This is a genomic window from Pelagihabitans pacificus, assembly GCF_009371985.2.
Lineage (GTDB): Bacteria > Bacteroidota > Bacteroidia > Flavobacteriales > Flavobacteriaceae > Pelagihabitans > Pelagihabitans pacificus.
In genome coordinates this window covers 633,235-748,577 of record NZ_VIKU02000001.1, presented here as the reverse complement: position 1 = coordinate 748,577, position 115,343 = coordinate 633,235, and the positions used below count along the sequence as shown (strand labels likewise).

General features: G+C 43.5%; 101 protein-coding genes and 2 tRNA genes (2 of these 103 only partly in view). 57 read left to right on the top strand and 46 right to left on the bottom strand.

The genetic code is table 11. From position 1 onward, the window contains the following. The 4 genes from sov to FK220_RS03350 all read left to right on the top strand — a co-directional run. Positions 1-1,304: the final stretch of a T9SS outer membrane translocon Sov/SprA gene (gene sov / locus FK220_RS03365; protein ID WP_152572860.1), read on the top strand. It extends 5,953 nt beyond the left edge of the window; only the last 1,304 of its 7,257 coding nucleotides appear in the window; its start codon lies beyond the left edge, outside the window; its stop codon occupies positions 1,302-1,304. 242 nt (positions 1,305-1,546) lie between these two features. Next, a complete protein-coding gene (gene gcvH, locus FK220_RS03360; RefSeq protein WP_152572859.1) occupies positions 1,547-1,927 on the top strand; it encodes a glycine cleavage system protein GcvH in 381 nt (126 codons plus the stop codon). Then, a complete protein-coding gene (locus FK220_RS03355) occupies positions 1,920-2,321 on the top strand; it encodes a VanZ family protein (RefSeq protein WP_152572858.1) in 402 nt (133 codons plus the stop codon). The genes gcvH and FK220_RS03355 overlap by 8 nt, the downstream gene beginning before the upstream one ends. A 53-nt stretch (positions 2,322-2,374) precedes the next feature. Continuing rightward, the gene (locus tag FK220_RS03350; RefSeq protein WP_152572857.1) at positions 2,375-3,079 is read left to right on the top strand and encodes an energy transducer TonB; all 705 of its coding nucleotides are present in this window, start codon (positions 2,375-2,377) and stop codon (positions 3,077-3,079) included. Positions 3,080-3,202: 123 nt separating this feature from the next. Here FK220_RS03350 and FK220_RS20025 read toward each other — a convergent pair whose 3' ends face one another. After that, positions 3,203-3,499, bottom strand: coding sequence for an MBL fold metallo-hydrolase (locus FK220_RS20025; RefSeq protein WP_238718879.1), 297 nt, complete (start codon positions 3,497-3,499; stop codon positions 3,203-3,205). Next, complete coding sequence (locus FK220_RS20020; protein WP_238718878.1) at positions 3,492-3,878, bottom strand: MBL fold metallo-hydrolase; 387 nt, start codon at positions 3,876-3,878, stop codon at positions 3,492-3,494. Before FK220_RS20020 ends, FK220_RS20025 begins: the two co-directional genes overlap by 8 nt. A 274-nt stretch (positions 3,879-4,152) precedes the next feature. On the opposite strand from FK220_RS20020, the gene cyoE reads away from it, so the two are divergent. The 17 genes from cyoE to tsaB all read left to right on the top strand — a co-directional run bounded on the left by cyoE (position 4,153) and on the right by tsaB (position 20,090). Beyond that, entirely contained in the window at positions 4,153-5,064 is a 912-nt protein-coding gene (gene cyoE / locus FK220_RS03340; RefSeq protein WP_152572856.1) for a heme o synthase, read from the top strand. Further along, the gene (locus FK220_RS03335; protein WP_152572855.1) at positions 5,055-5,636 is read left to right on the top strand and encodes a cytochrome c oxidase subunit 3; all 582 of its coding nucleotides are present in this window, start codon (positions 5,055-5,057) and stop codon (positions 5,634-5,636) included. Before cyoE ends, FK220_RS03335 begins: the two co-directional genes overlap by 10 nt. Before the next feature lie 95 nt (positions 5,637-5,731). Then, positions 5,732-6,706 carry a cytochrome c oxidase subunit 3 gene (locus tag FK220_RS03330; RefSeq protein ID WP_152572854.1) on the top strand — a complete coding sequence of 325 codons (975 nt, stop codon included), beginning with the start codon at positions 5,732-5,734 and terminating at the stop codon, positions 6,704-6,706. Between the two features lie 77 nt (positions 6,707-6,783). After that, positions 6,784-7,167, top strand: coding sequence for a cytochrome C oxidase subunit IV family protein (locus FK220_RS03325; protein WP_152572853.1), 384 nt, complete (start codon positions 6,784-6,786; stop codon positions 7,165-7,167). 224 nt (positions 7,168-7,391) lie between these two features. Beyond that, positions 7,392-8,024 carry a hypothetical protein gene (locus tag FK220_RS03320; RefSeq protein ID WP_152572852.1) on the top strand — a complete coding sequence of 211 codons (633 nt, stop codon included), beginning with the start codon at positions 7,392-7,394 and terminating at the stop codon, positions 8,022-8,024. A gap of 91 nt (positions 8,025-8,115) precedes the next feature. Next, entirely contained in the window at positions 8,116-8,844 is a 729-nt protein-coding gene (locus FK220_RS03315) for an SCO family protein (protein WP_152572851.1), read from the top strand. Beyond that, the gene (locus FK220_RS03310; protein ID WP_152572850.1) at positions 8,845-9,378 is read left to right on the top strand and encodes a DUF420 domain-containing protein; all 534 of its coding nucleotides are present in this window, start codon (positions 8,845-8,847) and stop codon (positions 9,376-9,378) included. It begins immediately after the preceding gene. A gap of 34 nt (positions 9,379-9,412) precedes the next feature. Further along, positions 9,413-9,628: a hypothetical protein gene (locus FK220_RS03305; RefSeq protein WP_152572849.1), complete on the top strand. Its 216-nt coding sequence runs from the start codon at positions 9,413-9,415 to the stop codon at positions 9,626-9,628. A 115-nt stretch (positions 9,629-9,743) separates the two neighbouring features. After that, entirely contained in the window at positions 9,744-10,991 is a 1,248-nt protein-coding gene (locus FK220_RS03300) for an ABC transporter permease (protein ID WP_152572848.1), read from the top strand. Positions 10,992-11,036: 45 nt separating this feature from the next. After that, positions 11,037-12,293, top strand: a complete 1,257-nt coding sequence (locus FK220_RS03295; RefSeq protein WP_152572847.1) for an ABC transporter permease — start codon at positions 11,037-11,039, stop codon at positions 12,291-12,293. A gap of 71 nt (positions 12,294-12,364) precedes the next feature. Continuing rightward, positions 12,365-13,483: an efflux RND transporter periplasmic adaptor subunit gene (locus tag FK220_RS03290; protein ID WP_152572846.1), complete on the top strand. Its 1,119-nt coding sequence runs from the start codon at positions 12,365-12,367 to the stop codon at positions 13,481-13,483. 98 nt (positions 13,484-13,581) lie between these two features. Further along, positions 13,582-14,283, top strand: coding sequence for an ABC transporter ATP-binding protein (locus tag FK220_RS03285; protein WP_152572845.1), 702 nt, complete (start codon positions 13,582-13,584; stop codon positions 14,281-14,283). Continuing rightward, positions 14,276-15,505 (top strand): ABC transporter permease, encoded by a 1,230-nt coding sequence (locus FK220_RS03280; protein ID WP_152572844.1) that lies wholly within the window; start codon positions 14,276-14,278, stop codon positions 15,503-15,505. The genes FK220_RS03285 and FK220_RS03280 overlap by 8 nt, the downstream gene beginning before the upstream one ends. Position 15,506: 1 nt before the next feature. Beyond that, a complete protein-coding gene (locus tag FK220_RS03275) occupies positions 15,507-16,760 on the top strand; it encodes an ABC transporter permease (RefSeq protein WP_152572843.1) in 1,254 nt (417 codons plus the stop codon). Positions 16,761-16,805: 45 nt separating this feature from the next. Then, positions 16,806-17,921, top strand: coding sequence for an efflux RND transporter periplasmic adaptor subunit (locus tag FK220_RS03270; RefSeq protein ID WP_152572842.1), 1,116 nt, complete (start codon positions 16,806-16,808; stop codon positions 17,919-17,921). 55 nt (positions 17,922-17,976) lie between these two features. After that, positions 17,977-19,338: a TolC family protein gene (locus FK220_RS03265; protein ID WP_152572841.1), complete on the top strand. Its 1,362-nt coding sequence runs from the start codon at positions 17,977-17,979 to the stop codon at positions 19,336-19,338. A 77-nt stretch (positions 19,339-19,415) separates the two neighbouring features. Then, complete coding sequence (tsaB, locus tag FK220_RS03260) at positions 19,416-20,090, top strand: tRNA (adenosine(37)-N6)-threonylcarbamoyltransferase complex dimerization subunit type 1 TsaB (RefSeq protein WP_152572840.1); 675 nt, start codon at positions 19,416-19,418, stop codon at positions 20,088-20,090. Between the two features lie 29 nt (positions 20,091-20,119). On the opposite strand, the gene FK220_RS03255 is transcribed toward tsaB, so the two are convergent. From FK220_RS03255 to FK220_RS03230, 6 genes are all read right to left on the bottom strand, one after another. Continuing rightward, on the bottom strand, positions 20,120-20,860 hold the full coding sequence (locus FK220_RS03255) for a hypothetical protein (protein WP_152572839.1): 741 nt from the start codon (positions 20,858-20,860) through the stop codon (positions 20,120-20,122). Between the two features lie 13 nt (positions 20,861-20,873). After that, on the bottom strand, positions 20,874-21,569 hold the full coding sequence (locus FK220_RS03250; RefSeq protein ID WP_152572838.1) for a hypothetical protein: 696 nt from the start codon (positions 21,567-21,569) through the stop codon (positions 20,874-20,876). A gap of 174 nt (positions 21,570-21,743) precedes the next feature. Then, positions 21,744-22,574 carry a mechanosensitive ion channel family protein gene (locus FK220_RS03245; protein WP_152572837.1) on the bottom strand — a complete coding sequence of 277 codons (831 nt, stop codon included), beginning with the start codon at positions 22,572-22,574 and terminating at the stop codon, positions 21,744-21,746. 59 nt (positions 22,575-22,633) lie between these two features. Next, a complete protein-coding gene (locus FK220_RS03240) occupies positions 22,634-24,682 on the bottom strand; it encodes a thioredoxin domain-containing protein (protein WP_152572836.1) in 2,049 nt (682 codons plus the stop codon). Between the two features lie 150 nt (positions 24,683-24,832). Next, positions 24,833-25,033: a dodecin family protein gene (locus FK220_RS03235; protein WP_152572835.1), complete on the bottom strand. Its 201-nt coding sequence runs from the start codon at positions 25,031-25,033 to the stop codon at positions 24,833-24,835. A 68-nt stretch (positions 25,034-25,101) separates the two neighbouring features. Continuing rightward, the gene (locus FK220_RS03230) at positions 25,102-26,004 is read right to left on the bottom strand and encodes a NifU family protein (RefSeq protein WP_152572834.1); all 903 of its coding nucleotides are present in this window, start codon (positions 26,002-26,004) and stop codon (positions 25,102-25,104) included. A gap of 115 nt (positions 26,005-26,119) precedes the next feature. Between FK220_RS03230 and FK220_RS03225 the strand changes: the two genes are divergently transcribed. Beyond that, positions 26,120-27,142 (top strand): PorP/SprF family type IX secretion system membrane protein, encoded by a 1,023-nt coding sequence (locus tag FK220_RS03225; protein ID WP_152572833.1) that lies wholly within the window; start codon positions 26,120-26,122, stop codon positions 27,140-27,142. Between the two features lie 402 nt (positions 27,143-27,544). Here FK220_RS03225 and FK220_RS03220 read toward each other — a convergent pair whose 3' ends face one another. Next, positions 27,545-28,720, bottom strand: a complete 1,176-nt coding sequence (locus FK220_RS03220; protein WP_152572832.1) for a vWA domain-containing protein — start codon at positions 28,718-28,720, stop codon at positions 27,545-27,547. A gap of 374 nt (positions 28,721-29,094) precedes the next feature. Here FK220_RS03220 and FK220_RS03215 point away from each other — a divergent pair, with 374 nt between their 5' ends. The 7 genes from FK220_RS03215 to FK220_RS03185 all read left to right on the top strand — a co-directional run bounded on the left by FK220_RS03215 (position 29,095) and on the right by FK220_RS03185 (position 40,454). Then, complete coding sequence (locus FK220_RS03215; protein ID WP_152572831.1) at positions 29,095-31,302, top strand: histidine kinase; 2,208 nt, start codon at positions 29,095-29,097, stop codon at positions 31,300-31,302. 78 nt (positions 31,303-31,380) lie between these two features. Further along, on the top strand, positions 31,381-32,109 hold the full coding sequence (locus FK220_RS03210; protein ID WP_152572830.1) for a LytR/AlgR family response regulator transcription factor: 729 nt from the start codon (positions 31,381-31,383) through the stop codon (positions 32,107-32,109). Positions 32,110-32,153: 44 nt separating this feature from the next. Next, positions 32,154-32,669: a gamma carbonic anhydrase family protein gene (locus FK220_RS03205; protein WP_152572829.1), complete on the top strand. Its 516-nt coding sequence runs from the start codon at positions 32,154-32,156 to the stop codon at positions 32,667-32,669. A gap of 158 nt (positions 32,670-32,827) precedes the next feature. Then, positions 32,828-33,712 carry an ACP S-malonyltransferase gene (gene fabD / locus FK220_RS03200; protein WP_152572828.1) on the top strand — a complete coding sequence of 295 codons (885 nt, stop codon included), beginning with the start codon at positions 32,828-32,830 and terminating at the stop codon, positions 33,710-33,712. A 146-nt stretch (positions 33,713-33,858) separates the two neighbouring features. Next, positions 33,859-37,512, top strand: a complete 3,654-nt coding sequence (locus FK220_RS03195; RefSeq protein ID WP_152572827.1) for a T9SS type B sorting domain-containing protein — start codon at positions 33,859-33,861, stop codon at positions 37,510-37,512. Further along, positions 37,509-38,504, top strand: coding sequence for a PorP/SprF family type IX secretion system membrane protein (locus FK220_RS03190; protein ID WP_152572826.1), 996 nt, complete (start codon positions 37,509-37,511; stop codon positions 38,502-38,504). The genes FK220_RS03195 and FK220_RS03190 overlap by 4 nt, the downstream gene beginning before the upstream one ends. A 12-nt stretch (positions 38,505-38,516) precedes the next feature. Then, positions 38,517-40,454 (top strand): OmpA family protein, encoded by a 1,938-nt coding sequence (locus tag FK220_RS03185; RefSeq protein ID WP_152572825.1) that lies wholly within the window; start codon positions 38,517-38,519, stop codon positions 40,452-40,454. A 64-nt stretch (positions 40,455-40,518) separates the two neighbouring features. Here the strand turns inward: FK220_RS03185 and FK220_RS03180 are convergent, their stop codons facing one another. The 11 genes from FK220_RS03180 to FK220_RS03130 form a co-directional block, all read right to left on the bottom strand. Further along, a complete protein-coding gene (locus FK220_RS03180; RefSeq protein ID WP_152572824.1) occupies positions 40,519-41,775 on the bottom strand; it encodes an NRAMP family divalent metal transporter in 1,257 nt (418 codons plus the stop codon). A 50-nt stretch (positions 41,776-41,825) separates the two neighbouring features. Then, positions 41,826-42,461, bottom strand: coding sequence for a SanA/YdcF family protein (locus FK220_RS03175; RefSeq protein WP_152572823.1), 636 nt, complete (start codon positions 42,459-42,461; stop codon positions 41,826-41,828). A gap of 221 nt (positions 42,462-42,682) precedes the next feature. Then, positions 42,683-43,597, bottom strand: a complete 915-nt coding sequence (locus FK220_RS03170) for a DUF5777 family beta-barrel protein (RefSeq protein ID WP_238718877.1) — start codon at positions 43,595-43,597, stop codon at positions 42,683-42,685. Next, complete coding sequence (locus tag FK220_RS03165) at positions 43,587-44,126, bottom strand: YceI family protein (RefSeq protein ID WP_238718876.1); 540 nt, start codon at positions 44,124-44,126, stop codon at positions 43,587-43,589. Before FK220_RS03165 ends, FK220_RS03170 begins: the two co-directional genes overlap by 11 nt. A 10-nt stretch (positions 44,127-44,136) precedes the next feature. Next, a complete protein-coding gene (locus FK220_RS03160; protein WP_152572821.1) occupies positions 44,137-44,547 on the bottom strand; it encodes an OB-fold protein in 411 nt (136 codons plus the stop codon). Between the two features lie 236 nt (positions 44,548-44,783). Then, positions 44,784-46,322 (bottom strand): hypothetical protein, encoded by a 1,539-nt coding sequence (locus FK220_RS20015; protein ID WP_238718875.1) that lies wholly within the window; start codon positions 46,320-46,322, stop codon positions 44,784-44,786. Between the two features lie 250 nt (positions 46,323-46,572). Beyond that, on the bottom strand, positions 46,573-46,833 hold the full coding sequence (locus tag FK220_RS03150; protein ID WP_152572820.1) for a hypothetical protein: 261 nt from the start codon (positions 46,831-46,833) through the stop codon (positions 46,573-46,575). 10 nt (positions 46,834-46,843) lie between these two features. Then, positions 46,844-47,698, bottom strand: coding sequence for a DUF5777 family beta-barrel protein (locus tag FK220_RS03145; protein ID WP_152572819.1), 855 nt, complete (start codon positions 47,696-47,698; stop codon positions 46,844-46,846). Then, a complete protein-coding gene (locus FK220_RS03140) occupies positions 47,695-48,105 on the bottom strand; it encodes an OB-fold protein (protein WP_152572818.1) in 411 nt (136 codons plus the stop codon). Before FK220_RS03140 ends, FK220_RS03145 begins: the two co-directional genes overlap by 4 nt. Continuing rightward, complete coding sequence (locus FK220_RS03135; protein ID WP_152572817.1) at positions 48,102-48,662, bottom strand: YceI family protein; 561 nt, start codon at positions 48,660-48,662, stop codon at positions 48,102-48,104. Before FK220_RS03135 ends, FK220_RS03140 begins: the two co-directional genes overlap by 4 nt. Positions 48,663-48,691: 29 nt before the next feature. Next, on the bottom strand, positions 48,692-49,069 hold the full coding sequence (locus FK220_RS03130) for a hypothetical protein (RefSeq protein ID WP_152572816.1): 378 nt from the start codon (positions 49,067-49,069) through the stop codon (positions 48,692-48,694). A 215-nt stretch (positions 49,070-49,284) separates the two neighbouring features. On the opposite strand from FK220_RS03130, the gene FK220_RS03125 reads away from it, so the two are divergent. Continuing rightward, positions 49,285-50,394, top strand: coding sequence for a LytTR family transcriptional regulator (locus FK220_RS03125; RefSeq protein ID WP_152572815.1), 1,110 nt, complete (start codon positions 49,285-49,287; stop codon positions 50,392-50,394). Positions 50,395-50,778: 384 nt separating this feature from the next. Here the strand turns inward: FK220_RS03125 and FK220_RS03120 are convergent, their stop codons facing one another. After that, a complete protein-coding gene (locus FK220_RS03120) occupies positions 50,779-51,627 on the bottom strand; it encodes a helix-turn-helix domain-containing protein (protein ID WP_152572814.1) in 849 nt (282 codons plus the stop codon). Between the two features lie 131 nt (positions 51,628-51,758). Here FK220_RS03120 and FK220_RS03115 point away from each other — a divergent pair, with 131 nt between their 5' ends. Next, positions 51,759-52,565 carry a phytanoyl-CoA dioxygenase family protein gene (locus FK220_RS03115; protein WP_152572813.1) on the top strand — a complete coding sequence of 269 codons (807 nt, stop codon included), beginning with the start codon at positions 51,759-51,761 and terminating at the stop codon, positions 52,563-52,565. A gap of 388 nt (positions 52,566-52,953) precedes the next feature. Here FK220_RS03115 and FK220_RS03110 read toward each other — a convergent pair. The 3 genes from FK220_RS03110 to mutS form a co-directional block, all read right to left on the bottom strand. After that, positions 52,954-53,038: transfer RNA gene (locus FK220_RS03110), tRNA-Leu, on the bottom strand. 71 nt (positions 53,039-53,109) lie between these two features. Beyond that, a tRNA-Gly gene (locus FK220_RS03105) sits at positions 53,110-53,185 on the bottom strand. Between the two features lie 132 nt (positions 53,186-53,317). Beyond that, complete coding sequence (gene mutS / locus FK220_RS03100; protein ID WP_394352417.1) at positions 53,318-55,900, bottom strand: DNA mismatch repair protein MutS; 2,583 nt, start codon at positions 55,898-55,900, stop codon at positions 53,318-53,320. 199 nt (positions 55,901-56,099) lie between these two features. Between mutS and FK220_RS03095 the strand changes: the two genes are divergently transcribed. After that, positions 56,100-56,642 carry an RNA methyltransferase gene (locus tag FK220_RS03095; RefSeq protein ID WP_152572811.1) on the top strand — a complete coding sequence of 181 codons (543 nt, stop codon included), beginning with the start codon at positions 56,100-56,102 and terminating at the stop codon, positions 56,640-56,642. 124 nt (positions 56,643-56,766) lie between these two features. Here FK220_RS03095 and folK read toward each other — a convergent pair whose 3' ends face one another. Next, positions 56,767-57,912, bottom strand: coding sequence for a 2-amino-4-hydroxy-6-hydroxymethyldihydropteridine diphosphokinase (gene folK / locus FK220_RS03090; RefSeq protein WP_152572810.1), 1,146 nt, complete (start codon positions 57,910-57,912; stop codon positions 56,767-56,769). Between the two features lie 71 nt (positions 57,913-57,983). Here folK and sppA point away from each other — a divergent pair, with 71 nt between their 5' ends. The 3 genes from sppA to FK220_RS03075 all read left to right on the top strand — a co-directional run bounded on the left by sppA (position 57,984) and on the right by FK220_RS03075 (position 63,359). Further along, entirely contained in the window at positions 57,984-59,744 is a 1,761-nt protein-coding gene (sppA, locus tag FK220_RS03085) for a signal peptide peptidase SppA (RefSeq protein WP_152572809.1), read from the top strand. Further along, positions 59,745-60,455 carry a queuosine precursor transporter gene (locus FK220_RS03080; protein WP_152572808.1) on the top strand — a complete coding sequence of 237 codons (711 nt, stop codon included), beginning with the start codon at positions 59,745-59,747 and terminating at the stop codon, positions 60,453-60,455. A 153-nt stretch (positions 60,456-60,608) separates the two neighbouring features. After that, entirely contained in the window at positions 60,609-63,359 is a 2,751-nt protein-coding gene (locus tag FK220_RS03075; RefSeq protein WP_152572807.1) for an AsmA-like C-terminal region-containing protein, read from the top strand. 192 nt (positions 63,360-63,551) lie between these two features. Here the strand turns inward: FK220_RS03075 and FK220_RS03070 are convergent, their stop codons facing one another. Next, the gene (locus FK220_RS03070; protein ID WP_152572806.1) at positions 63,552-64,346 is read right to left on the bottom strand and encodes a DUF2797 domain-containing protein; all 795 of its coding nucleotides are present in this window, start codon (positions 64,344-64,346) and stop codon (positions 63,552-63,554) included. Positions 64,347-64,425: 79 nt separating this feature from the next. On the opposite strand from FK220_RS03070, the gene FK220_RS03065 reads away from it, so the two are divergent. The 6 genes from FK220_RS03065 to FK220_RS03040 all read left to right on the top strand — a co-directional run bounded on the left by FK220_RS03065 (position 64,426) and on the right by FK220_RS03040 (position 70,476). After that, complete coding sequence (locus tag FK220_RS03065; protein ID WP_152572805.1) at positions 64,426-65,940, top strand: GH3 auxin-responsive promoter family protein; 1,515 nt, start codon at positions 64,426-64,428, stop codon at positions 65,938-65,940. Between the two features lie 21 nt (positions 65,941-65,961). Continuing rightward, on the top strand, positions 65,962-66,795 hold the full coding sequence (locus FK220_RS03060; RefSeq protein ID WP_152572804.1) for a hypothetical protein: 834 nt from the start codon (positions 65,962-65,964) through the stop codon (positions 66,793-66,795). Positions 66,796-66,965: 170 nt separating this feature from the next. Beyond that, positions 66,966-68,111 (top strand): helix-turn-helix domain-containing protein, encoded by a 1,146-nt coding sequence (locus FK220_RS03055; protein WP_152572803.1) that lies wholly within the window; start codon positions 66,966-66,968, stop codon positions 68,109-68,111. Between the two features lie 487 nt (positions 68,112-68,598). Beyond that, complete coding sequence (locus tag FK220_RS03050) at positions 68,599-69,141, top strand: hypothetical protein (RefSeq protein ID WP_152572802.1); 543 nt, start codon at positions 68,599-68,601, stop codon at positions 69,139-69,141. A 22-nt stretch (positions 69,142-69,163) separates the two neighbouring features. Beyond that, entirely contained in the window at positions 69,164-69,724 is a 561-nt protein-coding gene (locus tag FK220_RS03045; protein WP_152572801.1) for a hypothetical protein, read from the top strand. Positions 69,725-69,912: 188 nt separating this feature from the next. Next, positions 69,913-70,476: an alpha/beta fold hydrolase gene (locus FK220_RS03040; protein ID WP_152572800.1), complete on the top strand. Its 564-nt coding sequence runs from the start codon at positions 69,913-69,915 to the stop codon at positions 70,474-70,476. A gap of 105 nt (positions 70,477-70,581) precedes the next feature. Here FK220_RS03040 and clpX read toward each other — a convergent pair whose 3' ends face one another. The 7 genes from clpX to FK220_RS03005 all read right to left on the bottom strand — a co-directional run bounded on the left by clpX (position 70,582) and on the right by FK220_RS03005 (position 77,723). Further along, a complete protein-coding gene (clpX, locus tag FK220_RS03035) occupies positions 70,582-71,817 on the bottom strand; it encodes an ATP-dependent Clp protease ATP-binding subunit ClpX (RefSeq protein WP_152572799.1) in 1,236 nt (411 codons plus the stop codon). Positions 71,818-71,916: 99 nt separating this feature from the next. Beyond that, positions 71,917-72,594, bottom strand: a complete 678-nt coding sequence (clpP, locus tag FK220_RS03030; protein WP_152572798.1) for an ATP-dependent Clp endopeptidase proteolytic subunit ClpP — start codon at positions 72,592-72,594, stop codon at positions 71,917-71,919. 87 nt (positions 72,595-72,681) lie between these two features. Continuing rightward, positions 72,682-74,004, bottom strand: coding sequence for a trigger factor (gene tig / locus FK220_RS03025; RefSeq protein ID WP_152572797.1), 1,323 nt, complete (start codon positions 74,002-74,004; stop codon positions 72,682-72,684). Between the two features lie 102 nt (positions 74,005-74,106). After that, the gene (locus FK220_RS03020; RefSeq protein WP_152572796.1) at positions 74,107-74,454 is read right to left on the bottom strand and encodes a phage holin family protein; all 348 of its coding nucleotides are present in this window, start codon (positions 74,452-74,454) and stop codon (positions 74,107-74,109) included. Positions 74,455-74,528: 74 nt separating this feature from the next. Then, positions 74,529-76,121, bottom strand: coding sequence for a G-D-S-L family lipolytic protein (locus FK220_RS03015; protein ID WP_152572795.1), 1,593 nt, complete (start codon positions 76,119-76,121; stop codon positions 74,529-74,531). A gap of 118 nt (positions 76,122-76,239) precedes the next feature. Further along, on the bottom strand, positions 76,240-77,010 hold the full coding sequence (locus tag FK220_RS03010; protein WP_152572794.1) for an alpha/beta fold hydrolase: 771 nt from the start codon (positions 77,008-77,010) through the stop codon (positions 76,240-76,242). After that, complete coding sequence (locus tag FK220_RS03005) at positions 77,010-77,723, bottom strand: pyridoxine 5'-phosphate synthase (RefSeq protein WP_152572793.1); 714 nt, start codon at positions 77,721-77,723, stop codon at positions 77,010-77,012. The genes FK220_RS03010 and FK220_RS03005 overlap by 1 nt, the downstream gene beginning before the upstream one ends. A 93-nt stretch (positions 77,724-77,816) precedes the next feature. Here FK220_RS03005 and FK220_RS03000 point away from each other — a divergent pair, with 93 nt between their 5' ends. From FK220_RS03000 to FK220_RS02970, 7 genes are all read left to right on the top strand, one after another. Then, complete coding sequence (locus FK220_RS03000; RefSeq protein WP_152572792.1) at positions 77,817-78,473, top strand: CBS domain-containing protein; 657 nt, start codon at positions 77,817-77,819, stop codon at positions 78,471-78,473. A gap of 2 nt (positions 78,474-78,475) precedes the next feature. Next, positions 78,476-79,357, top strand: a complete 882-nt coding sequence (locus tag FK220_RS02995) for an NAD kinase (protein ID WP_152572791.1) — start codon at positions 78,476-78,478, stop codon at positions 79,355-79,357. A 117-nt stretch (positions 79,358-79,474) separates the two neighbouring features. Beyond that, positions 79,475-80,173: a type IX secretion system protein PorG gene (gene porG, locus FK220_RS02990; protein WP_152572790.1), complete on the top strand. Its 699-nt coding sequence runs from the start codon at positions 79,475-79,477 to the stop codon at positions 80,171-80,173. 7 nt (positions 80,174-80,180) lie between these two features. Beyond that, positions 80,181-80,921, top strand: a complete 741-nt coding sequence (locus FK220_RS02985) for an isoprenyl transferase (protein WP_152572789.1) — start codon at positions 80,181-80,183, stop codon at positions 80,919-80,921. Continuing rightward, positions 80,893-83,547: a BamA/OMP85 family outer membrane protein gene (locus FK220_RS02980; RefSeq protein WP_152572788.1), complete on the top strand. Its 2,655-nt coding sequence runs from the start codon at positions 80,893-80,895 to the stop codon at positions 83,545-83,547. Before FK220_RS02985 ends, FK220_RS02980 begins: the two co-directional genes overlap by 29 nt. A 102-nt stretch (positions 83,548-83,649) precedes the next feature. Beyond that, complete coding sequence (locus FK220_RS02975; protein WP_152572787.1) at positions 83,650-84,471, top strand: OmpH family outer membrane protein; 822 nt, start codon at positions 83,650-83,652, stop codon at positions 84,469-84,471. Between the two features lie 52 nt (positions 84,472-84,523). Continuing rightward, entirely contained in the window at positions 84,524-85,033 is a 510-nt protein-coding gene (locus FK220_RS02970) for an OmpH family outer membrane protein (protein ID WP_152572786.1), read from the top strand. A gap of 68 nt (positions 85,034-85,101) precedes the next feature. Here the strand turns inward: FK220_RS02970 and FK220_RS02965 are convergent, their stop codons facing one another. The 4 genes from FK220_RS02965 to gcvP all read right to left on the bottom strand — a co-directional run bounded on the left by FK220_RS02965 (position 85,102) and on the right by gcvP (position 90,716). Then, positions 85,102-85,953 (bottom strand): glycosyltransferase, encoded by an 852-nt coding sequence (locus FK220_RS02965; protein ID WP_152572785.1) that lies wholly within the window; start codon positions 85,951-85,953, stop codon positions 85,102-85,104. Between the two features lie 62 nt (positions 85,954-86,015). Further along, positions 86,016-86,543 (bottom strand): methyltransferase domain-containing protein, encoded by a 528-nt coding sequence (locus FK220_RS02960; protein ID WP_152572784.1) that lies wholly within the window; start codon positions 86,541-86,543, stop codon positions 86,016-86,018. Positions 86,544-86,641: 98 nt separating this feature from the next. Next, a complete protein-coding gene (locus FK220_RS02955; protein WP_152572783.1) occupies positions 86,642-87,697 on the bottom strand; it encodes a 3-oxoacyl-ACP synthase III family protein in 1,056 nt (351 codons plus the stop codon). A gap of 169 nt (positions 87,698-87,866) precedes the next feature. After that, the gene (gcvP, locus tag FK220_RS02950) at positions 87,867-90,716 is read right to left on the bottom strand and encodes an aminomethyl-transferring glycine dehydrogenase (RefSeq protein ID WP_152572782.1); all 2,850 of its coding nucleotides are present in this window, start codon (positions 90,714-90,716) and stop codon (positions 87,867-87,869) included. A gap of 134 nt (positions 90,717-90,850) precedes the next feature. Between gcvP and FK220_RS02945 the strand changes: the two genes are divergently transcribed. Next, positions 90,851-91,675, top strand: coding sequence for a hypothetical protein (locus FK220_RS02945; protein WP_152572781.1), 825 nt, complete (start codon positions 90,851-90,853; stop codon positions 91,673-91,675). 220 nt (positions 91,676-91,895) lie between these two features. Here FK220_RS02945 and FK220_RS02940 read toward each other — a convergent pair whose 3' ends face one another. After that, positions 91,896-92,456 (bottom strand): sigma-70 family RNA polymerase sigma factor, encoded by a 561-nt coding sequence (locus tag FK220_RS02940; RefSeq protein ID WP_152573637.1) that lies wholly within the window; start codon positions 92,454-92,456, stop codon positions 91,896-91,898. 72 nt (positions 92,457-92,528) lie between these two features. On the opposite strand from FK220_RS02940, the gene FK220_RS02935 reads away from it, so the two are divergent. Further along, positions 92,529-92,885: a rhodanese-like domain-containing protein gene (locus tag FK220_RS02935; RefSeq protein ID WP_152572779.1), complete on the top strand. Its 357-nt coding sequence runs from the start codon at positions 92,529-92,531 to the stop codon at positions 92,883-92,885. Then, a complete protein-coding gene (locus tag FK220_RS02930; RefSeq protein ID WP_152572778.1) occupies positions 92,857-93,519 on the top strand; it encodes a DUF1643 domain-containing protein in 663 nt (220 codons plus the stop codon). Before FK220_RS02935 ends, FK220_RS02930 begins: the two co-directional genes overlap by 29 nt. A 170-nt stretch (positions 93,520-93,689) precedes the next feature. Here the strand turns inward: FK220_RS02930 and FK220_RS02925 are convergent, their stop codons facing one another. Continuing rightward, positions 93,690-93,965: a hypothetical protein gene (locus tag FK220_RS02925; RefSeq protein ID WP_152572777.1), complete on the bottom strand. Its 276-nt coding sequence runs from the start codon at positions 93,963-93,965 to the stop codon at positions 93,690-93,692. 109 nt (positions 93,966-94,074) lie between these two features. Between FK220_RS02925 and FK220_RS02920 the strand changes: the two genes are divergently transcribed. Both FK220_RS02920 and FK220_RS02915 read left to right on the top strand, forming a co-directional pair. After that, on the top strand, positions 94,075-96,354 hold the full coding sequence (locus FK220_RS02920) for a pyruvate formate lyase family protein (protein ID WP_166204749.1): 2,280 nt from the start codon (positions 94,075-94,077) through the stop codon (positions 96,352-96,354). 11 nt (positions 96,355-96,365) lie between these two features. Beyond that, a complete protein-coding gene (locus tag FK220_RS02915) occupies positions 96,366-97,271 on the top strand; it encodes a glycyl-radical enzyme activating protein (RefSeq protein ID WP_166204747.1) in 906 nt (301 codons plus the stop codon). 46 nt (positions 97,272-97,317) lie between these two features. Here the strand turns inward: FK220_RS02915 and FK220_RS02910 are convergent, their stop codons facing one another. The 4 genes from FK220_RS02910 to FK220_RS02895 all read right to left on the bottom strand — a co-directional run bounded on the left by FK220_RS02910 (position 97,318) and on the right by FK220_RS02895 (position 103,458). Continuing rightward, positions 97,318-99,348: a T9SS type B sorting domain-containing protein gene (locus FK220_RS02910; protein WP_152572774.1), complete on the bottom strand. Its 2,031-nt coding sequence runs from the start codon at positions 99,346-99,348 to the stop codon at positions 97,318-97,320. Between the two features lie 225 nt (positions 99,349-99,573). Beyond that, complete coding sequence (locus FK220_RS02905) at positions 99,574-101,601, bottom strand: M3 family metallopeptidase (protein WP_152572773.1); 2,028 nt, start codon at positions 101,599-101,601, stop codon at positions 99,574-99,576. A gap of 147 nt (positions 101,602-101,748) precedes the next feature. Next, complete coding sequence (gene purE / locus FK220_RS02900) at positions 101,749-102,234, bottom strand: 5-(carboxyamino)imidazole ribonucleotide mutase (RefSeq protein WP_152572772.1); 486 nt, start codon at positions 102,232-102,234, stop codon at positions 101,749-101,751. A 69-nt stretch (positions 102,235-102,303) separates the two neighbouring features. Beyond that, positions 102,304-103,458, bottom strand: a complete 1,155-nt coding sequence (locus FK220_RS02895) for a 5-(carboxyamino)imidazole ribonucleotide synthase (protein ID WP_152572771.1) — start codon at positions 103,456-103,458, stop codon at positions 102,304-102,306. 130 nt (positions 103,459-103,588) lie between these two features. Between FK220_RS02895 and FK220_RS02890 the strand changes: the two genes are divergently transcribed. Together FK220_RS02890 and FK220_RS02885 are read left to right on the top strand one after the other, a co-directional pair. Further along, positions 103,589-104,695 (top strand): adenylate kinase, encoded by a 1,107-nt coding sequence (locus tag FK220_RS02890; protein WP_152572770.1) that lies wholly within the window; start codon positions 103,589-103,591, stop codon positions 104,693-104,695. A 53-nt stretch (positions 104,696-104,748) separates the two neighbouring features. After that, entirely contained in the window at positions 104,749-105,621 is an 873-nt protein-coding gene (locus tag FK220_RS02885; RefSeq protein WP_152572769.1) for a DUF2911 domain-containing protein, read from the top strand. 44 nt (positions 105,622-105,665) lie between these two features. On the opposite strand, the gene FK220_RS02880 is transcribed toward FK220_RS02885, so the two are convergent. Continuing rightward, entirely contained in the window at positions 105,666-106,229 is a 564-nt protein-coding gene (locus FK220_RS02880) for a DUF3575 domain-containing protein (RefSeq protein WP_152572768.1), read from the bottom strand. Between the two features lie 226 nt (positions 106,230-106,455). Here FK220_RS02880 and obgE point away from each other — a divergent pair, with 226 nt between their 5' ends. Both obgE and FK220_RS02870 read left to right on the top strand, forming a co-directional pair. After that, on the top strand, positions 106,456-107,466 hold the full coding sequence (gene obgE, locus FK220_RS02875; protein ID WP_152572767.1) for a GTPase ObgE: 1,011 nt from the start codon (positions 106,456-106,458) through the stop codon (positions 107,464-107,466). Positions 107,467-107,850: 384 nt separating this feature from the next. Then, complete coding sequence (locus FK220_RS02870; protein WP_152572766.1) at positions 107,851-108,204, top strand: hypothetical protein; 354 nt, start codon at positions 107,851-107,853, stop codon at positions 108,202-108,204. 34 nt (positions 108,205-108,238) lie between these two features. Here the strand turns inward: FK220_RS02870 and FK220_RS02865 are convergent, their stop codons facing one another. Next, complete coding sequence (locus tag FK220_RS02865; RefSeq protein WP_166204745.1) at positions 108,239-114,388, bottom strand: alpha-2-macroglobulin family protein; 6,150 nt, start codon at positions 114,386-114,388, stop codon at positions 108,239-108,241. A 291-nt stretch (positions 114,389-114,679) separates the two neighbouring features. Further along, positions 114,680-115,343, bottom strand: partial view of an SDR family oxidoreductase gene (locus FK220_RS02860; protein WP_152572765.1) — the 3' portion only. Its footprint extends 122 nt past the window's final position; the window shows 664 of its 786 coding nt (coding positions 123-786); the start codon falls outside the window, past its right edge; its stop codon occupies positions 114,680-114,682.

The window sequence follows — 115,343 nt, the reverse complement described above, 5'->3', positions numbered from 1 at the left end:
ATGAAACCAATGGTACGGTACTCCCCGGCTATACGCAAAATGTTGGTTTTATCGGTTCCACACGACCTACTTTGGGCTTTGTATTCGGTAGTCAGTCCGACGTACGTTTTGAAGCGGCCCGTAATGGTTGGTTGACCAGTTTTGATGGGTTCAACGAACAGTTTATCAGACGTACCAACAAGCAGTTGAATATCACGGCAACGGCACAACCCACGCCCGATATTACCATCGATTTGGTGGCCGACAGGCAGTTTTCCAACAGCTTGCAGGAGAACTATGAGCTTGATTTTACGACACCGGAGGTGTATCAGAGCCTCACCCCCAACAACTTTGGAAACTTCAGTATCTCCACGATGATGATCGGTACCGCTTTTGGAAAGAGCGATGAATTTGATTCGGAGACTTTCGAGGAGTTCAAACAAAATAGGATCACTATCGCGAATCGTTTGGTAAACGACCGTGGGCAAGTTCCGGGAACCTTGGATGACGACGGTTTTCCAGAACTGTACGGAAAAACCAGTCAAGATGTGCTGCTCCCGGCTTTTTTTGCTGCCTATACCGGGCAAGATGTCAATAGGGTAAATTTGGATATTTTTAGGGAAATACCCATTCCGAACTGGAACATCAAGTACACGGGTTTAATGCGCAACAAATGGTTCAAAAAGAAATTCAAACGGTTTTCGGTACAGCATGGGTATCGTGCGGCCTATAGCATTAATTCATTTCAGACGAACTTGGAACGTCAACAATTGATAAAGGACGGTCTTCCGGCGGTCGACCCGGAAACGAACGATTTGCTTCCTGAGTTGATTTTGAACAATGTGGTCCTAACAGATCAGTTCAATCCGTTGGTCCGTCTGGACTTCGAAATGCAGAATTCGGTGAGCGTATTGGCCGAAGTGCGCACCGATCGTGCCCTATCATTGAGTTTGGATAATAACTTGATGACCGAGATCAATGGCAAGGAATACACCCTTGGTTTGGGATATCGCGTCAAGGATGTACAGTTCGTCACCAATATTGGAGGCAATAAAACACGTCTCAAGGGGGATTTGAACCTCAAGGCCGACTTGAGTCTGCGGGACAATATTACCATCATAAGAAACCTCGACATCGACAACAACCAGATTACGGCGGGGCAGAACCTTTTGTCCATCAAGTTTACGGCCGACTATGCCTTGAGCAAGAACCTGAACGCGCTCTTCTTTTACGACCATTCGTTCTCCCAATTTGCGGTATCGACCGCTTTCCCACAGACAACGATCAATACCGGCTTTACGTTGCGATACAACTTCGGGAACTAGTAAGGAAGTTAGTGATCGGTATTCAGTTGGCAGTTGCAGTAGATAGGAATTCGTATCAAGCTTCCAGCTTCCAGACTTCGTCACATGATATTGAGCATCCAGCATCCTTCACCTAGCATCCAATATTCAGCAATTTCTGAATTTGTATTTGAGTTTGAACTTTCAATGGTAGCGAACCTCAACTTTTTTTGAATACCTTCCCCTAATCCGTTACATTTGTCCGACTAATTAATGCCATAAAAATGAATATACCATCAGAATTAAAGTATACCAAAGACCACGAATGGGTGCGTGTGGAAGGTGATATCGCTACAGTGGGAATTACCGATTTTGCGCAAGGTGAATTGGGTGATATCGTCTACGTCGAGGTAGAAACCGTTGATGAAACCCTGGATAGGGAGGAGGTTTTTGGCACGGTAGAGGCGGTAAAAACGGTTTCCGATCTGTTCCTTCCGTTAAGTGGGGAAATTATCGAATTCAATGCTGCCCTGGAAGATGAGCCCGAAAAAGTGAATTCGGATCCCTACGGTGAAGGATGGATGGTAAAAATTAAGCTGAGCACGCCGTCGGAAGTAGACGATTTGCTTAGTGACGAAGGCTACAAGGAGCTAATCGGTGCTTAGAAAATCAAGGTTCACGCTCGCCTTTTTTGTATGGATGGCTGCGGTGACCTTTCTGAGCCTTGGTTCTTTTTCGAATACCGACCTACCCGATATTCGTATTCCAAGTTTTGATAAAGTGGTGCACTTTGGCTTCTATTTCGGGGCTGTGATACTTGGCTGTTTCTTTGTCAGGGAACGTACCTCTGGGAATTATGGTTTTAAAAAGACCCTATTTATCATGTTCTTCGTGGCCTTGGTTTATGGTACAATTATTGAGGTATTACAAGCGGAACTGACCACCCAAAGAGACGGAAATACATATGATGCCCTGGCAAATTCAATTGGGGCTTTGGCCGGTACATTTGTCATATGGTCGTTATTTGCAGGTAAAAGACAATTAAAATGGAAGTATTAATTGTTTTTTTTAGGATTATTTAATTAAATTAGCAATCACTAAAACTCATAGATATGGAAGTTAAAAAGAATCCGAAGGCGGATGTAGGAAGAAACAGCGGCCTCTATTTTGTAATAGGGTTGGCCTTGGTGATGTTGATCGTATGGCGTGCATTGGAATGGAAAACATATGAGGACGACAACAATTACGATATCTCCATGAACGTGGACGATATGTTGGATGAGGAAGTACCGATGACCGAACAGATCAAGACCCCTCCACCACCACCACCTCCGGCTGCCCCGGAGATTATTGAGGTTGTCGAGGATGAAGAAGAAGTAGAGGAAACCGTAATCGAGTCTACCGAGACGAGTCAGGAAGAAGAAATTGTTGAGATAGATGACGTTGAGGTAGAAGAAGTCGAAGAGGATGTAGACGTACCTTTTGCAGTTATCGAGGATGTACCGATTTTTCCCGGCTGTGAGGGGGAAAGCGATAAAAGGGCTTGCTTTCAGAGCATGATGCAAAAGCACATCAGCAAAAACTTCCGTTATCCTGAAATAGCTCAAGAAATGGGTGTTCAAGGCCGGGTAAGCGTAATGTTCGTTATCCAGAAAGACGGTAGTATCGGAAATATCAGAATGCGTGGTCCGGACAAGAACTTGGAAAAAGAGGCTGCCAGAATCATCGGAAAACTTCCTAAGATGACACCGGGCAAGCAACGGGGAAGAGCGGTACGGGTACCTTTCAGTATCCCAATTACCTTCAAGCTTCAGTAGTAAGAACGAAATTTTGAAAAAGTCCGATCATTCATTTGAGTCGGACTTTTTTTGTGGGTTTGTATTTCGTTACAACGGTTTTAAACTTTTGTAAAAGGTCTCTCGGAGACGTTCGGGTTTTATCTAGCCATTTCCATGCTTTTCATTATATGCTGCCGTTAAGGTAGTATCCGCAATAACTTGTTCCAGCGATTTTCCCGCATCGATTTGTGCCTGTACCTTGGCTTTGATATCTTCCAACATCGATATATATAACTTTAACCCTGCCCGATTGGAAGGTCTACCATGCCCGGGAATTATTTTGGTATCTTCATTGATGACCAGAAGGGCCTTTTTACGGGCATCGATATAGCCCCGGACACTCCAGCCACTTTTAAGGTCAATAAAAGGATATCGTCCCGAAAAATAGGTATCACCCATGTGCAAGACATTGTTTTGCATAAAGTAGACCAATTGCATCACCATCGGTATGCGCTTGGTGGACGTGAAAGGCCATAATGGTTTCCTCACCATCATAACAGGTGGCATCTTCCGAAAAAGTAACTTCGGGCGGACTTTTACGGTAGTCATCCAATGAAATCTCCTGAGCTTCCAATTTTGCTTTTTGGTTGCCCATGATTCGGGTACGTACATTGTCCTGGGCTATCAATACCGTGTTTTTGGAATTGAATTTGGCGTTCCCTCCCGAATGGTCCCTGTGCATATGGGTATTGAACAAATAGGCAATAGGTTGTTCTGTCAAGGTGCCAATGGCCGTCTTGATTTTACCGCTCAGACGATCAAACTGGTCGTCGATCATAAAAACATGTTCCTGTCCGACATAGATGCCAATGTTACCCCCTTATCCAGTGAGCATATAAAGTTGTTGGGATAGGGTGTCTATAGTAATAATGACCTCCTTTTCCTGGGCGTTAAATTCGGTAAGACCCATCAGAAACAAAGACATTAGTAAAATCGACAGTCGTTTTTTTATGGTTGCAAGTGTTATATTTTTCCAAATATAGGATAAACCTCTCCATTTCGTTGCAGAAATAGCGGTTGCAGGCTATCTTTGCAGCCGTTAAAAACGACAGATGAAAACTGCGGTGGGTACGGCGATAAATACCTCTTGGTCTTTGGCTTTCTCCGATTTCAAGGAGATCACGAAAGCCAGGCTTGCCGTAAGTGTTGTTTTCTCTTCAATCGCAGGTTACTTTTTAGGGGCCGACCAAATTAGTTGGCTTTCCATCATACTGCTTGCTTTTGGTGGCTATTGTATGGTGGGCGCTTCGAACGCGTATAATCAGGTGATAGAGAAAGACCTCGATGCCCTGATGAAGCGTACTATGAACAGACCGATACCCGCCGGTAGAATGTCTGTAAACAAGGCGATGGCGATTGCAATTACGCTTACGCTTCTGGGAGTTGTTTCACTCTATTATCTGAACCCGAAAACCGCCATGTTCGGAGCGATTTCGATTTTTCTGTATACGAGTGTCTACACCCCTCTAAAGACCAAAACCCCCTTGGCCGTTTTTGTAGGCGCCTTTCCCGGTGCAATACCTTTTATGCTGGGGTGGGTGGCCGCTACGAACGATTTTGGAATAGAGCCAGGGACGTTGTTCATGATTCAGTTTTTTTGGCAATTCCCCCACTTCTGGGCGTTAGGGTGGATGCTTGACGATGACTATAGAAAAGGTGGGTTCAAGATGCTGCCCACCGGTAAGAAGGACGGGGCGACCGCCTTGCAGATCATCATGTACACCATTTGGATGTTGGTTATTTCCGTCATTCCCGTATTCGGAATTACCGGGACCTTACAATTGTCGATACCCGCTGCCATACTGGTTTTTTTGATGGGGTTGGTCATGTTGTTGTTTGCGTTTAGATTGTACGAAAAAAGGGATAATGCATCCGCCAGAAAGCTCATGTTGGCGAGTGTGAGTTATATCACCTTGATGCAACTGGTATATGTGGCGGATAAAATGATACGGATATGGATTTGACCCGAGGCACCGAGAAAGAGAAAACCGACAGGGCAAAGAAAATGATGCTCTGGTTCGGTATCGTTAGTTTACTAATGGGATTTGCAGGGTGGACCAGTGCCTATATCGTGAGTAGTAGCCGTGAGGATTGGATTTCGGATATACAGTTGCCAAACTCCTTTTTTGTGAGTACTGCCGTGATTCTAGTAAGTAGCATCACATACATCCTTGCAAAAAAAGCCATAGCAACGAACAATAGCAAAAGAGGTACTTCACTATTGTGGGGTACCTTGGGTTTGGGAATCGCCTTTATTGTACTCCAGTTCCGTGGTTTTGAAGAGATGTTGGCCAACGGGTATTATTTCACCGGACCTACCAGCAACATCAAAATGTCCTATGTGTTCCTGATTGCCGCGGTACACATAGCGCACGTGGTGGCGGGCCTCCTTTCATTATCGGTGGTGTTGTATAAACAAGTTAAGGGAAAATACTCTTCCCAAGAATACTTGGGAGTTTCCTTGGGAGCCACATTTTGGCATTTTCTGGATCTTTTATGGATCTATCTAATGCTATTTATGACCTTTGTGAAATAATAATTTGATGGAAAGACTGTTTTGATAACAATTCAGCTTTTGTATGGGCGAAAAAAATGTAAATTTGCACAAACTTTAACCATTCTTTATAATTTATGGATTCTACGGTAACATCAGCTTCGGAAGAAAACGTTTGGGGAGGTGGAAATAGACCCCTAGGTGCCAGTTACGGCAAATTAATGATGTGGTTCTTCCTAGTTTCGGATGCTTTGACGTTCTCCGGATTTTTGGCTGCCTACGGTTTTTCAAGATTCAAATTTATCGAGACTTGGCCCATTGCAGACGAGGTATTTACCCACGTTCCGTTTTTCCATGGGAACTTTCCCATGTACTACGTGGCCTTCATGACCTTTATTCTGATTATGTCATCCGTAACGATGGTACTCGCCGTGGATGCAGGACATAGAATGAAGAAAAACGCCGTAATCTGGTATATGTTCCTGACCATTATCGGAGGTGCCATTTTCGTCGGTTCCCAGGCGTGGGAATGGGCAACTTTTATAAAGGGAGATTATGGCGCGATCGAGACCAGGGGGGGTAGGATTTTACAGTTTGTAAGTGCCGAGACCGGTGAACGCTTGGCGCTGTCGGAATTTGCCGAAACCATACCCGATGAAAGGGAAAAACTGACGAGAAATGAGGGTGTTTGGTTTATGTCCGAAGGGTATCTGCCAAGTTATACCGTCACCGAGGTGATTGAAGGTCTAAAAGCAAATACCGATGTGCTCATACGGACGGAACAGATCAGTGAGGAAGGGGAAAAGGTAGTTTTGGATAGGAATGCTTCCCTGGAAAAAATCAAAGACGGCACTTTGGTTGTAGAAGGTGCCAACCTTATTAGAAACGAATATGGCAGCAGATTATTTGCCGATTTCTTTTTCTTTATCACCGGATTTCATGGCTTCCACGTATTCTCTGGGGTCGTTATCAATATTATTATTTTCTTTAATGTTATTTTAGGTACCTATGAGCGTAGGGGACATTATGAAATGGTCGAGAAAGTAGGGTTGTACTGGCACTTTGTTGATTTGGTGTGGGTATTTGTATTTACCTTTTTCTATCTCGTATAACATAGTTGAATGAGCGCCTTGGTGCCCAGCGTGGTTTTGGTAGGGCGTAACTTTTTAAAAATTATATTGCAGTAAGTATGGCACACGAACACAAATTAGAGATTTTCCGGGGACTTCTGAAGTTCAAGTCGAACACTTCCAAAATTTGGGGGGTTCTGATTTTTTTATCGGTAGTGACGGCGATTGAGGTCGCTTTAGGTATTACAAAGCCAGCGGTTCTCACAGGAAACACCTTTTTGGGAATGAAATTGTTGAACTGGATATTCATTCTCTTGACCTTGGTAAAAGCGTATTATATCGCATGGGATTTCATGCACCTCAGGGATGAGAAGACTTCGCTTCGGAGAACAGTGGTATGGACCCCTATCTTCCTGGTAGCCTATTTGATTTTTATTCTGTTGTTCGAGGCCGATTATGTTTACAATGTGTACAAAGACGGTTACATAAAATGGAATTTTTAACAGTGCACTAAACTATAACCCATAATAGAGAAAAGACGGTTTTCGAACCGTCTTTTCTTGGTTTAGGTATCGAATAGTACAAAATATAGGGTTGTACATGTTTCGTGAACTTGCCGGAACCGGTGGATTTCTCTTAAAGGAATTTTCCCTATTGGGATAATGTTAAGAATTACGAGGAACGGGTTTTTCTTTTTCTGTTTTATCTTTGCCATCAACTTGGATTTATGAAAAAAACGGTTGTTTTAGTTGCCCTCTTCGTACTGCCCATTGTGGCCTATCTCTTTTTTTTGTCGGGTACGAATAATTTTGGAAGGCTTCCGACGCTTACCGAAAATGTAGTCGATATCGATGACGTAGATAGCGGGGTTTCCTTTAAGGACAAGATTACGATTCTGGGTTTTCTGGGGCGTGATGTTCAGCTGAAAAAAGCGAATGCCTTCAATTTAAACCAGAAAATATACAAGCGGTTTTACGAGTTCAATGATTTTCAATTCATTATGATGGTGCCAGAAGGTATGGAATCCGAAGTGGCAGCCCTTAAGAGCGAATTAGGTACTTTTACCGATACCCAAAAATGGGTGTTTGTTTTTGCCAAGGAGCTGGAAATTCGGACCGTATTCGAAGGCCTTGAAACCGATTTGAAACTGAACACGGACCTTTCGACTCCCTATGTTTTTATCATTGATAAAGACGGCAATCTTCGTGGACGTACCGATGATGAGGATGAGGGTACCAAATATGGGTTCGACACTACTTCCGTCGCCGAACTAAACAATAAAATGGAGGATGACGTTAAGATTATTTTGGCCGAGTACCGACTGGCACTTAAAAAAAACACGGCGCGAAGGGATAAGTAACGGGACTTTGCGGTAATGGCCAGTTTGTGCGGATTATTTGTTTAAACGGTTTTTTCCCAGTCTTTGACTGCTGGTCGTTGATAGAACGAATATGGGTAAAAAAAAATATACATACGTTTGGGTATCCCTGATCGTCTTGATCTTTGGGATTATCGTGATTCCTAGAATCGTTGATAGGGTGAAAGAGGGTTCGGTTGTGCAGAACGATCGTATGAATGTCAGAAACAACGATGATCCCCTGGCCTATGTATTGCAGAACGGAAAAAAGAGAAGGGTACCCCCTTTTGCCTTTCTCAACCAGGATAGCTTGGTAATTTCTGATAAGGACTATCTTGGGAAAGTGTATGTGGTCGAGTTCTTTTTTACCAGTTGTCCTTCCATTTGCCCGATTATGAACAAGAATTTGGTAGAAATTCAGAATGCGTTTTCAGGTAGGGACGACTTCGGCATCGCGTCTTTCTCCATCACTCCTGAATACGACACCCCAAGAGTTCTAAAGGAATATGCCGAGCGTAACGGTATCACCGATTTGGATTGGAATCTAATGACGGGTGATCGAGAAAAGATTTATGAACTGGCGAATGCGGGGTTTTATATCTTCGCGGCGGAAGCCCCTGAAGTCCCCGGTGGATTTGAGCATTCCGGACTGTTTGCGCTTATAGACAAAAAAGGATACATTCGTTCAAGAGTAGATGAATTCGGAAACCCGATCGTGTATTATAGAGGAACGATCACCGAAAGTCAAGGAACTAACGAGGAGGGGGAAACTGAACAGATTTCCATACTAAAGGAAGATATTAAAAAACTATTGGAAGAGTAGATGGACGCCACTGTTGACAAAGAAAAAAAGTTCAATCGGTTGATCACTATAGTATCGATTATTGTACCGGTAGTTGTAGCGATTTTGTTCGGTGTAAAGATTCCAAATGTTGAACGCCTTGGTTTTCTACCTCCTATCTATGCCTCAATCAACGGGCTCACAGCGGTATTATTGATAATAGCTATATGGGCGATTAAAAATGGAAAAAGACAATTACATCAGAATTTGATGACCAGCTGTATCGTGCTATCGGTCCTGTTTTTGCTAATGTATATTGCCTATCATATGACCGCTGAATCAACGGCCTACGGTGGTGAAGGGACGATGCGTTATGTATATTTCTTTATTTTGATATCCCATATTGCGCTTTCTATTGTCATCATTCCGCTGGTGCTAAAGACCTACGCCAGGGCTTACTTAAAAAAGTTTGAGGCCCATAGAAAATTGGCAAGGATAACTTTTCCCATATGGTTATACGTGGCCATTACCGGTGTGGTGGTTTATTTGATGATCTCACCGTATTACGTCAATTGAAAAATAAGACCCAAGGGTGGTCGAGAGGTTTAAGATGCGAAAGAGTATAATTTTCATGGTAGTTTTTATATTGCTGTTCACGCCCGGGTTGGCCGAGGCCCAATGTGCGATGTGCAGGGCGGTGCTGGAAAGTGAGGGAAATGTATCTACGGCGGAAGGAGTTAATAACGGTATCGTCTATTTAATGGCAATACCTTATATTTTAGTGGGCGTGTTGTTCTACTTTGTCTATAGAAAGGTAAAGGCCTAATCCATACGAGGTTTTTAACTTTTTTTTAAGATATCAACTGTAACATTTTGGTTTCCTCAAAGTCTTATGTACGTATGACGTCCCCTGTTGTACGCATCAATCAAAAACCAATCACATGTTCGACATTGAAAGATGGCAAGAAATCTTTGATACCATCCGCAAAAATAAGTTGCGTACCTTCCTTACAGGACTTTCCGTAGCATCCGGTATATTCATTTTAGTGATTTTATTAGGTTTTGGTCAAGGCATGCAAAATGGTATAGCCCAGGAGTTTCAGCGGGATGCAAGCAATATGATCGGGGTGTATACCCAGGTAACTACCAAAGAATATAAAGGCCTGAATCCAGGCCGTGTGATTCAATTACGGGACGAGAACTATGAGTTCGTCGAAAAACTGCACGCGGACAAGCTGGAGTATAAATCCCCCATGTATCGTGTTTTTGATGCCTCGATTACCTATGGAAAGGAATCGGGCGCCTATTCGATTTGGGGAACTTCCCCCCATTTTCAACAACTGGAGAACGCCTTTATGTCGTACGGGCGTTTCTTGAACTACAAAGATTCGCAAGAGAAGGCAAAAGTGGTGGTCATCAGTAATAAAATCCACCGGGAGTTAATGAACGGCATCGAAAATCCCATAGGGGAGCATATTGAAATTTCCGGACTCAGCTTTCAGATTGTCGGGGTGTATGGTGATGTCGGAGGGGAACGGGAAGAGGAGAAAATTTATATGCCGGTTTCCACCGCCCAAGGGGTCTACAACGGGGCCGACCGGCTCAATATGATGTATTTCACCCTAAAACCGGCTGAAACTTTTGAACAATCTTTAGCGGAATCAACACGCTTTACCGAAGAATTGAAGACCTATTTAAAACAAGTACATACGGTGGCACCGGATGATTTAAGCGCAATCAATACCTTTAATACCCTTGAGGAGGTGAAGCGCTTTTATAATCTCACAGGCGGCATTCGTTTCTTTTTCTGGTTTGTTGGTATTTGTACCATCGTAGCCGGTATTGTCGGCGTCAGCAATGTCATGTTGATCATAGTGAAGGAACGCACCAAGGAAATAGGAATCCGAAAGGCGCTGGGGGCCAAACCCATTTCGGTAATCGGATTGATTTTGCACGAGGCGATTTTCGTAACCGCCGTATTCGGTTTCGGGGGCCTCATTTTTAGTATGGGGCTATTGGAAATCTTTGGTCCGATGGTAGAGGTTGACTATGTGGTAAACCCCTCCATTGATTTTCGAGTGGCGTTGATTACGGTATTTCTACTGATTTTGGCAGGCGCCTTGGCAGGTTTTTTTCCTGCTTACCGAGCAGCAAAAATTAAACCGATTATTGCCCTGCGCGATGAATAGTGATTAATGTACCAAGTGGACTAAAAAAGCAATAAAATCTACCATATGTTCAATAGAGACCGTTGGAGCGAAATTCTACAGGTACTGACCACCAACTGGTTCAGGACGGTACTAACCGCCTTCGGGGTTTTCTGGGGAATCTTCATCCTCATCATTTTATTGGCCGCAGGAAAAGGATTGGAAAATGGCATACGGGCCGATTTTGGTGATATCGCTACCAATACCATGTTTATGTGGACGCAAAGTGTTACCAAAGCGTACAAAGGCCTCCCGAAGGAACGGACTTTCAACTTCAAAGTAGACGATGTCGATGCCATCTGGAGGAATATTCCCGATCTGCGATTTGTTTCCCCAAGAAATCAATCTGGCGGTTTCAGGGGCGCCAGTAATGTCGTCCGGGGGCTCAAAACAGGTGCTTTCAGTATTTACGGTGATTACCCTGAAATCATCAAGCAGCAACCTATGGATATTACTTCGGGGCGGTTCATAAATCACGCCGATATCCAGCAAAAAAGGAAAGTAGCGGTCATCGGTACCGATGTTCGAAAAAGCCTCTATGAAAATGACGAGGAGGTACTGGGTAGTTATATCAAGATCAATGGGGTGAATTTTATGATTATCGGTACCTACCATAAGGGTAATGCCGACGGCGACAGCAATGCACAAAAGGAAATATATACCCCATTCACCACCTTTTCGCAGGTTTTCAATCGGGCCGACAATGTGGGTTGGATGGCCATTACCGCCGTTGACGGGACACCGATTACCCAAATAAAGGAACGGATATTCAGCCTTTTAAAAGAAAGGCATACCATACATCCCGAAGACCTGCGTGCCATCGGTCACTTTGATCTCTTTGAACAGTTCAGTAGGGTCGTACGTCTTTTCGGGGCCTTGGAATTCATTGCCTATTTTGTCGGGGTTTTGGTATTATTGTCGGGTATTATCGGGGTGAGTAACATTATGCTCATCGTGGTCAAGGAGCGGACCAAGGAGATAGGCATACGCCGTGCTTTGGGGGAGGGGCCTTGGTCGATAAAAAAACAGGTCTTGATGGAATCGATATTTTTGACCATTATTTCCGGCATGGCGGGTATTGTGCTGGGCGCATTGTCTATCTATGGTATTAACTATATCTTGGAGATGAACGGCCCGGTAGATATGTTCGTTAATCCGAATGTTAATTTGGGGGTAGTGGTGGTGGCCCTCATCATTCTAATTATTTCGGGGCTTTTGGCTGGTTTTATCCCCGCTAATAGTGCCATTCGTGTAAGACCTATCGAAGCGTTGCGTGCGGAGTAAGGTTCCGATGTAGCTAAAAAATAGAGTACATAACAAGTAAATAGTATCCATCAAATCAAACTAAATACAAAATGAAAAAAACGATCACTATTATTATATTACTCACGATTGTCGTGGCCTTCGGCGGATCGATGTACTATTTATACCAAAAAAATGCGGAGGATCCGGTGGTCTATGAAACCGAGAAACCTTCCAAACAGAACATTGTCAAAAAAACTGTGGCTACCGGAAGTATTCTTCCCTTGGAAGAAGTATTGATAAAACCCAATATCTCCGGGGTCATCGAAGAAATATTTGTCGAGGGCGGCGACTATGTGAAATCGGGCGATTTGATATGTCGTATAAAAGTGGTTCCCAACCTGAACGCCTTGAACGATGCCCGCAATGCCATTGACGAGGCCAAAATCGCGTTAGACGATCAAAAGCGAAATCTGGACCGACAAAAAAGCCTATTCGATAAGGGCGTGATTTCGAAAGTTGACCTGGAAAGGGCCGAGGTGAGCTTTGATCAAGCGAAACAGGCATTCGGTGCCGCCAATAAGCGCTATGATATCGTAAAAACGGGAACGGCAAAAGGCTACGGAAATGCGGCAAACACCCAGATACGTGCTACTGTTAGTGGTATGGTGTTGGAAGTGCCCGTAGAGGTGGGCAATCAGGTCATCGAAAGTAACAATTTTAACGAAGGCACCACCATTGCGGCCATCGCGGATGTGGAGAAGATGATTTTTGAGGGAAAGGTCGATGAATCCGAAGTAGGCAAGATTAAGGAAAACCTACCTTTAGAGATTACCGTAGGGGCCATTGAAGATCAAAAGTTTGATGCAGTTCTGGATTATATCGCTCCTAAGGGAAATGAAGAGAACGGAGCTATTCAGTTCGAGATAAAGGGAACATTGACAAAGAGCGATACTACCTTTATTCGTGCCGGCCTAAGCGCCAACGCATCGATAATTCTTGCCAAGGCCGATAGTGTTCTTGCCCTGAAAGAGGCACTGGTACAATTCGATTCTACTTCTAAAAAGCCCTTTGTGGAAATTGAGACCGGCGACCAGCAGTTCGAGCGAAAGGACGTGGAGTTGGGAATCAGCGATGGGATTTATGTCGAGATTAAATCGGGTATAGCGGCAGATGATAAGATAAAGGTCTGGAACCAAATAAAGCCAGCGGAATTCGCAGAGAACAATTAACAAAATATTTGGTGCAAGTTTTGTAACAAATTAACATCTTGTGTGTCTTATTGGCAGTGATAGCTAATTAGGTGGCACAAACCACTAATCAAACCAATATGATTGAAATAAAAAACCTTCACAAATCCTATAAAATGGGTAGCAATGCCCTGCACGTTCTCAAAGGCATCGATTTTTCAGTAAAAGAGGGGGAATTAGTAGCAATTATGGGGTCTTCGGGTTCGGGAAAATCTACCCTTTTGAACATCATTGGAATGTTGGACACCCTCGACGAGGGTAGTTATACCTTGGATGGGGTGCCTATTAAAGATTTGAATGAAACCAAGGCGGCCAACTATAGGAATAAGTTTCTAGGCTTTGTTTTTCAATCTTTTAACCTTATCAATTACAAAAATGCCATGGAGAATGTGGCGTTACCGCTCTATTACCAAAAGGTAGGCAGAAAGGAACGCCAGGAGAAAGCCATGAAATATTTGGAACAGGTGGGCTTGAAGGAATGGGCCACCCATTTACCAAGCGAACTTTCGGGAGGGCAAAAACAACGGGTAGCCATTGCAAGGGCCATGGCGGCAGAACCCAAGGTACTGTTGGCCGATGAACCTACCGGAGCCTTGGATAGTACCACATCTTACGAGGTCATGGATTTAATACAGAAAATCAACGATGAAGGAAATACCATCTTGGTAGTAACCCATGAAGAGGATATTGCCCATATGTGCAAACGAATCGTGCATTTAAAGGATGGGGTAATCGTAGAGGATAAAAAAGTAAAACAGGTAAGGGCCAAAAACTATGTTTGATAGGGACATTTGGCAAGAAATTTTTCACAGTATCCGGAACAATAAGTTAAGAACGTTCCTGACAGGCTTTTCCGTGGGCTGGGGAATCTTTATTCTAGTGATGTTATTGGGGTCTGTTAACGGAATGCAGAACGGCTTTACCAAACAGTTCAACGATGACGCGACCAATACAATCTTCATTCGATCCGGAACCACTTCGAAGGCATATGCGGGCTTTGAGAAAGATCGCCGTATTCAATTGCGAAACGACGACGTTCGGTATATCAAAAAAAGTTTTCCAAAAGACCATGAACAGATCAGTGCGCGTATGTTCAGGAATACTTCGGCACGCTATAAAAGTGAAACAGGCACCTATAATGTACAAGCGGTTCATCCCGATTTTCAGGTAATTGAGAAAACCATTGTTACCAATGGTAGATACATCAACGCAAATGATTTAGCATTAGGGGCCAAAGTTGCGGTCATCGGTAGAAAAGTGGCGGAAGATCTTTTTGACGACGAGGACCCCATAGGCAAATTTGTGGAATTTAATAGTCTACCCTTTCGGGTAATTGGTATTTTTATCGATGAAGGCGACGATAACGCCGAGCGAAATATCTATGCCCCCCTAACTACCTATCAGAAAATTTATGGGAATACCGATGAGATCGATCAAATAGCGCTCACGTATAATCCTTCCTACGATTTGCCGAAGGCATTGGAGTTCTCGCGGCGTCTGGAAACTATTCTGAAAAGAAAGCACCAAGTGGCTCCGGAAGATCAATCCGGGATTCGAATTTTCAATTATGCCGAGGCCTTTTCCGACATCAGCACATTTACCGGTGGGTTAAGTTTCATGAGCGTGGTCGTGGGAATTTTAATTTTGATCGCTGGTATCGTCGGAATTGGAAACATCATGGTCTTTATTATCAAGGAGCGAACCAAGGAAATTGGCGTTCGAAAAGCCTTAGGGGCAAAGCCTTCACAAATCATTAAATTGGTTTTGTTGGAATCGGTGTTCATAACGGCTCTTTCCGGATTCATAGGCCTCTTGTTTGCCACCGGCCTCTTGGCACTTGTTGGCCCAAATCTCGACTTTCCGGCATTTTCAAATCCCTCGGTAAGTTTTTCGACGGTAGTCACCGCTACGATTATTTTGGTGGTAGCAGGACTAATAGCCGGCTTTATTCCTGCAATGAAAGCCGCTAGGGTTAAACCAATAGTAGCACTAAGCGATAAGTAATATGTGGATATTCGATAGGGATTTATGGGGAGAAATTTTTAACACCTTGGGCAAGAACATGTTGCGCACCTTTTTGACGATGATAGGGGTTATCCTGGCCATGTTGATTTTGATTCTACTGCTTGGTGGTTCCAACGGATTGAGCAATGGTTTTAATAAAATATTCGAAGGAACGGCGTCTAACAGCCTATTCGTATGGAGCCAAAGAACTTCCGAACCCTACAAAGGATTTGAAAGGGGAAGACGAATTCGCTTTAAAATCGAGGATGCGGAAATCATTAAAAAACAAATTCCTGAAATAGAGGTCCTGGCACCCAGGATTGAGCTGGGCAGCCATCGAGACGTCGTCACGGTTTATCGAAGGGGACGAAAAAGTGGTTCGGCGGTGTATGGAGATTATCCTGAAATCGATAACATCACCAAAAAGAAACTGGTCGAGGGTCGCTTTCTGAACCAGAGCGATATCGACGATTCGAAAAAAGTGTGCGTCATTGGGGAGGAAACCTATAAACTGTTGTTTGACAAGGGAGAAAAGGCGGTCGGGGAAGATATTCGTATAAACGGCGTCTTTTTTAGGATTGTAGGGATTTATAAACCCAATAACAATATTAACATCGATGGCGAGAACGCTGTGTTTATTCCCTTTTCAACCTTTCAAAAGGCCTTTAATTCCGGAGATCGAATGGGTTGGATGGCGATTGCGGTAGATCCCGACACCAAAGTAGCCGTGGTTGAAAGTAAGATTAAAAAGATACTGAAGGCCAAATATGATATTAGTCCCAAAGATGAACGCGCCATAGGAAGTTTCGATATGTCGGAAGTTTTTAACAGTATCTCGGCTTTCACGACCGTCTTGAAGGGATTCTCCTTTTTCGTAGGTATTTTCACGTTGTTGGCAGGAGTTATCGCGATTAGCAATATTTTATTGATAACGGTGAAGGAACGAACCAAGGAAATAGGTGTCAGAAGGGCACTTGGGGCTACTCCCAAGGTGGTGAGAAGGCAAATTGTCTTAGAGGCCATCGTGCTTACAACCTTTGCGGGATTGATCGGTTTTACCATTTCGGTAGGAGCGTTGGCACTGATTGAAATAGCCTTGTCGGGAGGGGATGTGCCTATCGATAACCCGATGATCAATATCCCACAATTTACCGTATCATTTTTGCTAATGGTGGCGTTGAGTACCCTCATCGGGCTCATTCCCGCCAATCGGGCCGTCAAGATCAAACCCATCGACGCGTTGAGGGAAGAATAAAAAGAGATAGCTAACTGAATTCAAATAACAATCAAATCAATTCGAATGAACAAATACGCTAAATACACATTGATCGGTCTTTTGACCATTGGTGTCCTATGGGCGGTTGCTTTCTTCATTAAAAAGAATACGACTCCCACAAAACTATACGAGACCGAGGAACTTGAAAAAAAGGATATCGTGAATCAGGTGATAGTAACAGGCAAGGTGATTCCTGAGGATGAAATCAATATCAAACCACAAATTTCAGGCATTATCAGTAAGATTTACCTGGAAGAGGGGGAGCAAGTAAAGGAGGGAGACCTCATTGCGACCATCAAAGTGGTCCCTAACGAACAGTCGTTGGCCAGTGCTCGTGGTAGGGTACGGAACGCCGAAGTAAGTTTGGCCAATGCCAAATTGGAATTTGACCGAAACAAGGAACTGTTTGATAAAGGGGTCATTGCCAGTCAGGATTTTGCCAACATAAAGTTGACCTATGATCAGGCAAAGCTGGAACTCGAAAATGCCCAAAACGATTATCGTATTATTCGATTGGGTTCGGCAGGGGGCTCTTCGAGCGCGAATACCAATGTACGTTCGACCGTTGCGGGGACCATTTTGGAGATTCCTGTGAAGGAAGGAGATCAGGTGATACAAAGCAACAATTTCAACGATGGCACCACGGTAGCGACCATTGCCGATATGACCAAGATGATTTTTGAGGGAGAGGTCGATGAGGCCGAAGTCGGAAAATTGAAGCTAGGGATGCCTTTGGAGATAAGCTTGGGTGCACTGGAAAAATCCACTTATTCCGCCAAGTTAAAATTTATCGCACCCAAGGGGACCGAGGAGGAAGGCGCCGTTCAATTTAAGATCGAGGGTGACTTGGTAGTGACCGATACTGCTTATGTCCGAGCAGGATATAGTGCAAACGCGGCCATTGTTTTGGAAGAGAAAAAAGACGTATTGGCGATTAAGGAAGCACTGCTGCAGTTCGATAAGGAAACGGAAAAACCTTTTGTCGAGGTCGAGGTCGGGGAGAATGAGTTCGAAAAAAGGGAGTTGGAGCTCGGAGTGAGTGATGGGATCGATGTCGAAGTGGTTTCCGGCTTGGATGAAAATGCCAAAGTCAAGGTCTGGAACGAATTGGAGAAGAAAGACGATAACGAAGACTCCTAAAATCCCATCAGATAACTAATATACCATCAATCAATAATCACGAAAATACCATCACATGAAATTTAAACTAACTGCAGTACTCGTAGTGCTGGCAATAGGCATGCTATCGGCACAACAAAAGAAATGGTCCCTTGAGGAATGTGTGGAATACGCAGTAGAAAACAACCTGAGCATTGCCCAGTTCGAGCTGGATCTTGAAAACGCCAAAATAGATGAATCCGACGCTTTTGGGAATTTGTTACCCGACTTAAATGCAAATGCAAATGCTTCGGAGCGATCTGGTCTGGTGACCAACCCGCAAACAAACATTATTGAACCTGGCCAGATTTTCTCTACTTCGGGAGGGATTTCCTCCAATATGACACTCTTCGATGGTCTGAGAAATATCCATCGGCTGAATAGGGCAAAACTGAACGCATTGGCTAATCAATACCGTTTGGACGATTTAAAGGACGATATACGCCTCAACGTAGCGAACGCCTATTTATCGGTTTTGTCGAACAAGGAGGCCCTCAATGTTGCAAAGGCACAATATGCGGTTACCGAACAGGACTTGAAACGTACCGAGGAATTGGTCGAGTCGGGTGCTCTGCCCAGAGGAGACCTTTTGGAAATTGAGGCAACGGCCGCTAATCAGGAGCAGCAAATCATTAATAACGAGAATTTGGTGTTGATTTCAAGGATCAGTCTGGCACAGCTGCTTCAGATTACCGACTACGAAAACTTCGATATTGTCGACGAAGATTTTGAGGTGCCTCCCTCCGATGTCGTCAATAATTCGGCCAAAACTATCTTTGCCAAGGCCTTGGATTTTCGAAACGATATAAAACTCTCTAAGACCAACATCGAATTGGCGGAGAAGGATTTGGTCATTTCCAAGGGGGCCAGATATCCAACGCTGGGTGCATTCTTTAATTACAATACTTTCTACACCAATCAATTTCAGACATTTGAGAATCCCGCAACGGGAGAAATCGTGTCGTTCAGAAACGATTTTGTCGATCAGCTATGGATCAATGATGGTATTCAATACGGTTTTCAACTGAATGTACCCGTATTCAATGGTTTTAGCGTACGAAATGATATCAAGCGTTCCAAAATCAACGTCGAAAGGGCAAAATTGCAATTGGAACAGGACAAATTAGATTTGGAAACCAATATCAATCAGGCGTACGTTGATGTGGAAAATAGTGCCAAGGCCTATGAGGCGGCACTAAAAACGTATGAAGCAAGAAAACTTGCTTATGACTATTCCAAAGAACGCTTTGACGTAGGTCTAATGGATGCCTTTACTTTTAGTCAAGCGCAAGCAAGGGTCGACAATGCGGCAGCAGAGGTAGTCCGTACAAAGTACGATTATATTTTCAGGATAAAGGTGCTGGAATTCTATTTCGGACTTCCATTGGTGCTAGAGTAAAAATTTAAAAAAATTAAGAGTCCCTGTCGGTTTATAAGCAACTCGGCGGGGCTTTTTGGTTATATTTGCTGCCTGTTATGGCAAACATCCTGAACCTAGAGACTGCGACCACCAACTGCTCGGTAAGTGTGGCGGTTGACGGTAGATTAGTGGCAATAAAGGAACAGAACACGTCCAACTATTCCCATTCCGAAGAGTTACATGTTTTTATAGCCGATGTGCTGGCGGAGGCTTCCTTGGAGGTTTCCGATTTGGATGCGGTTGCGGTGAGCAAGGGGCCAGGGTCCTATACCGGTCTGCGAATCGGTGTGTCGGCGGCCAAAGGCCTGTGTTTTTCCTTGGATATTCCTTTGCTATCGATACCTACTCTTGAAAGTATCGCTTATCAAGTGAATGATGAAACAGTTGATTTTATCATACCGGTATTGGATGCCCGGCGCATGGAGGTGTATTCCGCGGTTTTTGATAAGGAACATCAGTATGTCAGGGAAACAAGGGCCGAAATCATCGATGGGAACTCTTTTAAGGAATATCTGCAAAAAGGAAGGGTACTGCTATTGGGAAGTGGTGCTGAAAAATGTAAAGCAATAATTGACGACAAGCACCTGTCTTATGATTCTTCCATAGTACCTTCGGCACGCGAAATGGCACAACTCTCGTATCGTAAATTTGTTTCCAACGATTTTGAGGATGTCGCCTACTTTGAACCTTACTATTTAAAAGACTTTATAATTCAAGCGAAAAAGGAGTAAGACAAATTAGGGACCCTGGCAAGGGACGATTATTCCACATCCTCTTTGGGAATTTCTTCCGGCAGTTTAATGGAGTCGTAATATGCCAGTGTTTGAACGACCTCTTCTACCGATCGTAGGCGTAACTTGTTTTTGCGGGCGTAGGACCGGAGCTCGGCAAACTTATCCCATAAAACTGCAAAGACCTCTTTTCGGCTCAAATGTGCCAATTTTTTGGCTGGCTTGCCCAATTTCTTGATATAGTAATGAGTGTGGGTCAGAAACTTGGGTCTTTCCCCACGTTCGTACCCGTGTTCAGGTACTATATAATCCTGTATGGTTTTGACCGTTCTCGAAAGGAGTTTCGTTTCTCCATCGCTTATTACCTTGAAATATCCTTTCTTAAACTTTAGATGGTCTTCAAACACGAAATATTGGTAAAGGGTATCTCCCAACCGAACACTGATATAGCGTCTTTTTAAAACATCGTTGTGGTCACCTTGGAGGTCAATTGCTTGGAACGTATCGGAATAGGCATTATAACGAAGGGGAATGGTAAGTTTGGTGTTACGATTGATGACTACCCCATTGATAAAATTTTCGTTTATATAAGGAAGTCCTTCTACGTTATAGTCGATGGCAGTCAGACTGTTGGAACCATGGCGGAACGTATAAGTCTCTGTTGGTTCATTTTGACCCATCAAAGATGACAGGGACCAATAAATCAAAAGAAAAACGAACCATTTTGTACGATTCCCGAAAACGTCAAAGAATATATTTCCAGAAAGCATAGTGCACCTCGATTTACGCTTGTGCGTTTTCGTTGGTCCCCTTCAACTGCTGCATCTTGTTATAGTAAGTAAGCACCTTTACGGCCTCTTCCTCGGTCTTTAACTTAAGTTTTTGTCTTTGTAGAAATTTTTTCAACGATCGTGTGTTGTCATCAAGATGGTAGATGAAGTCTTTTCGATTCAGACGAATTTGTTGCATGTCCTTGCCATCTTCCCATAAATAGTAGGTGGTATTGTCGGAGTATTTGGCTGGGGTCACTTCTTCATAACTGTTCTGCAATTGTTCTGCCTGTCGGAATTGTTTGCCCGGTTTTTTATAAAGGATAATAGGCCCTTCATTAAGGGCAATAAAATAGCCTTCCTTCATTTTTCCCCGATGTTCGTACTCATGCACTTCGTAGATAGTGCCATCCAAATCTACCACAACGTTGGTATTCTTCATTAGTTTTCTTGGTTTCCCGGTAGAATCAAGAAATTCCATTTCATCGGCATAAGCGTTGTACCGCATTAACATGGAGGCTTGCGAAGCACCTGCAATGGTAGCCTTGCCCGTCTTGTACATTTCATCCAAATAGGGCGACCCCTCCACGGGGGCGTCATAAAGGGTTATTTCGAACTGACCGGCATAACGGCCAGAAGTGTTTTCATTGAATTGTGCGTAGGAGAAAAAGCTCCATAGCACGATAGGAATTGTTAGTAAGGTCTTCATGTGCAAATATATTAAGTGAGAAGATACGAAATATTCTGCAATGGTTTTGTTAGGATTTTCCTAATATCGAATTTCCATGTCAAGTTGCTTTCCTGTACTTGAGCATCATGGACGTATGAATGGAAAACTAAAAGTCTTTGGCCAGTTGAAAGCCATGCTTCCAACCATAGGTGGCTAAGCGGTTCCTTTGGGCTGATGCACCACCCTCTGCGGGAACGGAATTTCGATTCCTGCTTCATCGAATCGGTATTTCAAGGACTCTATGACATGAAAATGAGCCACCCAAAAATCTTCGTTCTTGGCCCAAAAACGTAAAGTTAGGTTTACAGAGCTATCTCCCAATGCCCCCACATAGACCTCAGGTACCGGTTCCTTTAGAATTCCTTCGTGTTCCGCACAAATCTCCAATAAAATATCCTTGGCCTTTTTAATATTCGAGCCATAGCCGATGCCCACATCGATTTTATCCCTTCTAATCGGCTCGGCATTATAGTTCACGATATTGTTATTGCTCAATTGTCCGTTGGGTATGATTGCCACCTGGTTGCCAAAAGTGTTCAATTTAGTGGTAAATATGGTAATTTCCTTTACGGTACCATCGACCCCTTGGGCAGAAATCCAATCGCCCACTTTAAAAGGCTTGAACACGAGTATAAGAACTCCCCCGGCGAAATTGGCCAACGACCCCTGCAATGCCAGGCCAATGGCAAGACCGGCCGCACCGACCATCGCCACTAGGGAAGACGATTTAACCCCTAGTTGGGTCACCACCAACACAAACAGTACCACTTTAAGGGCGATGCTGATAAAGCTCTGTAAAAACGTTTCAAGGGTAGGGTCGTAGTCTTTTTTGTTGAAAAATCGCCGCACCAACCGATTGATGAACCGTACCACCCACATCCCCACTACCAATATGAGGATGGCAGTTACAATGTTTGGCAGAAACTCCCAAAAATAGGCAATGGCCTTGTCAACATATTTTTGATACTCGGTCAAATCTTTCATAGTGATGACTAGATTAAGTTATCGCTTTGCAAATTTCATAAAAAGAAATGAAATAATGGCTAAGGCTCCCGTTGAACTCTTAATTGGGTCAATACTTCATCGGTTTGTGTCAAGGGTAGTTGACAGCTACCATGTTGGCAGATATAGAATTGGGTGATTCCCTCAACCTGGCGGTTTTTTAATAGCGCTAGCTCACTACCGCTCCCGGTACCTGCGAATAAAGTGTACGGAAGGTAATTTCTCCTTATTTCATTCGCTTTTTCCTGATAGAAATCCCCTACTAGGGCAACCTCATAAAAGGGTTGGTTCATATACAGCACTAGTTGCAACCAATTGGCATGGCCCTGGGCGTTCTTGGTAAAATTGTCCTGTACGTTCCGAAGCATTTGTACTGTGGAGTCTCCAAAACCTTCATTCGGAAAAAAACGGGATAGCTTAAAAAGATTTTTGGCCATCATCGAGTTCGATGCCGGAACCACATTGTCGGTTATTTCAAGGGTTCTTCGTATTACAAAATCGTCTTGCTTGTTGGTAAAAAAGAAAAGGCCACTCTTAACGTCCTTAAAATTTCGCTCGCAATAATCGGTGTACTGCTTTGCCCTCAAAAGCCAATGCTCGTCAAAACTCACCTCGTACAAACCAATGTAGGCATCGATGATGGTTGCATAATCTTCCAGATATCCGTTAATAGCACTCTTCCCGTTCTTATGACCATGAAAGAGCCCGCCATCCTCCTTAGCAAGGTTTTTTTCGATAAAGTGGGCATTTTTCAAAGCAAGTTCCAGATATTCAGGTTCTTCGACATATCGATAGGCATCGATCACTCCCTTAAGCATTAGACCATTCCAAGAAGCTATTATTTTATCATCGAGCCTGGGGCGGTTTCTCTTATCGCGTTCTTTCCTCAGAATGGCGAGACAATCCTGAATAATGCGCTCTAGCGTATTGGTACTGATTTTGTGCTTCTGTGCCACGTCCGTGCCATCGGCATTGCGGATCAAGACGTACTTATCACGCTCCCACAGGCCGTATGGGTTAATATTGTAGTAGTCTTTAAATAGGTCGTAATGGCTACCCAGGAGGTCTTTCAACTCTTTTTCTTTCCAAACATAATAGGCTCCTTCTTCCAGTTGTCCTTTTTCATTAAGACTATCGGCATCCAGGGAGGAATAGAAACCATGGTTGGTACCCATCAATTCGGTCTTTATAAAGTCAATGGTCTGTTCTACTACTTGTTTGTATAGCACATTTTTGGATTCGGAATAGGCTTGGGCATATAGACTCACCAATTGACCATTGTCATAGAGCATCTTTTCAAAATGGGGTACATGCCATTTGGTATCGACCGAATACCGCGAAAACCCACCGCCTACGTGGTCGAAAATACCCCCCCAGGCCATTCGTGTCAGCGTGGTATACACATAATCCCTTAGTTTGGTGTCGTTTACGACAGTACTATAGTGCAAAAGAAAATTCAGATTGACGGGCATCATAAACTTTGGGGCGCGCTTATGGCCTCCAAGAAACGTATCGAAGTATTGCGACCAATCCTCGACCGCCTCCTTCAAGGATTTCATGCCAAAAAGCGCATCACTGCCCTTATTTTCAACCAAATTGATGGCCCGTATTCCCTCTGCCATATCTTGGGCATATTTCAGTACTTTTTCTGGCTGATTTTGATACAATGCGTTCAATTGGGACAGCATATCGATCCAACGCTCTTTCTTGAGATAGGTCGCACCCCAAAAGGGTCTTCCGTCCGGTAGTGCAACAATATTTAGGGGCCATCCACCACTACCCGTCATTATTTGAAGGGCATCCATATAAATATGATCGATATCCGGCCGCTCTTCCCTATCAATTTTGATATTCACAAAATGGGCGTTCATTACCTCGGCTACCTCGATATCCTCAAAGCACTCCTTTTCCATCACATGGCACCAATGACATGCCGCATAGCCGATGCTTATTAGTAACAATTTATTTTCTTCTTTTGCCCTTTCCAGGACTTCGGGATGCCAGGCCTTCCAGTTTACCGGATTATGGGCATGTTGCAATAAATAAGGGCTAGTCTCATGGATTAGGGCATTGGTGAACTCTTTGGACATGCTGTTACGTATTTAGGCAGTGGAAGTGGATGCCGTATTCCTCCGAATGAACCAAACTTTTGGATTATTAAGGTCAAGTTAAAGGAAAAATCGGGCAAAAAAAAAGCATCTGCCAACTGGCGATGCTTCATGACGTAGGTCGGGAAAACGTTATTTTACTTCAAAGGTAATCTTCACATTTACCCTAAATTCTTTCACTTCGCCATCATCAACCGTGGCACTCTGTTCATTCACATATACCGAACGAATGTTCTTAACCGATTTTGAAGCATGGGAAACTGCTTTCTTAGTAGCATCTTCCCAACTTTCATCGGAATTTGCCAATACTTCAATTACTTTTAATACTGCCATAATTAGTGTTTTTAGATTTGCTATAAGGTACTAATAAATCTTTGAAAGACGAAAACAGGTCGGTGAAATTAGCCATTCAAGGCGACCACTTCATTTACTTTATCGCCCATCATATTCTTGAGCATGGTTTCGATGCCGTTTTTCAGGGTAAAGGTGGAAGACGGACAGCCACTGCAGGCCCCTTGGAGGATAACATTGACCGTTTTACTTTCTTGCTCATAGGATTTGAATAAAATATTACCTCCATCACTTGCTACGGCCGGTTTCACATACTCTTCCAGAATGTCGATGATTTGTCTTGAAGTAACATCCAGCTCCTCTTGTTGGGATAGGTGATTGCCTGTTTCCTTCGTTTTTTGCACGATACTTTCTGTAGAAGCGAATTCTTTACCATCTGCCAAAAAATCACGTATATGTTCCCTGAGTTGCATGGTGACCTCATCCCAATCGGCGACCTCGAATTTAGTGACCGAAACGTAGTTTTCATCGAAAAATACCTCTTTGACAAAAGGGAAATGGAAAAGTTCCTTGGCCAAGGCAGAGTCCTTCGCCTCATCTATGTTTTTATACTCCAGCGCAGCGGGCACAATACGTCTGCTCGCAACGAATTTCATTACCGCAGGGTTGGGTGTTACTTCTGCGTAGACGGTTACTGCAACCTTTTTCGTAGTCTCCTCTTCTATGACTACGGGTTCCCCTGCGTTGAGGTATTCGACCATTTGTTGGGCCACTTCGTCTTTAACATCGTTCCAAGTGACAATTTCATACCGTTCCAAGGCAATAAAATTACCTGATATGTATACGGTCTTGATAAATGGAAGGTAAAACAACTGCTGCGCCAATGGTGAATTTTTAGCCTCATCGATGTTCTTGAATTCGTAGTTTTTGTGTTTCGTAAGAAAATGATTCGTCTCGAATTTTAGAATTGCAGGGTTGCTGGTTTCACGAACGGTGATGTTATACTCCTTCATAGTCTTGTCTTTTGTGCAAAAATACAATCATTTTCCAAGGTGGCCCACATATAATAATGTTGTATTTAGGCCGTTATAGTTTAAATTAGTCGACTATTATTCCCAAAATCCCATAATGAAACTACGTTTACTTGTATTGCTTTCGGTTTTTACCTTTGGTTATCAGTCATTTGCGCAGGAAGGTATTCCCGTTTATTTCGACTATTTGGCCGATAACTACTACTTAGTATATCCGTCGATGGCGGGAATAGGTCAAGGTGGTAAAATTAGGGCCACGGTACGTCAGCAATGGTTCGATGTGCAGGACGCGCCCAACCTTCAGACTTTAAATGCCCATTTCAGACTGGGCGAAAGTAATAGCGGAATAGGGGCCATTATCTTTAACGACGCAAACGGATACCACGCCCAAACGGGGGTCAAGCTTACGTATGCCTACCATTTAAAGTTGGCCGGCGACGTAAGGGCGCTTAATCAGCTCTCCTTTGGTTTGAGTCCCACCTACCTTCAAAGTAGCTTGGATGAAAGCGAGTTTCTTTCTCCCGGTGGAGTCGTAGATCCCGCGATTTCTGGTTCCAAACTCAGTGAAGCCTATTACAATGTTGATATTGGCATGTCCTATAATTTGATGGAATTCTACGCTCATTTCGCCGCATTGAACCTTTTGAGTACCGAAAGAAGCCTATACCGTGTGGGAAGACTGGATCCCAACAATGTGCCCGTAATCGATAATCTAAGGCGGTATCTCTTTTCAGTGGGATATGTATTTGGTAGGAATGCGGTGCAGTTAGAGCCTTCTGTGCTATTCCAGTTGACCGATTTTACAGAAGAAAAAACCATCGATATCAACGCAAAAGTTTACAAAGACGTCGATTTCGGAAGAATTTGGGGCGGCCTCTCTTACCGAAGGAGTTTTGACGGTGCCCAGTTTGTCGATGGTGACAATTTTGGCGAGCAGCGACTACAATTGTTTACCCCGATTATTGGCGCAAACATCAAGAATTTTATGGTATCCTATAATTATTCATACCAATCCGGGACTATACGTTTGGATAATGGGGGTTTTCACCAAATTACCTTAGGGTACGATTTTGGACAGCCTGAGAGAAAGTATGATTGTTATTGCCCTGCAGCCCAGTAGGTATCCACCAAACTGGAAATCCGCAACTATTCTGAATCAAATAGGTATTTATTTGGAATCCCTTCTTTTGTAGATTCGTTGTTCGACAGGGGAAAGTTGAAGAACCTAGAGCAAAAACCTACACGTAAAAAATTTTTACATCCCTATTCTGAAAGTTCCTTCGCAATCTTCCCCATAGATTGAAAGCGAACCTGTTTTTTAGGACAAACCCTTTTGCTTCTTATAGAACCGAAGGTGGGGTTAACACAAATCCCGATGGGATAGAATGGATCTGTCCGGATCAGTACAAAAAAAGCGGGCCCAACCCAAAAAGGTATGAACCCGCTTACCAACACCAACCTACTATTCATATTCGCTACCCCTCCTAAGGAAGATGTGTATCGTTAGGATGGTCGGGAAATTTTAGTCCCACTGGTAATTCTTACGTCCTGCCTGTTTTCTAATCGCCTGGATCATCGCATTTTCCAGTTCCCCTTTGGAACCCTCTTTTTGATTTTTTGCGATATAGGCTTCCCGTTGGGCGTTCAGTTCTTTTATCTCTTTTTGAATTGCAGCCCGTTCACGTTTCTTCTTCTCGATAAAGCTTTTGATCTCTTCGGTCGATTTGTTTCTAATTTCCGTAGGTAACTGCTCTTTTTCGATTTGTGCGACATCGAATTCCGCATCCTCGGAAGCATCGACCAAATCCCATTTGGAGTTTTTGTATAGATTGGAACTTTTGCTCACGGCCCGTTTCACGGCTACCGCCTCTTCCATTGCCATTGCGTTGGCATCCTGGGTCACCTGCATTTCCATCTTTGACCTTCCCAAGGTGCCATAGGAAATGTAGGTTTTGTTCAATTTCGAATTTAATTTTATGATGACCTCATCATAAGGCGTATCGACATGTACCACCTGGCGGTTGTGGTCAATGGCCATGTACTCTCCCCCGGTCGAACGGGCACCCTCTTTCCAATGCGTTTTGATACCCTGTTCGTAGTTTCCGCAAAAGATGGTATTCACCACCACATCTTTTTCCATTGCGTTGCTCGTGGCATCGCGAAAGTCTAGTTTCCCTTGGTCAAAGGGTTCATTACCAGCGATGAAGATCATCTTGAGATTATCGGGATTTTTACCCCAATCCAACTGTTTTAAAGAAGTCTGTATTACTTCACCGCAGTATTCTTCACCACCATTGGTAGTAAGTGAGAACAGCTTTTCAGAAATCTCATCCAAGTCGCTGCTAAAGCCCAGTACCTGTTGAATGTATCCCTCGCGGGCAGAAAGGTCATCGTTGCCATATTGATAGAGGGCGATTTCTAGTTTGGGTCTCGTTTCGTTGCCGCATTTGGCATGCGTGAATTCGTTGACAATATCCCATAATTGGGCCTTGGCTTGGTTGATGAGTCCGTCCATGCTGTTACTGGTGTCCAACAACAAGGCGATTTTTACCGTATTATTGGCATTTTTATCCTCGCTTCCGATGGCTTCCGCAACCAAAGTGGGTCCGTTATGTTTGGTCTTTGATTCACAACCATAAGCGGTTGTCATAGCGAGGGTCAAAAGACCAGCTGCAAGTATCTGACAATGGGTTTTCATAGTAATTCGATTTTAGTTTCTGTTTTATTTAAATCGTTTTTTGACCGGATGGGTCACTCAATTAATCCGAGGTCATAGGATGAGGTTTTTTTAGTCTTCCAGGTATCGTCGGTATAAGAGGCAATGGTTAAAAACCATTATTTTTTTCATCCTTATTTTTATTAACTCACCTGATCATACTATTTATATCGATAAAAGTATTTCCAAAGTATTTTTTAAAAAATGGGGAATGAGCAAACTGCCCCTTTTGATGAGTGAAAGGGTTCCTCGGTTGTGTGAAGTGCTTAAATATGGGATACTGGCCCATGTGTTTTGAATTTTACCATTTTTTAGTGCCGCATAAATCTGCTAAGTTTACGTTGTTATAGCAGTCTATGTCAAATTTGAAACACCTCATATTAGTAGTACTTTTTGGTTGTACCTCTGCCTTTTCACAAGTATCGGAATCATTGGAAAGGATGCCGATCAAAGGGGTGGTCATGACCAAGGAAAACCGAGTACCTATTTCCGGTGTGACGGTAACCACCAATACTGGTGAATATACTTTGACCAATGGCCTAGGTGAATTCAACATAAATGCCGCCATCGGGGATCGGTTGGTGGTAGAGAGCCCTGAATTTAGAACAATACGTTATACGATTAAGGATAATCAGGACATCACCGTCTTGGTAGAGGGCTACGATGGTGAAGCCGATCTGACAGCGGTCGATAGTAAGATAGTGGACCGGGGGAGGGCAAGGCATCAGACCTATTTGGATTCGGCCAATTTTTACAAAAAGGACAATATTGAAAAAAGTATTGATTTTATCACCCAATCGATTGCGCAATTAGGCAAGAGGGCCGACAAAAAACTATTGGCAAGGTCATTGACAGTCCTAGGAGAGGTCTACACCCACCATCAGCAATATGACCTGGCCATTACAAATTTGAAGGATGCCCTGGAAGTCAATAAATCGGTCAGGACCACCTTGTTGCTGGGACAGGTGTATGTATTAAATGGTGATTATAGGCAAGCGGAACAAACGCTTCTTCCCCTGATGAAAATCCGAAACATGGTACCCTTTCAGAAGGTAGAATTGTATGAGAGTCTGGGCGATGCCGCTAAGGGACAGGGAAATATCGAGACAGCCATAGCCTATTATGAGGAAGGGCTTGCAGTTGCCCGACAGAATAGGATTTCTCCCAAAATGGCGGATATTAATTCCAAGATAGCCGATGCCTATGCCACCGATGATCGTGGTATCGAGGCTGAGGGTTTTTACAAAAACTCGCTACAATTGGCCGAACAGCAAGCTCCACAGCGCTCCATACAGGAAAAAGAGAAAGTGGCCGATTTTTACAATCAAAAAAACCGGTATCCCGAAGAAATCCAGATGCGGAAAAAAAGTCTGGAGGAATTAAAAAGGTTGCCAAAGGCCAAAGTGGAAAGTCAGTCTGTTTCCATCAATTCGGACTCCATTACCGCGCAACGTATCAACTACAAAATCGCCAACGCCTACATCGCACAGGACAAATACGAAGAGGCCATACCCTATCTAAAGAAAAGCATTGTGGAAGCAGATAGCGATGACGATCTCATCGTTCAAAAGGATGCTACCAGAAAACTATCGGAAATCTATGAGTATCGAGGCGACTATACCAAAGCATTTAAGACCTATCAAGACTATGTAGCGTTGGTAGATACCCTATACATCCGAAAGGAGCAGGAAATTTCAAGAGCGGCCCGCTTCAACAGGGAAATTGCCGCCAAACAAAGCAGAATTTCAGGATTGGAGCAGGAGCGCGAACTTTCGCAGAGCAAGTACGATTTGGCGCTTACCGAACAGCAATTGGTCGAGGAAAGTTATAAAAGGCAAAAATGGGTCATCTATTCCCTTATTTTCGGCATGATACTGCTCGGTTTGGCTGCGTTCTTTTTTTACAGGAGCAATCAGCAGCAAAAATTGGCAAACAACTTATTGGCGTTAAAATCCTTGCGCTCCCAAATGAATCCCCATTTTATTTTCAATGCCTTGAATTCGGTGAACAACTATATCGCCAAAAGCGATGAGCGTAGTGCCAATAGATATTTGAGCGAGTTTTCCACATTGATGCGTGCCGTATTGGAAAACTCCGAAGAAGACTTTATTCCATTGTCCAAAGAGCTTGAACTGCTAAGACTGTATGTAAAGCTGGAACACTCCCGTTTTCCAGAAAAGTTCGACTATACAATACACATCGATGAACATCTAAATGTCGACGCCTTTGAGATTCCACCGATGTTGTTGCAACCGTATATCGAAAATTCAATATGGCATGGACTTCGGTATAAGGAAGAAAAGGGATTTCTAAATATCAACCTTGTTCAAATAGACAAAGAAACCATCGAAATAACGATATCGGACAACGGTATTGGTCGAAAACGTTCAGCCGCCCTGAAGACACAGAACCAAAAGAAGCAAAAGTCAAAAGGCATGGGGAATATCAAGAAACGCATCGCCATTTTAAACGATATGTACAAAGACAGGGTCGATGTCTATATTACCGACCTTGAAAGCGATGGTACCGGTACCCAGGTAATTTTTACATTAAGGAAAGACTGAAAGAGCAACCAAATTTTTGATGGATATTGAAAATGATGAAGTATCCAAAACCTTCAGGAACATTATAAAGACCAAGAAATGAACTTAAAAACGATCATAGTAGAGGACGAAGCCAACAGTAGGGAGATATTGCGAAACTATTTGGCCAAGTACTGTCCAGAAGTAACCTTGGTAGGTGAAGCGGCTTCGATACAGGAGGGGCTGCAATTAATTGATAAACATACGCCTGACCTTATTTTTTTGGATGTGGAAATGCCTTTCGGAAACGGATTCGATCTGTTGGACGAAGTACCTGATCGAACCTTTGAGACTGTTTTTGTGACAGCCTATAACCAATATGCCATGGATGCATTGAACAACCGTGCAGCCTATTATTTAATGAAACCTATCAATATCGATGAGTTGGTGAAAGCGGTGGGGTACGTGCTGGAAATACGAAAAAAGGAGGATGCTTTGGAAGATCGGGTACTCCGGCCTAAACTGAAATCCGTCGAAGGAAAGATCACGCTGCCACAACAAGATGGATTTCAAGTGTTGAACGTGAATGATATTCTTTACTGTAAGGCCGATGACAATTATACTGAAATCTATTTGGAGAACAAGAAAATACTAGTCAGCAAAACCCTCAAATATTTTGAGGAAGCCTTGTCCGATTTTGCCTTTGCCCGCATTCATAAATCCTATTTGGTCAATGTGAACGAGGTAGTCAAATACCGAAAGGGGAAAGGTGGTAGTGTTGTCATTTCCAGTGGGAAGGAGTTGCTAGTCTCGGCTTCCAAAAAGAAAGAATTATTGGCGTATTTTTGATTGTTTCAAATCTCTTTGGAACGCTATGGATAAAATTGGTCAGCATGATTCTTAAAACTGTCAGAGGGAAAACACCACAATTGGGAAAAGACTGCTTTGTCGCCGAAAACGCCACCATTGTGGGGGAGGTGATAATGGGTAACCAATGCAGTATTTGGTTCAATACCGTTTTACGGGGCGATGTTCACTTTATAAAGATGGGCAACAAAGTAAACGTACAGGACGGGGCGGTCATCCACTGCACCTATCAAAAATCCCCAACAACCATTGGTAACAATGTTTCTATAGGACATAATGCAATCGTACATGGCTGTACCATTAAAGACAATGTATTGGTCGGGATGGGTAGTATCATCATGGACGATTGTGTAGTCGAATCTAACAGTATCATTGCCGCGGGCGCGGTACTTGCGAAGGGCACTCATGTGCCATCCGGGTCTGTATACGCTGGGATTCCGGCGAAAAAAATCAAGGATATTAGCCCGGAGCTCAGTGCTGGCGAAATAGATCGAATCGCAGAAAACTATGTGAAATATGCGAGTTGGTTCAAGGAGGGGTAAACGGAAGGGTTTACGATGCACAAGCTAGACGAAGCCTTTGAACCAACTACTTTTTAGGGAGGTAAAAATTGTTTGATAGGGTACGCTATCGGTTTTCAAGCCATAATTCAGTATCGTACGTCAAAAACCGTAAATTTGCCGCACCAAAAAGAAACAAAATGAAAGCATATATATTTCCAGGTCAAGGTGCCCAATTCGTTGGAATGGGACTCGATATCTATGAAAAATACCCTTTGGCCCAAGAACTATTCGAAAATGCAAATGACATTCTTGGTTTTAGCATCACCGATGTCATGTTCGAAGGAACGCCCGAAGACCTGAAGCAGACCAAGGTGACCCAGCCGGCAATCTTTCTACATTCGGTAATATTGAGCAAGGTGATGGGAGATGATTTCAAACCCGAAATGGTGGCAGGTCATTCACTTGGGGAGTTTTCCGCGCTGGTGGCCAATGGGGTATTAAGCTTTGAGGATGGACTCCGATTAGTGGCCCAACGTGCTTTGGCCATGCAAAAAGCCTGTGAGCTACAACCGAGTACCATGGCAGCTGTTTTAGGGTTGGAAGATGAAGTGGTGGAGCGCATTTGCAGGGAAACCCCCGGAATTGTGGTTGCTGCCAATTATAACTGTCCAGGGCAGTTAGTGATATCGGGAGAGGTCGAAGCGGTAAACCTTGCCTGCGAAAAGTTGAAGGAAGCCGGTGCTCGAAGGGCGTTGGTGCTTCCAGTTGGAGGTGCCTTTCATTCCCCATTGATGCAGCCTGCCAGAGAAGAACTGGCGTCGGCCATTGAAAACACAAATTTTGGAAATCCGGTTTGTCCGATTTATCAGAATGTTACCACGACAGCAGTTACCGATTCTGCCGAAATCAAGGATAATTTGATTGCGCAGCTCACCGCTCCGGTGAAATGGACACAAAGTATTCAACAGATGGTCAAAGATGGGGCTACGTTGTTCACTGAGGTCGGTCCGGGTAAGGTGCTTCAAGGACTTGTTAGGAAAATATCCCCGGAAAGCGAGACTACTTCTGCTGTTATTGCCTAAATGCCCGGAACAATTTAGCGGATAAACCCATATTTAAACCTATTATTTAAGGTTGTGGGTGTTTTTTTTAGTATTATTGAGGCCCTATTTGCTTAAGAACCTGCTGATATGCTGGATGTTGAATTTTTTAATTCAATAGTATAGCGATGAAATTGAAAAGAAACAAAGGTTTCCCATCTGGAGGAAATCGATATGCATTAAAAGTATGCCTGTTTTTTCTGGTATTTTTTGCCGGTCTTAAAATGCAGGCCCAGACTATGTCCCTTACAGTGCCCGATGACGAGGCGGCCGAAGTAGTGGCCGGTGATGTACAAAATCCAGCCCTTTTTAGTATTACCAAGAGTGCCGCCCCAATTACCTTTGGCCCTCGAACGGTATTTTATGAGGTATTGGGTACCGCAACAAGTGGTGATGATTTTCCACTCCTTACGGGCACAGTGACGCTACCTGCGGGAGGTGCTACCACCGCTAATATCATTATAAGTATTACCGACGATGAATTGGTCGAGCTTCAAGAGACCATTACGATTCGTTTGTTGCCCGGTTTTGATTACACCGTAGACCCTGCGAATGACGAGGGTACCGCTACCATTGATGATAATGACATTGGTACGTTGATAGTGGATGTTACCGACGCGGATGCAGCAGAGGAAAATCAGGACGAAGGTCGGTTTGTGATACGACTTGACAAAGAGAATGGTACAGGCGAGGTAATATCGGTGCCCTATACCCTGACCGGTACGGCTACCAATGGAGGTGCCCAGTCGGATTATACCATAGCAGGGCAAGCCATCCTTACCTTTCCCGCAGGGCAATCTACGCGTACGATACGGGTCATACCTGAGGACGATTCCGTGGCAGAAATCGATGAAACGGTCATCCTCACCTTAGGAACCCCTAGCAATCCTGTATTTCAATTGGGAACACCCGATTCCGGAACGGTCACTATCGTAGACAATGATTGTGCCGCCGGTGATGAGGCCCCCGAATTCAATGGAAATGACCCCGGACTCTGCGATGTTTCCAGCGTAAATCTCAATACGTTTATAGTAGGAGGGGCCGGAAGTGCTCCCCCTGGTTCTGCACTGCGATGGAGCTTGGATCCCGATCCCGAAGCAGTGGGAGATTTGCTGCCCGGGGCAACTGTTACGCAGTCAAACACCTATTATGCGGTGTATTATGCTGCAACGGGAGACTGTTTTAGTCCTGTTACCGATGGTCTCGATGTAGTGTTTGCACAGACGCCTCCGATAGGTACGGTCAACAGTGGTATTTTTAGTTGCAACACCACCGATTTTGGTGGGGTTACCACCTTGGACCTTGATACCACTTTGTCTGGAAGCACCCCGGGTGGAGAATGGACCTTCGTATCAGGACCGGCGAATCCCGGGAGTATCAATGGTAGCAACGTGGTTAATTTTAACAACGATCCTGAAGGAAGCTATGTTTTTCGGTATACACTTACAGCAGCACCCTGTCCTACACAGACCATTGATGTTACGGTACCGGTTTCGGATTGTGACCCTTGTGTCGCCGGGAATGCCGCCCCAGCTTTAAATTCCGACGTGCCTACTATATTCTGTGATGAAATTGACGTGAGCCTAAACGATTATACCAGCACGACTCCTCCTTCGGGTACCGTTCTAAGATGGAGTCTTACAGAGCCTAGTAACGGTAATGTACCTGCTCCCATAGGACAGTCAGAAATAGATAACCCTAATCCGGGTACCTATTTCGGATATTTTTACGATGCGGTCAATGACTGTGCGAGTCCGGCATTGCGTATATTGTTAACGAGAAACACAACCCCTACGATTACCAGCACGGCTGGTGATCAACGCTGTGGTACAGGGCCTGTTACCCTCAGCGCTACAGCTACTGGAATCCCCGGTAACCCAACCTTTCGTTGGTATAGCTCCCTAAGCGGCGGCACCGAAGTGGGTCAAGGAAGTAATTTTACGACCAATCTCTCACAAACTACTATCTTTTTTGTGGAGGCGACGGAGAATGGCTGTACTACTTCCCCGAGAATACCGGTCACCGCTACCGTGATACCCCAACCTTCCGCGGGCACTCCTTCGGACGCATCGGCCTGTAGCGTCGAGGCCAACGGACTTACCATTATCGATTTGGATGACCGACTAACCGGTGAAGACGAGGGAATCTGGGAAATCGCCGAAGACCCATCTGGAAGTTTGACAATCCTTGCCGGAAATATTGTTGACTTTGAAGGGCGGGCCGATGGTAATTACGTATTTACGTACACAACCACTGAGGCACAGGCGCCCTGTGAAAACGAGTCCGCCACAGTCACCATCTCTGTCAACGATTGCGATGTGGATACCGATGGTGATGGTCTCTTCGACGGCCCCGAAGCCTCTTTGGGAACCGACCCAAATGACGAGGACACCGATGGGGACGGCCTGCTCGACGGGGAAGAAGTAGGCGATGATATTGAAAATCCGTTAGATGAGGATGGCGATAACATCATCGACGCCTTGGAATCCAATGTTTCCGATGCCGATAGCGACGGGGTGGTAGATCAACAAGATCCCGACAATACCAATCCTTGCATCCCGAACAATAATAATAGCCTCTGCGATACCGATGATGATGGTATTACCGATGGGGAAGAAATCGAAAATGGTACCGATCCGAACAATGCCTGCGACCCAGATCCGGAAAATGAGAATTGCAATACGGAAATTGATCTTGAGGTTTTAAAGGTCATAGATAATGAGGCTGCCACGATAGGGGATGAGGTGACCTTCACGGTTACCGCTACCAACTTATCTGAAATTAGGACTAGAGGTATCAGGATTGCAGAGGTTTTGGAAAGTGGGTTTGAATACGTTTCCCACGAGACGTCTTTAGGAACCTACGATCCGGAAATGGGCCAATGGGAAATTTTTGAAATAGTACCGCTGGAAACAGCTACCCTTGAGATTACCGTAACGATTGTGGAAGGTGGAAGCTACAGCAATACGGCTGAACTGTTGGCCTCGGTACCGAACGATGGTAACCCTTCAAATGATACGGCAACGGTAACTTTGGAAATAGATCGCCCGGAAGGGGTGAATCTAGTAGTTGAGAAATTGGCGCGCATCAAAGGGGCTTCATTAGGTCCGGAAGCAAATCCGTTAGTGGGTGAAGAAGTCGAGTTTGTCATTAAGGTTACCAATGAATCAATAAGTAATGAAGTATCGAATATAAGTGTGGCCGATGTGTTGACCAATGATGGAGGTATTCAATTCGAATTTCAGGGATTTGAAGCAGATCAAGGTGATTATAATCCTGACACGGGTGTCTGGACTATTTCATCGAGCCTTCAAGTGGGCGAGGAAGTTGAACTGGTACTTTCCTATCGATGTCTCGAACCTGGAACAATTATCAATACCGCTACCGTAAACGCTTCATCACCTGCCGAAAGTATCGCATCTGACGCTGATAGCCAATCAACCGCTATTGTCAATATTGCGGAAAGAAATCCTTTGGAGGTCGGTATTATTTACAATCAATTTTCGCCCAACGGTGATGGGGTAAATGATATGCTGAAAATCAATAAAACCCAATTTGGACCCGATGGCAATCGAGAAGTTTCGCTGGTCTATTCGATAGAAATTTTTAACCGATACGGCAATCAGGCTTTTTTGGCCCAGAACAAAACGGAAGCGGAAATATGGGATGGAACCTGGAAAGGGAAACAAGTACCGGATGGCACTTACTATTATGTGTTGAACGTACGAATAGAGAATGAGGAGCCCAAAATACAGAAAGGCTGGATACAGCTGATAAGATGATTAAATCAATGGCGTACCATATAAATAGATTTAGGTGTTCCTATATTTCATTGCTGGTTTTTCTACTGTGGGGCTCCTTTCTGCTTGCACAAAACGAACCCCAATATACCCAGTACATGTATAATATAGGGAGTTTTAACCCGGCATACGTGGGTACTACGGAGACCCCGGAGATAACGACGATGTATAGGGCACAATGGTTAAGTATACCCGGCGCTCCCAGGACCATTCGACTGGGAACCAACATTCCGTTCGCGAACGAACGAATGGGATTGGGTGTCAATGTAATCAATGAACAGTTGGGACCTTTAAGCCAAACCTATATCGATGTGGCTTATAGCTACCAATTCAACGTTTCCGAAAACACCAAATTGTCTTTTGGTATGGATGTCGGGGGTTCCCTGTTGAACGTAGATTTCACCAAAGGTACTTTCGAAAATCCCGGGGAACCTATTTTAGACCGGGAGACCATCAACAACTTTTACCCAACGATCGGTGCGGGAATGTTTTTGTATCAAGATAGTTGGTATTTGGGGCTTTCCATTCCCAACTTTTTAACCGATGGTATCTATAACCAGGAGGTAGCTACCGTAGTAGAGGATAAGATGCAGTATAACTTCATTGGCGGATACGTTTTCGATCTGTCGGAAACAACAAGGTTAAAACCCGCTTTTTTGGTAAATTATATCGCTGGGGCACCCGTAAATGTAAATATATCGGCTAACTTTTTATTCAATGACCGTTTTACGGTCGGGGCCTCGTATCGGGTAGACAATGCCGTGAGTGCGTTGGCAGGTTTTCAGATATCCAATCCTCTTTTTTTTGGAGTTTCTTATGATTACAGTACAAATGGATTGGGAGCCTATAACGATGGTACCCCTGAGTTCGTGTTGAAATTTTATTTGGGAAGAACGGGTCAACGTGTTAAGGGCAGCAAATCCAAGAGTATAAAAGGAAAACCAAAACAAATCGATACGCCTAGATTTTTTTAATATGTAAATGATATGCGCATACGAATTTTCATATTGTTTTTTCTAACAACGGCATTTCTGGTAACTGCCCAGGACATCAAGACAAAAGGCGACAAGTACTTCTATGCCTATGCCTACGAAGACGCTATCAAGGAATATGGTAAAGAGATGCAGAAAGGATTTTTGATGACCAACCATCAGCTCTTGAATTTGGCGGATTCCTATTTTAAGACAAATGACTATACCAATGCGGCAAAATGGTATTTGGACGTGTACAAGAACGATACCATTATGTCAAACAATCGTTTTAACAGTATGTTGCAGAGTTTGGCTAAGACCTCCGAGCCCGAGCGGGTCAAAGCCTTTTTAAAATCCAATGAAGGTTCCTTGTCGACCGAGTTGGTCGAGAATGCGGCCTTCAACTACGAACTGCTGCAATCGGAGACGGCGGACAATGGTGGCTTTTTCGTTTTCAACATCGATGCCAATAGTCCACAGGACGATTTTGCCCCGACCTTTTACAAAGACAAATTACTCTTTAGTAGCAGCAGAAAGAGCAAGTCAAAAAAAATATATGGACCTTCGGGGGAATCCTATATGGATATTTATGTAGCCAGAATCAACGGGGGCGGAAAGGTCATGAATCCAAATATATTTGAAAAGATTCCAGAATCTTCCTACCACAAGGCTACTCCTTACCATGCATCAGGGATAGATCGTATTTTTTATGTGCTTTCAAACGAGGAGGATGGAGAACTGACCTTTGATGATAGAGGAAAGAATAGTTTGGCAATAGGGGTTACCTACGATAATGGATTCTTTCGTAATATGTTGAAAGATTTAAGCACTTCCTTTTATTATCCTTTTTTTGACGAGGTCTCTGAACGGCTTTACTTTGCAGCGGATTTCCCCGATGGATATGGGGGTACCGATATCTACTACGTTTCCACGGTAAATTCGCAAGTGATGTCCGCGCCGGTAAACTTGGGGCCTAGAATTAATACTCCGGGCAATGAGATTGCCCCCTATTTCATGGGAAATAGCCTCTTTTTTTCCTCTGATGTATTCTATGGTCTGGGAGGGATGGATATTTATAAGGCCTATTTGCAAGCCGATGACAGTTTTAGTACCCCCGTGAACCTCGGTGAAGGAATCAATTCGCCTGATGATGATTTCGGTTTTATAATAAGACCACAGGATATGGACGGCTATATCGGCTATTTTTCTTCCAATCGTAAAGGTGGAAAAGGCGGTGACGATATCTACGGCTTCAAAATAAGTCGGGAACCGGGTTTGAAGACATTGCTCGTTAGGGGAGAGGTACGTACCCCTAAAACCGAACAGGGAATCGGTGACGTGTCGGTTAAACTACTTGACGGGGAACAAAATTTGATTAAGGAGGTGTTTACCCAAGATGACGGTAGCTATCAATTAGAGGTGCCATGGAGGGAAGATGTATCGCTAAAGGTATCCAAACCGGGATATTCGACTTTCAACAAAACATATACGGAGTCGGGATTGGAGGAATTAAAAAATAACAAACAGGATGTTGAGATAGTTTCCCTTGAAGAATTGGTTGAGAAAAGAGAGAACCAAGACGTTTTGAAGTTGGATAGTTTTGTTTTTGAAAGGGGAAAGACCGAAATAGTGCCAGAGATTGCCGTACAACTCGATAAGGTAGTCGAAGCCGTTGAGCAATTTCCAAAAATGCGGTTACAAATAGAGACCCACACCGATAGTAGGGGAAGTAGTTCCTCAAACAAGCGTTTGTCCCAGAAAAGAGCCGATGCGATTAGACTGTACTTGGAACAGAAGGATGTTACCTCGGCAAATATTGTTTCAGCCACAGGTTATGGGGAAGAAAAAATCCTTAATAGTTGTACCAACGGGGTTTATTGTCTGGATTTTCTGCATGACCAAAATGCTCGAACAAATTTTGTAGTGTTGAATTACGAGGAGCTTAATCAATGATATGATACCGGTTCACCGGTTTCTCTTATGGGGGGACATCTGGGAGACGATTTTACGGATGTACTTAGCGAAATACTACCATCCAGAAATAAAGTAGTGAAAAGAATGATAGGAATACGATTCCGGCATAGGTAAGCCATTGCAACCATTTTTTAGGTCGATGCGCTTCAGGAAGGTCGGCGCTCATTACATTTTTTAGATTCATATACCCTATAATAGGGGCGACTACGAAAGAAACGAAGGTGGCTAAAGCGACCAACTGGCCCATGTTGGCCGAAAAAGTGGCGATGACCACAAAATTGACCAACGCCAACAAGATAATTGCCAATGCGAAAGGCCCTTTTTTACCACTTAAGGGAGTCTTCGGGGAGAGCAAATCAATAATATCGAGACTTACTCGTGCTACGGCGTCATGTGCCGTCATACAAGTGCTGAACATGGTAGCAAAAGCCGAAACGGCAATAAATACATAGGCCCAAGCCCCGATATGGGTGGTAAACAAGTTCACGACTTGGTCTGCAAAGATGACCGCGTTGCCACTGAGCTCGCTACGGGTACCGTAAAGCGTGAACCAGCCGATAATCAAGAAAAAGATAGCTAGAATACCTGTCAAAAAATAACCTGTATTAAATTCCTGAAGCGATTGCTTCAGTGAAGGTTTTCCTTCTTTGTTTTTCCATTTTTCAATACTCCAGAGGCTTACCCAACTCGATGCTTCCACGGTGGTTGGCATCCATCCCATCAACCCGATCAAAAAAAGAATGCCGACCTCGTTAAAAATAGGGGTAGGACTAAAACCTTCTACTGCAGCTATTTTGCCCCTGAGAATAACAAGGGCCGTGGTCACGATTAGTGCCACAAACAAAATGGAAACGACCAATTTCAAGGAGTTTTCCAACAATTTATAACGACCTACAATGAGTAAGGCACCGATCAAGACAAATAGGCCCAAAGCCACGGAGGAAACGGAAGCATTTGGAATTTTAAAGAGGTTGATGAACAGTCCGGCGGTAACCGTGTACAATGCTGCAAGAATCGTAAATGTAGTAATCAATGTAATACCTGCATAGAACCATAAATATAGTTTTCCGCGGTTTAGATATCCTTCTATCAAGGTTTTGTCGGTAAGGTGGGTATAACGTACCCCGAATTCGAAAAAGGGGTACTTAAATACGTTCGCCAAAATAATCGGAATGACCATCACCCAACCATACTGTGCACCAGCCTTGGTCGAGAGTACCAAATGCGAGGTGCCAATAGCCATACTGGCGAACAAGAGCCCAGGACCTAAGTTTTTAAGGAATGCCTTTGTTTTGGACATTAAAGTTGGTTATCGTTTCTAAAATGCTAATTTTCCCCTGCTCCCTTTCTTTACTTGATTTCTATCATATCCCCATAGAACTTGGGTTCTGTGTTGAACAACAGATCCAGAAAGACCTTGACCCTTGCGAAATATTCCCGAAACTGTACCTTGAAGCCCTGTTGGGCCGAAATATCTCGGGCATTGTAGCCAATGGCCGACAGTCCTTTTTTTTCTGCAAGGTAAATGGCCCGTTCGTTATGGAACTTTTGGGATATAATGGTTACGCTGTCCAGTCCGAAGATATTTTTAGCGCGAACCATGGAATCCAAAGTTCTAAAACCGGCATAGTCGAGAAAAATTTTATCTTCTGGAATACCGCCTTCTATAAGATCTTTTTTGAAAGTGTCCGGTTCATTATAATATTTTGTTCCGTTGTCTCCACTTACTAATATGAAATCTATTTTACCTGCGGTAAAGAGTTGAATGGTAGCATTTATTCTATTGGTATAATATGGGTTTGAGGAGCCTGTGGTCAATTTACTGGAAGTACCCAATACAATACCAACTCTATTTTTTGGAACGGAATCTATATTTGAAAAAGTCTTCCCTTCCGCGGCCGAATCAATGATATAGTTGCACAAAAATATCATTAAAACAAAACTTAAGAGAATAAATCCAAGTAGTTTGAAAAACTTTTTTTTCATTGGATTAAAGATACATCTAAGGACTTAAACAACCGATGCAATGAAATAAAAATATGTAGGCTGACTTGCAAAGTGTTGGATGAGGTGGCAAATTTTTATAATGGGATGTAGCGCTTCAATCAATGCAAAAGTTCTTCAACCTCACTAAAAAATTCAATGAAATTTTTAGTTGACGTTAAAAATAGGAATTCATCGGTAGTCGAACAACCCGACCCAATAATCTACAATTTGTCCTTATTTTTTGTTTTAAGCCTATTTTTAAAATGGAAGACATAGGTGGCGTTAAAACCAAAATTTAAATTGGGATTGCGAAAATTAAAGTTATTCCTAGTTTGAACTATAAATGCATCCTCTACCATATTCACGGCATTGGTCAACATAAATTGCAACATGATATCACCTAATTCCCAGTTGGTGCCAATGGCAAAAGTATCATAAGTAGTGAAAGATTTTATTGGGTTGAATGTATGATAATATTCAGATACCAGACTTAAATGATACCCCAACCTATATCTAGCTCCCAAACCAATAGCTAAGAAATTTTTAGGATCATTTTCTGATAAACCTAGGCTTTTATTTATGTATGTAGGCGAAACTTGGAACGAAAAGTCTTTTGTCACCTTTTTTGAAAGTAAAATTTGTGACGTAAAAGCTGTTCTGTCCGAAAAGTCGTCGGCTATGTCTTGGTTACCAAAGGGACTACTGTTATAACTCATGTTTTGGAAAAGGGTAATCGAAAATGGAAATCCTTTTTTATCGGTATGCTGCACAATTCGATATTTAAGATGCGCGTCAAAAAGTCCATCAAAAGTGGTTGCGCCAGTTCCAAAAGTAAGTCTGTCGGATATACCGTATTCAAGTGCTATTCGGCTGCTCATTCTATCCGCGACAAAGCTTTGGGTTCTGTCGGCCGGGGTATTCCAAAATCGATTCGCAACAAAAAGGTCCAAAATCCCCTTGCCCCGAACTTCAGTGGAGTGTCCGACGGCTATACGCGTCATTTTAAATGTTGCGGGGATAAACGGAACATCATTCTGCTGTTCAGATTCTAAAATTCCCAGCAGGTCTTGCGAAAATGAGTAATGCACCGTGGTCAGCAATGCGAATGCCAACGTAAAAATTATTTTAGTCTTCATAGGGCTCGTATTCAAATCTAAAATCTACTGAAATGCTTTTGGCAATATTTCCGGCGAGCAAGGGAGGAATATTAATATCATAATCTTTTACATATGTTTCAAAACTACCCGAAACGACGTAACCACTCGTATTGTTTTCTATTTTGACTTTAATTTCAAGGGATTTTGATACCCCGTGCATAGTAAAAACTCCTTTTGCCATACGGGTTTGCTCTCCCTGAACGGCGGGGTCAAAATCAACTAAAACTCCTTCAAAGATAGCTTTGGGGTAAATGTCCGACTCTATATAGCTTTCATTAAAGTGCTCCCTCATCAACGCTTTTTCAAAAATGAAGGCACTCATAAGCATACTAACAGCAATTTTTCCGTCTTTTAGGTCAATAACACTTAGCACCTGATTGTTCTCCGCTTTTATGTCTTCTACCGATGTGTGTGAGAAGAAAGACACCTTGCCCTGCCGGGCAATTACCTTCCCATCAGTATCGATTTCCGAGGTGCTTAAAAGTGCTATTAAAAAAACAGCTAACATTCTTATCATTCTATTCGGTCTTAATCACTACACAATTCAACATAATAACGTCTTTTAGAAAACCTTTTAAAAGACCTTTTACTAAAATCAAATCTCCACTTTTTACCGCTTCCGTAGTATTTAATTGGTTGGTATTCATATCGCATATCACATAGGTTTCGCTGGCAGTTTCCCCCTCTAGCAAAATGGTGTGCCTGTCATTGACATTGTTGATTTCATGCACAATTCCTTCTACTGCAATTACGAGCTCGGTATCGCCTTTCTTGTTTGATTGGAATTCGGAAATCAATTGCTCCACCGTATATACCTTACTTGCCGGCACGTTTGTTAGATCCCCATTTAAACGGTGATTACAGCCTAAAAGACATAGAAATACAAGTATAAAAACCGTTAAATAGGAAAATCTGGTACTCCTTCTCATATTCCCACCTTTAAAAAGTAGTTAAAACTAATGTTTATACGGGACTTTTTGAAGCCCAAATGTTTGAATAATGAGGCTGTCTACTAAGTCTCGCTTTTTGCATTACGACCCCATAACTATCCGGGGAAGCAATCTGTACGTTTTTTGACAGGCGACAAACAGATTACCTCACTATGTTCGCAATGACGCCTTTTCTCGACTATAGAGACAGCCTCATTTTATAAAGATGGTATGAATCAATCGCTGATTGTAAAAGTACCGGTCATACTGCCATGAAATTCGCAAATATAAAAAAGCGTATCAGGAGCGTCGGCGGGAACGGTAAAGCTTATTGTTCCTGTTGCCACGCCATTATTTGTAACCCCGTCATTAACGGCGTCGCCCGTACCCGTGCCCTGTACAGCTTTAATGATAAAAGGATGCCCTGGTGTATTGACAACGAATTCATATGTTCTTCCTCTTCTTAAGTTAAAATTTGGATTTTCATCACCGGCAAAACCTTTTCCATCGAAAACATAGGAGGTAGCGCCATTATTGCCAACGTCAAAAGAAGTGGTCTCCGTCGCGTCCACTATTCGAATTCTGCCGGTCATCGAACCATGAAACTCGCAGATGTAAAATAAAACATCGGGAGCATCTTCGGGTACCGTAAACACTATTGTTCCCGTTGCCGCACCATTATTGGTCACACCGTCATCATAGGTGTTATCCGTTCCTGTACCTTGCACGGATTTAATGATAAATGGGTGTCCGGGCGTGTCAACCGAAAATTCATAAGTACTGCCCCTGGTCAATTCAAGCTCCGGGTTTTCCAAACTTGTAAAATCAAAGAGATACGCAGAGGCCCCAACATTTGAAACGGTAAATGTTTTTTCAACAGCGGATGTGTCAACCTCTGGAGCAGGGGCACTTTCGGTATCCAGGTTTAAAATGGGCCATATGCCGGCCACCGGGAATCCGACCCCAAAATTGTCCCCTCGATTCTCGTCACCGCCAAAGGTATAAAGTGGCCACCCTTTATAGGTTAATTGTGCTTCACCAAAAACCGATATGGTCCCAAAATCATCTGCATTCAATATACTAGGTACATTTTCCAGTGCGGTTTGAAAAATAGGCCAAGCCCCATTATTGGAAAAATCCTCGTTGGTAAAATTATTGGTTCCGCTCTCATCATTGATAAAGGAATAGAGCGTATTGCCATTGGCATCGGTCATATAAAATGTCTCCTCGTCCCCTGCTTCATAAGCGCTGGTAAGGTTGGTCTCGTTACCATCGGCGTCCCTTCCCACAAGCTGAGACCTTGTAAACATCACTGAATAGTCGGGCTTGGCAACAAACCAAACATCTCCTGCGCCATCTCCATTTATTTGTCCTGCCTCCGTATCATTTGCAAAGAGGTACAACGGCCATCCTTTGTAGGCAACTTGTTCGGCGCCGTCAGTTCTGGTTATCGTACTAAAATCATCCGCATTTAGACCTTCGTCCAAGCTTAGTTCGCTTGGGTTAAAAGCGGGCCAATTCGCCAAACAACCATCCACGCAGTTGGAATCTCCTTTACTATCAGGAGCGAAGAAATACAATGTAAACCCCTCCGCATTGGTAAGTACCGTTCCAAAGGTGTTATCAGAAGCCAATCTAACCGAATTTTCAACCACCACAGGGTCATCGATTACTTCTTGATCTTGATCTTGTTTTGGGCCATATCCATTATCGTCGTCCTTGCTACAACCGACTACGAATAAAGTGACCATTGCTGCTAAAAATACTTTTTTCATTGTACTATTTTTTTAGAATTATTAAATTATTTATGCTGGCAAATAAACCCTTGAGCGGTGATGTTTATACACAAAACCTAGGTGAAAGGGAATATTTAGCTTTAAAAGGGAATGTATTTTTGGTGTAAAGTGTCATTTTGATTTGATTAATGATGTTATAGGAACCATGGGCTAAAGTCGTATCATACTATCTTTGTTGATTTCCCGAAATGATCTCATCCCCGCCGTTGCACTGACTTCGAAGTACAACTTAACACATGCACCATTTTGATCTTAGAAGCGTATCCCGGTTTATCCTTTCCCCTTCTTCCGGATAGCCCATCTCAGTAAGGGCGTTGAGTACATCGGACAGCTCATTGGCCCTGAAAAAATTAAATACCACCAGGGATTCTTTGGGATAAAGCCGAACATTGGAGACATCCCTTATTTTTGTCAACTTTGTTTGTATGGAACTTTTACACCTTTCACAAAAGTTGTTCTGTACTTGAATTCTTGCGATCTGTTGTTTCATAAGTGTCGTTTTAGTTGAAAACCCTGGAAAGATTAAAGCCAAAGAAAACATCACCGTCCCCCCAATCCCCTGTTCCTTGTCCTAGAAAACCATTCGTATTCATGGGCTGTGCGTTGGTAAAATGTAGCTGAAAAACATGCCCTCCGGTTTCAATATCTATCCCGACGGAAAGGGGGTTCTTAAATGGGGAGTTCGATGCCCTGTTCAGATGAAGGCCATAGTCGAAGTTGATTGAAAATCTCTTGGTCAACTTATGCCTTCCACCAAAGCCGATAGCATATTGAGAATTTTCTTGTTCATCCAAGGCCACCAAGTTGTCATGGAAGAAAGTGGGCATTAATTCAAGCGAGAAGTTTTTATTGAACTTTTTTGAAATTAACAGCTGCGCCGTATATCCCAGACGATTCTCGAAGCTTAGCCCGGGTAATATCTCATCATCCAATGCCGTGTTCAGCAATATGTTGTTTGAACTAACAATGGTAAATGGAAAGCCACCGGCTTTTTCGCGAACCAATCTTAATTTTAAGGATGACTCATAGATTTTTTGAAAAGAACTTCTGGAAATACCTATATTAATTCCGTCAGAGATTCCGTATATGAAGTTCAAACGGGTCACGGCTTGATCCAAACCAAAAAAATCTTCAATACCGGCTTTCACGGAACCAAACCGATGTGAAGTCACAAAATAGAGCTCTCCTTTAGAGACCATTTTAGTAGACTCAAAATTTACGATTTTTAAACCTTTGAATGCCGCACTCTTGATGTTGTCAGCTGGGACCGAATCAAATTCCGCAAGCAAATCTTCCTGGGCACAAAGCGTACTTGCCGTAAGATAGAGCATTAGTATTACTAGAATATTTTTCATTTATTTTGTTTTATGGTTGTTGCTTGATCTATTTTGACTAGGAGTAACAGCTCATCAAAGCCAACACATCTACCTTTGATGCTTATAGTATCCCCCAGGGAAATATCCTGTTCGGGATTGTCCAAGAAATAGACTTGAACCCTATTTTCCAAGACCATCGTATTGGTTCCTAATTCAGTGACCGACCCACTGGTTTCCAGCACCCTGTTTAAATACTTCGCCGTGGCCTTCGCTTGATTATCCGCAAAATGAAATTGTAGATTGTCAGCGGGTATCGAAAATTCCGTGGTTTCCTTGGCTATCTCTCTAGGTGCAGCATTAAAAACCCTGTCATAGATTACAAAAGCTGTTAAGATCACCAAGGCGGCGAAACCCATTAGGAAGTACCTCTTGTTCTTTTTACTCATGGTTTAAGATTAAAGTTCAACGATACAAGCACCTCTTTGGCAATTTTGTTTTTTACAATGGATGGAATTTCAATATCAAAGTCTGAAGGGGTGACGGTAAAGCCCCCCTTCATGACTATGGTGCCATTCAATTTTTGCATACTGACCATCGTTTTGACCTCTTTTTCTTTTCCATGCAATGCTAATTTCCCATCTACCATAATTTCTATGGGGTCTTTAGACAAACTTGAAAGGTCAAAATCAATCAGCATCCCTTTGAATATGGCTTTAGGATACGTTTCGGATTCTATGTAGTTTTCATTAAAATGTTCTTCCATTAGCGAATTTTCGAACCGAAAACCTACAATCAATGCCAAAGAGGCAAATTCACCGGTATCGGTATTTAGTACTGCGGTTACAGATTTGTTTATCGCTTCGACGGGTTCGAAAAGTGCTTCCGAGGCTTCAAATTTTAGGTAGCCAGCTTTATCGACATATTTGCTTTGGGCATTCAGATTGAAAGCAAATACACTAATGGGAATGAGTATTGCCGCCAATGGGATTTTACGTTGTTTCATTTTTAAGGTTTAATCGTTAGAAGTATATTTTAATTCTCAGGGAGTCCGTTATCGATCCATTGCTGAATTTGATCTATCGTGTTTTGTGGGAGTCTCCCTGCAGGAGGCATGGCCGCCGACTCACCGCTTTGGCGAGACATAGCTTCCAGGATACCATTGGCTCTGGAGCTAACTTGTTGGAAAGTAACCAGGGCGAAAGGGGCTCCGTTTCTAGGGGGATCATCGTGGCAGTTAACACAGCTGCTTTGCATAATAGATCGAATTGTGTTTTCGTAAGTGACCCCGGAGCCATCCGTAGGCTCATCATCCATTTGTTCTTGTTCAATTAAATCGGCTTCGCTATCATTTGTACAACTCCAAATACAAAGGGCGCAGAAAAAAGCTATGCCTAGTCTTGTTTTTTTCATCGTTTTTATTTTTAAGAGATTAATTTTAATTGAAATCAAATAGAATAATTTCAGGGCCAGGGTACCCTATTAACCTCCGTGAAAGGGAAATTTTGGGTTTAATCGGGAATTTTAATGGTTGAAATTTTGTCGATTTTTAGATTTGCCCACCTTATAAGCCCCTCAGTGGCCCTGTATCTTTAAAGATTACTATTTTAGCACTTCATTGAACAGCCATGCGAAAAGATCGCCTCTATCTTTTGACATTTTTAGGTATTACGATAATCTTTTTGATTATATCAAGCGTTGCGGTTCGTTATTTTGTGAAGTTCAGCGTAGATAGGGTATTGGAGACGCAGTTGGAATTCAGTAAAAGAGAAGCTAGGGAAGTAGCTTCCCTATTAGGAGAACAGTTAAAGAATGGTGTTTTAAAGGATACCGCAATTATTTCCTTGCAAAACAGCATAGGTAGTACCAACCAGACCATCGGTTTTGTAAGTATGTTTGACTGGTCCGGTAAAATCATTTGTCATCCGGATATTAAAGTTGTCGGGCAAAGCATAAGTCCGGAAGAATCTTTTGTTTCATCAGTATCGGACGATTTAACCTCAAAAGACTTTTACAGTTTATTACAGAATAAACAGGCCGTGGGGGGAATTCGGGACTTTGAGGATACTTCACAAGAATCAGAGGTAATTTATCTATATCCCGTTGATAATTCTGATTGGATTATTGCAGCACATGCCAATACCCAATTGGTAATGTCACAAATAAATGATTTAAGAAATAAGTTCTATAACATTTTGATCGTTATGGGGCTTGTTATGATAGTTACTTCCGTTGTTATAGTGAGGCTAATCGGTAGCAGGTATGAAAATAGATTAGAGGAAAAGAATGTGAAACTTTCCAACGAAGTAGTTAATCTGGCAAAACTCAATAGTGCGGTAGATGCATACCAAAAAAGAGTAGTAGGGCAATCGGTTGAAAATAATGAGGATGATAGTTCCTCAAAAAGCCGCATACTTACCTATCATAGAAATGAACTTAGGCCGGTGCCTACCAAGGAAATTGCATATATATATACTGAAAACACTATTACTTACATAGTTTGTATAGACTCCAAAAGATCAACTTCAAATTCCAGTCTTGACGAGCTTATTTCCAATCTTGATGGAAACCATTTTTTCAGGGCAAATAGACAATTTATCATTGCAATTTCCGCAATTGAAAAAATCGTTAAGTATGGTAACAACCAACTCAAAATTTTAATAAACCCAAATTCTGAACTTGATATCATTATAAGTAAGAATAGAGCTTCGGAATTCAAACAATGGTTAAATCAATAGATTGATTGCAATCTTTGTACGATTTTAATCCATATTGAGATGGAAATCTATCAACAAATGAATGGATGAGCAGTACCGTTCCACCCATACTTTTTTTGATTTTAAGTCAAACAAAAAGCCTTACGTTTAGTAAGGCTTTTGTTCTCGAGACGGGAATTGCCTTCGGTGAGTCCCGATACTAACATCTTAAGAATGGAAACCCAATCCCTACAGGATGATTTTCAGTTTTATACACTGCCACTCAATCCCGCTTGGCTCCACTTCCAAAACGAAAAGCCACAGCCGAAGTAGCTGTTTTTTGGAATGCGATTTTTACATTGGCATGGTAAACTGTGCTAAGCGAACCAAGAGATGAGGAAATGGGCGGTTAGGCCAGGGTGAAAATTATCGGGAATATTTTTTACTACGATATTCTCTTGGACTGATTTTCTTAATTTTTTTGAACGTTCGATTAAAATGACTTATTGTCTCAAAACCACAGTTAAAAGCAATTTCCTGGATGGGATTTGAGGATAGTACCAAGTGCTGACACGCCCGTTCTATCCGGGAAAGATTCAAAAAATTCACGAAAGAATGGCCTGAGTGTTTCTTGAACCAGCGACAGAATGACTGTGGTACCATATGGGTTATCTCGGCCATTTCGTTCACCGTTAGTTTTTGATCGAGATTTTCAAGTATATGATGGTTGACTTTTGTGAACTTTTGCCGGGTCAATTTTTGATTATGCATAAGGGCGTAGGATTCGGAGGTCAAAAACCTCTTGCGACCATGACTGTTTAAGTCCTTCATCAGTAATAGCAAGGAGCAAAGTTGTTCCACATCGTTCAAAAACTCAAAATTGAGAATACGATGGACCAGCGAGTTTGAGGGACTTTCAAAAAATATTCCTCTTCCTGATAAATCGAACAAGATTTCAAAGTCGCTACATTCCTTGAAACCTACAAACATATCATCGTTAAACTGAAATACGAACGCCTCCTGTTTTTCTTCCGTATCGCTACGGACGCCAACCCAGTGATGTGGGAGATTTTTACCAATCATGACCAAGTCCATATTTGTAAATGGCTCAATTGAATTACCTACAAACCGAGTGCCATTTCCTTTTGAAATGAAGGTCACCTCCAGTTCTGGATGGTAATGCCAAAAGGGCCGAAAGGCGTCGACCTCCCTTTTGAAAAACCGAAAGGATCGTTCTGAGTTATTTAAATTCAGTTGTTCTAGTGTAGGCTTCAAAATAAGCTGTTTAAAACTTGTTTTCTTCTAAAAATATACATTTAAGTTTAAATACGCATAGTTTGGGTTCAGATGTAAAAATAATTACCCCAAGTATGGTGATACCTTTGTTCCTATAAATAAGTAAAATTATGTCAACCACGATAGCATTGGACCAACCATATGTTCTAACGGCCGAGCAAATCGAGTTTTACCATAAGAACAGATACATTAAACTTAAAAATGTACTGGACAGCACCACTTTGGAGCATTTCAATCAGGTCATTTCAAAGAAGGTAGATGAATTGAACCAACAGACTGTTCCACTAGCCGAACGCTCTGTTTACGATAAGGCCTTTTTACAACTTTTCAACCTTTGGAAAGAAGACAGTGCTATTAAGGAGTTGGTGTTTAGCAAACGTATTGCCAAAATCGCATCGGACCTAATGCAGGTTGAGGGTGTCCGTTTATATCATGACCAAGCGTTGTTCAAAGAAGCCGGTGGTGGCATTACACCATGGCATGCAGACCAGCACTATTGGCCCTTAGAAACCGATAAAACAATCACAGCTTGGATTCCGTTGCAAGAAACCGGTTTGGAAATGGGGCCGCTTGAATTCAGTGCCGGCAGTCACGGGATTATGGAAGGTAGGGAACTATCGATTGGTGCCGATAGTGAAATGTTGATCGAAAAACGTTTAAAGGTAACCGATTTTAAGCATGTCATCGAGCCTTTTGAAGTCGGAGAAATCAGTTTTCACTCGGGTTGGGTATACCACCGAGCAGGCGCAAATACCACGGATCGGACGAGAAAAGTCATGACCGTGATTTACATGGATAAGGAGATGAAACTTAAAGAACCATCGAATGATGGCCAGAAAAACGATTGGGAAACCTGGTGTCCCGGAGCAAAAATCGGCCAGACCATCAACACCCCACTAAATCCTGTTTTGTATTGATTCGTACCTCCTTGTAGTAAGTATTCGTTGTAAATCAAGTTCAAGCCATTGGGATTACTAATATTTGCAAGAGTAGGCTACCTTAGGAATTATGTGAGGATTCTGGATGGGAAAGCATTGCTATTTCAAGAACTTGTTAAGAGTACACCGCTCGCATGCTTTCAATATCGGTTCGCATCGGAGGAAAATGCGGCATGGCAACGTAATGCTTGGTATAACTTCGACTATTTATGGTCATTCGTAAACGGGCAATTATTTTATTGGTAAAGCATCAAGCCAATACCGATACTATTCGGATTTCCTTTTGTTTAGCTGTTGCACTTAACGAAGGTAGGGTCCGTTACCAAACAAAAAACCAAAGCGACAGCTTTGGTTTTCCATACATCTGTACTCGAGGCGGGACTTGAACCCGCACGGCCATAATGGCCATTGGATTTTAAGTCCAACGTGTCTACCAATTCCACCACTCGAGCGTGTCCTCCGAAACCTTTGTAATGGAGGGCCGGACTTCAAACAAAAAAACGCCGGCGAGCAGCGTTTCCTTTGGAGCGAAAAACGGGATTCGAACCCGCGACCTCCACCTTGGCAAGGTGGCGCTCTACCAACTGAGCTATTTTCGCATTTCTACTAGCTTTTAAGAGAACATCGCATCTTTCCAATGATGCGGATGCAAATTTAATATAATTCTATGAAAGGCAAAGAAAATTTTGACAAAAGAAACAAAAGCCAAAAGCCCCAATTAGGGGGTAGATTCAAGAGGTGGCCTTCTTGTTTTTGGTAAGTAGCCGTTTGATTTCGCTTAACTTCATCAAGGCCTCGACAGGGGTGAGCGTATTGATGTCCAAATGGGTGATTTCTTCCTTGATTTGCTCCAACAAGGGATCGTCCAAGTTAAAGAAACTTAACTGCATTTCGCTTTGAACGGATTGCAGCTTATCAGTGAGTTCCTCGCTGGAGTGGGATTTCTCCAATTTTTTCAAAATTTTATTGGCCTTGCGAATGACTTGTTGCGGCATACCGGCCATTTTGGCCACGTGTATCCCGAAACTATGCTCGCTGCCACCAGGAGTGAGCTTTCTGAGAAATAGCACGTTATCCTTTAGTTCCTTGACCGAAACATTGTAGTTTTTAATACGTTCAAAGGTGGCGGCCATTTCGTTCAATTCGTGATAGTGCGTTGCGAATAGGGTCTTCGCCCTGGCAGGGTGTTCGTGAAGATACTCCGAAATGGCCCATGCGATGGAAATACCGTCATAGGTGCTCGTACCACGACCAATTTCGTCTAACAATACTAGGCTGCGGTCGCTGAGGTTGTTCAGAATAGAGGCCGTCTCGTTCATCTCTACCATAAAGGTCGATTCCCCCATTGAAATATTGTCGCTGGCCCCTACACGTGTAAAAATCTTGTCGACATAACCGATTTTGGCCGAGTCGGCGGGGATAAAGCTTCCCATTTGCGCAAGCAGTACGATTAAGGCGGTCTGTCGTAAAATAGCGGATTTCCCACTCATATTGGGTCCTGTGATCATGATGATTTGCTGGTCTTCCCGATTGAGTAGTACGTCGTTTGCGATGTACGATTCCCCCGGGGGCAACTGCTTCTCGATAACGGGATGTCGCCCATTCTTTATTTCGATTTCGGTAGAATCGTTGATGATTGGCATAACATACCGGTTTTCCTTGGCCAATTGGGTAAAACCGCAAAGACAGTCAAGCTGTGCGATGAGCTGGGCATTGTTTTGAACAGGGGAAATGTATTCCTGCATCCATACCACCAGCTGGGAGAACAGTTGTTGTTCCAAACTTAAAATCCGTTCTTCGGCACCAAGGATTTTTGCTTCGTACTCTTTTAGTTCCTCCGTGATGTAGCGCTCCGCACTTACGAGTGTTTGTTTGCGGATCCAATCTTCGGGCACTTTTTCTTTATGCGTATTACGCACTTCGATATAATAACCAAAGACGTTGTTGGAAGCAATTTTTAGGGAAGTGATTCCCGTACGTTTTGTTTCCCGCTCCAACATCGTATCCAAATAGTCCTTTCCTGAGTAGGCCAATCGCCGCAATTCGTCGAGTTCATCTGAATACCCATCGGCGATCGTCTTTCCCTTGGGAATCTGTGTCGGGGCTTCCTCATACAGCATTTCCTTGATTTTGGAACGAAGTAGTTCGCAGGATTGCAACCGGTCGGAAATCAATAGAAGCGCCTCGTTGCCACTTCGGGCGGTCAACTGTTTGATAGGGACAACGGCCTCTAAGGAATTTTTAAGCTGTACTACCTCCTTGGGATTGATTTTTCCAGTCGCCACCTTTGAAATCAAACGTTCCAAGTCGCCCATCTGCTTGATCCAATGTTGTAGTTTCTCGAGGTTTTCCTCCGCTTTCGCCAAATAGGAAATCACTTGGTGCCGCCGCCGTATTTTTTCGATATTCTTTAACGGAAGGGCGAGCCAGCGTTTTAACAATCTTCCACCCATGGGCGAAAGGGTCCGGTCGATCACATCCAAGAGGGTAACCGCGTTCACATTCGTGGAATGATACAATTCCAGGTTGCGAATGGTAAAGCGGTCCATCCATATGTACTCCTCCTCGGAGATACGTTTCAAGGTATTGATATGCTGCAATTGACGGTGCCGGGTTTCGGAGAGATAGTGCAATGCCACTCCTGAGGCCACGATGCCATGCCGTAAATGATCGATCCCAAAACCCTTTAGGGTGGCCGTCTTAAAATGGGCCGTGAGGGTTTCAAGGGCATAATCTTCTTGAAAGACCCAATCTTCCATAAAAAAAGTGTGGAACTGATTTCCAAATAGGGTAAAGAATTCTTTCTTATGGCTTTTGGAGACCAGGATTTCATTGGGTGCGAAATTTTGAAGCAGTTTATCAATTTGTTCTTCACCTCCCTCGGCGGTAAGGAATTCTCCCGTGGAAATATCCACAAAGGAAACCCCTAGGAGCTTTCTTCCAAAATGAACGGCACACAGAAAATTGTTCGATTTAGCCGACAATATATCGTCATTCATTGCAACTCCGGGAGTGACCAATTCCGTAACGCCCCGTTTTACGATCGTTTTGGTCATTTTAGGATCTTCGAGCTGATCGCAGATAGCGACCCGTTGCCCCGCTTTGACCAATTTTGGTAAATACGTATTCAGCGAATGATGGGGAAAACCGGCCAACTCGGTACGATCGCCGCCATTGTTTCGTTGTGTTAGTATAATTCCCAGGATCTTCGAGGCCTTTACCGCGTCTTCCCCAAAGGTCTCGTAAAAATCACCCACCCGAAAAAGCAACAGCGCATCAGGATATTTGGTCTTGATGGTATTGTATTGCTTCATCAAAGGGGTCACCTTCTTTATTTTCGTTTTTCCCAAACTGATTTTATTGAACTATTTTTACGATACCGAACGTGAAACGAAAGTAGCGATTTTGGAAGGTAAACCCCAGCATTGTTGATATTATGGGGATAAGTTTTTAGGGGGTCACAGCGCCCAAGAAGAAACATGTGCCTTATCAACCGTGAACCTTAAACCTTAAATGCGCAAACTCAAAAACGAAGAACTAAACCGATTGGATATCGAAGCTTTCAAAAGGGCTAAGAAGACCCCTTTGGTGCTAGTACTGGATGATATTCGTAGCCTTAATAATATTGGTTCGGTTTTCCGTACCGCGGACGCATTTTTAGTAGAGAAAATTTACCTCTGTGGAATCACGGCGACCCCTCCACATAAAGACATCCATAAAACGGCATTAGGGGCCACGGAAAGTGTGGCATGGGAATATAGGGATAATGCATTGGACCTTCTGAACGAATTAAAATCGGATGGGTTGCTGACCTTTGCCGTTGAACAAACGGAAAATGCGACCCTTTTGAACGATTTTGAAGTAGCTGCATCGAAAAAATATGCCGTGGTTTTTGGGAACGAGGTAAAGGGGGTGTCCCAAGAGGTGGTAGACCTCTGCGATGGGGTGTTGGAGATTCCGCAATTCGGCACCAAGCATTCCCTGAATATTTCGGTAAGCGCCGGAATCGTTATCTGGGATATTTGGTCAAAATTACACCGATCCTTAACTCCCTAGATAACAAAACCCCGACAGCATATGTCGGGGCCTTGTCTATGGTTTGAGTTAGTTTAGTTTCCGATTAGGAGCAGGCAAGTACGCAAATGCATTTTTTCTGTGCAAGTATTTTCGATAAAAAATGTCAAAGCACTTTCTCCGTTGCAAAGTCCTGGATGTTTTTTACGACACTTTCATAGTCTTTCGTACTAGCTACAAAATCTAGTTCCGTGACATCGAGCACCAAGCTATTTTGCCCCGGATAGCTGCGGATGAAGTCGAAATACCCTTGATTGATTTTCTCCAAATAATCGGCTGTGATATTCTGCTCATATTCCCTTCCGCGCTTTTTGATATTATCCAAAAGACGTTCCGTTGTCTGATACAGATAAACGTAGATTTTTGGCTTTTTGACCTCCCGGTACATGAGGTTGAATAACTTTCGATAAAGCCTGAATTCCTCTTTTTGCAAGGTCACTTGTGCAAAAATCAACGATTTATAGATATCGTAATCGCTCACCATGAAGTTTTTGAATAAGTCATACTGGGAGGTGTCGTCGGTGAACTGTTGGTAGCGATCTGCCAAAAAGGACATTTCCAGCGGAAAGGCATATCGGCTTTGGTCTTCATAGAATTTAGGCAGAAAAGGGTTGTCCGCAAATCTTTCCAATACCAATTTGGCATTGTAGTCTTCCGCGATCTTGTTGGCCAAGGTGGTTTTTCCTGCACCAATATTTCCTTCGATAGAGATAAAACCAAGATGGGCCAAAAGCGATTGGCGATCCTTGAACAAACGAACGGTTGTTTTTTCCAGGGTTCCCTTATCCCTGCATTCCTGAAGTAGATTTCGGGTATCTTTGTTCAGTATGGGGTGATAGAACTGAGGTGCTATATCGGACAAAGGCTTCAGTACGAATTTCCGGAATGGAATTTCAGGATGTGGAACGATCAGTGTATCGGATACGACACTTTCCTTTTCATAATAAAGGATATCTATATCGATGAGTCTGGGCTCATAGCCTTCTTCCTTGAGGCGTGTTCTTCCCATGTGCCTCTCGATTTCAAGCAAACCTTGTAACAGATCATGTGGTGCCAGTTCTGTTTCCAAGGCGATACAAACGTTCAGAAAATCATCCGCATCGAATCCCCAGGCACCGCTCTTATAAACAGGGGAGATCCGCACAATGTTCCCGACCTTTTGTTGAATGGCGAAAAGTGCCTGCTGCAGATTGTTCGCCTTGTTGCCTAGATTGCTGCCAAGGGATAGGTATGTCGTTTTGGGGTCCGCCATAATCGTAGGCAAAGTAACAAAAAGTCAGGTGGAGTTCATTATCTTTGAATCATAATTATAGCTTGTGTAGCATGAAGTTTTTAAGAAACCTACTGGCAGCGATTCTCGGTTGCTTGATTGCCTTTGGAATTATTTTTGTGATGTTCCTTATTTTTATCAGTCTTGTCGGGAATGCCGAGGAAACCGTTTCGGTCAAATCGAACTCCGTATTGGAGTTGCAGCTGCAACTCCCCGTCAAGGATTATGTCGGAAGCGATGCTTCAGACCCTCTTGCGGGTCTCTTTGAAAAATTTCAGGGATTGGACGAAATCCTTCAGGCCATTGAAGTTGCGAAAGAAGATGATGATATCCAGGCCATTAGTATCAACAATAACTTTCTCATGATGGGATTGGCCCAAACCCAGGCCCTTCGAAAGGCATTGGATAATTTTAAGGAGAGCGGGAAATCGGTATATGCGTACGGGGATTTTTATATGCAAAAAGACTATTATTTGGCAAGCGTGGCCGATGCCATCTATCTGAATCCAGTAGGAGGAATGGATTTCAAGGGGCTATTTTCAGAAGTGCTCTTTTTTAAGGATCTTCAAGAAAAAACGGGGGTCAAAATGGAAGTGATCCGCCATGGAAAATACAAAAGCGCGGTAGAGCCTTTTCTTTCCAATGAAATGAGTGAGGAAAATCGAAGGCAAATCAGTGAACTTATCCACTCTTTATGGAATACTATGGTCAATGATATTTCAAAGGGAAGGGGAATAGGCACTGCCGACCTGAATACCATTGCGGACACGTTAGGGGGAAGGACGCCTGAATACGCAAAGGCTTCGGGACTCGTGGACGATTTGCTGTTTTACGATGAATACGAGCGAAAATTAAAAGAGGCGCTCGACATAGATGAGCAAGAAGACTTGAACAAGGTACGGCTCGAGGATTATGTCATACGGTCGAACAGAAAAGGAAGAAAGAGCGGGAAAGATAAAATTGCCGTTGTATTTGCCCAAGGGGAAATTCTCTATGGGGAAGGCAACCAGGAAACTATTGGTCAGGGTATGATAGTCAAGGCTATTCGAAAGGCTAAGGACGATGAAGACGTAAAAGCCATTGTATTACGGGTTGATTCCCCGGGGGGCAGTGCGCTTACCTCCGATATCATTTGGCGAGAGCTTGAGTTGGCCAATGCTAAAAAACCGTTGGTCGTTTCCATGGGGAATGTGGCCGCTTCGGGTGGCTATTACATCGCCGTCGGGGCAGATAAGATATTCGCGGAACCGACTACGGTGACGGGATCTATCGGTGTATTCGGGACCCTACCCAATGTTCATGGGTTGGCCACCGATATCGGTATCAATGCGGAACAAGTCGGAACCAATAAAAATTCAATCGACTACTCCCTTTTTGAACCAATGACCGATACCTTTCGAAACACCGTACAGGAAGGCATAGAGGAGGTGTACGAAACCTTCCTGGAACGGGTCGCCGAGGGTAGGGGAATCACGGTAGCCAAGGCCGACAGTCTAGCCCAAGGCAGGGTGTGGAGCGGCGTCGATGCGGAAAGATTGGGGCTTATAGATGAACTCGGTACTTTGGACGATGCCATTGCCGAAGCGGCCCGGATGGCAGAATTGGATACCTATGGAATTAGAAAATACCCCAAATATAAGGGCGCTTTCGAACAACTGATGGAGGATTTAAGTGGAGCAAGTGCCCAGGCAAAACAACAATTCATTGAAGAGGAAGTAGGTACGGAAACCTATCAGATAATGAAACAAATCAAATCGGCCATGGAACAAAAGGGTATTCAGGCCAGAATGCCTTTTGTCCTTGATATCAAATAAATGACGCCAAAAGACAAGAAACTGGCTTACCAGATCTACTTATATCTGGGAGCACTGTTCATTACCTCCTTGGTGGTTTCGAACCTTATTTTCCAGAAATTTTTTTATTGGTATCCTTTTGGGGAAATCAAAATATTTGACGTACCCCTATTCGAGATTTCCGTAGGGGTGCTTCCCTATCCCATTACGTTTTTGATCACCGATTTGATTTCGGAGATTTTCGGTCAAAAAAAAGCGAATCAAATTGTAACGGCGGGTATTTTTGCTTCCTTCTTTTCAATGGGACTATTGGCGCTATCCGATTATGTGCCGGCTATCGATGCATCACCGATAGATGATGTTACTTTCAAACAAGTATTCGCGCTCTCGCCCATTGGGGTGCTGGCCTCTATGATCGCTTACTTATGCGCACAGTATGTCGATATTGCGCTCTATCATTTTTGGAAGCGATTGACCAAAGGGAAACATCTTTGGTTGCGCAACAACTTTTCGACTTTTCTGTCACAGTTTATCGATACGTTCACCGTGGTCGGACTCCTATGTATATTTCAAGTGCTATCGTGGGATTTATTTTTCGGCCTGCTGGTAAGCGGCTTTCTTTTTAAGGTTTTTATAGCATTTATCGACACCCCTTTGCTTTATTTCTTCGTATATCTTTTGAGAAAACGATTTGGTCTTGCCGTAGGCGAGGAAATCTATCTAGAGGCATAATATCCGGTGTTTTTTAGAGTTTAGTCATTAGTACAAACGTCGAAGTGTACCGACCACCACTTTTTATGGTATGGGACCAATTTCGTTTTTGGTAAAAGGTCTTTGGGGATACTGGAACGCATGGAACCGAAGAGATCAATTAATTTATAGCAAATGAAAAAATTTTTAAAGGTTTTGGGTATCGTTTTATTGTTAATCGTGGGTTTGCTTATAGCGGCCCCCTTTTTCCTGGAAGCCAAGATCGGGGAATTAATCAAGAACAATGTCAATAACAATGTCGATGCTACCTTGAGTTTTACGGAAGCGGATTTGAGTTTGGTCAAAAGTTTTCCGAACGCAGCTCTAAGGCTTCAAGAGGTCACCTTGGTCAATAGGGAACCCTTTGCAGGCGATACGCTGTTCGCAGCCAAGGATTTGCGACTCACCATGGGTATTGGGGAACTCTTTAAAGGTGAAGGGGAATCGATCGGGGTGAAAAATCTAAGCGTTGATGGGGCCAGCGTATTGGTAAAAGTCAATGAAGAGGAAATCGCCAACTATGAAATTGGTAAGGATTCGGGAGAAACAACCTCCTCGTCCGAACAATCTGAAGGCTTTACGTTGGACCTACAGTCATACGAGATCACCAATTCCAAAGTGGTATATGACGACAGGGCTGCCAAGGTTTACTTGGAAGTGTCCGATATTCAACATAGGGGTACCGGGGATTTGTCGGCTACCACTTCCGAGTTGGATACCCAAACAGCGGCCTTGGTCACCTTTGATCTGGACAGTACCAATTATTTGAACAAGAACAGCATAAAACTCGATGCGGTGATAGGGATCGATCTGAAGGAGGATAAATACACCTTCCTTAAAAATGAAGCCTTGGTAAATCAGTTACCCCTTGTTTTTGACGGATTTGTAAAGGTGAACGAAAACAGCCAAGAGGTCGATATCAGCTTTAAAACCCCCTCCTCCGACTTTAAAAACTTTCTGGCAGTGATTCCAGAAGCCTATTCCAAGAATATTGAAAATGTACAGACGACCGGTAACTTTGAGGTCGAAGGGCGATTCTACGGTACGGTGGATGAGGAACACATTCCCAAATTCAATATCACGATCAATTCGGATAACGCTAGCTTCAAATATCCCGAGTTGTCCAAAACCGTACGTAATGTATTTATCGACACCAAGATTGCCAATACTACGGGAATAGCCGAGGATACCCAGGTGGATATTGACAGACTTTCCTTTATGATCGATGAGGATACCTTCAATATGACCGCCAAAATTAGGGAGCTGATGGGCAATACAAAAGTGAATGCCCATGTCGACGGTAAAATGAACCTTGCCAATATTTCCAAGGCATATCCGGTACCTGGGGACCTCGATTTAAAAGGACTCTTAAATGCGGATATCACTACGGACTTTGACATGGCTTCCATCGAGAAAAAGCAATATGGGAAGACCAAGACCAGTGGGGAGCTGAATTTGAGGGATTTTGAATACAACTCCGAAGAGTTGGTAAATCCTATCGCCTTAAATTCCACCTCCCTTACCTTTAACCCCAGCACGGTTACCTTGAATAAGCTCAACGGCACCACGGGTACCACCGATTTTAATGCAACGGGAACCATCAATAACTTGCTGGGCTTCCTCTTCAATGACGAAGAGGTAGAAGGCAATTTCGTTTTCACCTCCGATACTTTTGCCCTTAACGATTTTATGGTGCCCGACGATGAAACGTCCGCCCTAAGCCAGGAATCTGAAGGTGAAAAAAGACCGGCATGGGCCAAACCTGCTACCACTGAGGAAAAAATAAAAATTCCCTCATTCCTGGATGCCACTATCAACGCATCCGCGAACACTGTATTGTACGATGACCTCACCTTGAGGAATGTAAAAGGTAATCTTCGAATCAAAGATGAAAAAGCGGTCTTGAGCAATATGACCTCCTCATTGTTTGACGGTAAAGTGTCCTTTAATGGTGAGGTGTCCACAAAGAACAATACCCCCGCGTTTGCTATGAAATTGGGATTGGACAAACTGGAGATCGGGGAGACATTCAAATCGTTGGAACTCTTTCAAGTCTTGGCCCCGATTGCCCAAATCCTTCAAGGGAAACTGGATTCCGATATTGAATTGGCCGGTAACCTGACCGATGATTTTAGTCCTGATTTACTTTCCCTAAGCGGGAATGTCTTGGCCAATATCTTTGCCCGGGAAATCGATGCGAAGCAGACACCGGTCCTAAATGCCTTAGACAACAAACTCGACTTTATCGACCTCAAGGAGTTGAATTTGGATGCCCTAAAGACCAAGCTATCCTTTGAAAATGGAATCGTAAGCGTAAAACCCTTTACAATCAAATACAGGGATGTCGCGATAAATGTCGCCGGTGGCCATACATTTGACCAAAAGCTCAACTACACGGCTACCATGGAAGTACCTACCAAATATTTGGGATCCGATATCAACAACCTGATTGCCCAAATTGATGAGGAATCCCTCAAAAATATGACCATTCCAGTAACGGCCAATATCGGGGGCATGTACAACAATCCATCGGTAAGTACCGATTTTGCCACAGGTGTGAAAAATCTCACCAATCAATTGATAGAAGTACAAAAGCAGAAATTGATCAATCAGGGAAAAGATAAGGCCAAGGACTTGATCGGGGACATCCTAAAACGCAATACAAGCGAAAAGGACACCGCCAAAAAAGAGGATAATACTACGGAAGGCGTCAAGGAAGTTTTAGGCGGGATTTTAGGAGGCAGGAAAAAAGATACGACCCAGGTCGATTCGGTACCCAAGAAAGAGGAAGATGTTGTGAAGGAAAAAGCAAAAAGTATTTTAGGCGGACTCTTAGGCGGAAAAAAGAAAGATACCTCAAAGACCAAAAAGGATTCCAATAATTAAGGGTCTCTTCACAGCTTACGTAAGGGTCAAAAATACGAATTGTGGCTAGTCCTTAAATAAATAAATTTCAATTGATATAGGATACTTGTAATTGTATTATTTCTTGCTTCTATTAGTTCGAAAGAAAATCTACCTTTTTTTTTGGAACCGATGGGAAGAACGATTAATGGTATCGGTATGATACGAGTCATCTTAGGCTATCCCAATCCCCACAACATACCCTTCACTGCCCCGGACATTAAAAACGGTACTATCTTCAAAAATGAGGTATTGGCCTTTGATGCCTTTAAGAACCCCTTTGTAGTTTGGCACTTTATCCAGATTAAGACTTTTTACTTTTTTCGGATATTGCAGTACCGGAAACTTCAATTCGGTTTCCTGATTGTTTTCGATAAAGTACTCGGCTGCCTCCTCGGGAATATAGGGGCGTAGCTTGTTGCGCCATTCTACCAGATTTTCGTCTTGTACATCATTGGTCAGCATCTTGCGCCAATTGGTCTTGTCGCTCAAATGTTCTTTCAGCGCCACTTCGGTAATCCCCGCCAAATAACGGTTCGGCACTTCCACGATTTCAATGGCTTCATGGGCACCTTGATCGATCCATCTCGTCGGCACCTGGGTTTTACGTGTCACCCCTACCTTAATATTGCTTGAATTGGCGAGGTATACAATATGGGGTTGTAGTTGTACCTTTTTCTCATACTCCAGGTCGCGGTCTTCCTTTTCCAAATGGGCGGTACTTAATTCGGGGCGCATTATCCAATCACCTGCCGAGGGGATTTCATAGAAACAGGTCTTGCAAAACCCTTGTCGATAAATAGGACGGTCCAAGCCGCAGTTGAGACACTGAAATTTGATGAAATTGATCTGCAGCTGTTTATCCAGAACTTGGTTCAGGTTTAAAAAATCATTCTCAAAGACAAGGTAATATTGAATAGGACTCCCTACCTCGGTCTGCATTTTTCGTAATACGCCTTTGTACTGCATCAATAAAAAATTGGTATGATTATTCTATTTGAAAGTAATCGCCAGAAAAGCTATTTTAGTGCACCAAAGATACCCAAAAATGCCCATACCACTGTTTAATTCCATCGCCTCATGGCTGCTAAAAAAACGCTATCACCAGATAGAGCTTTTTCTTAAATATCCGGCAGAAGTACAGGAAGAAGTGCGTGATCAGTTGCTAGAACTAGCGGAGGGTACCGAGATCGGGCGTAAATATGATTTTGAATCCATTCAAAACTATGAGACTTTCAGGGAGCGGATTCCCATCGTTTCCTATGAAGAAATTGAGCCTATTATTGAACGTACCCGAAGGGGAGAGCAGAACCTTTTCTGGCCAACGGCCATCAAATGGTTCGCAAAGAGCAGTGGTACTACCAATGCCAAGAGCAAGTTTATTCCAGTAAGTACGGAGGCGTTGGAAGATTGCCATTACAAATCCGGAAAAGACCTATTGTGTCTGTACCTTAATAACAACGAGAATTCCCAGCTTTTCACGGGAAAAAGCCTTCGTTTGGGCGGTAGTAAGGAGCTCTACGAAGACAATGGATCCTTTTTTGGGGACCTTTCGGCCATCTTGATCGATAATATGCCCTTATGGGCCGAATTCAGTAGCACCCCTAGTAGTAGGGTTTCATTGATGAGCGAATGGGAAAACAAGCTTAAAGCGATTATCAAGGAGAGTACCCAAGAAAATGTGACGAGCTTGGCCGGGGTCCCCTCCTGGATGTTGGTGCTACTAAACAATGTGTTGGAGGAAACCGGAAAAAACCATTTGTTCGAAGTATGGGAAAACCTGGAAGTCTACTTTCATGGCGGGGTCAATTTTAGTCCGTACAAAGAACAATACCAAAAACTACTTCCGAGGAAAAGCTTTAAATACTACGAAATTTACAATGCTTCTGAGGGTTTTTTTGCCATTCAGGATAGGAACAATGCAGACGACCTCCTGCTGATGCTGGACTATGGCATTTTTTACGAATTTATTCCGATGGATTCCTATGGGGGTGAAGATGAACGTGCCATTCCGCTATGGGAAGTGAAAACGAATATCAATTACGCCATTGTCATCACTACCAATGCCGGACTCTGGCGGTACAAAATCGGGGATACGGTTCGCTTTACTTCCACCAATCCGTATCGGATAAAAATCACCGGGCGTACCAAGCATCATATCAATGTGTTTGGGGAAGAGCTAATCATCGAAAATGCGGAAGAAGCCTTAAAAAGTATCTGTAAAAAAACAGGGGCCGAGATTATGGATTATACCGCCGGGCCTATTTTCATGTCGGGGAAAGAGAAAGGGGCACATGAATGGATCATCGAGTTCAGAAAAAAACCAAAAGACCTGAACTACTTTACCGAGTTTTTGGATAATGCATTGAAGTCGTTGAATTCCGACTACGAAGCCAAGCGCTACAATAACATCACCCTGAAGATGCCCAAGGTACATGTGGCAAGGAAAAACCTTTTTTATGATTGGCTGAAGTCGAAAGACAAGCTCGGAGGCCAACATAAGATACCTCGACTTTCCAATAAAAGGGATTATATTGATGAATTACTTCAAATGAACGGATAGCAATCCCAAATAAATATACCGATGGACGCATCCAACGTCATGAACTTTTTATTGATAGCCGGGGCCATTCACGGATTTATTTTTAACATCGCCACCTTTCTTTATCGAAGGAGAATAGAGCAACCGGTCATTTTTCTGAACCTATTCGTGTTTTTCCTTTCCATGAACAATTTGCAGTCGTGGTTGATTGCCAAAGGGTATGCCTTGAACGTATTTTTTCTGGAAAACTTCATATTTCCTTGGTATGTATTGATCGTTCCCATGTTTTACGCCTTCCTTATCCATTATTTTGGTCTGGAAAAGAAGAAAAAATCTTTCCTGAGTCTTTCCATAGGCATTTTTATGGGGGAATTTTTGGCGCAAAGTATCTTTTTGACCTTTGTCGATCAAGGATGGTTTGATTCAGGAGGAATTGCAACTTATAATGCTATTGAGGATGCGGTAACGTTGTTTTATTCCTTATTTATCTTTAGCAAAGTGATTTCGTTGGTATTTCCGTATCCGCAATTGAATTCTTCCCTTTTGGAGTTCGACAATCTAAAATGGATTAAAAGAACCATTGCTTGGGGAGGCGTCATCTTTATTTTATGGGGAATCGCTGTGGCCTTGAATATCTTTTCAACCCATATCAAGGCTCCCTATAGTTATTATCCATTACGTGTCGCCTCGTCCATATTGATCTATTGGATGGGGTATCAGGCATTTTTTAGGTATACGGTCTTTAAAGATCAGATTACTTTGAGTAGAAAACGAAATAGGGGAAGGGAAGGTTTTCTGGCTAAAGAAAAGAAGTGTAAGGATGAAGGTAGCGATAAATTGCAAGTCAATTTCAAGGGGCACACTTCAGGCGAATGATCAATTCGATAAATATATAATTTTGTATTTTCCTGCAAGTCCCTTGGTTCGATTTGGCGTTGTCGCCAACCAAAGATATGTTATGAGGTTGATCGGATAGAAGCTTCCAGTAAGAACCACCGTGACCTATGTTTTATTGTTTCTTTGACCTAACCTAGGCCTAGTAATTTATGAATTTTTCCGCCATCATGAACTTTCTGTTGATTGCTGGGGCCGTTCAGGGATTTATTTTTAGTGTTGTTATTTTTCTTACCCGTAGAAAGGTAGAGAAGCCAGTGGTTTTCCTGAATCTCTTGGTGTTTTTTCTATCACTTAACAATTTACAATCGTGGTTGATCACCAAAGGCCTTGTTATCGATCAGGTTTTTTTCAAGCACTTTGAGTTCCCGTGGTACGTACTTATCCTACCAATGTTTTATGCTTTTTTGATTCATTACTTGGGGATAGAAAAAAAGCGAATGCCTTTTCTTGGCCCAACCATAACGGTTTTTATCGGGGAACTGCTAGCTAGAAGTATTTTCTTATTCCAAGTATATCAAGGCCGATACGACCCGGAGACGATTCCCATGTACAACGCCATTGAAGATACGGTAACACTGCTTTATTCCCTTTTTATTTTTGGGAAGGCCGTTCGCATTGTTTTTAAATATCAAGAATTGTATCCCACTATACTAACTTTTGATGATTTAAATTGGATTAAACGATTCATCAAATGGGGTGCGGTTATTTTTCTATTATGGGGAATTGCAGTTGTGCTGAATATTTTTTCGGAGACCATTAAAGCTCCGTACAGCTATTACCCACTTCGGATCGCTTCCTCGGTGCTGCTCTATTGGATAGGCTACCAGGCCTTCTTCAGATATGTGGTGTTAAAAGATCGAATCGTATTGAGAAGGGAGATGCGGAAAAACAAGGTAAATGAGTCGATAGGAGCCATCGCAAACGCGAAGGACACCAAACTCGGAAAACAAGAAATTGAGTTCAAAAAAATTCAGGATCATGTGGTAGGCCAACAACGTTATATCGATTCCTCGTTAAGTCTGGAAAAGCTGTCCGAAGAGCTGAACATGGGAACCAGTAAACTCTCCGCTCTTATTAATCAGTATAGTGGGCACAATTTTTCGGATTATGTCAACGGATTGAGAGTCGAAGACGCCAAAAGGTTATTGGCCAACCCCGATTTCGAAAACTACACGATCGTATCTATCGGTTTGGAGTGCGGCTTCAATTCCAAATCCACCTTTTATTCGGCCTTCAACAAATTTACCGGTCACACTCCTTCAGAGTATCGTAAACAGTTCACCCGCAACAAATAAACTTGTCCGAATTCTTCCAAATTATATAATCTGGGACAATTGGTTTTTGGTATGGATTAGCTTTGGATAATCCAAAATGATAAGTTACGGAAAAAGTGGTTCTTTTTTCGTGTATCAAAGAAGATGAGGTGTTGTTTGCCGAAAAAGGGAAGGTGGTAGTAGAGCGCCGTAGAGATTCCGATACCAGTCCGTTTGATAATGTTGAAATCTCAAAGCGGCTTCAAGATGTGCAATCGATTAGAGCGTATTGGGTAAGGAGTGCAATTCTATCGGAGTTTTGGTAGAGAGGAGGGAATACCCAACAACAATACTTGTGAATACAACTTTGTTTTGGTAGCGATGGATATAAAGTACCAACAAACAGATGAATTTCTTGACGGTAATCGGATGAACATCGCTCTGTGATCCGACCGGTAATATTTTTTGCCAATTATAAACTCTAGGATATGGGATTTTTCGTTTACCGTTAGTATCTAAATATGATGTCGTGAAAACAACTGTATTAGCATTGATCTTGTTCTTCTGCCAAGTAAGCGTGGCACAAAAAAACACTGTTTTTTTAGAATTGCTCGGTAACGGAGGTTTTGGCTCTTTGAACTACGAAAGGCAGTTAAGCGAACAGCCGGGTTTGAGTGCTCGAATTGGCGTCGGGATTTCTTTTTTCGAACCAGACGATGGGCTAAGCTGCGAATCTGGAAATCCGTACTGTGATTTTTTGGGCTTTCCGGACACCGATATAAGCCTTCCTTTTTCGATCCATTATCTAATCGATTTAAACAAGAATAATTACCTGGAGACTGGATTGGGGTATACCTTTCAGTTCGGTTCCAGATCTAAACCTGAGGAAACCGACAATGAAAGTGCTACGGATGTTTATTTGATTTCAATAGGTTTTAGAAGGCATTTTGGGAAGGAGAGCAAATGGATGTGGAAATTTAATTTCACTCCGGTGATTGGTATTACCGATTCGGAAAATAGTGATTTCGGATTTAGGCCGTTCGTAGGTATTTCCATAGGAAGAAGATTCTAAAGAATGAACCAAAACTTTTGAGATGAAAAATCAAGGAATGCTATGTTTGAATGCCAAAAGATATGTTTGTGGGTGGCTAATTGCTGTTTTAATGGGCTACGGGCATTGTGTGGCACAGGAGTATAAATTGAGTCTTCGCTCGGTGAGCCTCGCCCCTGGGATAAGCTTTTCACCTTCGAATAAATATGACATTGGGCCAAATGTAAGTATGGATGTGGCTACTACGCTCCAGAAACATATTCTTTCGCTCTATCTTAGTGCAGGCGGGGAAGTACATATAATCTTGGATGATCGTGTAAATGACTACCATGAAGTTAATGTGACCTATGGGCGGGAATACACTTTGGCCAAGTGGCTGTTTCTTGAAAGTCATGTCGGTCTTGGATATATCAACTACGTGCAAGTAAACTTGGAGACGGATTTTAATCGAAACACCCACCGGTCATTGGGTATTCCTTTTCGATTTAAGTTTTTTTTCAAGGAAGGAAACCATTTTAACATGGGTATCAACCTAAATGTAAATATCAATTCGTTCGCTACCATGTACGCTTCCAATCTATTGTTCCAATACAAATTTTTCTGATATGGACCCTCCGTTCAATTCTTTGAAATCGTCAATGCGCAATCTAAAACGCCGCAATTTTCGTACATACCGGAAATACTGTCATCGAAGATATGAACCATATGAACAAATAAATAAGGTTTTCTGGCGTTTATACCTCAAATTAGTTCCCCAAACTTGACCGAACAACTAATTTTAACGTATTAACCATGGCAGAACGACTTGTAGTGCTTTCAGATATATGGGGCGTAAAAAAAGGCCTTTGGATCACTTCGTACCTTGGCTATCTCCAACAATACTACAATATTGTGTTTTACGATATTCAGCAACTAGCCAATATCGACCTCGCCATCAAGACCGAGGAAAACCTTCATAAAGCCTTTGTAGAAGGCGGGATCGACACAGCGGTGGCACATTTGTTGAAAAAAGAAAAAAAGCCGAGTCATTACTTAGCGTTCAGTACCGGTGGAACGATTGCGTGGAAAGCTGGTTTAAAGGGCTTGCCTATGAAGTCGCTCTATGCGGTTTCTGCCACTAGGGTGCGTCTGGAGCTACTAAAGCCCGACTGTGAAAGTACTACAATGCTTTATGGGGGGAAGGATGAATTTCGACCGGATCAGGAATGGTATGAAAAACTGGATATAGAAATAGAGGAATTACCCGGTTTTGGACATGAATGTTATACCGACGAGAAGATTATCGCCAAAGTATGCCAAGATCTTTTGTTTTCGGTAACGGGTTCCAGGGAGAAGAACACTAAAAAAGCTGTTTAGATAGCGCCAATAATACTCCTCAAAAAAACCTGGGCATTCAACACACCCAGGGTTTTTTGTCTCCTTTACGTTTTGTTTTAATCGGCCATTGCTAGTTTATGGGTTTTAAGAAACCGCTTTGAGTTTTTTAATGGTCTCGTAAGATATTTTTTCCTCGGCATAGGGTTTGGTTACCTTAAATTCCTTCTCACCGCTACTGGGCATCTCGAACATGGCATCGGTAAAAATAGCTTCACAAAGTGAGCGCAGGCCCCGAGCACCTAATTTGTACTCAATAGCCTTCTTGACAATATAGTCAAGTGCCTGTTCGGTAATCTTGAAACTGATACCATCCATGTCGAACAATTTCTCATATTGTTTGATGATGGCATTCTTAGGTTCTGTCAAGATTGCACGAAGTGTTTTCGCATCCAGAGGATTCATATAAGTGAGTACCGGCAATCGACCGATAATCTCTGGAATCAGTCCAAACTCTTTCAAATCTTTTGGTATAATGTATTGGAGTATATTGGTCTCATCCAAATTTTCATCGGCCTTTGAGGCACTATAACCAACAGCCTGCATGTTCAATCGCTTGGTAATGGCCCGTTCTATACCATCGAAGGCCCCACCCGCTATGAATAATATGTTTTCGGTATTTACTTCGATAAATTTTTGATCGGGATGTTTTCTTCCTCCTTTAGGGGGCACGTTCACCACGGTACCCTCAAGCAGTTTGAGCAGTCCCTGTTGTACTCCCTCACCTGAAACGTCCCGGGTAATGGAAGGATTATCTCCCTTTCGGGCAATTTTGTCTATTTCATCGATAAAGACGATACCGCGTTCGGCCTTTTCAAGATTATAGTCCGCAGCCTGTAACAATCGGGTGAGAATACTTTCCACGTCCTCACCAACATAGCCGGCTTCCGTGAGCACCGTGGCATCGACAATGGCCAACGGAACGTTCAGCATTCTGGCTATGGTCTTGGCCATTAAGGTCTTACCGGTACCGGTTTGGCCCACCATGACAATATTGCTCTTTTGAATTTCTACATCACTATCTTTTGATGTGGGTTGCAACAACCGTTTGTAGTGGTTGTATACTGCGACAGACATCACTTTTTTGGTGCGTTCCTGCCCAATGATAAAAGTGTCGAGAAACTCCTTGATTTCCAATGGTTTTTTTAATACCAGTTCCGATGAAAGATCATTGGTTTTGGTCTGTTTGGACTCTTCCGCCACAATCCCATGCGCCTGTTCTATACAGCGGTCACATATATGCGCATCCAACCCGGCGATCAAAAGATTGGTCTCCGGTTTTTTTCTTCCACAAAAAGAGCATTCTAAATTTTCCTTTGCCATATCAATCTTCTCCTTATTGTAAATCTAACGAAAGAATCTCGTTTTTGGTTTACACGGTATTGCAAACCCCCGATTATTTCGGGTATTTGGTCGAATTTATCAACGATCCCTTACCAGAATTTCATCGATCATGCCGTATTCCAAGGCAGCGTCGGCTTTCATCCAATAATCCCGGTCACTATCTTCATTGACTCTTTCGATGGTCTGGCCGGAGTGCTTCGCGATAATGGAATACAGTTCATCCTTTAACTTCAATATTTCGCGCGCGGTGATTTCGATATCACTGGCCTGACCTTGTGCACCGCCCATGGGTTGATGAATCATTACACGGGAATGGGTAAGCCCACTGCGTTTTCCTTTTTCTCCTGCACATAAAAGTACGGCGCCCATCGAAGCGGCCATACCGGTACAAATCGTTGCCACATCTGGCTTGATGAACTGCATGGTGTCATAGATTCCAAGACCTGCATAGACACTGCCGCCTGGGGAATTGATATAGATTTGTATGTCCTTGGAGGCATCGGTACTCTCCAAAAACAATAATTGTGCCTGCACGATGTTGGCAACTTGGTCGTTGATCCCGGTTCCCAAGAAAATAATCCTATCCATCATGAGTCTCGAGAACACATCGAATACCGCGATATTCATTTGGCGTTCCTCAATGATATTTGGCGTCATATTCGTCGGGTACATGCTACTGATGATTTGATCGTAGTATGTACTACTAATGCCCTGATCTTTTATTGCGTAATTCTTGAATTCTTTTCCGTAATCCATTGTTTCTTAATTCGATATTATAAAATAAAAAAGGTGCCGAAAGTAGGTTTTTCGGCACCGTAAAGATACTTATAATTTTCGTGAAAACTAGCCGTATACCTCTTTCACAAAGTTTTCGTAAGTAACTTCTTTGGTCTTGAGATTTACCTTTTCCTTATATAGTGAAATCAATTTTTGACTCATCAACTGCTCTGACAAACGTTTTACCTCGTCTTGGTTACTAAGTACCCTCGTCGCGATATTGTCTAACTCTTCCTCCTGAGGATTTAACTGACCAAATTGGGCCATTTGTGATTTGATAAAGCCTTTGGCGAATTCCTTTAGTTCATCGAACTGTATCTGAATGTCGTTGTCATTGATAATCTTACCTTCGATCAATTGGTAGCGAAGACCCTTTTCGGATTTTGCATACTCTTCGCTTGCCTGTTCCTCTGTTAAAGGTTTTTCACCGGTTAGTTGAATCCATCGTGTTAAAAAGCCGGAAGGCAGTTCAAACTTCGTGTTCTCTATAAAATACTCCGTTACATCGTTCAGAAGCTTTTGATCGGACTGCTGCTCGAACTGTTTTTCTGAATCTTCCTTGATGCGCTCTTTAAGTTCCTTTTCGGATTTCACGGTATCAGGACCGAACAATTTATCGAAAAGCTCCTGGTTTAATTCAGCTGGTTCCCTTTCATTGATTTCCTCGATAGTAAATTCAACCTCTATCGTAAGCTCTTTAGCCTTTTCCGATGTAATTCCCAACACACCTGCCAACAGATATTCTTCCTTAAGCAATCCTTTGGTGTTCAACACAACGGTATCTCCTACTTTTTTGCCTAGAAGCGCGTTCAAGGCTTTTTTGTTGGCAACTTTGTCAAGTTCCAGGGTTGCTTTGTTGTCGATACCTTCTTCCTCGTTTTTAAAGGTTCCTGTGAGTTCGTCCTTTTTGCCAACTTCGCTCTTTTGCACCAATTTTCCGTATTGCCTTTGAATACGTTCCACTTGCTCGTCTATCATTTTCTTATCGGCGACTATTTTGTAGTGGGTAATCGCTTTTTTGGTCTTTAGGGGCACTTCGAAGCTGGGTGCCAGGCCCAATTCGAATTCAAAATCAAAATTTTCCTTGTCCCAGTCGAAGTTGTCTTGTTGCTTCGGTAGTGGATTTCCTAAAACATCCAATTTTTCTTCCGTGAGGTACTTGTTGAGGTTGTCTTGTATTAATTTGTTCACCTCGTCGACCAATACGGCCTTGCCGTATTGTTTCTTGATTAATCCCAAGGGTACCTGTCCCTTCCTGAACCCAGGAATATTCGCTTGTTTTCTGTAGTCTTTTAAGATAGCATCTACCTTATCCTGGTAATCGTCTTTTGTAATCGCGACCTTTACCACTGCATTCAACTCGTCAATTTGCTCTTTGGTGATGTTCATAGTACTCTTCTATCGATTATGAGTTTTTTTATGGGAGGCAAAAATACTACATTTTACATCGCCCGACAAGTTTTTCGATCACAGGCACTTGCGTCCTTACATTTACTTTTTTTCCTCTTTCAACAATGAAAACAAGATCGATTGTAAAAATGACAACAACAGGCTAAAAAGTAAGGCCCACCAAAGTCCATCTACAGAGAAACCATCGATGAAATAGTCGGCCATCAGAATAATGCAAGCGTTGATGATCAACAGAAAAAGACCGAACGTGACAATGGTAACCGGTAGTGTTAAAATTACTAGGATGGGTTTTACGATCAGATTTAGGATGCTAAGTACTATCGCCACGATAAAGGCGGTGAGATAGGTGTCGACAGTCACATGGGGAAGTATTTTTGCGAGGATGACAACAGCCAGTGCGCTCAAAAGCATTCTCAGAATAAATTTCATACAATATTGATTTTGAATTGAACAAAAAAGGTACCGGACATCCGGTACCTTTAAAAGTATAAATTTCTTTTCGGTTATTGAATGTACAGCCCTGTATATTCCAAAGGATTTACATCTGGTAAGGTCGCCCCGTATTGCTCCTCAATGGCCTTCAAAAATTCGTTCGCCAAAAGGGCATAGCCCCTAGGGGCCGGATGTACGCCGTCTAAAGAGAATCCACCCCCAGTTGCATAGGTAGCTGTTACGACACTACCGTCGGCCAAGGTAATCCCGGTTTGCGCTACGACTTCCAAGAAAGCTTTTGCATCCACAAATGCTAAATCGTATACTTGGGCCAAGGTCGATATGGTGCTATTGAATTTGTCGGTAGCCGCTTGTACCGCTGCCTGTTCGGTAGATGTCAAGACCCACTGGTCTTCCATGGGATAGGTGACACCGTTCACCGCCAACTGACCTGCTTCGGCCGCAGGAAGACCAAGCTGTTGCAGGGTTGCGAACGCCTCCTCGTTTAAGGTCGCAATCTCATTCCGTGCCGTTAGAACAATTAAATCTGCCGCCGTAGCCTGTCTGGCCTGTCCGTACAAAAATCCAGTGACCGCAGCGGTGCCTGCATCGGCCCCATTGGCAAGCAACACCTGTGTAATTTGATCGGAAAGGTCTGTCAAAGATTCGTCCTTAATTACAATGGCGCTAGCTCCCGACTCGGAAAACGTGATGGCTCTTTCCGGAACACCCAAAAACTCAAATACTCCATTCAGCTGCGCAAAATTAGCATTCAAGGTCGGAATTTGAGGCCCAAAATCGGGATTGGTGGGATCGAGTGGTGCGAAAGGTATTCTAGTAAAGTAAGGTATGGTAGTCACATCTGGAATATTGGCCACCACTCCCTTGGCGCCATTCGCAGTAAGGCGTAGCAATAAGTCGTTGTACACACTGGCAAAAACACTGGGGTCCGTAATGTCATTGTTTCCATAGGTCGTTGGATCCAGGTTTCCTTCCTGGTCCACACCGGCTCCACCGGAGGTGGCATAAGACAATATATCGTTGTTGCCTATCCATAAAGAAAAGAAACTCGGATTTTGAGCGAGTGCATCTTCTATTATGCTTGCTGTCGGGGAGGAGGCAAAACGTACGTAATAAGGATTGGCAGCTCCTACCGCTAGGGCGTCCAAACTACCGTAACCGTTTGCAGCCAAGTGAAAGCTCTTAGCACCGGGAACCCCCATATTGTTAAAAGGGCCTGCTAGAATATTACTGACCTCGGTTGTAGCCGCTCCCTCTACTCTTACCGGGTCTGGGTCTCCCGTGGCAAAGGATAGGATCCTTCGATTTCCAAAACCTTCAAGTGGAGCTCCTCCAAGTGTTAGTCCCCCTAGATTATCTGCCATGAGCGGAATGGTAAAGGCGCCGCCCCCGACTGCAGAGAAACTAGTAGCCATCATATTAGGCATCGAGGCATTTTGCCCATCGATAAAAAGTGCTTCATCAGAGTACCCGGCGGTCAATGAATTACCAAGGGAAACGAAATTGGAAAAATCAGCCGAACCGGCAGAGAAGTTTTCAGGAACCGGCATCATGGGGTCTGGGGTAACTACGGGGGTATCGTCATCGCTACAGGAAATCAACAGAAATCCAAAAAATGCCGACAGCGCTAAAATCTTTTTCATCTTGTAAATATTGGGTTAATCGAGTTAGTATACAGTAGGGCCAAATTTAGATAAAATTATGATACTCGCAATGTTGGGCCGCAAAAAATTATGCATGCATAATAATCGACCTGCTTTTTTAAGAATTGATGAAGGCAAGCGATTGCGCAAAGAATTGTTTCGGGTTCTCTGCGTGCAGCCAGTGTCCGGCATTTTCAATAGTAGTCAAAGTGGCGTTGGGGAAGTGTCGCTCGATCTCCGGTAAATCGCCTTCGGTGATATATTCTGAACGATCTCCCCTTAAAAAGAGGGTCGGTCCATAATAGGTATCCGTTGAACCGATACTTTCCCCTATTTCTTCCATACGCTCGCTTAAGATTTTCAAGTTGAATCGAAATCCGAGATGGTCCTTATCGACCCAATAAAGGTTTTTGAGTAAGAACTGTCTAATGCCCCAATCACTAATATGGCTTGCCAATTGCCCATCGGCTTCGCTCCGTGATGAAATCTGGTCGAAATCAAGGTTCAGGAGTCCATTAATTATCGATTGATGGTGTGGAGGATAGAACTTGGGGGCGATATCGGCGACCAGTAATTTCCTGGTCAACACCGGATAGGAGCACGCAAACTGCATGGCGGTCTTGCCCCCCATCGAGTGCCCTAGGATGATGGCCTCTGCCAGCCGATAATGGTCCATATAGTTCTTGAGGTCCTGCGAAAGTACTTCGTAGTTGAATTCCTCGGAGTGGAAACTTCTACCGTGATTCCGTTGATCGATGAGATGTACTTGTAACCCTTCCTTGGCGTATAGGTTTCCAAGGCTTTTCCAATTATCCGACATCCCAAGGAATCCATGCAAAATTAATAGCGGAGTGCCTTCCCCTAAAATTATGGAATGCAATAACGGCATTATTTCAACTTGTTTAGATACATATTGATGACATTATCCAATCCCAAATAGAGCGATTCACAGATGAGTGCATGACCAATCGATACCTCTAAAAGATTGGGAATGTTTTCCTTGAAATATTGAATGTTATCCAAACTAAGGTCATGACCGGCATTGATGCCCAAACCAACTGCATTTGCCGCATCGGCCGCTGCAACGAAGGGAGCAATTCCCGAGCTGTTTCCATTTGAAAAGGCTTTTGCATAGCTTTCCGTATATAACTCGATGCGGTCGGTACCTGTTTTCGCAGCGCCTTCGACCATCTTTGTATCCGGATCGACAAAAATAGAGGTCCTGATGCCCGCATCTTTGAAAGTGCCTATGACCTCTCTTAAAAAATCCAAGTTGGCAATCGTATCCCATCCCGAGTTGGAGGTGATGGCATCCACGGCATCCGGTACGAGCGTCACTTGAGTAGGCTTCACCTCTAGCACCAGCTCGATGAACTTTGCTATGGGGTTTCCTTCGATATTGTATTCCGTAGTCACCACTTTTTTTAAATCCCTGGCATCTTGGTATCGAATATGGCGTTCGTCGGGCCGGGGATGAACGGTAATGCCTTGGGCGCCGAATTCCTCGATGTCCTTAGCTACCTTCAACACGTCGGGGACATTGCCACCGCGGGAATTTCGTAAGGTTGCGATCTTGTTGATGTTGACGCTTAGTTTGGTCATTTGTTTTGCCTTCATTGGTTCCAAAGCACAAAAATACGAATTAGGCATGCCTTTTGATATTAATAATTAGTATTTTGCGTTAATATAGTTGCCATGCAAATCCAAACCCACATTATTTCCAACATTCCGGTCTTTGACATCGGTGATTCCATAAAAGAGGTCATCACTTTTTTTAACGAAAGCACCTATTCCCATATAGGCGTGGTCGAAGAAGGGCTTTTTTTAGGAGTTCTAAACGAGAGCGACTTGGAAATCTTTGAATTGGATAAGAAGATAGAGGATTTCCGGTACAATTTGGAGGCCGTATTCGTACTAAAGACGACCTCCTGGCTCGATGTGCTGGAGGCCTTTGCAAGAAACGAGGCGAATTTACTACCGGTCATCGATGAAGAAGGATCGATTCTTGGGTATTACGACTTGACCGATATCATAGGGGTGTTCATCGACACTCCTTTTTTTACCGAACCCGGCAGTATATTGGTAGTTGCTAAGGGTATTAAAGATTATTCCTTTAGCGAAATAGCTCAAATAGTGGAAAGTAACAACACTCGATTTATCGGTGGGTTTATCACGGAAATTCGCAACGATATAGTACAGATAACGATTAAGGTGGGATCTTCGAACCTTAATGAGATTATTCAGACCTTAAGACGGTACAACTACAATATTCTCTTCGGAAATAATGACGACCAGTTTCTGGAAAACCTCAAAAAAAGGTCCGATTACCTAGATAAATATTTAAATGTATAGGGATGAAGGTAGCCATCTTCGGTCAAACCTATCAGGATGATGCGATAGACTATGTGGCAGAACTGTTAGATGAACTTCAAAAGATCAATGCTACGGTTAGTATCGAAGAGACATTTTATGGTTTGCTACACTCCAAAATAGGTTCCTTTGAACACAGTACCTTTACCTTTTCATCCGGATTGGATGCCAGTTTTGATTTATTTGTCAGTTTTGGAGGTGATGGCACGGTTTTGAGGGCCGCTACCTACGTGCGGGATTTGGGAATCCCATTGGTAGGCGTTAATACGGGACGTTTGGGATTTTTGTCTACCTTCAAAAAAGAGGAGGTGCGCAAAGTGGTGCAAGAGTTTGTGCAAGGTGCTTATCACATTGTTGAAAGAAGCCTTGTCGAAATAGCTTCGGACTTCCCGATTCCGGAGTTTGGCGACCTCACTTTTGCCCTCAATGAAATCACGGTAAGTAGAAAAGATACTACCTCCATGATTACCGTGGAGACCTATTTAAACGATGAGTATTTGACCTCCTACTGGGCCGACGGCCTTATCATATCTACCCCAACAGGTTCTACGGGATATTCCCTCAGTTGTGGAGGACCTGTAATAGTACCGACGGCGAAATCCTTGGTACTTACACCGATCGCACCCCATAACCTAAATGCCAGACCCTTGGTCATTTCCGATGACACAGTCATCCGCTTAAAGGTATCGGGAAGGGAAGAGAACCATCTGGTGTCTTTGGATTCCAGGATTGCCAGCTTGGAAAATGGAAAAGAGATCATTGTCAGAAAGGCCGCTTTTACGGTAAAGATGGTCGAGTATACTTCAGAGAGCTTCCTTAAAACCCTTCGAAACAAATTATTATGGGGTGAAGACCGCCGTAATTGAATTTGCACCAAAACAATAAATAGGTGTAATCGCTGTTTATCAAGATAGAACGCTTTAATCATGTGTAATTCCGGGCGTACGCTTTTGAATTACTATATTTGCAAACTTTTTGAATAAATGAAGGGATACCTATATAGTTTATTGATTCTCTTTGCCGTTAATATGAGCGCCCAAACCTATGAGGTCGGGGTCTTTGCAGGAGGTGCTAACAATATTGGCGATGTCGGCCGTACCAATTACATCCTGCCTTCCGATGTTGCTTTCGGGGGTATTTTTAAATGGAACAAAAGCAAGCGCTATGCTTGGCGAGCCAGTATGATATACGGAAAATTCACGGCAGATGACGCCAAATCGGATATCGCTGCAAGGCAGCAACGGGGTTACGTGGCCAAGAACTCGGTTCTAGAAGCGTCGGCCGGATTGGAGTTTAACTTTGTCGAATACAACTTACATAAGCTGGGTCCTGCCTTTACTCCTTATCTGTATACCGGACTCACTTATTTTCGCTATGATTACAGTTATTTTGATTTAGGACAATATCAAGATGCGAATCAAAAAGACGGATCCCTTGCCATACCGATGATTGTTGGAGCCAAGTTACGACTCAATCAGTACCTGATTTTGGGTGCCGAGATTGGTGCCCGATATACCTTCACGGATAACTTGGATGGCAGCAATCCGGAAGATTTGAATATTGCCAGGCAATTTGATAATATTATCTTCGGAAACATTAACAGTGACGATTGGTACGTTTTCACGGGATTTACCTTAACTTACACCTTTGGCAGAAAACCGTGTATGGATTGTTTCGAGTAATTTTTTTATGAATACGATCGAAGATATTACCCCCCAAAACCTTCCGCAACATATTGCGATTATAATGGATGGCAACGGTCGCTGGGCAAAACAGCGTGGCAAGCTTCGGGTTTTCGGGCATGAAAATGGCGTCCATACGGTTCGAAGAACAGTAGAGGACTGCGTAAAAATCGGCATTGACTATCTTACCCTCTACACCTTCTCTACCGAAAACTGGAAACGGCCCAAAAGGGAAATCGATACCCTGATGAGGCTCCTGGTCTCATCCTTGAAAAAAGAACTTCCTACTTTCCAGGAGAATGATATACGTCTCAACACCATAGGGGATATTTCCTCTTTGCCAAAGCGAGCACACAAGGAGCTTTTGGAAGTAATGGAAAAGACGCGCAATAACAGGACAATGACACTCACACTCGCCTTGAGCTACGGTGCGAGGGAAGAAATTAAGAGTGCTGTAAAAGCAATTGCTACCAAAGTTAAAAATAATATAATTTCTCCTGAAAATATTGACGAAACCATTATAAATACTCATCTTTACACGCACGATTTGCCAGATGTAGATTTGCTTATCCGAACTAGTGGGGAACATCGGATCAGCAATTTTTTGCTTTGGCAAATAGCTTATGCCGAATTATATTTTATTGACGTATTTTGGCCCGATTTTAGCGAGCATCATTTGGTAGATGCAATAAAAAATTACCAAAACAGAGAACGAAGATTTGGAAAAACTAGCGAACAACTCATCTAACGGTAAGAAAATTTTCTTACCGTCGAAACTCACATTCACCCTTCTACTTTTTTTCATTACTCTTTTTGGCATCGCACAGGAAATTTCCTATCAAGATGGTAAAAGATACATTTTGGGAGGTCTTGAGGTAACCGGGCTTCAGAGCTATAATGAACAGACCGTGAAGACGTACACTGGCTTGAGGGTGGGGCAGCCCATTACACTCCCTGGAGAGCAAATCAGTGAGGTTATCAATAAATTATGGGGACTTGAGCTTTTTACCGACATTGAATTCTACATAACCAATATCGAGGGGGATAAAGTTTTTCTGGAACTAAACATCATTGAACGCCCCACGCTTTCCAAAGTCACTATTTATGGTGAAAAGAAACGAAAAATTCAAGGCATTATCGACGACACCGATTTAAAGAAGGGTAAGAAAATCACCGAGAGTCTTATTGCCAACACCAAGAATTTTTTAGAAAATAAATACAAAAAGCAAGGTTATTTGAATGCCAAAGCCACCATTGTGACCGCCAAGGATACCTCTGGAACCAACTCCGAAAACATGGTGATCAACATTAAAAAAGGGGATAGGGTCAAAATAAGAAATTTTATTCTGGAAGGGACCGAACAGATAAAGGATGCCAAGTTACTGGGGGCGATGAAGAAAACAAAGGAAAAGCGTTTCTATCGTTTTTGGAAAAAATCAAAATTCATTGAGGAGGACTATGAAAATGACCTCGATTTATTCGTTGATAAATATGCCGAAAACGGTTTTAGGGATGCCAGGATCGTTTCGGATTCCATCATCAAAGTGGATGAGAATAATATCGATATCAAGTTAAAGGTCGAGGAGGGAAACAAATATTATTTTGGCGATATAAATTTCGTCGGAAATACAGTGTATCCGGATCGAGCTTTGCAAAGGGCTTTGGGGATCAAGAAAGGGGATGTATACAATGGAGTGGAACTTCGCAAACGAATTCAGGATGATTCCAAGCCGGATGCCGAGGATATCAGCAGCCTTTATCAGAATTATGGATATCTGTTTTCGAGTATCAACCCGGTAGAAGTCTCCGCCGAAAACGATACGATCAATTTCGAGATTCGAATTATTGAGGGAAAAGAGACATTTCTCGACCATGTGACCGTTAAGGGTAACGACCGTACCAACGACCATGTCATTTATAGGGAACTTCGTACCAGACCCGGTCAAAAATACAGTAAGGCTGATATTATCCGTACCATTCGCGAGTTGCAACAATTGGGCTTTTTCGATGCGGAACAGATTAGTCCGGATATCCAGAACCCGGATCCAAATGCCGGTACCGTGGATGTGAATTACAATCTGGTAGAGTCGGGCTCTAGTCAGATACAGTTACAAGGAGGCTATGGGGGCGGTGGATTTATCGGCACCTTAGGGCTTTCCTTCAATAACTTTTCGATTCAGAACCTTTTTAAGAAAGAAGCTTACAAGCCGGTGCCCATGGGTGACGGACAAACATTTGCTTTGCAGTTGCAGGCCAGTAGGACTTTTCGTGTGTATAGTCTGAACTTCGCAGAACCTTGGTTGGGGGGCAAGAAACCGGTGCGTTTTAACCTTAGTTTTTCGAGAACCCAGCAATTTGGCATTACTAGAGATGATCGAGGGCGTTTTCAACCCAATAAAGACCAACAATTTTCAATTACGGGTGTTTCCGCTGGTTTGGCAAAGCGGGTACAATGGCCAGATGATTTCTTTACCATCTCGCACTCCTTGGGGTATCAATTGTACGATTTTAAAAACTACAATATAGGTCTTTTCAGTTTTGGTAATGGGAAGGCTAATTCATTTACGTATACGCTGGGAATTGCTAGAAATGCGGTCTCCGGAGGTCGAATTTTTCCAAGGGGCGGTTCCAACTTCGAGATTACCGCAAAACTGACCCCCCCGTATTCGTTGTTCAGTGACAAGGACTATAAATCGATTCGGGAAGAGAGCGATAGCCTATTGGAAGAATTGAGTGCCTTACCTGTCAACGATCCGGAGCGTGCAGAACTTAACTCGCAACGTGAGGTCTTGGAAGAGGAGCGTTTTAAATGGCTCGAATACTATAAGGTGAAGTTTAGGGGTGACTGGTATACCACGCTTGCCGGTAGTGGTGACAAATCATTAGTGTTACGGACGAATGCCGAACTAGGGTTCTTGGGAAGCTATAATACCGATATAGGGAATGTGCCTTTTGAACGTTTTTTTGTGGGAGGTGATGGACTGGGTAATTTTACCTTGGATGGCCGGGATATCGTCCAATTACGGGGTTATAATAATCAGGCATTGACCCCTACCGACCCGTTGACAGGGCGAGCCGAAGGGGGTATTGTCTATAATAAATACTCCTTGGAATTAAGATATCCGTTGACCTTAAAGCCCTCCGCTTCAATCTATATGCTCTCTTTTTTGGAAGGTGGTAACGCTTTCAACAATTTTCAGGAATTTAATCCGTTTGAAATAAGACGATCGGCCGGAGTGGGGCTACGCATATTTATGCCGGCGTTTGGACTTCTTGGGATAGACTTTGGATACGGGTTCGACCCTGACTATGTAAATCCCAACGCAGGACGGAGCGGATGGCAAACACACTTCATCATCGGCCAACAGTTTTAGCAACTGTTAAGATTGGTCATCGGAGCCTTATGCTAACTTATTCATTTTAATATATTTAGTATTTTTGGCACGATATTTTCTATGGTATTAAATGAAAATAAAATGAAGCAAAAAGCAAAGGTTCTTTTACTATTGATCACCGTTTTATTTGGAACTACCAGCATTGCTCAGCGTGGTGTTCGCATCGGTTATGTAGACATGGAATATATTTTGGAAAATGTCGAGGAATATCGGGATGCTACCGCACAACTGGAAACAAAAGTTCAAAAATGGAAGGTCGAAATCGAACAAAAGCAGAGCGTCGTGGAGCAGATGAAGCAAGATTTGATGGCCGAAAAAGTACTGTTGACAGATGAGCTGATTGCCGAGCGGGAAGAGGAGATTCAAATACTGGAAAAGGAAATGTTCCAGTACCAGCAAGATCGCTTCGGACCCCAAGGCGACCTAGTGCTCCAAAAGAGGCAACTGATACAGCCAATTCAAGACCAGGTATTCAATGAAGTACAAAAAATAGGTGCAAATAAAAAGTATGATTTTATTTTTGATAAATCGGCGGATGTCGTAATGTTGTACTCCCAAAAAAGACACGATATCAGTGACTTAATTCTAAGGGGAATAGCCCGGACCAGAAAGGTGAGCGCCCCAAAGAAAAAGAATCAAAGAAGTAAGATCGATGATTTTGAGGGAGAGGAACTAGAGGAGCAGCCTAGCGAAGCAATCCTCGAGAGACAGGAACGGTCGAAAAAAGCACAGGAGGCCAAGGCTAAATCGGCAGATGAAAGACGTGCGGAGCAGCTAAGACTGAGAGAAGAGCGGAAGAAAGCCTATGAGGCCAGAAGAAAAAAATTATTGGAGGAACGGGAAGCCAAAAAGAAGGCCAAACAAGAACAGAGACAACAAACGGAAAAAGATACAATTAACTAGTCATAGTCTAGAACCATAAATTAACACTCAAATATTTTAATCACTAATTATCATGAAACATTTAAAGAAAATTGCGGTAGCCCTGGTTTTGTTTGTAGCAGCGACCGGTTTTGTAAATGCACAGAGCAAGGTGGCCCATATTGATGTAACCCAGCTTTTGTCGGCAATGCCGGAGATGAAGAGCGCCGAGGCCGAACTGAAAAAGCTATCGGAAACATACAACGCCGATATCGAGAGTTCGATGACCGAGCTCCGAAATAAATACACACAATACGAAAACGAAGCTCCCTCACTCTCCAAGGAAGAAAACGAAAAGAGAGCCATCGAGCTTCAGGGTGTACAGAAGAATATTGGCGAAGCTCAGCAAGCCGCCCAAAGGGAATTACAGCAGAAACAAGCCGAGCTGTTCGCTCCTATCTCCGAAAGGGCCAAGGCTGCAATTGAAAAAGTGGCCGCTGCACAAGGGTTCGATTATGTAATCGATTCGCAAGCAGGTGGCGGACTTATTGTCGCGAAGGGGAAGGACCTCTTGGCTGATGTCAAAAAAGAATTGGGAATCTAGAAGCAACAACATTCCCTGAAAAAGCCCACCATATGGTGGGCTTTTTTTTTGAGGAATGGTTGAGTGTTTCAAACTAGTTTTCTTTTCATGTTTCTCCAGCGGAATTTTCTGATAAATTTCCCTTCCTCTTCAGAGACCAAATAGGGTACCTGCTCCCTTTCGGCTTGTAGGTAACCCTCCATATTATCAAAAAAAGCATACCTTTTACGTTGTTTCCAGGCCATTTTGAGCGAGGCGATAAACGTAATCCAATACCCGTAGCGCATCCTATACATGGCTCTTCCCTGTAACAATTTGGCCTTTTGGTCATAGGCATTTCCTACAGGGCGTAAGTGTTTTACCCTTAGTGCTTCGTCGGTGTAGATTTCGAAGCCATGGTACCTCGCCAAGAGTTCATCTACGGTGTCCCAGCCCATTGCCGACTTGAGTCCGTCAATAGCCTTAAAACAGTTTTTGGAATAGGCCTTGAAAGCCCCACGAACGTGGTCGTTGTTCATAGGATGGCTACGCTGCCAGACGCCCTCGGAATCTTTTTCATAGGCGAAACCACCCGTAATGCCGACTTTTGGATTGCCTTTGAATACATAAGCGACCTTTTCGAGATAATCGTCGGGCAAGATTATATCTGCATCTAACTTCATCAAGAAGTCATAATCGCTATCCAACATTTCCAAACCCTTATTAAATGCGTCGATTACTTTACTTCCCGGCATATGTTCCGTAGAGGAGGCGGTATTTACTTTCTGAAAAACGGAATGTTTTTCGGTATAGCTATCGATAATGGCTTCCGTGCCGTCGGTAGAGTGGTCGTTTACAATAACGACTTTTTTGGGTGGCAGGGTTTGCCTAAGAATGGAATCGAGCGTGTCGGCCAAATAAGCTTCTTCATTGTGCGACGGTATGATGATGTAACAGCGCATGGGTTTCAGGTACCAAAATGCAATCTCAAAATTCTACTAATAGGATGGGCGTTTGACATTGGTTAATTGGCTATTCTTTCGGCATATACAATATAATACCTAGGCGTAAAACTTCGCAACAAAGGGCGTACCCCAATTTTTTTAACCGGATTGGTCCATTTTTCACGATCTTTAATTTTCCATCCCGCCTTTTCCAAAAGCCAATCGAATTGCCAATCCTCGAACTCGTGGTAATGTCTGTCCCATGGGTCGGTCCTGCTGCGATAAGCGGGGGCAAACCATAGTTTTAAGGGGATGCTGGCCACTAATTTATCCGCTTTGATTTCCCGAAGTACGTTAAATGGTGCCAGCAAGTGTTCAAAGATTTCAAATGCCGTGACCACTTCGGCGTTCGAATTTCGTACGGTTTCAAAATCAAGGTCTAAATCTTCCCCTTTGGTATTTTCCACTACATATCCTTGTTCGCTCATTATCTTGGAAAAGGGATTGGGTACGCCGAGATCAAGAATGCTGGTCTCCTTGGGAATATGTTTCTGAAGGAACGATAAGGTGTGCTGAAAGCGTTTGCCAGGAAATGTTGTTTCGTACATTTTTTAAGTGTAAAGGGCCTTGAAAGTTTCCTCTGTTGTAATTTGGGAGCTAGGACCCGTTACTTGAAAATAATGAAAGTATTTCGACTATTGGAAATTTAAACCTTGTAAATTACGGCATTTATGTTCATACCGGCACCTACACTGGCAAAGATAACAACATCTTCCTTTTCAATGGATTGATTTTTCAAGTTTCCCTTGCGCACCATGTCAAATAGGGTCGGAATCGTGGCTACGGAACTATTGCCCATTTTATGTATGTTCATCGGCATGACATCTTTGGGCATTGACCTATCGTACAGGCCATAAAATCTACTCACGATTGCCTCGTCCATTTTTTCATTCGCTTGGTGAATGAATATTTTTTTGACGTCTTCGATGCCGGCCCCGCTTTCATTCAGGCACTCCTTCATCGCTTTCGGCACATTTGTGATGGCAAATTCGTAGATTTTTCGCCCATACATTTTAATGTATTTCGTATTTTTTGCAGTCGGGCGATACGAAGTACCATAGAATAAAAAATACGCTTCCTCATAGGTAAAGGTCCTAGTTGCATGGGAAAGAATTTTTCCGCCATTCTCCACGGCCTCGATGACAGCGGCACCGGCACCGTCGGAATATATCATAGAATCCCTATCATGAGGGTCTGTCACGCGCGAGAGTGTCTCGGCACCAATCACCAAGCACTTTGTGGCCATACCACTTTTTATGAAGGCACAGGCTTGAATAACGCCTTCGACCCAACCGGGGCAACCAAAAAGTAGGTCGTAGGCTATGCACTTCGGATTGTGAATGCGCAACAGGTGTTTCACCCTTGAGGCTAGGCTAGGAATGGTATCGGATTGGGACTGTCCACTGGAAACATCACCAAAGTTGTGGGCAAGAATGATATAGTCGAGTTCCTCTTTATCGATATTCGCATCGGTCAGCGCTTTTTCGGCAGCAAGAAGTGCAATATCCGATGTATTTAAATGGGGTTCTACATAGCGCCTTTCCCCGATACCGGTAATCGCCTTGAATTTTTCAATAACCAGCCGATTTTCGTGTTGAATCGGTGTGCCATCCGAATTCAAGAAATTATTGGCTGCAAAATCATCATTTGGAATAGTGATAGATGGAATGTAACATCCGGTTCCTGTAATGGCTATTTGCATAATTCTTGGAATGGTTCGTAGTTTACAAGATAGGCGATTCTACTTTTAATATTATGCATGCATAACAAGCTAATACGACGTTCAAATCCCGTTTTGGCAATGTCCCAAAACCTAAAAAGCCTTCCTAAGATATCAAGAAGGCCTTTAAATATCGATTTTAACGGATCAGCTATGCCTCGGCATATGCTTCTATAGGGGCACAAGTACAAATCAAATTACGGTCTCCATAGGCATCGTCGACCCTTCTGACCGAGGGCCAAAATTTGTTTTCCGCGACGTAGGGTAAGGGAAAAGCTGCCTTCTCCCTACTATATGGAAAATCCCACGAATCACTGGTAACCATAGAAAGGGTATGCGGTGAATTTTTCAAAACGTTGTTGGCATCGTCGGCTTCAGCAGCATCGATTTCGCCTCTGATGGCGATCATTGCGTCGCAAAAACGGTCCAATTCCGCTAGATTTTCGCTCTCGGTAGGTTCAATCATGACGGTACCCGCCACCGGAAAAGAAACCGTGGGAGCATGAAAACCATAGTCCATCAATCGCTTGGCGATATCGGTCACCTCGATTCCATGTTGTTTAAAGGGCCTACAATCCAAAATCATTTCGTGGGCGGCCCTTCCTTTTTCCCCTGTGTAGAGTACCTCATAACTTCCATGCAATCGGTGTTTTATATAATTAGCGTTTAGAATGGCGATTTCGGTAGAATGGCGCAATCCTTCCTCTCCCAACATTTTGATGTATCCATATGAAATAAGGCATGCCAAAGAGCTGCCCCAAGGTGCTGCCGAGATGGCGGTAATGGCTTTTTCGCCTCCTGTTTTAACAATTGGGTTACCCGGAAGGAACGGTACCAACTGAGGCGCCACGCAGATAGGTCCGACGCCGGGTCCGCCACCGCCATGGGGGATGGCAAAGGTCTTATGTAAGTTCAAATGGCAAACATCTGCCCCGATGGTAGCGGGATTGGTCAACCCGACCTGGGCGTTCATATTGGCACCGTCCATATATACTTGTCCGCCATGGTCATGAATCAGTTGGGTTATTTTTTTTATGGAAGATTCAAAGACCCCATGGGTAGAGGGGTAGGTAACCATTAAGGCCGCCAGATTCTCGGAATGGGCCACTACCTTTTCCTCTAAATCGACCAAATCGATATTTCCTTTTTCATCGGTCTTGGTTACCACAACTTGCATGCCTGCCATCACGGCTGAGGCGGGATTGGTGCCGTGTGCCGAAGCCGGGATGATACAGATATTTCGATGTCCTTCATTTCTGGATTCATGATAGGCACGAATGGTCATTAGGCCTGCGTATTCACCTTGGGCACCGGAATTGGGTTGTAGGGAAGTGCCGGCAAAACCAGTAATCTCATTTAAGTCTTTCTCTAGCTCCCTTAACATGATTTGATATCCTTCGGCTTGATCTACGGGAACAAATGGATGAATGTTGCCCCATCGCGACCAGCTCAAGGGAAGCATTTCGGTAGCGGCGTTCAATTTCATGGTGCAGCTACCCAACGAAATCATTGAGTGGTTCAGCGCCAGGTCTTTCCGCTCCAATTTTTTGATGTAACGCATCAATTCGGTCTCGGAATGATAGGAATTGAAGACCTTATTCTGCATGTACGGGGAGGTCCTGCGAAGACTCGTTGAAAAGGCGGAAACGGTTGTCAAACCTTTTACTTCGATAGTTTCTTTTCCTAAGGCGATTGCAAAAATATCTACGATTTGTTGCACATCTTTCAGCGAAGTTGCTTCGTTGACAGAGATAGCGATGGTCGCCTCATCCACATATAGGAAATTTACCCCACGTGCTTCGGCCACCGGTTTTATGAGCTGCGTATCAACCTTTATCGAAAGCGTGTCGAAATAAGAGGTATTTCCCTGGTACAGTCCCAATTTTTCCAAGTGGTCTGCCAAAGTATGGGCCGTGGCGTGTACTTTTTCAGCGATGTATTTGAGTCCCTTTGGGCCATGGTACACGGCATACATTCCGGCCATGACAGCCAGGAGTACCTGTGCCGTACAGATGTTGGAGGTCGCTTTATCCCGTTTAATGTGCTGTTCGCGGGTTTGTAATGCCATACGCAATGCCGGATTGCCATCGGTATCCCTTGTTACCCCGATAATGCGGCCTGGGATATTTCTTTTGTAGGCTTCCTTCGTGGCGAAAAAAGCAGCATGGGGTCCACCATAGCCAAGCGGAATACCAAAGCGTTGGGTAGTACCTACCACCACGTCTACCCCGAATTCTCCGGGAGCGGTGAGTAGTGCCAAGCTTAGGATATCGGCCGCTACGGCAACCTTGATATCACGCTCTTTCGCTTTGCTGACAAAGTCCGCATAATCGAATAGCTGCCCTTGTTTTCCAGGGTATTGTAATAAGGCACCGTAAAAGTCGGTATCAAAATCAAACTCGGTATGATCGCCAATGACCAATTCTATACCAAGAGGAGTGGACCGAGTCTTCAAGAGCGATACGGTTTGGGGTAACACTTCTTCGGAAACAAAGAATTTCAAGACCTCATTTTTTTTCTGATCCCTGCTACGTACATCGAAGAGCATGGTCATGGCTTCAGCGGCTGCGGTACTTTCATCCAAAAGGGAGGCATTGGCCAGCTCCATTCCGGTCAAGTCGGTTACCACGGTCTGAAAATTCAGCAGGGCCTCCAAACGGCCTTGTGCAATCTCTGCTTGATAGGGTGTATAAGCTGTGTACCAACCTGGGTTTTCCAGAATATTTCTCTTAATAACCGAAGGAGTTATGCATTCATGGTAACCCAACCCGATATAGCTTTTAAAGACTTTATTTTTTTCCGAGAGCTCTTGAATGTGCTCTAAAAACCCATGCTCACTCATAGGGGCGTCGAGCCGTAACGGTTTCTTTAGACGTATCTCTTCCGGGATTGTTTCGTATATGAGTTGTTCCAAGTTTTCGACCTCTATGGTTTCGAGCATATGTCGATGATCTTCTTCCCGGATGCCGATGTGGCGCGATGCAAACACGTCAGTCTTCATAAAGCGAGCATTTTTTGAAATTAGTTGTGCAAAATTAGGCATTAATTGCCTTAAAATAATGGTATTATCGATGAACTGCCTCAAAGTTTTTAACCAAAATCAAGGGTTATAAACAGTTTGGCTACTTTTGTTTAATGAGGTGGCCGCGGCGTATTTTCAATTTTTATCTGGATGCCAGTATTCATGCGGCTTTGGCGGTTATTTGCCTACTGTACTGTACAGGGCTTTTGCTAAACATTTTGGTCGACAGACATCTTGCCTTTTTTTTGTTCTTTGGTTCGATAAGTTGCTATAATTTCATAAAATATGGGGTCGAGGCGGAAAAGTACATACGACTTGCGAACCCTTATCATAAAAGCATTCAGGTCTTTAGTTTCATGTGCCTTGCGATCGCTTTTTATCATTTCTATTTTTTAAATATAGAAACATGGCTTGGCATTGCTGTTTTGATGGTACTTACGGGGTTCTACGCACTACCAGTTTTACCAGGCTCAAAGAATCTTAGAAGCTTAGGGGTGCTCAAAGTGTTATTGGTTGCGGTGGTGTGGGCGGGAATTTCGGTATTGCTGCCCGTTGTAGCCGTGAAGGAAAGCCCCTCTTGGGATATTTTTATCGAGACCACCCAGCGATTCCTTATGGTTTTCGTGCTATTGGTGCCTTTTGAAATACGGGACCTGAGGTACGATGCCAAGGAATTGGGTACCTTGCCTCAACGGTTTGGGGTCATGAATACCAAACGTATCGGTATGTTGGCCATCTTGTTGTTTTTACTTTTGATTTTTTTCAGGGATGTGGTCATCCAATTCGAGTTACTAGGAAAATCGATAATGGCCTTCATGCTTGCAACAGCCCTTTTAATGACCCATAAAGATCAAAACCGTTATTTCGCCTCATTTTGGGTAGAGGCAATCCCTATAGGATGGTATGTATCGCTGTTGGTACTAAACGGGCGTGTTTAAATCCTACCCTTTAGTTGGGCTTTCATCCTTTTCTTTTCGACTTGCGAAAGACTATGAAGTTCGGCTTTTTCGCAAAGCGACGTAAGCTCGGTATTTTTTTTGGAGAACGCGGAACAGGTCTTGCACATAAAAAGATGAAATTTCAATTTCAGCTTTTCCATGAAAGTGGCTTCCCTATATTGGGTTTTGTTGCAGATGATGGTAGCTTGTTCGCAAGAAATCATATGTTGAACCAGTTTTGGTTAAGACACCCCATTAAAGCTGTTCTGGCCCTATGGATCATGACCCAAAGGTTGGACGGGTTAATGCCCAGCTCCTTACAAATATCTTCGGTACTAATTCCCTGAATAGTCTTCATGTTAAAGACCAAGGCCTGTTTTTTCGGCAACTTACCGATGCAATCGTAAATGGCAGAACCCAGTTCCTCGTTTTCGAGAGCGTCGTTTTCCAGTGTGCTAAAAGGGTCCGCAACCTGTTCTTCCATCCAGTCACCATCCGAATCACTACTGCTTCGATAGTTCATTCGAACCTCCGCCTTGCCTTTTTTGGAGTTGATTTTTCGGTAATAATCGATTACTTTACGTTTTAGAATAGCAATCAGCCAGGTGCGTTCTGCAGCATCCCCTTTAAAGTTCTTGGCAGAATTCAATCCTGCGAAGAAAGTCTCCTGTACCAGGTCCTTGGCAATCTCGGCATCACTAACTCTCCCAACGGCATAGTTAAATAGGTAATCTGCATAGTTGTCGACCCAATTATCGGGATGTAGCTCGTGCCGAATCATAGCGTTTTTTACAATTTTCAAAAGTAATGGAATTTTAACGAATATTCTTAATTTTGATACAAACCTGTTCTTATGAAAGCGCGTTACTTAGTTTATGTTTTAGTGTTGACGAATTTGGCTTGTGCACAAATAACGTCAAAATCCATCACGGAAGTTTCACAAAATGAACTCGAAAATGTTGTCTTGGTCGATGTCAGAACTCCGGAGGAGTTTTCGGCGGGACATCTGGACAACGCCCTGAACATCAACTGGTACGACGAGGATTTTGCGGAACAGTTCGAGGCAATCGATAAGAACGAGACTATCTATGTGTATTGTAAAAAGGGCGGCCGTAGCGCCAAGGCACAGGAAAAACTTCAATCGATGGGCTACCAACACGTAGTGAATCTGGAGGGAGGGTATGACGCCTACTTGGAAAAGACGTATTAGTTTGGTGCCGCAACCAAGTGCTCCTATACCGGACGATTTTGAAATCACGGGGCGTTTCTATGTCGACAAGCATGGTTTTAAGCTCAGGGACTTTTTGAATATCAAGAGGAGAAAGTCGGAAGTCAAGACCCCAGATTTGATGGTGGTGATGATGAATCCGGGAAGTTCTAGGCCGATGGATGGAAAAGACAATTGCCTGGAAGAGGTACCCGCAAAACCTGATAGCACCCAATACCAAATCATAAGACTTATGAACCAATGTAGGTTCAACTATGCCCGGATTTTGAATTTGTCTGATCTCAGAGAACCCAAAAGTACCATCTTTTACGGCATGATTACCGAACTAGACCAACGAAACCTTAACAAACACTCTATTTTCAGCAAAGAACGAACGAAGGATTTCGACACCCTTTTCGTAAAAGGTATTCCGGTGGTCTGTGCCTGGGGGGTAGATGAAAAGCTAAGCCATTTAGCTGCGATGGCAATGGAAAGAATCGCGGCTAGGAATATTCTTGGAAAGAAAAAGGAGGTGCCATACCCAGCATACTACCATCCACTTCCTAGAAAAAGAACAGACCGTGAGAATTGGTTGGTCGCAATCAGCGAACAGATATCTAGCTCGTGGGTGAAGTAATCTTTCGATAGTCGTTTGCTTTTTTTTGGAGTGATAGGAACGTGTTTCCTTAAAATCAAGGGATATCTCGACTTTTAGTTTGTTCCTGTAGTATTATTTGGTACACGTCAACAGATAGTATCCAAAACTTTGCATGTTCAGTTCGGCTAACAGGGCATAAAATGAGCCTTTTAAGTAGTGCAGGCTTTCCCGTTTAAGTTTTCGCCGACTAAAAGTTGTTTAAGAACAAAGCCCTTGATGGCAAAAGGTACGTGCAAGACCGAAGGTGCTACCCGAAAAGAAACATCTTCAATGGCCACTTCGGAAAACCCGACTTCTTTCAACTCCCTTTCAACTTGCTGTATAGCGACTAGTTTTTTGTGATGTTCTGGCTTTAAAAGAGCCTGTTTGGGAGGCCCCACGGGTACTGGGGCAGGTTGTATGAAATGATTATCGAGTTTCCACAAGGCCGTATGGATACCTGACTTCTATCAGCTTTTTTATCCCGAAGACCCCGTATCTTGAAGAATGGTCGGTGACACCATTTTAGCATATTGGAATAGGAGTAATACCCTTATGAAAAATACCCTCTGCTCTCCGCATATTGCCAATGGAATAACACATTTTTTTCCTGACGGGAAAAAAGAAGTGCTAGCTATACTGTGGAACATTACGGAACTACACAAAACATGGTTTAATAAAGATAGGAATCTATGTGAAGCCTTGATTCATAGGTATTGGGCACCACTGCTTTTCAGACCATGGCAAGCGGGCGATTTGTTCGTAGGTAGGGCAAAATTACCGGCCTTGGGTTTTACTCCGCAAGTATATACCAAGAAAGGTGGTTTTGGTTATTATATCGATACCGAGCAACTCGGAGAATTTGCAGAAGGCGCCTCGAAGAAGAACAAAGGCCGAATCCAAGATTTACTACGGTATTGGAAGAAGTATGACTCCACTGCGCTTACTAGGGCCAAATATCCTGCTTGGGTGTCACAACTTTTGCCAAGTGATGACTGGATCGAACAATCGGGCATCGCTTTTCCCTTGTATCGCATGTCGGGCGCCCAATTAGACTTCAAGAAACTCGTCACACTTGGTATATGCGGGCTAAAGGAGGAGGTAAGAAATGCCGGTAAACTTTCAAGTGGCGACCCGGGGTCGCTCTTCGATGCCATGTATATGGCTTTGGAAGTACTAAGCGAAGTGTGCTTGCAGTATGCAGATTACTTGAAGACGCTGAGCCTTTCCTCAGGTAAAACCATGGAGGCAATTGATCTGTTGACCGATACACTCGAACACATTGCATCGAAACCACCCAACAACTTTCATCAGGCGTGTCAGCTCAGTTTTTTGTATACCATCATTTCTGGGGCTCAGAACTACGGTAGAATGGACGACTATCTAGGAGACTTTTATGAGACCGATTTGGGGAAGGGTTTGATCGATGAAGAGACAGCGATACGGTATCTGCAATCCTTGTGGCGGCTCATGGATGCCCGCAAAACGGTCTATGACGGTCGTGTGATAATCGGAGGACGTGGAAGGGGGAACGAAAAAGCCGCCGATGCCTTTGCTTTGATCGCCATGGAGGCCTCTCGGCGAGAACGAACCGTGTTGCCCCAGCTTACACTTCGTTTCTACAAGGGTATGGAGCCAAGATTATGGCAAAAAGCAATGGAAGTACTGGCAACAGGCTATGTGTATCCCATGTTATACAATGATGAGGTGAACATTGACTCGCTTCAGAAAGCATTTGGCGTAAGCCGCGCGGAAGCACAGGACTATGTGCCCTTTGGTTGTGGGGAATATGTGCTGAACCATAAAAGTTTTGGCACCCCAAGTGGTGTCATCAATCTTGCGAAGGCTTTGGAGGTTACTTTGGATGGAGGTTTCGATAGGCGTACTGGGCAAAAAACAGGAATTCCCATCAAGTCGAACATTTTTTCCACTTTTGAATCACTGCTGGAGACCTACAAGAAGCAAGTTGAAAAACATGTGGAAGCTTTGGCACTTCAGCAAAAAATCGAGTACGAAAGTGCCGCAAACATGGCCCCGTTCTTATACTATTCTCTCTTGTTCGACGATTGTTTGGCCCAAGGAAAGCCGATTTTTGAAGGAGGGGTACGGCACCTCGGAGGCACCTTGGAATCGTACGGAAACGTCAATGCCGCAGATAGTCTTACAGCCATTAAACAACTCGTGTATGAAACTAAAAAGTTATCCCTAAAAACATTACGGACCATCCTAAAGGCCGACTTTAAAGGTTATGATAAGGAACGCCAATGGCTATTGCAGACCCCCAAATACGGAAACGACCATGAGATCGCCGATACCATGCTTTGTGAGCTACACGAACATATTTGTTTGACTACGAAGATGCGGGCAGCGAAAGTGGGGCTCGATTACTACTTAGTCGTCAATATCAACAACGATGCAAATACTGATCTTGGAAAGAATACCCATGCCTCGGCCGATGGCCGCAAATCGGGTCAAAGCCTCAATAACGGCAATGCCCCTTATCACGGTTCCGATACAAACGGAATCACAGCTTTATTGAATTCCCTACTAAAGCCGCGGACCGATATTCATGGAGGTGCTGTGCAGAACATCAAATTTTCTCAGGAGTGGTTTACCAAATATCCGCAGAAACTTCAAGCACTGTTGCAAGGTTATTTCGACAATGGTGGTGCGCAAGCCATGCTAACGGTGATCAACAGAAACGATTTGGAAGAGGCAATGAAGTATCCCGAAAAGTATGGAAATCTCATCGTGAGAGTGGGTGGATTCAGTGCTAGGTTCGTCGATTTGAGAAAAGAGACCCAACTGGAAATTATTGCCCGAACCTTATATTAAAAACGGAACATTTGAAAAAAAAAGGACTGGTGTTCGATATTCAGAGGGGTTCTATAACCAATGGCCCGGGAATTCGTACGACCGTATTTTTAAAAGGGTGTCCGTTGAACTGTGTTTGGTGTCATAATCCCGAGTCAAAATCACCACGAGTGCAGGTAATGCCCGAAGAAGACGAGGACACCAATCAGCTTACCAGAAGATGGCGTCGGGAAGTCGGGCAAGACAATCAATTTATCAACGACAGGTACGAGTTGAAAAACGTGAATGGGGAAACAGTCGCCAAAGAAGTCTATGGTCCTTGTTTACAGGAACAATTTTCAATAATTGGAAAGTGGATGGAGGTCGAAGAAATTATGTCTATTGTCCTCAGAGATCAAAAGTTCTATGGAAAAGAAGGCGGACTCACCCTATCTGGGGGGGAACCTTTTGCACAACCACAGTTTCTTCTCAGCTTATTGAAAGCAGCCAGGGATAAAGGCATTCATACCTGTATCGATACCGCTGGCTATTGTAATGACCGTTACCTGAAAGAATCGATTTCCGTAACGGATTTATATCTATTCGACATCAAATTGTTCGACGCATCGGAACACAAAAAATATACTGGAAAAGACAATAGCCGTATTTTAAATAATCTTCAACAACTACTGTCAAACGGCATGCTGGTGAGGGTACGTTTTCCGATCGTTCCCGGAATTAACGACAACCCCGATTTTTTAAAATCCATTGCGCATTTTTATAGCCAGAACCCCTCAATTTTGGAGGTTGAACTCATGCCTTATAAACGCTATTGGCTCGGCAAATATCCCCAATTGGTAAGCAACAACAACTTTCGGGATAAAAAGCCATTGGACCCGATAAAGCTTAACGAAATGGTTAAAAGACTAAATGGCCTTGGAATCCCGGTAATTAATTAAAGCTTCGAATGATTTTCAGGTATTTTTTTATAGGATAAGGCAACCTTTAACGTTTTAAGGTAAAATGACCCTTTATCGTTTTTCCGCTTTCCGGATCGGTATAACGGTACCAATAGTCACTCGAAGGAAGTTCGGTTCCATTATATCTCCCATCCCAACCCTCGGTAATATTGGGATCTAGTTGTTTCAGCAACTGCCCAAAGCGGTTGAAAATAGTCACTTTTATATCGCTTCCCGTCAAGGCCGAGATATTCCATATATCATTGTTGCCATCGTTGTTCGGGGTGAAAAACCTAGGAAGCGTTGTAGGTTCTATCTCCTGACAGTTGTTAGGGTCTACGGTGACTGTAAAGTTGTTTTCATCGAAGCAAACGAGGTTGCCTACCACCGTTTCGGTATAGACATACAAAATTTGGGTATTCGTGATAATTGTTCCGGATGCCAACAACTCCCCCTGTCCGCCTGGTTCGGTATAATAAAAATTATTGGCACTGAGTTCGGGTAGGGTATAATTACATTCCGAAGCATCAGGCAGTTGATCTGCTGGTACTACGGGCACGGTAATTAATCGAAATGTAGTTTCATCGGAACAACCAATATCATCTCCGACCCGTACGGTAATAATTTGTTCCCCTTCCGTAACACTGGTATAGGGGTTGGGTAGGGCAAGGGGATTCCCCATTTCATCAAAATAGGAAACTGGATATCCGGTTTGATTCCCTAGCACCTGTGCATCAATGCTTGCAAGGTCAATCTGAAACTCTGCAAAGCCGTCACTATTGGTGTCACAAGCGTAAAGATCATCGACAGGGTTTGCCGTCGGACCGCCTCCGGCATCAACGTTCAACGTAATTGGATTTCTTTCCAGGACAAGATCGGTGACGATAGCACTACTCACGCGACATGTATATTCACCCGAATCGGAGTTCTGGGGATTTGACAAAACAAGATTGGGCGTATCGGAATCAGGTATTGGTGTTCCATCAAAGAACCATTCGTAACTATTCGCATTACCGCTGACAGTGGTGGTCAAGGTAATCTCTTGGCCGGGACAGATACTCACATTTTGGATGTCGTCTACAGGCCCTTGTGGATTATCGCTGAAAACTGTTAAACTAGGGCTACTGTAGTAGGCGAATTCGTCCTCAAAATCCCCAAATTCGAAAAAATTATTATCAATGTATAAGGAGGGCGTACCGGCAAAACCTGTAAAAAAGAAACTCGGGATATCTCCTTCGAATGAATTGTTGGCTATGTCAACAATGGTCAGCATGGTCCATTGGTTTAAAGAAGCAGGAAGCGTTCCGGTCAATTGGTTATCGGAAACATCAAAAACGTCCATTCCCGTGATATTTCCCAAACTATTGGGTATGCCTCCTGTGAGTTGATTACCGCCAAGGTCTAACCATCCCAGTGCCGTCAAATTGCCCAATTCCGGAGGTATGTTACCGGTAAATTGGTTCTCTCCAAGGTCTAATACATCCAAATTACCTAGACTTCCAAAAAACATAGGTATAGTGCCCCCCAATTGGTTGCTGTTCAGAATCAATCTTTCCAGGTTTATGAGATTCGAGAAGGTTCCGGGTATTTCGCCAGAAAATAAATTTCGTCCCATCCTAGCGTCCATTAGGTTTGTAAGGTTTCCAAATGTTTCGGGAATCGGTCCCGAGAGCGCGTTGTTCGATATAAATATCTGGGTTAGATTACCGAGGTTGCCAATCGCATCCGGTAGAGGGCCTGTCAAGTTGGGATTGCCTGAAATCGCTAGTCCCTCCAGGAAGGGGAGGTCTCCCAATTCATCCGGCAAGGTTCCGTTGAGATTATTTCCACCTCCAGTGAATATACCTCCTGGAGTAACGTAGTCATATAAATTGATATCGACCACGTTCCCGGCAGCATCCGTTGTTATACCATACCAAGTATCCAACGGCATCATCGATCCCCAGTTGTCGTTGCGCAACCAGTTGGGACCATCGGTCGCATTGTATAAAGCCATTAATGCATCCCTATCGGTTTGGGCAAATAGCAAGCCGCCAACGGAAAGCACTAACAGCCAAAACAATTTTATCTTACACATCTATATCACATTTAGAAAGTGTGGTTAAGATGGCTTGGCGTTGTACGGGGTATTAAAAATACAGTTTTTTTTAAAACCTACTCCGTCCTAAAGAAGCTTATCGATAAAATACCCAACCATCACTAGTAAAGGTAAATGGGGTACTGGCATTTGCTTCTGAATTGGATAAACCTTTGGCCAGATTTAATTTGGTTTTATCTTTATGGTTGTTCAAATATGTTGGAACTATCCGGTTTTTAACAGACCGGCCCGTTCGAGTAGTGCCTCCACTTTGGGTTCTGCTCCACGAAATCTTTTGTACAGTACCATAGGTTTTTCGGTACCACCCTTTGATAGTACGTGCTCCTTGAACTTTGTCGCTATTTCTTGGTTAAAAATACCTTTTTCCTTAAAGAAGGCAAAGGCATCGGCATCCAATACTTCGGCCCATTTATAGCTGTAATACCCAGAGGAATAACCTCCTTGGAAAATATGGGAGAAAGCAGTGCTCATACAGGTTTCGGCAGTTTCCGGATAAAGCTGGGTTCCCTCAAAAGCCTGTTGCTCGTATTTCTTAACATCTGTAATACCGGTGGGGTCGGTTCCATGCCATGCCATATCCAGCAAACCAAAGCTCAGTTGCCGCAAAGTGGCCATCCCTTCTTGAAAGGTAGCGGAATCCTTGATTTTTTGGATTAATTCCATTGGAATGATTTCTCCGGTTTCATAATGCTCGGCGAATAGTTCCAGAGCCTCTCGCTCGTAACACCAGTTTTCCATAATCTGACTGGGCAATTCCACGAAATCCCAGTATACCGAAGTACCCGATAGGCTGGGATAGATAGTATTCGCCAGCATGCCATGTAGCCCATGCCCAAACTCATGGAACAAAGTCGTCACTTCGTTAAAAGTCAAAAGGGAAGGTTTGCTAGGGGTCGAGGGAGTGAAATTGCATACGTTTGAAATATGCGGACGCACATTATTTCCGTCGACCATGAACTGTGGTTTGTAGGAGGTCATCCAAGCCCCACCACGCTTTCCAGGTCGAGGGTGAAAATCGGCGTAGAAAATCGAAATGAAATTCTTTTTTAGGTCATATACCCTGTAGGTCTTTACTTCTTCGTGATACTTTTCGATATCGAACACCTCCTCGAATTGTAGTCCGAATAATTTTTCGGCAACCTTGAAAACCCCGGTAATTACGTTTTCCAGTTTAAAATAAGGTTTCAATTGCTCATCATCAAGATTGAAGATTTTTTTCTTTAGTTTTTCGGAATAGTAGCTACCATCCCATTTTTCGAGTCGGTCGATTCCGTCCAACTCCCTGGCAAAACCCTCAAGCTGTTGGAACTCCCTTTGTGCTGCCGGTTTTGCCTTTTCCAAAAGCTCGTTCAAAAAATCGTGCACCTTTTCGGGCGTTTCCGCCATGCGCTCTTCGAGTACGAAGTGGGCGTGGGTTTCATAACCCAGCAATTGTGCGCGTTCATGGCGCAGGTGGGCAATACGCAATACGTTTTCCTGATTGTCGAGCTCGTCGCCGTGAAAACCCTTGCTGCCAAAAGCCAACGACAACTTTTTTCGAAGTGTCCTATTTTTTGCGTATTTCATAAAAGGCACATAGCTTGGATAGTCTAGGGTAATCATCCAGCCGTGGTCCTTTCCTTTTGCTTTTGCCCGTTGGGACGCCGCTTCCTTTTCTCCCTCGGGAAGCCCGTCAAGGTCCGCTTCATCCGTAAGATGCATTTGGTATTTGTTGGTCTCGGCCAAAACATTTTCACCGAACTTTAGTTTTAGCTTGGCCAATTCAGCATCGATTTCACGTAGGCGCTTCTTTTTTTCTTCTGGCAAGTTGGCCCCATTGCGGCTAAAACTTTTATATTTTTTATCCAACAAGGTTTGCTGCTCGGTGGTCAAATTAAGCGAATCGTTTTGGTCATAGACTGCTTTCACACGTTCAAAAAGTGTCGTATTCAAAGTAATGTCATTGCTAAACTCCGAAAGTAAGGGCGATACCTCTTGGGCGATGCGTTGTATTTCCTCATTGGTCTCGGCGGAATTCAGGTTAAAGAACACGCTGGAAATACGATCCAGTTGGTAACCCGCAAACTCCAGCGCCTCCACGGTGTTTTCAAAGGAAGGGGCTTCCGGATTGGTGGTGATCGTATCGATTTCTGCCCGGGCATCGTCCATGGCTTGGAGGAAAGCAGGTTTGAAATGTTCGTTTTTTATTTTTGAAAATGGAGCGGCATCAAATTTTTCTAAAAGGGGATTCATGTTGAAAGTTCAAATGTCAAGTTCAAATGTCAAGTTCAAATGTAAATTTAAGAACAAACCCTGGGTTTGTTCAAAGCTTTAATAGTTAAGGTTTGTAAAACAATGGAAAATTTTTCTTGTCGACCGTCTATTAGTTACTGCCTAGTGCTAACTATTCACCGACTTGGCTCCCTCGATGACCTTTTGCTTTAGGCCTTCTTTGTACAGCACAATCTTGTCCATTACACATTTATCGCTGCTCCCGATAATCTGGGCGGCGAGGATACCCGCATTTTTGGCCCCGTTCAAGGCGACCGTAGCAACGGGTACGCCCCCTGGCATTTGTAAAATGGAAAGTATGGAATCCCACCCATCAATGCTGTTACTACTCTTAACAGGTACCCCGATGACCGGCAAGGGCGACATGGAGGCCACCATCCCGGGCAAATGGGCTGCACCCCCCGCTCCGGCAATGATAACGGCATAGCCATTTGTATGCGCATTTTTGCTGAAAGTGAATAATTTTTCCGGGGTTCTGTGTGCCGATACGATGTCTACATCGACCTCGATATCAAAACCCTTCAATATATCAATGGCTTCCTGCATTACGGGTAGGTCACTGGTACTTCCCATGACTACGGCTACTTTTTTCATACACTTCGAAGTTAGGAATCCTCGATTCCAACAGTCGGTCACTGGAATCCGGAAACTATTTCTTATAAATTATTTACTGACGACCCTTATCTTTTCTTTTACCTGTTGGGCTATTTCCCGTGCCCGTTCCACATTTTCGTTGACAATCGTTACATGGCCCATTTTACGAAAGGGCCGTGTTTGTTTTTTTCCATAGATATGGGGGGTAACCCCTTGTTTGCCCAAAATAGTTTCCATGTTTTCGTAAATCACATCGCCTGTATGACCTTCCGCCCCGACCAGATTTACCATAATTCCCGGTAGTTTGCTATCGGTTTTGCCCAGGGGAAAACCCAAAATGGCACGCAGATGCTGCTCAAACTGGTTGGTATAACTGGCTTCGATACTGTAATGCCCACTATTATGGGGTCTTGGGGCGACTTCATTGACCAGTATCCCGTCTTCTTGGGTCTGGAACATCTCAACCGCCAAAAGTCCCACCTGTTGTATTTTTTCAGATACCTTTAAGGCTATTTCCCTTGCTTTTTGGGCTACTTTGGTATCGATTCGTGCCGGACAAATAACATATTCTACTTGGTTCGCTTCCGGGTGGAACTCCATTTCGACCACTGGATAGGTTTTTATTTCACCACTTGCACTTCGGGCAACGACCACAGCCAATTCATTCTTGAAATATACCATCTCCTCTGCGATGCATTCGCCAGGAGGGAGCCCCTCCAAATCTTGCAACTTGCGCACTATTTTCACCCCTTGCCCGTCATAACCGAATTGGGCCGCTTTCCAGACAAAGGGAAGTGAAAGTCCGCCATTGGACACACTGTCCTCTATTTCACTTTTGTAGGCGAACCGTTGGAATTTCGCGGTCGGGATTCCTTGGTCAACATAGAACAACTTCTGTTTGGCCTTGTTCTGGATAATTCGAAGCGCCTTAGTGGGTGGGTATACCTTTAAGCCTTCTTCCTCAAGTTTTTCCAAAGCATCCAGGTTTACGTTCTCGATTTCGATTGTCAATAAGTCTACTTGCTTACCTAATTGGTACACCGCATCGAAATCCATTAAGTCGCCCTGAACAAATTCATTACAGCCAATTTTGCAGGGTGCTTCGGGAGAAGCATCCATTACCTTCGTATGGATGTCCCACTTTCTGGTCTCATAGAGCAGCATTTTACCTAATTGGCCACCGCCAAGGATACCAAGTTTAAAGTTCGAAGAAAAGTAGTTCATGAGTCTGGTTTTCGAGTGCCTTTTGTGGCTCGGGAACAAAAATACATCGAATTCTTAAAACCGTTCCTGCACAGACGAAAAAGAGAAATCAAAATGCTATATTTACGCTCTTCTAAAACGAAGGCCACCAATGAAACTACACGATAAAACCTTTGTTCCCTACCTGTCAGAAGCGGAGATTTTGGCTGCGGTAAAAAAAGTGGCGCATGCCGTTGCGGAGGATTATAAAAATCAAGTGCCAATTTTTGTGGGAGTGCTCAACGGGGCGTTCATGTTCGTTGCAGACTTTCTAAAGGCGTATCCGCACCCTTGTGAACTTTCCTTTGTGAAATTAAGTTCTTACCAAGGGCTGACTTCTACAGGCATTGTGGAAACCCTCCTGGACCCTCCGGACAATATCGATGGAAGAAGCGTCATTATTTTAGAGGATATCATCGATTCGGGGCGTACGCTTCAGGAATTGGTGCATCTTTTTTCGGATACCAATGTGAAGGAATTCAAGATTGCCAGCCTTTTCTATAAATCCGAAGTCTACAACGGTGAATATACCATTGACTATGTCGGGATCGAAATTCCAGATAAGTTCATTGTGGGCTACGGATTGGATTACAAGGAATTAGGAAGAAACCTGAGAGAAGTTTACCAACTAGAAAACCAAAGACACATGATCAACCTTGTTTTATTCGGAAAACCAGGTGCCGGTAAAGGCACTCAAGCAGAGTTCTTAAAGGAAAAATACAATTTGAAACACATTTCCACCGGAGACTTGTTTCGCTATAATATGAAAAACGATACAGAGTTGGGAAAGTTGGCCAAGTCGTATATCGATCGAGGGGATTTGGTACCCGATGAGGTCACCATTCGGATGTTGCAGGATGACGTAGAGAAAAATCCCGATGCAAGCGGTTTTATTTTCGACGGCTTCCCAAGAACAACGGCCCAAGCGGAAGCCTTGGATGCTTTTTTGAAGACCAAGGATATGAAAATAAATGCTACCATTGCCTTGGAAGCCAAGGATGAAGTGTTGATACAGCGTTTGTTGGAGCGTGGCAAGGTAAGCGGTCGAAGTGATGATCAGGACGAGGATAAAATCCGCAATCGTTTCGAGGAATACAATCAAAAAACGGCGCCTTTAAAAGACTATTATGAGAAACAGGGCAAGTTTCATTCGGTGAACGGAATTGGTGCCATCGACGAAATTACCCAACGACTGGCAAAGGTTATTGAGGAGCTTTAGTCCGATATGGATTTTTGGTCATCCAAAACTTTCAGCGGTGTAACTTCATGAAGATGAAAAATAAGATTTTAGGCCTTTGTTTCTTTACCAGTATATTTTTGTCGGCTCAAAACGACTACCCCTACCCGTCACTAAGCCCCATGGGCAATATCTCCCAAATAATAGGAAATACCACTATTAAAGTAGCGTACGAGCGTCCTGCTGTACGAAATCGTCAAATATTCGGTCATTTGGTGCCATGGGATAAGGTATGGAGAACAGGGGCAGGACATTGTACAAAGGTTCATTTTGATAAATCTGTGCTCGTTTCCGGGCAGCCTTTAACTGCTGGGACATACTCCTTGTTTACAATTCCAAACCCTAGGGAGTGGGTTATCATCTTTAATGCCGATACCACATTATACGGGAGTGGTCGTTATGATTCCGCGAAAGATGTGGCCCGCTTTTCGGTCGTTTCAAAAAAGACAGATCGTTTTTATGAGGCCATGACCATTGACATTGATTTCATTCCAAACAACGCCCAATTCTATATTTCTTGGGCGAATACCCAGGTTTCCTTCGAAATCAGCACATCGACCGATGAACGTATTGCCGATTATATAAAAGAGAATTTATTAACCGGCAAGAGTAAAGTATCCGATTCCTACGCAGGAGCTGCCTCGTATCTCTTATATCAAGGGAAGAATTATAAGTTGGGACTTGAGCTCGCCGACAAGGCATTGGCTTTGGATGCCAATAACAGCTGGGTTTACAATACGAAAATCGCAATTTACGAGCAATTAAAACTTTACCCAGAAGCTCTGAATTGTGTTGGGCTGGCCATTGAAAATACCGAGAAACGAACTTACGAAGAGGAGAAATATCGAAAGGCGGATATCGATAGGCTCAGGGCGATCTACCAACGGATCGAGGAAAAAATGAAATGAATGAATTAATTTGATGGTGAATCCTCCAGCAAACCACGACATTCCTAAAAGCGGTATCCAAGGGAGACCCCCAGTCGAGGTACCAATTCGGAACCTATATCGTTGTCAGAGGTAACAATGTTTCGTCCTACACCTCCATAAAATTCAAATGCAAATCCTTTACTGCTCGTGAATTTCCCTCCAAGGGCGATACCAAACGCAATGTTGTTACTACGCTCGTTCGAGAAAACCTCACGATCAAGATCGATGTCATAAAATCCATCATAATCCTCCTGAATATTATACATCCCGAAGGCTTCCAAGAAGAAACCGCTTGCATACCAACTGGAAAAGTACCGGCGGTAATAAGGAGTCAAGGCAAATTTTTCGTTGTAATAAGGCCCATCCAGGAAATCGTCTTCTTCCCGGTCATACAAGTTGAAAAGTATCGAAGCACCAAATGACGACTCGGAATCGATCAAGTATTCATAGGAGAATTCCGGGGATTTGAAAACAATCAGATTAAAAGCGTTCGCCTTGATTTCATGCTTTCTCGGATTGTCGTTGTTCTGGGCACTTACCCCTATAGAAATTAATGCAAAAAGGCTAAGAAGGTATCTGTGTATCATACTGTATCGGTTTCGGTTGATTGTATCAAATAGCGGGCCACTATGGCTTATGGTGTTGTAACAACTTATAGATTGCTCACCCTACCATGGAAGTGGAAATTTAATCATTTTTTCAACAAAAAGTACGGGACGACCGCTTATGCATACGAAAGTGCAATGCCTCTTGAAACTGCACGCTACCTGCCGGTAATTACCTATTTTTACACCGAATTAACTAGTAAGGGAAATGACCGAGGGAAACTTTGTCGACTACGTAAAGATTTATGCCGAGTCCGGTAAGGGAGGCAAGGGTTCCGTGCATCTGCACCGGGAAAAATACATCACAAAAGGAGGTCCTGATGGCGGAGATGGAGGTCGGGGCGGACATGTAATTGTACGGGGTAACGATAACTTATGGACCTTGGTCGGTTTTAAGTTTAAGAAGCACTTTAAGGCGGGCCATGGGGAGCATGGAAGCAAGAACCGTAGTACCGGAGCCGACGGTAAGGATGTATATATCGATGTTCCCTTGGGTACGGTCGTAAAAAATGCGGAGACCCAGGAGGTGCTTTTTGAAATCACCGAATCCGGGGAGGAAAAAATACTCGCGGAAGGAGGAATGGGGGGTCGTGGCAATTGGCATTTTAAGACCGCCACAAATCAGACCCCACGCTATGCACAGCCAGGAATGCCTGGTGAGGAAGTTTCAGTAATTTTAGAGCTCAAAGTCTTGGCCGACGTAGGGTTGGTCGGTTTTCCAAATGCGGGTAAGTCGACATTGTTATCCGTTATTACCTCGGCCAAACCAAAAATTGGGGATTATGAGTTTACCACCCTTAAGCCCAACCTGGGCATTGTTGAATATCGTGACTTCAAAAGTTTCGTTATGGCCGATATTCCGGGAATTATTGAAGGAGCCGCCGAGGGTAAAGGGCTAGGTCACTATTTTTTAAGACATATCGAACGCAATGCGACCCTACTGTTTCTAATTCCGGCAGATAGTAATGACATCAGTAAGGAATACGAAATCCTGTTGGATGAGCTCAGGCGCTATAATCCCGAATTACTGGACAAAGACCGTCTCATCGCCATTTCCAAAAGCGATATGCTCGATGAGGAATTGATGGCGGAAATGCGTGAGGAACTCGACAAAGAATTTAAGGAGGTACCGTATATGTTCATCTCATCGGTTAGTCAGCAAGGTATTACGGAGTTAAAAGATAGGTTATGGAAGCTGCTGAACCCACAACACAATTGAGCAAGATGGAACAGGAGGTTTTTATGGGCCATCTTTTGTCCTAGTTGTTGGTTTGTAGATAGTCCTATGTACGCTTCGGGTCACCGATCCTATTGGCAAGGAACTTTTCAAACGTTTTTTTTGAATGGCAAGATGGTATAGACTACGTCTCAACGGCAGTACTGTTTTAAAGACAAAACAGCTACCCTTGTAAGAATACTTCGATTGTTAAAAACTTTCGTTTGCACTTCCTTGGACTTTAACTACTTTCGTGAGGCGGAAAGAAAATCTTCTTTCTTTCACGCCAAAGTAGACTCCTGAGAACGGTCTGCGTATTTTCCCACTATATGAAGTGATGGTTGGTGTTCCCCCACGAACGTTTCACCCCATAATTTCGCTACTTTAATGAAGTGCGCAGAATACTATTTGGATAATCACAAAATCGAAATTCATTATTCACTGTTTGGAACCGAAAGTGTCTTTGTTAACGGAAATAAGATTTCCGAGCAAAGGTCTTCGCTAAAAAAACCACATCATTTTGTTTTGGGGAACAACAGGTATGATATCTATTCGAAACTGGATATCGCAGGTCCTTCGGGAAAGGATTTTCAAATTCATAAAAACGGTGCTGCCGTATCGTTGGTTAACTTTAAATCACAGAATTCGAAGGCCCTACTGTTTTTAATCGTAGTGCTTGGGACCGCCACCGGCTACGTTATAGGACTTTACCTTTTTCAACTATATTTTGGAGATTTTTGATCGAGTAAAGTTCGCTTTCGTCCAACTCACGTTACTATTTTTTTATCGAGGCGTTGACCGACACCCGGACACCTTCGCTATGGCTGCTGAACTCTGGGGCGTACATGCTTTGGATCGTGGTAATGCCGTTGCTAAAATCCCCGGCGTTGTTGGCCCGTACATCATATTCAAAGACGTAGACTCCCTTGGGAAGAAAGTCAAAAAAGAAATTGGTGCTGGCATCCTTGGTACTTTCGTAATAGCCGAGACCATCTTGCCATTTATAATTGGAAAGGACGTTCACAGGTTCAAACCCTGCGGCCCGCATATCTTTCATGTGCACAAACTCCATGTCGCGATCTGCTCTTAGTTCGATACGTACCCGTATCAAATCACCAACGCTCACTTGCGTTTTAGAGGTAATTTCCGTAATCTCTTCCCCAGTGTCGGTGTTCTTCTTTAAAAAGAGCTTTTTCTTTAGCTGCAAAGGAGTTTTGGCGAAGGTTATTTTGTCCAAATCCTCGAAATACTGCCAATAGAGCCCACCCCACGCAATACCGTCGCCTTTTTTGCTTATTTGTACCTCTGCCATTTGTGGTCGTACCTCGGAACCGTTCCAAGAAGTCTTGTAGTACCCCGTTCCGGCTTCTACCTGTACATTTTCCAGTTTGGATGGGGTAATTTTTTCACCACCTATCAGCACTTCGACTGCATCGGTTACCGAGAGCCAATCGTTTCCTTGAAGTAAAAGGGCGTAAATGGCATCGGTCGTTGCCTTCGTAGTCTTCCATTGATTGGTTTGCTTGTTTTTGAGTAACCATATTTTCAGGTTATCGATAGTGATTATATCTTCCTGAATTTCGGAGAAAGCTTCAATTAACAATGACTGTGTTTCGATAGGTGCCCTGTACCAGTACCACGAAGCAGTATTTTCTTTCCAGTACATCCCAAGTTCTTCGGAAATAATACTGCTTTCTTCCAAAGCTCTCATAATCTTACGTGATGTTTTGACGTCTCCCATTCGATGCAATACCAAGGCCAACATTCCTTTGGAAAAGAGGCCCCGGCGCATCCAATATTTCTGAGCCTGTTGTTGGTAGTAAGCGATGAGGTCATCGACCTTTTTGGAGGTATTGATTTCTTCGAAAAAACTACGCATATAGAGATAGTGCACCTGGGTCTGGCTTAGGTGGTCATCCTCTGGATTTGAGGCATATTTCTTCATGTGTTCATATTCCTTTATAAACTCCTTGTCCAAATACGAGATGGCCTTTTGTATCATCTGCCCACTTGCTTGATGCTCGACTCCGCTCGAAGCTACAGCGAGTTTCGTTAGATGCCCCCATCCGGCGATGATATGTTGGGTGATGAATCGGCTATCCGGTCCGCCCTTGAACCAGGCCCACGCCCCGTTCGATTTTTGGCTTAACTGTAGTTTTCTCAAGGCTTTGGTCTGTTCCTGCTTCATTTTGTCCATATTGAACAAGAGTGCTATCCGTTTTTTTTGTTCGGTTTCAGACTGGGCATCACGTAACCACGGCGTTTCTTGGATCAAGAGCGATTTCAATTCCTGGTTCTTTTCCAAATTGCTCAAAAGAGCGTCCGCACTACGCCATTGATCAAAGACTTCCTGAATCCTTGGGTTGCTATTGACAATATGACTGGCCAACGAATTGGCATAATACCTGGCAAAGATCTGTTCGTTACATTCATACGGGTACTCCATCAAATAGGGGAGGGCCTGCACCGCATACCAGGCGGGGTTAGAGGTCATCTCCAAGGTCAGTTTATGATGTTTTAAGGTGGTAGAGGCGCTATTTTTGAGTTTGTCCAATACAAAGGTCTTGGTCTGATTGCTTCGCACCCACATGGGCAGGGTTTCGGTCACCAACATGCGGTTGGTCAGTACCGGGAGTACATTTTGTTCCCCATCGCTAAAATCGCCTGCTTTGGCAATGATTTTATACTGCACTGCCTGAATACCTTTGGGGATTTGAAGACGCCAGGAGATTTGGGTATTGCCGAGGGAATCGACGGTAAAGCTTTTAGTTGTTTTGTCATCCTGGACTCCATCGCCATCTGCACTTCCCCCAGAGGGGGTAGATTTTAGCAACTTGGATGAAATTTCGTTGTTCGATACTGCATCGATTAATTCCAATTTCGCATGTCCTGTAAGCCGTTTATCGGTAAGGTTGGCAATCTTGGTGCTGATAGTGATTTCATCACCCTCTCTTAAAAAACGTGGAGCATTAGGGATGACCATCAGTTCTTTTTGGGTCACCGTTTGAAGATTGGTATAGGCACTCTGCAGGGTCTTGGTATGTGCCAATAATTGAAGTTTCCATTGGGTCAAGGCTTCGGGTGTCGTGAAACTGAAGGCCACATTTCCTTCTTGATCGGTCTGTAATTGTGGAAAGAAGAAAGCAGTTTCTTGAAGGTTTTTGCGAATCTGCACATCGTCGAACGAAGTGGCCCCATCATCTTTTTCTTCTTTCCGTTCAACTACGGCATTTGCAGCTGATGGGGGGGGAGCCTTCTCGTTATCGACACTTAGACCGGCCACTTGTCCTTCCATTGTATCCTCCAATGATTCCTCGGTTAAAGTAGCATCCATCATAACCGCCTGCGGCGCTTCCGTTTTTCTCATCCTTCTCAACCCATTCCCGTAATACCTACCATATCCAAAATGAAAACCGAACCAGTTGAACGAATCGAAATACTGTTGTTGGTAGCTGTGGCCATTGCCATAGGCGGTATACACATTGAACGAGTTAGTACCGTAACTGTGGTGGCCTTGTATATAGAGGTTGGAGTAGTAGTAGGGCCGATAGATAGGATCAAAACTCCAATAGTGTCCCCTAAACGCATCCAAAGAGGCATCGTACATACTGGCCAAGAGTTCGGCGGTGACCTTTTCCCCCTTAGGACCTTTTACCTTGAACGTCCATGTCTCCTCGGTACCTGGCTGTAGCTTGTCCCGAAACGTACCGGTTTCGATTTCCAAATCGGTTACCGGATAGGGTACCGCTATGATTAACGAGCCTTTCTGGAAGGCGTTATAAGCCGAAAAACTATAGCTGATGCTAAAACCACCCTCATCGTCCTTGGTAACGGGTATGGTAAACGACTTTGAGTTGTTGTTCAGTTCGATCACCTTGGTTTCTATAATTTTTCGTTTTTTTTCTAGGAAAACGGTCACGGTAAGATTTTCCGAACTGCTCAAGAGGGTTACTTCCACATTATCCCCAATGCGATAGGAGTCTTTATCGGTCTTAATTCGGAACAACTGGTTATCGGCCAGGGTGTTGTCCGTTTGGCTGAACAGGGTAGTTCGCACAACATCCTTTACTTCTTGCCCAAACTTATCCTGGGTCTCCAGTTCGATAACGTACTTGCCAGATTCCCATTTTTTAATGTTTTTAAGTGCGACTTCGGTCGCCTTTCCCGTATCGAAATCCGACTCCCAAACCATTGTACCTTTTTCCCATTGACTAGGATCGTGTTCGTTACCATAGGCATCATGCGGATACAACTTCTTAAACTCGGCCCTGGAGAACCCTTCGTAGTCCGGGGCGGCCCAAGGCCGCGGTCTCAATACATATTCCGGGGCCTTTAATTTATACATTTTGAGGGTGCCCTTGGCGGGAACGAACTGTCCGTTCAGATTGGTGGTCGTTATCTTGATTTGGTTATTGGCCCCATCCTTGTCGAGGAGATTGCCCACATACACCTGGGCGGTCAAAGCGTGGTACCCGATTCGGACTGTGGTAGTGGCACTATGGGTCTCTCCGTTGATGTCGGTCACATCGGCCGATATTTCATAGGTGAAGGTCGGCAGGGCTTTCTTATCGATATTGTTGTCGGGGATGGCCTTAAAATCAATTTGGTACCCCCCATCGGCATCGGTAATGGTCTCTCCATGGGCAATCTCTTGCGGACTCCCGCTAAAATAGGGCCGGTACCAAGAATACCATCTTGGGAAGGAGACTACTCTTTTAACGGTATAAGCGACCTTGGCGTCGGTGATATTACTTCCGGCATAAGCGGTCGCTTTTCCCTTTACGGTAATGCTATCGTTTACCTTATAGGTTTCGGTGATACGTTCAAAGGAGGTTTCGAATTTCGGACGTTTGTATTCCTCTACCGAAAAAGAAGTACTTCCGTTAAGGGGAAGCTGCTTCGAATTAACTTCCATGCTGAAAGCACCCGTGAGGCCGTTATTGGGAAGGATAAATTCCCCCGAAAAAGAACCGAAGCGGTTCGTCCTGAACTCTTGCTTTGCCAATTCTTGATAATTCACATCCTTGAGCACCACGGTGACCATGGTATTTTCAAGAACCGAGGAAACCTTATGGGTTCTTTTAATCGCGATTCCCTTGAAATAAAGAGGCTGGCCGGGACGATATATGCTACGGTCTGTTAATAAAAAGGCAATATGGTCGGTACGGGATGCGGAATCTTCGTATTTCCGGTTCACGTAAAACTCCCCGAAATGGGCCGTGTCTTTATGGTGAGAAACGGTAATCGTAACATTATTCCAGTATTGTTCGGACAACGGAATGTTTATGAAACCCTTCGTGTCGGTGGTCATGGTCTTCGTCCGAAAGGCACCATCGTAGTTTCGCTGATACCTTATTTTTATCGTGGCCGCTGCGATTGGTTGTCCATTATCACGGTTCACTGCTTGATAGCGCTGATGGGTAGGCGTTCGTGTCTCGATTAAAGCGATATTCGTAACCTGAACCGGACTGTAGGCGAAGGTTTGGTTCAGATCGGACTTGTTTTCACCGTCGATAGGGGATGCAAGTATAATGTAGTGTCCGTTTTCCAAGCCGGGCATCGAAATCTCTGTACTGTGATTCTGGTAGTCTTGCTCGTCCTTAATCTGAGTCTCCCATTCTTCCACCACCATCATTTCCCTGATAAAGGAAAGTTTTTTGGGCATGGGGTATAGCTGCTCCAACGCTTTTATCTGCCCTGGCGTGGTTCTAAAAGCGGTAAGTCGCAGCGACCGGTGATTTTTATAATTCACCAACAGACGGGCCTGGGTGCCTATGGGAATATACTTTTCGGTGGTCAATTGTAGGCTTTTAGCCAAGATTTGGGATTGTAGGGCCTTGCATTTGTCGGCTCCTCGGGTAACTGGCTGGCTGTTTATTACCTCATTGCAAATGGCTAGTGCTTCCTGATGCTTCCATCGTACGTCCACATTATTCTTAGGGTCATAACCATTGCCCTGTTGCTGTAGGAGGGCCGCAATTTCATAGCGATACAAACTGGCTGCCAAATTTCCGTTTAGGGCTTCGACCGTATTGTTAAGTACCTCTATGTATTGTTCATCCTTGTTTTCAAAAACGGCGTTTTGATAAATGAAGCGTAAGCGTTCGATGTCTACTTCGGCCAAGGTATAGGGTTTTTGGGAAGGCAAATGGAGCATCACTAGTTTTTGGTATACCCGTAACGCCTTTGCCTGTAAGGAGGTTCGATCTGTAGTATCAATGGTTCGGTCAGGGAAGAAACGGGCCTCACAGAGTAATTCGGGATCATCTATTTCAAACCTATCCGCTGGTCGGGTGACGTTATTTTCACCGGATTTATAGAAATCCAATGCAGCATGGGCCAATAGGTCGAAAAGGGTGGGGCGGTATTCCTCGGATTTTTCCTGTTTGTGCAGTATAGGTTCGAAGTCGTGCACAAGGGTTGCTTTCAACTGCGCTTCATTCTGCAGGGATCTTTCAAAGTGAAGGTCGATTTCGTGAAAAAGCGTGGTAAGATCCCAAGTACGAAAGTCTGTACTATCGACCTTTGTCTCTGTCTTGGTACGATTGTAAAATTGATAGCGGTTTTGTTGAAAGTATTGCCAGTACATCCTGGCTAGATAGCTTTCAAGTACGTTTTTGGTTGGAAATGCCGCCTTTTTGATTTCGGATTTAAAATCATTCACAATGTTCAGCTGGGCGTCTTCTTCCAATATCATCGCATATTTGGAAGAATATAAGAGGGCCTTGACAATTTGGGCAGCATTCTTTTCCATCTTGGCTTTTTCAGAGATGGTACGTACCACTTCCAAAGCGGATTTGGTCAAGGATTCGTTTTCGAGATTTTCGACCTTTTTCCAAATCGTTTTATAGGGTTCACTGCTTTTTTGTGAATGCATCATTTGAGAAAATAAGAGTATCGTGATCAGGGTTGCAATGTGTTTCATCACCAAGTTATTAAGCTATACATCTTCAAATAGTACGGATACCTATTATGGAATGTACAGCATTTTTCAAAGTTATATACAAAGATGTGGCCAAAACTCCCTGAAAACCATGAAAAGTGAGGGAACTACTGGTTTTAATGAGGAAAAGTGGCTATTTAGGATGCTAGACGCTTTAGAGAAGAACTGATGCCATTGACCTGCAATTTGCTCATTGTGTCTTGATTGCCCCATAAGGGAATGCGAACCGAAGTTAGCACATGGGCAAACAAGATGGCTTTTCCGATTCGGGTGTCATAAACTTTTAAGTAGCCCCCCGTCGATGGGAATTTGGGTTCCTGTAATATAAGCGGCTTGATCGGAGGCTAAAAAAGTGACAAAATAACCGTACTCCTTGGGGTCGCCTATGCGCTTGACAGGCACCTTGGATTCCATATCCGATCGGACTTCTTTTTCGGAAATACCCAATTGTTCTGCTTTTTTGGCGTTTAATTGCTCGATACGTTCCGTATCGAAATAACCCGTTAGCAGGTTGTTCACCGTAATCTGGTCGGGACCAACATCGGTTGCCAGACTTTTGGCCCAGGTAACCACTGCAGCCCTAATGCTATTGGAGAGTGCCAAATAGGAGAGCGGCTCTTTTACCGAGACCGATGCCACATTGATGATTCTTCCCCACCGATTTTGGCGCATGTGGGTCAGGGCCAATTCAGTCGTTAAAACAACGGTCTTGAAGAGTAGATCAAAAGCCTCTTGATAGTCGGCCACTTTTTTTTCAAGAGCTCCACCGGCCGACGGACCTTGCGTATTATTGACCAAAATGTCCACGGAATGGACTTCGAAATACTCGGAAATTAGTTTGCTATACCCTTCATGGTCATTAAAATCTACCACCAGATATCTGTGTTGCTGGCCTTCACCCACGGCTAGTTCGGACAGTACCGCTTTCAATTTGGCT

What these genes read in the sequence shown, in the direction of transcription:
- FK220_RS03080 (WP_152572808.1), top strand. Translation starts at nt 59,745, where the DNA reads ATGACGCCAAAAGACAAGAAACTGGCTTACCAGATCTACTTATATCTG.
- FK220_RS03205 (WP_152572829.1), top strand. Translation starts at nt 32,154, where the DNA reads ATGATTCTTAAAACTGTCAGAGGGAAAACACCACAATTGGGAAAAGAC.
- FK220_RS03305 (WP_152572849.1), top strand. Translation starts at nt 9,413, where the DNA reads ATGCGAAAGAGTATAATTTTCATGGTAGTTTTTATATTGCTGTTCACG.
- FK220_RS03320 (WP_152572852.1), top strand. Translation starts at nt 7,392, where the DNA reads ATGAAAAAAACGGTTGTTTTAGTTGCCCTCTTCGTACTGCCCATTGTG.
- FK220_RS02910 (WP_152572774.1), bottom strand. Translation starts at nt 99,348, where the DNA reads ATGTGTAAGATAAAATTGTTTTGGCTGTTAGTGCTTTCCGTTGGCGGC.
- porG (WP_152572790.1), top strand. Translation starts at nt 79,475, where the DNA reads ATGAAGGGATACCTATATAGTTTATTGATTCTCTTTGCCGTTAATATG.
- FK220_RS03150 (WP_152572820.1), bottom strand. Translation starts at nt 46,833, where the DNA reads ATGAAACAACAGATCGCAAGAATTCAAGTACAGAACAACTTTTGTGAA.
- FK220_RS03140 (WP_152572818.1), bottom strand. Translation starts at nt 48,105, where the DNA reads ATGAGTAAAAAGAACAAGAGGTACTTCCTAATGGGTTTCGCCGCCTTG.
- FK220_RS02930 (WP_152572778.1), top strand. Translation starts at nt 92,857, where the DNA reads ATGACGCCTACTTGGAAAAGACGTATTAGTTTGGTGCCGCAACCAAGT.
- FK220_RS03135 (WP_152572817.1), bottom strand. Translation starts at nt 48,662, where the DNA reads ATGAAACAACGTAAAATCCCATTGGCGGCAATACTCATTCCCATTAGT.
- FK220_RS03040 (WP_152572800.1), top strand. Translation starts at nt 69,913, where the DNA reads ATGGCAGAACGACTTGTAGTGCTTTCAGATATATGGGGCGTAAAAAAA.
- FK220_RS03230 (WP_152572834.1), bottom strand. Translation starts at nt 26,004, where the DNA reads ATGAAGGAGTATAACATCACCGTTCGTGAAACCAGCAACCCTGCAATT.
- purE (WP_152572772.1), bottom strand. Translation starts at nt 102,234, where the DNA reads ATGAAAAAAGTAGCCGTAGTCATGGGAAGTACCAGTGACCTACCCGTA.
- FK220_RS03125 (WP_152572815.1), top strand. Translation starts at nt 49,285, where the DNA reads ATGCGAAAAGATCGCCTCTATCTTTTGACATTTTTAGGTATTACGATA.
- FK220_RS03045 (WP_152572801.1), top strand. Translation starts at nt 69,164, where the DNA reads ATGAAAAATCAAGGAATGCTATGTTTGAATGCCAAAAGATATGTTTGT.
- FK220_RS03115 (WP_152572813.1), top strand. Translation starts at nt 51,759, where the DNA reads ATGTCAACCACGATAGCATTGGACCAACCATATGTTCTAACGGCCGAG.
- FK220_RS03015 (WP_152572795.1), bottom strand. Translation starts at nt 76,121, where the DNA reads ATGAAAAAGATTTTAGCGCTGTCGGCATTTTTTGGATTTCTGTTGATT.
- FK220_RS03165 (WP_238718876.1), bottom strand. Translation starts at nt 44,126, where the DNA reads ATGTTAGCTGTTTTTTTAATAGCACTTTTAAGCACCTCGGAAATCGAT.
- FK220_RS02965 (WP_152572785.1), bottom strand. Translation starts at nt 85,953, where the DNA reads ATGCGCTGTTACATCATCATACCGTCGCACAATGAAGAAGCTTATTTG.
- clpX (WP_152572799.1), bottom strand. Translation starts at nt 71,817, where the DNA reads ATGGCAAAGGAAAATTTAGAATGCTCTTTTTGTGGAAGAAAAAAACCG.
- FK220_RS03000 (WP_152572792.1), top strand. Translation starts at nt 77,817, where the DNA reads ATGCAAATCCAAACCCACATTATTTCCAACATTCCGGTCTTTGACATC.
- FK220_RS02935 (WP_152572779.1), top strand. Translation starts at nt 92,529, where the DNA reads ATGAAAGCGCGTTACTTAGTTTATGTTTTAGTGTTGACGAATTTGGCT.
- FK220_RS02960 (WP_152572784.1), bottom strand. Translation starts at nt 86,543, where the DNA reads ATGTACGAAACAACATTTCCTGGCAAACGCTTTCAGCACACCTTATCG.
- FK220_RS20025 (WP_238718879.1), bottom strand. Translation starts at nt 3,499, where the DNA reads ATGGGTGATACCTATTTTTCGGGACGATATCCTTTTATTGACCTTAAA.
- FK220_RS03075 (WP_152572807.1), top strand. Translation starts at nt 60,609, where the DNA reads ATGAAAAAATTTTTAAAGGTTTTGGGTATCGTTTTATTGTTAATCGTG.
- FK220_RS03275 (WP_152572843.1), top strand. Translation starts at nt 15,507, where the DNA reads ATGTGGATATTCGATAGGGATTTATGGGGAGAAATTTTTAACACCTTG.
- FK220_RS03145 (WP_152572819.1), bottom strand. Translation starts at nt 47,698, where the DNA reads ATGAAAAATATTCTAGTAATACTAATGCTCTATCTTACGGCAAGTACG.
- FK220_RS02895 (WP_152572771.1), bottom strand. Translation starts at nt 103,458, where the DNA reads ATGAACTACTTTTCTTCGAACTTTAAACTTGGTATCCTTGGCGGTGGC.
- gcvP (WP_152572782.1), bottom strand. Translation starts at nt 90,716, where the DNA reads ATGAAGACTGACGTGTTTGCATCGCGCCACATCGGCATCCGGGAAGAA.
- FK220_RS03295 (WP_152572847.1), top strand. Translation starts at nt 11,037, where the DNA reads ATGTTCAATAGAGACCGTTGGAGCGAAATTCTACAGGTACTGACCACC.
- FK220_RS03270 (WP_152572842.1), top strand. Translation starts at nt 16,806, where the DNA reads ATGAACAAATACGCTAAATACACATTGATCGGTCTTTTGACCATTGGT.
- FK220_RS20015 (WP_238718875.1), bottom strand. Translation starts at nt 46,322, where the DNA reads ATGAAAAAAGTATTTTTAGCAGCAATGGTCACTTTATTCGTAGTCGGT.
- FK220_RS02865 (WP_166204745.1), bottom strand. Translation starts at nt 114,388, where the DNA reads ATGAAACACATTGCAACCCTGATCACGATACTCTTATTTTCTCAAATG.
- FK220_RS02955 (WP_152572783.1), bottom strand. Translation starts at nt 87,697, where the DNA reads ATGCAAATAGCCATTACAGGAACCGGATGTTACATTCCATCTATCACT.
- FK220_RS03240 (WP_152572836.1), bottom strand. Translation starts at nt 24,682, where the DNA reads ATGTCCAAAGAGTTCACCAATGCCCTAATCCATGAGACTAGCCCTTAT.
- FK220_RS03335 (WP_152572855.1), top strand. Translation starts at nt 5,055, where the DNA reads ATGGATTTGACCCGAGGCACCGAGAAAGAGAAAACCGACAGGGCAAAG.
- FK220_RS03060 (WP_152572804.1), top strand. Translation starts at nt 65,962, where the DNA reads ATGGACGCATCCAACGTCATGAACTTTTTATTGATAGCCGGGGCCATT.
- FK220_RS20020 (WP_238718878.1), bottom strand. Translation starts at nt 3,878, where the DNA reads ATGATCGACGACCAGTTTGATCGTCTGAGCGGTAAAATCAAGACGGCC.
- FK220_RS03245 (WP_152572837.1), bottom strand. Translation starts at nt 22,574, where the DNA reads ATGAAAGATTTGACCGAGTATCAAAAATATGTTGACAAGGCCATTGCC.
- FK220_RS02870 (WP_152572766.1), top strand. Translation starts at nt 107,851, where the DNA reads ATGAAGTGCGCAGAATACTATTTGGATAATCACAAAATCGAAATTCAT.
- FK220_RS03010 (WP_152572794.1), bottom strand. Translation starts at nt 77,010, where the DNA reads ATGCCGTTATTGCATTCCATAATTTTAGGGGAAGGCACTCCGCTATTA.
- tig (WP_152572797.1), bottom strand. Translation starts at nt 74,004, where the DNA reads ATGAACATCACCAAAGAGCAAATTGACGAGTTGAATGCAGTGGTAAAG.
- FK220_RS03325 (WP_152572853.1), top strand. Translation starts at nt 6,784, where the DNA reads ATGGCACACGAACACAAATTAGAGATTTTCCGGGGACTTCTGAAGTTC.
- FK220_RS03250 (WP_152572838.1), bottom strand. Translation starts at nt 21,569, where the DNA reads ATGAAGACCTTACTAACAATTCCTATCGTGCTATGGAGCTTTTTCTCC.
- FK220_RS02985 (WP_152572789.1), top strand. Translation starts at nt 80,181, where the DNA reads ATGAATACGATCGAAGATATTACCCCCCAAAACCTTCCGCAACATATT.
- FK220_RS03265 (WP_152572841.1), top strand. Translation starts at nt 17,977, where the DNA reads ATGAAATTTAAACTAACTGCAGTACTCGTAGTGCTGGCAATAGGCATG.
- obgE (WP_152572767.1), top strand. Translation starts at nt 106,456, where the DNA reads ATGACCGAGGGAAACTTTGTCGACTACGTAAAGATTTATGCCGAGTCC.
- FK220_RS02945 (WP_152572781.1), top strand. Translation starts at nt 90,851, where the DNA reads ATGAGGTGGCCGCGGCGTATTTTCAATTTTTATCTGGATGCCAGTATT.
- FK220_RS03180 (WP_152572824.1), bottom strand. Translation starts at nt 41,775, where the DNA reads ATGTCCAAAACAAAGGCATTCCTTAAAAACTTAGGTCCTGGGCTCTTG.
- FK220_RS03065 (WP_152572805.1), top strand. Translation starts at nt 64,426, where the DNA reads ATGCCCATACCACTGTTTAATTCCATCGCCTCATGGCTGCTAAAAAAA.
- FK220_RS03280 (WP_152572844.1), top strand. Translation starts at nt 14,276, where the DNA reads ATGTTTGATAGGGACATTTGGCAAGAAATTTTTCACAGTATCCGGAAC.
- FK220_RS03330 (WP_152572854.1), top strand. Translation starts at nt 5,732, where the DNA reads ATGGATTCTACGGTAACATCAGCTTCGGAAGAAAACGTTTGGGGAGGT.
- FK220_RS03315 (WP_152572851.1), top strand. Translation starts at nt 8,116, where the DNA reads ATGGGTAAAAAAAAATATACATACGTTTGGGTATCCCTGATCGTCTTG.
- clpP (WP_152572798.1), bottom strand. Translation starts at nt 72,594, where the DNA reads ATGGATTACGGAAAAGAATTCAAGAATTACGCAATAAAAGATCAGGGC.
- FK220_RS03195 (WP_152572827.1), top strand. Translation starts at nt 33,859, where the DNA reads ATGAAATTGAAAAGAAACAAAGGTTTCCCATCTGGAGGAAATCGATAT.
- FK220_RS03160 (WP_152572821.1), bottom strand. Translation starts at nt 44,547, where the DNA reads ATGAGAAGGAGTACCAGATTTTCCTATTTAACGGTTTTTATACTTGTA.
- tsaB (WP_152572840.1), top strand. Translation starts at nt 19,416, where the DNA reads ATGGCAAACATCCTGAACCTAGAGACTGCGACCACCAACTGCTCGGTA.
- FK220_RS02920 (WP_166204749.1), top strand. Translation starts at nt 94,075, where the DNA reads ATGAAAAATACCCTCTGCTCTCCGCATATTGCCAATGGAATAACACAT.
- FK220_RS03055 (WP_152572803.1), top strand. Translation starts at nt 66,966, where the DNA reads ATGAATTTTTCCGCCATCATGAACTTTCTGTTGATTGCTGGGGCCGTT.
- FK220_RS03070 (WP_152572806.1), bottom strand. Translation starts at nt 64,346, where the DNA reads ATGCAGTACAAAGGCGTATTACGAAAAATGCAGACCGAGGTAGGGAGT.
- FK220_RS03005 (WP_152572793.1), bottom strand. Translation starts at nt 77,723, where the DNA reads ATGACCAAACTAAGCGTCAACATCAACAAGATCGCAACCTTACGAAAT.
- FK220_RS03225 (WP_152572833.1), top strand. Translation starts at nt 26,120, where the DNA reads ATGAAACTACGTTTACTTGTATTGCTTTCGGTTTTTACCTTTGGTTAT.
- gcvH (WP_152572859.1), top strand. Translation starts at nt 1,547, where the DNA reads ATGAATATACCATCAGAATTAAAGTATACCAAAGACCACGAATGGGTG.
- FK220_RS03215 (WP_152572831.1), top strand. Translation starts at nt 29,095, where the DNA reads ATGTCAAATTTGAAACACCTCATATTAGTAGTACTTTTTGGTTGTACC.
- folK (WP_152572810.1), bottom strand. Translation starts at nt 57,912, where the DNA reads ATGGCGGACCCCAAAACGACATACCTATCCCTTGGCAGCAATCTAGGC.
- FK220_RS03235 (WP_152572835.1), bottom strand. Translation starts at nt 25,033, where the DNA reads ATGGCAGTATTAAAAGTAATTGAAGTATTGGCAAATTCCGATGAAAGT.
- FK220_RS03255 (WP_152572839.1), bottom strand. Translation starts at nt 20,860, where the DNA reads ATGCTTTCTGGAAATATATTCTTTGACGTTTTCGGGAATCGTACAAAA.
- FK220_RS03170 (WP_238718877.1), bottom strand. Translation starts at nt 43,597, where the DNA reads ATGAAGACTAAAATAATTTTTACGTTGGCATTCGCATTGCTGACCACG.
- FK220_RS02970 (WP_152572786.1), top strand. Translation starts at nt 84,524, where the DNA reads ATGAAACATTTAAAGAAAATTGCGGTAGCCCTGGTTTTGTTTGTAGCA.
- FK220_RS03175 (WP_152572823.1), bottom strand. Translation starts at nt 42,461, where the DNA reads ATGAAAAAAAAGTTTTTCAAACTACTTGGATTTATTCTCTTAAGTTTT.
- FK220_RS03350 (WP_152572857.1), top strand. Translation starts at nt 2,375, where the DNA reads ATGGAAGTTAAAAAGAATCCGAAGGCGGATGTAGGAAGAAACAGCGGC.
- cyoE (WP_152572856.1), top strand. Translation starts at nt 4,153, where the DNA reads ATGAAAACTGCGGTGGGTACGGCGATAAATACCTCTTGGTCTTTGGCT.
- FK220_RS02890 (WP_152572770.1), top strand. Translation starts at nt 103,589, where the DNA reads ATGAAACTACACGATAAAACCTTTGTTCCCTACCTGTCAGAAGCGGAG.
- FK220_RS03300 (WP_152572848.1), top strand. Translation starts at nt 9,744, where the DNA reads ATGTTCGACATTGAAAGATGGCAAGAAATCTTTGATACCATCCGCAAA.
- FK220_RS02880 (WP_152572768.1), bottom strand. Translation starts at nt 106,229, where the DNA reads ATGATACACAGATACCTTCTTAGCCTTTTTGCATTAATTTCTATAGGG.
- FK220_RS03095 (WP_152572811.1), top strand. Translation starts at nt 56,100, where the DNA reads ATGCGCAAACTCAAAAACGAAGAACTAAACCGATTGGATATCGAAGCT.
- FK220_RS03290 (WP_152572846.1), top strand. Translation starts at nt 12,365, where the DNA reads ATGAAAAAAACGATCACTATTATTATATTACTCACGATTGTCGTGGCC.
- mutS (WP_394352417.1), bottom strand. Translation starts at nt 55,900, where the DNA reads ATGAAGCAATACAATACCATCAAGACCAAATATCCTGATGCGCTGTTG.
- FK220_RS03190 (WP_152572826.1), top strand. Translation starts at nt 37,509, where the DNA reads ATGATTAAATCAATGGCGTACCATATAAATAGATTTAGGTGTTCCTAT.
- FK220_RS03020 (WP_152572796.1), bottom strand. Translation starts at nt 74,454, where the DNA reads ATGAAATTTATTCTGAGAATGCTTTTGAGCGCACTGGCTGTTGTCATC.
- fabD (WP_152572828.1), top strand. Translation starts at nt 32,828, where the DNA reads ATGAAAGCATATATATTTCCAGGTCAAGGTGCCCAATTCGTTGGAATG.
- FK220_RS03310 (WP_152572850.1), top strand. Translation starts at nt 8,845, where the DNA reads ATGGACGCCACTGTTGACAAAGAAAAAAAGTTCAATCGGTTGATCACT.
- FK220_RS02975 (WP_152572787.1), top strand. Translation starts at nt 83,650, where the DNA reads ATGAAGCAAAAAGCAAAGGTTCTTTTACTATTGATCACCGTTTTATTT.
- FK220_RS02885 (WP_152572769.1), top strand. Translation starts at nt 104,749, where the DNA reads ATGAAAAATAAGATTTTAGGCCTTTGTTTCTTTACCAGTATATTTTTG.
- FK220_RS03210 (WP_152572830.1), top strand. Translation starts at nt 31,381, where the DNA reads ATGAACTTAAAAACGATCATAGTAGAGGACGAAGCCAACAGTAGGGAG.
- FK220_RS02940 (WP_152573637.1), bottom strand. Translation starts at nt 92,456, where the DNA reads ATGATTCGGCACGAGCTACATCCCGATAATTGGGTCGACAACTATGCA.
- FK220_RS02905 (WP_152572773.1), bottom strand. Translation starts at nt 101,601, where the DNA reads ATGAATCCCCTTTTAGAAAAATTTGATGCCGCTCCATTTTCAAAAATA.
- sppA (WP_152572809.1), top strand. Translation starts at nt 57,984, where the DNA reads ATGAAGTTTTTAAGAAACCTACTGGCAGCGATTCTCGGTTGCTTGATT.
- FK220_RS03185 (WP_152572825.1), top strand. Translation starts at nt 38,517, where the DNA reads ATGCGCATACGAATTTTCATATTGTTTTTTCTAACAACGGCATTTCTG.
- FK220_RS02995 (WP_152572791.1), top strand. Translation starts at nt 78,476, where the DNA reads ATGAAGGTAGCCATCTTCGGTCAAACCTATCAGGATGATGCGATAGAC.
- FK220_RS03285 (WP_152572845.1), top strand. Translation starts at nt 13,582, where the DNA reads ATGATTGAAATAAAAAACCTTCACAAATCCTATAAAATGGGTAGCAAT.
- FK220_RS03130 (WP_152572816.1), bottom strand. Translation starts at nt 49,069, where the DNA reads ATGAAAAAAACAAGACTAGGCATAGCTTTTTTCTGCGCCCTTTGTATT.
- FK220_RS03220 (WP_152572832.1), bottom strand. Translation starts at nt 28,720, where the DNA reads ATGAAAACCCATTGTCAGATACTTGCAGCTGGTCTTTTGACCCTCGCT.